The organism is Halomonas sp. KX33721 (genome assembly GCF_001596805.1).
Taxonomy (GTDB): Bacteria; Pseudomonadota; Gammaproteobacteria; order Pseudomonadales; family Halomonadaceae; genus Vreelandella; species Vreelandella aquamarina.
The window spans coordinates 54,882-157,050 of record NZ_LVIA01000009.1; the positions used below are offsets into that span (position 1 = coordinate 54,882).

General features: G+C 59.1%; 94 protein-coding genes and 5 pseudogenes. 44 read left to right on the forward strand and 55 right to left on the reverse strand.

Features of this window, described 5'->3' with window-relative positions; genetic code table 11:
- The first annotated feature begins 54 nt into the window (after positions 1-54).
- The 10 genes and pseudogenes from ndk to A3220_RS03515 all read left to right on the forward strand — a co-directional run bounded on the left by ndk (position 55) and on the right by A3220_RS03515 (position 10,239).
- Positions 55-480: a nucleoside-diphosphate kinase gene (gene ndk, locus A3220_RS03470; protein ID WP_044628924.1), complete on the forward strand. Its 426-nt coding sequence runs from the start codon at positions 55-57 to the stop codon at positions 478-480.
- 82 nt (positions 481-562) lie between these two features.
- On the forward strand, positions 563-1,747 hold the full coding sequence (gene rlmN, locus A3220_RS03475) for a 23S rRNA (adenine(2503)-C(2))-methyltransferase RlmN (protein WP_044628925.1): 1,185 nt from the start codon (positions 563-565) through the stop codon (positions 1,745-1,747).
- A 118-nt stretch (positions 1,748-1,865) separates the two neighbouring features.
- Positions 1,866-2,601 (forward strand): annotated as a pseudogene (pilW, locus tag A3220_RS03480) (type IV pilus biogenesis/stability protein PilW).
- 40 nt (positions 2,602-2,641) lie between these two features.
- Positions 2,642-3,628 (forward strand): RodZ domain-containing protein, encoded by a 987-nt coding sequence (locus A3220_RS03485; protein ID WP_062373191.1) that lies wholly within the window; start codon positions 2,642-2,644, stop codon positions 3,626-3,628.
- An 8-nt stretch (positions 3,629-3,636) separates the two neighbouring features.
- Positions 3,637-4,752: a flavodoxin-dependent (E)-4-hydroxy-3-methylbut-2-enyl-diphosphate synthase gene (gene ispG, locus A3220_RS03490; protein ID WP_062373194.1), complete on the forward strand. Its 1,116-nt coding sequence runs from the start codon at positions 3,637-3,639 to the stop codon at positions 4,750-4,752.
- 69 nt (positions 4,753-4,821) lie between these two features.
- Complete coding sequence (gene hisS / locus A3220_RS03495; protein ID WP_062373197.1) at positions 4,822-6,129, forward strand: histidine--tRNA ligase; 1,308 nt, start codon at positions 4,822-4,824, stop codon at positions 6,127-6,129.
- 83 nt (positions 6,130-6,212) lie between these two features.
- On the forward strand, positions 6,213-6,872 hold the full coding sequence (locus A3220_RS03500; protein ID WP_062373199.1) for a tetratricopeptide repeat protein: 660 nt from the start codon (positions 6,213-6,215) through the stop codon (positions 6,870-6,872).
- Entirely contained in the window at positions 6,872-8,053 is a 1,182-nt protein-coding gene (bamB, locus tag A3220_RS03505; RefSeq protein ID WP_062373202.1) for an outer membrane protein assembly factor BamB, read from the forward strand. The genes A3220_RS03500 and bamB overlap by 1 nt, the downstream gene beginning before the upstream one ends.
- Complete coding sequence (gene der, locus A3220_RS03510; RefSeq protein ID WP_054644943.1) at positions 8,050-9,453, forward strand: ribosome biogenesis GTPase Der; 1,404 nt, start codon at positions 8,050-8,052, stop codon at positions 9,451-9,453. Before bamB ends, der begins: the two co-directional genes overlap by 4 nt.
- A 171-nt stretch (positions 9,454-9,624) precedes the next feature.
- Positions 9,625-10,239: a hypothetical protein gene (locus A3220_RS03515; RefSeq protein WP_044628933.1), complete on the forward strand. Its 615-nt coding sequence runs from the start codon at positions 9,625-9,627 to the stop codon at positions 10,237-10,239.
- A 15-nt stretch (positions 10,240-10,254) separates the two neighbouring features.
- Here the strand turns inward: A3220_RS03515 and A3220_RS03520 are convergent, their stop codons facing one another.
- Positions 10,255-11,127: an ATP-binding protein gene (locus A3220_RS03520; RefSeq protein WP_062373206.1), complete on the reverse strand. Its 873-nt coding sequence runs from the start codon at positions 11,125-11,127 to the stop codon at positions 10,255-10,257.
- Between the two features lie 438 nt (positions 11,128-11,565).
- On the opposite strand from A3220_RS03520, the gene A3220_RS03525 reads away from it, so the two are divergent.
- Together A3220_RS03525 and A3220_RS03530 are read left to right on the forward strand one after the other, a co-directional pair.
- A complete protein-coding gene (locus A3220_RS03525) occupies positions 11,566-12,369 on the forward strand; it encodes a M48 family metallopeptidase (RefSeq protein ID WP_062359912.1) in 804 nt (267 codons plus the stop codon).
- A gap of 18 nt (positions 12,370-12,387) precedes the next feature.
- Entirely contained in the window at positions 12,388-12,645 is a 258-nt protein-coding gene (locus A3220_RS03530) for a hypothetical protein (protein WP_044628936.1), read from the forward strand.
- Positions 12,646-12,711: 66 nt separating this feature from the next.
- Here the strand turns inward: A3220_RS03530 and aroE are convergent, their stop codons facing one another.
- From aroE to A3220_RS03555, 5 genes are all read right to left on the reverse strand, one after another.
- Complete coding sequence (gene aroE, locus A3220_RS03535) at positions 12,712-13,530, reverse strand: shikimate dehydrogenase (RefSeq protein ID WP_062373210.1); 819 nt, start codon at positions 13,528-13,530, stop codon at positions 12,712-12,714.
- Positions 13,531-13,539: 9 nt separating this feature from the next.
- A complete protein-coding gene (gene hemF / locus A3220_RS03540) occupies positions 13,540-14,472 on the reverse strand; it encodes an oxygen-dependent coproporphyrinogen oxidase (RefSeq protein WP_044628938.1) in 933 nt (310 codons plus the stop codon).
- A 105-nt stretch (positions 14,473-14,577) separates the two neighbouring features.
- Complete coding sequence (locus A3220_RS03545; RefSeq protein ID WP_044628939.1) at positions 14,578-15,135, reverse strand: Sua5/YciO/YrdC/YwlC family protein; 558 nt, start codon at positions 15,133-15,135, stop codon at positions 14,578-14,580.
- Positions 15,136-15,183: 48 nt separating this feature from the next.
- Positions 15,184-16,305 (reverse strand): DNA-processing protein DprA, encoded by a 1,122-nt coding sequence (gene dprA / locus A3220_RS03550; protein ID WP_062373213.1) that lies wholly within the window; start codon positions 16,303-16,305, stop codon positions 15,184-15,186.
- Positions 16,306-16,339: 34 nt separating this feature from the next.
- Positions 16,340-17,386, reverse strand: a complete 1,047-nt coding sequence (locus tag A3220_RS03555; protein ID WP_044628941.1) for a LysM domain-containing protein — start codon at positions 17,384-17,386, stop codon at positions 16,340-16,342.
- 174 nt (positions 17,387-17,560) lie between these two features.
- Here A3220_RS03555 and def point away from each other — a divergent pair, with 174 nt between their 5' ends.
- The 8 genes from def to A3220_RS03595 all read left to right on the forward strand — a co-directional run bounded on the left by def (position 17,561) and on the right by A3220_RS03595 (position 25,932).
- Positions 17,561-18,073 carry a peptide deformylase gene (gene def, locus A3220_RS03560; protein ID WP_062373307.1) on the forward strand — a complete coding sequence of 171 codons (513 nt, stop codon included), beginning with the start codon at positions 17,561-17,563 and terminating at the stop codon, positions 18,071-18,073.
- Positions 18,074-18,209: 136 nt separating this feature from the next.
- The gene (fmt, locus tag A3220_RS03565) at positions 18,210-19,190 is read left to right on the forward strand and encodes a methionyl-tRNA formyltransferase (protein ID WP_062373216.1); all 981 of its coding nucleotides are present in this window, start codon (positions 18,210-18,212) and stop codon (positions 19,188-19,190) included.
- Complete coding sequence (rsmB, locus tag A3220_RS03570) at positions 19,187-20,521, forward strand: 16S rRNA (cytosine(967)-C(5))-methyltransferase RsmB (protein WP_062373219.1); 1,335 nt, start codon at positions 19,187-19,189, stop codon at positions 20,519-20,521. Before fmt ends, rsmB begins: the two co-directional genes overlap by 4 nt.
- 38 nt (positions 20,522-20,559) lie before the next feature.
- Positions 20,560-20,766, forward strand: coding sequence for a dodecin (locus A3220_RS03575; RefSeq protein WP_054641697.1), 207 nt, complete (start codon positions 20,560-20,562; stop codon positions 20,764-20,766).
- A gap of 112 nt (positions 20,767-20,878) precedes the next feature.
- On the forward strand, positions 20,879-22,252 hold the full coding sequence (gene trkA, locus A3220_RS03580) for a Trk system potassium transporter TrkA (protein ID WP_062359928.1): 1,374 nt from the start codon (positions 20,879-20,881) through the stop codon (positions 22,250-22,252).
- A 32-nt stretch (positions 22,253-22,284) separates the two neighbouring features.
- The gene (locus tag A3220_RS03585) at positions 22,285-23,733 is read left to right on the forward strand and encodes a TrkH family potassium uptake protein (protein ID WP_062359930.1); all 1,449 of its coding nucleotides are present in this window, start codon (positions 22,285-22,287) and stop codon (positions 23,731-23,733) included.
- Between the two features lie 38 nt (positions 23,734-23,771).
- A complete protein-coding gene (locus A3220_RS03590) occupies positions 23,772-25,025 on the forward strand; it encodes a TraB/GumN family protein (protein WP_054644942.1) in 1,254 nt (417 codons plus the stop codon).
- 34 nt (positions 25,026-25,059) lie between these two features.
- Positions 25,060-25,932 (forward strand): DMT family transporter, encoded by an 873-nt coding sequence (locus A3220_RS03595; protein WP_054644941.1) that lies wholly within the window; start codon positions 25,060-25,062, stop codon positions 25,930-25,932.
- On the opposite strand, the gene A3220_RS03600 is transcribed toward A3220_RS03595, so the two are convergent.
- A complete protein-coding gene (locus A3220_RS03600) occupies positions 25,929-26,705 on the reverse strand; it encodes a DTW domain-containing protein (RefSeq protein ID WP_062373222.1) in 777 nt (258 codons plus the stop codon). The two genes, A3220_RS03595 and A3220_RS03600, sit on opposite strands and share 4 nt — an antisense overlap.
- A gap of 171 nt (positions 26,706-26,876) precedes the next feature.
- Here A3220_RS03600 and bioB point away from each other — a divergent pair.
- The 6 genes and pseudogenes from bioB to bioA all read left to right on the forward strand — a co-directional run bounded on the left by bioB (position 26,877) and on the right by bioA (position 32,590).
- Positions 26,877-27,964 (forward strand): annotated as a pseudogene (bioB, locus tag A3220_RS03605) (biotin synthase BioB).
- Complete coding sequence (gene bioF, locus A3220_RS03610) at positions 27,951-29,096, forward strand: 8-amino-7-oxononanoate synthase (protein WP_062373224.1); 1,146 nt, start codon at positions 27,951-27,953, stop codon at positions 29,094-29,096. Before bioB ends, bioF begins: the two are co-directional and overlap by 14 nt.
- On the forward strand, positions 29,093-29,815 hold the full coding sequence (locus A3220_RS03615) for an alpha/beta fold hydrolase (RefSeq protein WP_062373227.1): 723 nt from the start codon (positions 29,093-29,095) through the stop codon (positions 29,813-29,815). The genes bioF and A3220_RS03615 overlap by 4 nt, the downstream gene beginning before the upstream one ends.
- Entirely contained in the window at positions 29,812-30,597 is a 786-nt protein-coding gene (locus A3220_RS03620) for a methyltransferase domain-containing protein (RefSeq protein ID WP_062373230.1), read from the forward strand. The genes A3220_RS03615 and A3220_RS03620 overlap by 4 nt, the downstream gene beginning before the upstream one ends.
- A complete protein-coding gene (gene bioD / locus A3220_RS03625; protein WP_058579653.1) occupies positions 30,594-31,316 on the forward strand; it encodes a dethiobiotin synthase in 723 nt (240 codons plus the stop codon). The genes A3220_RS03620 and bioD overlap by 4 nt, the downstream gene beginning before the upstream one ends.
- Complete coding sequence (gene bioA / locus A3220_RS03630) at positions 31,313-32,590, forward strand: adenosylmethionine--8-amino-7-oxononanoate transaminase (protein WP_062373233.1); 1,278 nt, start codon at positions 31,313-31,315, stop codon at positions 32,588-32,590. Before bioD ends, bioA begins: the two co-directional genes overlap by 4 nt.
- A 42-nt stretch (positions 32,591-32,632) precedes the next feature.
- On the opposite strand, the gene A3220_RS03635 is transcribed toward bioA, so the two are convergent.
- The 6 genes from A3220_RS03635 to A3220_RS03660 form a co-directional block, all read right to left on the reverse strand.
- Positions 32,633-33,346: an NAD-dependent deacylase gene (locus tag A3220_RS03635; RefSeq protein ID WP_062373236.1), complete on the reverse strand. Its 714-nt coding sequence runs from the start codon at positions 33,344-33,346 to the stop codon at positions 32,633-32,635.
- Positions 33,347-33,378: 32 nt separating this feature from the next.
- Positions 33,379-35,145: a bifunctional isocitrate dehydrogenase kinase/phosphatase gene (gene aceK, locus A3220_RS03640; protein WP_044630509.1), complete on the reverse strand. Its 1,767-nt coding sequence runs from the start codon at positions 35,143-35,145 to the stop codon at positions 33,379-33,381.
- Between the two features lie 82 nt (positions 35,146-35,227).
- Positions 35,228-35,737, reverse strand: a complete 510-nt coding sequence (locus A3220_RS03645; protein WP_062373239.1) for a CIA30 family protein — start codon at positions 35,735-35,737, stop codon at positions 35,228-35,230.
- Between the two features lie 96 nt (positions 35,738-35,833).
- Positions 35,834-37,267 carry an ethanolamine permease gene (eat, locus tag A3220_RS03650; protein WP_044630510.1) on the reverse strand — a complete coding sequence of 478 codons (1,434 nt, stop codon included), beginning with the start codon at positions 37,265-37,267 and terminating at the stop codon, positions 35,834-35,836.
- Between the two features lie 179 nt (positions 37,268-37,446).
- On the reverse strand, positions 37,447-38,289 hold the full coding sequence (gene eutC / locus A3220_RS03655; RefSeq protein WP_054640789.1) for an ethanolamine ammonia-lyase subunit EutC: 843 nt from the start codon (positions 38,287-38,289) through the stop codon (positions 37,447-37,449).
- A gap of 1 nt (position 38,290) precedes the next feature.
- Positions 38,291-39,697, reverse strand: a complete 1,407-nt coding sequence (locus A3220_RS03660) for an ethanolamine ammonia-lyase subunit EutB (protein WP_062373241.1) — start codon at positions 39,695-39,697, stop codon at positions 38,291-38,293.
- A 212-nt stretch (positions 39,698-39,909) separates the two neighbouring features.
- Between A3220_RS03660 and A3220_RS03665 the strand changes: the two genes are divergently transcribed.
- The 4 genes from A3220_RS03665 to zigA all read left to right on the forward strand — a co-directional run bounded on the left by A3220_RS03665 (position 39,910) and on the right by zigA (position 43,592).
- The gene (locus A3220_RS03665; protein WP_062359952.1) at positions 39,910-40,854 is read left to right on the forward strand and encodes a helix-turn-helix domain-containing protein; all 945 of its coding nucleotides are present in this window, start codon (positions 39,910-39,912) and stop codon (positions 40,852-40,854) included.
- A 360-nt stretch (positions 40,855-41,214) separates the two neighbouring features.
- Entirely contained in the window at positions 41,215-41,829 is a 615-nt protein-coding gene (locus A3220_RS03670) for a class I SAM-dependent methyltransferase (protein ID WP_054640790.1), read from the forward strand.
- A gap of 132 nt (positions 41,830-41,961) precedes the next feature.
- Positions 41,962-42,237 (forward strand): TIGR03643 family protein, encoded by a 276-nt coding sequence (locus tag A3220_RS03675; protein ID WP_044630516.1) that lies wholly within the window; start codon positions 41,962-41,964, stop codon positions 42,235-42,237.
- Between the two features lie 128 nt (positions 42,238-42,365).
- The gene (zigA, locus tag A3220_RS03680; RefSeq protein ID WP_062373244.1) at positions 42,366-43,592 is read left to right on the forward strand and encodes a zinc metallochaperone GTPase ZigA; all 1,227 of its coding nucleotides are present in this window, start codon (positions 42,366-42,368) and stop codon (positions 43,590-43,592) included.
- A gap of 10 nt (positions 43,593-43,602) precedes the next feature.
- On the opposite strand, the gene sulP is transcribed toward zigA, so the two are convergent.
- The 7 genes from sulP to A3220_RS17405 all read right to left on the reverse strand — a co-directional run bounded on the left by sulP (position 43,603) and on the right by A3220_RS17405 (position 48,942).
- Complete coding sequence (sulP, locus tag A3220_RS03685; RefSeq protein WP_062373248.1) at positions 43,603-45,336, reverse strand: sulfate permease; 1,734 nt, start codon at positions 45,334-45,336, stop codon at positions 43,603-43,605.
- A gap of 69 nt (positions 45,337-45,405) precedes the next feature.
- The gene (locus A3220_RS03690) at positions 45,406-45,834 is read right to left on the reverse strand and encodes a TIGR01244 family sulfur transferase (RefSeq protein WP_062359959.1); all 429 of its coding nucleotides are present in this window, start codon (positions 45,832-45,834) and stop codon (positions 45,406-45,408) included.
- Positions 45,835-45,863: 29 nt separating this feature from the next.
- Positions 45,864-46,772: an MBL fold metallo-hydrolase gene (locus A3220_RS03695; RefSeq protein ID WP_062373251.1), complete on the reverse strand. Its 909-nt coding sequence runs from the start codon at positions 46,770-46,772 to the stop codon at positions 45,864-45,866.
- A 167-nt stretch (positions 46,773-46,939) separates the two neighbouring features.
- On the reverse strand, positions 46,940-47,155 hold the full coding sequence (locus tag A3220_RS03700; RefSeq protein ID WP_062373253.1) for a DUF1653 domain-containing protein: 216 nt from the start codon (positions 47,153-47,155) through the stop codon (positions 46,940-46,942).
- Positions 47,156-47,166: 11 nt separating this feature from the next.
- Positions 47,167-48,000, reverse strand: coding sequence for a tRNA cyclic N6-threonylcarbamoyladenosine(37) synthase TcdA (tcdA, locus tag A3220_RS03705; protein ID WP_062373256.1), 834 nt, complete (start codon positions 47,998-48,000; stop codon positions 47,167-47,169).
- Positions 48,001-48,008: 8 nt separating this feature from the next.
- Positions 48,009-48,782: a pseudouridine synthase gene (locus tag A3220_RS03710; RefSeq protein WP_054640792.1), complete on the reverse strand. Its 774-nt coding sequence runs from the start codon at positions 48,780-48,782 to the stop codon at positions 48,009-48,011.
- The gene (locus tag A3220_RS17405; protein ID WP_164834377.1) at positions 48,769-48,942 is read right to left on the reverse strand and encodes a hypothetical protein; all 174 of its coding nucleotides are present in this window, start codon (positions 48,940-48,942) and stop codon (positions 48,769-48,771) included. Before A3220_RS17405 ends, A3220_RS03710 begins: the two co-directional genes overlap by 14 nt.
- An 81-nt stretch (positions 48,943-49,023) precedes the next feature.
- On the opposite strand from A3220_RS17405, the gene sodC reads away from it, so the two are divergent.
- Both sodC and A3220_RS03720 read left to right on the forward strand, forming a co-directional pair.
- Positions 49,024-49,557 (forward strand): superoxide dismutase family protein, encoded by a 534-nt coding sequence (gene sodC / locus A3220_RS03715; protein ID WP_062373259.1) that lies wholly within the window; start codon positions 49,024-49,026, stop codon positions 49,555-49,557.
- Between the two features lie 200 nt (positions 49,558-49,757).
- Positions 49,758-51,227 (forward strand): carbon starvation protein A, encoded by a 1,470-nt coding sequence (locus A3220_RS03720; RefSeq protein WP_062373261.1) that lies wholly within the window; start codon positions 49,758-49,760, stop codon positions 51,225-51,227.
- A 112-nt stretch (positions 51,228-51,339) separates the two neighbouring features.
- Here the strand turns inward: A3220_RS03720 and bfr are convergent, their stop codons facing one another.
- The 6 genes from bfr to A3220_RS18255 all read right to left on the reverse strand — a co-directional run bounded on the left by bfr (position 51,340) and on the right by A3220_RS18255 (position 55,007).
- Positions 51,340-51,825, reverse strand: a complete 486-nt coding sequence (gene bfr / locus A3220_RS03725) for a bacterioferritin (RefSeq protein ID WP_044630649.1) — start codon at positions 51,823-51,825, stop codon at positions 51,340-51,342.
- Between the two features lie 201 nt (positions 51,826-52,026).
- Positions 52,027-52,233 (reverse strand): bacterioferritin-associated ferredoxin, encoded by a 207-nt coding sequence (locus A3220_RS03730; RefSeq protein ID WP_044630650.1) that lies wholly within the window; start codon positions 52,231-52,233, stop codon positions 52,027-52,029.
- Between the two features lie 157 nt (positions 52,234-52,390).
- Complete coding sequence (locus tag A3220_RS03735) at positions 52,391-52,864, reverse strand: RDD family protein (protein ID WP_228168624.1); 474 nt, start codon at positions 52,862-52,864, stop codon at positions 52,391-52,393.
- A gap of 34 nt (positions 52,865-52,898) precedes the next feature.
- Entirely contained in the window at positions 52,899-53,963 is a 1,065-nt protein-coding gene (gene lptG, locus A3220_RS03740) for an LPS export ABC transporter permease LptG (protein WP_128082400.1), read from the reverse strand.
- A gap of 5 nt (positions 53,964-53,968) precedes the next feature.
- Positions 53,969-54,808: an LPS export ABC transporter permease LptF gene (gene lptF, locus A3220_RS03745; protein ID WP_354702718.1), complete on the reverse strand. Its 840-nt coding sequence runs from the start codon at positions 54,806-54,808 to the stop codon at positions 53,969-53,971.
- A complete protein-coding gene (locus A3220_RS18255; RefSeq protein WP_354702720.1) occupies positions 54,699-55,007 on the reverse strand; it encodes a hypothetical protein in 309 nt (102 codons plus the stop codon). Before A3220_RS18255 ends, lptF begins: the two co-directional genes overlap by 110 nt.
- 176 nt (positions 55,008-55,183) lie before the next feature.
- Between A3220_RS18255 and A3220_RS03750 the strand changes: the two genes are divergently transcribed.
- The 5 genes from A3220_RS03750 to A3220_RS03770 all read left to right on the forward strand — a co-directional run bounded on the left by A3220_RS03750 (position 55,184) and on the right by A3220_RS03770 (position 62,637).
- Positions 55,184-56,704, forward strand: coding sequence for a leucyl aminopeptidase (locus A3220_RS03750; protein ID WP_062373264.1), 1,521 nt, complete (start codon positions 55,184-55,186; stop codon positions 56,702-56,704).
- A gap of 154 nt (positions 56,705-56,858) precedes the next feature.
- Positions 56,859-57,980, forward strand: coding sequence for a branched-chain amino acid aminotransferase (locus A3220_RS03755; protein ID WP_058579670.1), 1,122 nt, complete (start codon positions 56,859-56,861; stop codon positions 57,978-57,980).
- 82 nt (positions 57,981-58,062) lie between these two features.
- Positions 58,063-58,494: a DNA polymerase III subunit chi gene (locus tag A3220_RS03760; protein WP_044630655.1), complete on the forward strand. Its 432-nt coding sequence runs from the start codon at positions 58,063-58,065 to the stop codon at positions 58,492-58,494.
- 31 nt (positions 58,495-58,525) lie between these two features.
- Positions 58,526-59,728 (forward strand): MFS transporter, encoded by a 1,203-nt coding sequence (locus tag A3220_RS03765; RefSeq protein WP_062359974.1) that lies wholly within the window; start codon positions 58,526-58,528, stop codon positions 59,726-59,728.
- A gap of 62 nt (positions 59,729-59,790) precedes the next feature.
- A complete protein-coding gene (locus A3220_RS03770; RefSeq protein WP_062373267.1) occupies positions 59,791-62,637 on the forward strand; it encodes a valine--tRNA ligase in 2,847 nt (948 codons plus the stop codon).
- A 94-nt stretch (positions 62,638-62,731) separates the two neighbouring features.
- Here the strand turns inward: A3220_RS03770 and A3220_RS03775 are convergent, their stop codons facing one another.
- Positions 62,732-63,184, reverse strand: a complete 453-nt coding sequence (locus A3220_RS03775) for an META domain-containing protein (protein WP_083602228.1) — start codon at positions 63,182-63,184, stop codon at positions 62,732-62,734.
- 21 nt (positions 63,185-63,205) lie between these two features.
- The gene (gloA, locus tag A3220_RS03780) at positions 63,206-63,646 is read right to left on the reverse strand and encodes a lactoylglutathione lyase (RefSeq protein ID WP_062359978.1); all 441 of its coding nucleotides are present in this window, start codon (positions 63,644-63,646) and stop codon (positions 63,206-63,208) included.
- 214 nt (positions 63,647-63,860) lie between these two features.
- Between gloA and A3220_RS03785 the strand changes: the two genes are divergently transcribed.
- Entirely contained in the window at positions 63,861-64,931 is a 1,071-nt protein-coding gene (locus tag A3220_RS03785) for a metal-dependent hydrolase (protein WP_062373270.1), read from the forward strand.
- A gap of 25 nt (positions 64,932-64,956) precedes the next feature.
- Here the strand turns inward: A3220_RS03785 and A3220_RS03790 are convergent, their stop codons facing one another.
- The 9 genes from A3220_RS03790 to rho form a co-directional block, all read right to left on the reverse strand.
- Positions 64,957-65,685: an MliC family protein gene (locus A3220_RS03790; protein WP_062373275.1), complete on the reverse strand. Its 729-nt coding sequence runs from the start codon at positions 65,683-65,685 to the stop codon at positions 64,957-64,959.
- Positions 65,686-65,756: 71 nt separating this feature from the next.
- Positions 65,757-67,127, reverse strand: coding sequence for an RNA-guided endonuclease IscB (iscB, locus tag A3220_RS03795; RefSeq protein ID WP_062373278.1), 1,371 nt, complete (start codon positions 67,125-67,127; stop codon positions 65,757-65,759).
- A gap of 337 nt (positions 67,128-67,464) precedes the next feature.
- A complete protein-coding gene (locus A3220_RS03800) occupies positions 67,465-67,977 on the reverse strand; it encodes a DUF3087 family protein (protein ID WP_044629698.1) in 513 nt (170 codons plus the stop codon).
- Between the two features lie 61 nt (positions 67,978-68,038).
- The gene (locus tag A3220_RS03805; protein WP_044629699.1) at positions 68,039-69,115 is read right to left on the reverse strand and encodes a 3-deoxy-7-phosphoheptulonate synthase; all 1,077 of its coding nucleotides are present in this window, start codon (positions 69,113-69,115) and stop codon (positions 68,039-68,041) included.
- 316 nt (positions 69,116-69,431) lie between these two features.
- Complete coding sequence (locus tag A3220_RS17410) at positions 69,432-69,572, reverse strand: hypothetical protein (RefSeq protein ID WP_164834378.1); 141 nt, start codon at positions 69,570-69,572, stop codon at positions 69,432-69,434.
- Positions 69,573-69,700: 128 nt separating this feature from the next.
- The gene (locus A3220_RS18140) at positions 69,701-69,829 is read right to left on the reverse strand and encodes a hypothetical protein (protein ID WP_269474858.1); all 129 of its coding nucleotides are present in this window, start codon (positions 69,827-69,829) and stop codon (positions 69,701-69,703) included.
- Positions 69,830-69,894: 65 nt separating this feature from the next.
- Positions 69,895-70,662 carry an NAD(P)H-flavin reductase gene (locus A3220_RS03815; RefSeq protein ID WP_044629701.1) on the reverse strand — a complete coding sequence of 256 codons (768 nt, stop codon included), beginning with the start codon at positions 70,660-70,662 and terminating at the stop codon, positions 69,895-69,897.
- 41 nt (positions 70,663-70,703) lie between these two features.
- Positions 70,704-72,197 carry a 4-hydroxy-3-polyprenylbenzoate decarboxylase gene (gene ubiD, locus A3220_RS03820; RefSeq protein WP_062373280.1) on the reverse strand — a complete coding sequence of 498 codons (1,494 nt, stop codon included), beginning with the start codon at positions 72,195-72,197 and terminating at the stop codon, positions 70,704-70,706.
- A gap of 65 nt (positions 72,198-72,262) precedes the next feature.
- A complete protein-coding gene (rho, locus tag A3220_RS03825; protein WP_044629703.1) occupies positions 72,263-73,522 on the reverse strand; it encodes a transcription termination factor Rho in 1,260 nt (419 codons plus the stop codon).
- A 464-nt stretch (positions 73,523-73,986) separates the two neighbouring features.
- Between rho and ppx the strand changes: the two genes are divergently transcribed.
- Positions 73,987-75,537 (forward strand): exopolyphosphatase, encoded by a 1,551-nt coding sequence (gene ppx / locus A3220_RS03830; RefSeq protein WP_062373281.1) that lies wholly within the window; start codon positions 73,987-73,989, stop codon positions 75,535-75,537.
- Here the strand turns inward: ppx and tilS are convergent.
- The 18 genes and pseudogenes from tilS to rpsB all read right to left on the reverse strand — a co-directional run bounded on the left by tilS (position 75,534) and on the right by rpsB (position 96,264).
- Positions 75,534-76,823 (reverse strand): tRNA lysidine(34) synthetase TilS, encoded by a 1,290-nt coding sequence (gene tilS, locus A3220_RS03835; RefSeq protein WP_062373284.1) that lies wholly within the window; start codon positions 76,821-76,823, stop codon positions 75,534-75,536. The genes ppx and tilS overlap by 4 nt on opposite strands.
- Positions 76,804-77,759, reverse strand: a pseudogene (accA, locus tag A3220_RS03840) (acetyl-CoA carboxylase carboxyl transferase subunit alpha). The gene tilS and the pseudogene accA overlap by 20 nt, the downstream one beginning before the upstream one ends.
- A 146-nt stretch (positions 77,760-77,905) precedes the next feature.
- Positions 77,906-81,409 (reverse strand): DNA polymerase III subunit alpha, encoded by a 3,504-nt coding sequence (gene dnaE / locus A3220_RS03845; RefSeq protein WP_062373286.1) that lies wholly within the window; start codon positions 81,407-81,409, stop codon positions 77,906-77,908.
- Positions 81,410-81,451: 42 nt separating this feature from the next.
- Positions 81,452-82,069 (reverse strand): ribonuclease HII, encoded by a 618-nt coding sequence (gene rnhB, locus A3220_RS03850; RefSeq protein ID WP_062373289.1) that lies wholly within the window; start codon positions 82,067-82,069, stop codon positions 81,452-81,454.
- Complete coding sequence (gene lpxB, locus A3220_RS03855; protein WP_062373292.1) at positions 82,059-83,234, reverse strand: lipid-A-disaccharide synthase; 1,176 nt, start codon at positions 83,232-83,234, stop codon at positions 82,059-82,061. The genes rnhB and lpxB overlap by 11 nt, the downstream gene beginning before the upstream one ends.
- A 28-nt stretch (positions 83,235-83,262) precedes the next feature.
- The gene (gene lpxA / locus A3220_RS03860; RefSeq protein WP_058579686.1) at positions 83,263-84,030 is read right to left on the reverse strand and encodes an acyl-ACP--UDP-N-acetylglucosamine O-acyltransferase; all 768 of its coding nucleotides are present in this window, start codon (positions 84,028-84,030) and stop codon (positions 83,263-83,265) included.
- Positions 84,027-84,470, reverse strand: a complete 444-nt coding sequence (gene fabZ, locus A3220_RS03865; protein WP_044629712.1) for a 3-hydroxyacyl-ACP dehydratase FabZ — start codon at positions 84,468-84,470, stop codon at positions 84,027-84,029. The genes lpxA and fabZ overlap by 4 nt, the downstream gene beginning before the upstream one ends.
- 134 nt (positions 84,471-84,604) lie before the next feature.
- Positions 84,605-85,642, reverse strand: coding sequence for a UDP-3-O-(3-hydroxymyristoyl)glucosamine N-acyltransferase (gene lpxD, locus A3220_RS03870; RefSeq protein WP_062373295.1), 1,038 nt, complete (start codon positions 85,640-85,642; stop codon positions 84,605-84,607).
- 51 nt (positions 85,643-85,693) lie between these two features.
- Positions 85,694-86,194, reverse strand: a complete 501-nt coding sequence (locus tag A3220_RS03875) for an OmpH family outer membrane protein (RefSeq protein ID WP_062373310.1) — start codon at positions 86,192-86,194, stop codon at positions 85,694-85,696.
- A gap of 19 nt (positions 86,195-86,213) precedes the next feature.
- Positions 86,214-88,553, reverse strand: coding sequence for an outer membrane protein assembly factor BamA (gene bamA, locus A3220_RS03880; RefSeq protein ID WP_062373297.1), 2,340 nt, complete (start codon positions 88,551-88,553; stop codon positions 86,214-86,216).
- Between the two features lie 121 nt (positions 88,554-88,674).
- Positions 88,675-90,033, reverse strand: coding sequence for an RIP metalloprotease RseP (rseP, locus tag A3220_RS03885; RefSeq protein WP_062373300.1), 1,359 nt, complete (start codon positions 90,031-90,033; stop codon positions 88,675-88,677).
- 43 nt (positions 90,034-90,076) lie between these two features.
- Positions 90,077-91,273 (reverse strand): 1-deoxy-D-xylulose-5-phosphate reductoisomerase, encoded by a 1,197-nt coding sequence (ispC, locus tag A3220_RS03890; RefSeq protein ID WP_044629717.1) that lies wholly within the window; start codon positions 91,271-91,273, stop codon positions 90,077-90,079.
- Positions 91,270-92,091, reverse strand: a complete 822-nt coding sequence (locus A3220_RS03895) for a phosphatidate cytidylyltransferase (protein ID WP_044629718.1) — start codon at positions 92,089-92,091, stop codon at positions 91,270-91,272. The genes ispC and A3220_RS03895 overlap by 4 nt, the downstream gene beginning before the upstream one ends.
- Positions 92,084-92,869, reverse strand: a complete 786-nt coding sequence (gene uppS, locus A3220_RS03900; RefSeq protein WP_044629719.1) for a polyprenyl diphosphate synthase — start codon at positions 92,867-92,869, stop codon at positions 92,084-92,086. The genes A3220_RS03895 and uppS overlap by 8 nt, the downstream gene beginning before the upstream one ends.
- A gap of 106 nt (positions 92,870-92,975) precedes the next feature.
- Positions 92,976-93,533 carry a ribosome recycling factor gene (gene frr / locus A3220_RS03905; RefSeq protein ID WP_044629720.1) on the reverse strand — a complete coding sequence of 186 codons (558 nt, stop codon included), beginning with the start codon at positions 93,531-93,533 and terminating at the stop codon, positions 92,976-92,978.
- Between the two features lie 4 nt (positions 93,534-93,537).
- Positions 93,538-94,308: a UMP kinase gene (gene pyrH / locus A3220_RS03910; RefSeq protein ID WP_044629721.1), complete on the reverse strand. Its 771-nt coding sequence runs from the start codon at positions 94,306-94,308 to the stop codon at positions 93,538-93,540.
- A 122-nt stretch (positions 94,309-94,430) separates the two neighbouring features.
- Positions 94,431-95,300 (reverse strand): translation elongation factor Ts, encoded by an 870-nt coding sequence (tsf, locus tag A3220_RS03915; RefSeq protein WP_054644934.1) that lies wholly within the window; start codon positions 95,298-95,300, stop codon positions 94,431-94,433.
- A 214-nt stretch (positions 95,301-95,514) separates the two neighbouring features.
- A complete protein-coding gene (gene rpsB, locus A3220_RS03920) occupies positions 95,515-96,264 on the reverse strand; it encodes a 30S ribosomal protein S2 (RefSeq protein WP_044629723.1) in 750 nt (249 codons plus the stop codon).
- A 322-nt stretch (positions 96,265-96,586) separates the two neighbouring features.
- Between rpsB and map the strand changes: the two genes are divergently transcribed.
- From map to A3220_RS03950, 5 genes and pseudogenes are all read left to right on the forward strand, one after another.
- Positions 96,587-97,378, forward strand: a complete 792-nt coding sequence (map, locus tag A3220_RS03930; RefSeq protein WP_044629725.1) for a type I methionyl aminopeptidase — start codon at positions 96,587-96,589, stop codon at positions 97,376-97,378.
- On the forward strand, positions 97,378-100,053 hold the full coding sequence (locus tag A3220_RS03935; protein ID WP_062373302.1) for a [protein-PII] uridylyltransferase: 2,676 nt from the start codon (positions 97,378-97,380) through the stop codon (positions 100,051-100,053). The genes map and A3220_RS03935 overlap by 1 nt, the downstream gene beginning before the upstream one ends.
- A 299-nt stretch (positions 100,054-100,352) precedes the next feature.
- A pseudogene (gene dapC / locus A3220_RS03940) lies at positions 100,353-101,551 on the forward strand (succinyldiaminopimelate transaminase).
- Positions 101,552-101,587: 36 nt separating this feature from the next.
- On the forward strand, positions 101,588-101,932 hold the full coding sequence (locus tag A3220_RS03945) for a Spx/MgsR family RNA polymerase-binding regulatory protein (protein ID WP_044629728.1): 345 nt from the start codon (positions 101,588-101,590) through the stop codon (positions 101,930-101,932).
- Positions 101,933-101,989: 57 nt separating this feature from the next.
- A pseudogene (locus tag A3220_RS03950) lies at positions 101,990-102,169 on the forward strand (2,3,4,5-tetrahydropyridine-2,6-dicarboxylate N-succinyltransferase); the annotation flags it as partial.

Below are 102,169 nucleotides of genomic sequence, written 5' to 3' on the forward strand. Positions count from 1 at the left end.
CCCGGCTTTCCGGGGCGGCAATTTCTGCTTTATCCCTTTTAAGGAGATTTCTGCATGGCGACTGAACGTACTCTTTCCATCATCAAGCCCGATGCCGTTGCTAAAAATGCCATTGGCGAGATCATTGCACGCTTTGAAAAAGCGGGCCTGAAGGTCGTTGCCGCTAAAATGATGCACCTCTCCGAAGAGAAGGCTGGTGGCTTCTACGCCGAGCACAAAGAGCGTCCCTTCTTCAAAGACCTAGTTGGCTTCATGACCTCTGGCCCGGTAGTGGTACAAGTGCTGGAAGGCGAAGGCGCCATCGCTAAAAACCGTGAGCTGATGGGTGCTACCAACCCGAAAGAAGCCGCTCCGGGCACCATTCGCGCTGACTTTGCGGAAACAATCGACGCCAACGCTGTCCATGGCTCTGATTCTCCGGAAAGCGCTGAGCGCGAAATTAGCTACTTCTTCGGTAACGACGAAATCTGCCCGCGCTAAACCAAGCGCCGCCGTTTCAACCTTCGTTGCCGGCCATTTTCGCGGGGGCTTTGCCCCCGCCTCTTTCTGAACGCTGACCGCCATGACCACCACCGTAGCTCAACATACGCCTGCCCCCAACACGACTCCTGACAGCGCGACTGCTCAACAAGCGGCACCGGCACGCCAGAACCTGCTGGGGCTTTCCCGCGAGCAGATGGAAGCTTTCTTTTTATCAATTGGCGAAAAGAAATTCCGCGCCACTCAGGTAATGAAGTGGATTCACCAGGAAGGCATCGACGACTTCACGGCGATGACCAACCTGTCGAAACCGCTGCGCGACAAGCTCTCCCAAGTCGCTGAAATTCGCGGCCCGGGCGTTGTCTACGAAGGCACTTCCAGCGACGGTACCCGTAAATGGGTGTTAGAGGTTGAGGATGGCAGCTACGTAGAAACGGTGCTGATTCCCGCTGAAAACGGTAAGCGGCGCACGCTGTGTGTCTCTTCCCAAGTGGGTTGTTCGCTGGACTGTAGCTTCTGCTCTACCGGTAAACAGGGCTTCCAGCGTAACTTAACCGCCGCCGAGATTATCGGCCAGGTGTGGGTTGCCCAACGCAGTGTTGGCCCGCGCCGTGATACCGCCAATCGCCCGGTGACCAACGTGGTCATGATGGGTATGGGCGAACCGCTGCTCAATTTCGATAACGTCGTGCCCGCCATGAAGCTGATGCTCGACGATAACGGTTATGGGCTCTCCAAGCGCCGCGTCACGCTCTCCACATCGGGTGTTGTACCGATGATTGACAAGCTGGGCGATGAGATAGATGTGAGCCTTGCTATCTCGCTGCACGCCTCCACCGATGAGCTGCGCAACGAGCTAGTACCGATCAACCGTAAGTACAATATTCGTGCGCTGCTGGATGCCTGCCACCGTTATCTGGCCAAGTGCCCAGATAACCGTCAGGTCACGATTGAGTACACGCTGATCAAAGACGTCAACGATCAGCAAGAGCACGCCGAACAACTGGCCGCTTTGCTCAAAGAGCTGCCGTGTAAAATCAACCTGATTCCGTTTAACCCTTTCCCGAACTCAGGTTACGAGAAGCCATCGCGTAACCAAGTGATGCGCTTTCAACAGTGGCTGTACGACTTAGAGTACAACGCTACCGTGCGCATGACCCGTGGCGACGATATTGATGCCGCCTGTGGTCAGCTAGTGGGCCGCGTAAAAGACCGTACCAAGCGTAGCGCACGCTATATTCAGTCCGTTCAGCTTGACGCTGACTAATCGCTGCTGTCTTGACATCCACCTGACACAGCGCTTTGATGGACACGCTTTTGCCGGGTGCTTACAAAGCATCCACCTTGCAGCACTGGCTCAATAGTTTCGACTTAAGAGGGCGTAGATGATCGGTCACCGCAGGCGCATTACCCTTTTTAGGATGCCCATGCTGTCCGTGCTTGCTGGCAGCCTGCTGCTGGCGGGCTGCGCCACCTCTGGCCAAGGGATCAGTGACGACGCCAACCCCGACGCGGCAGAAGCCTACACCCAGCTTGGCGTCGCCTACCTAGAGCGTGATAACCTGCCCCGCGCGTTGAATGCCCTTGATCGTGCTCTTGAACTGGACCCGCGCCACCCTGAGGCACTTCAGGCGCTCGCGCTGGTCTATCAACAGCAGGGAGAGAGTGATCTAGCCAACCGCTACTTCCAGCAGGCGTTGAATGCAGCGCCCTCGTTTACTCGCGCGCGTAACAACTACGCCGCGTTTTTTGTATCAGCAGGCACAGTTTTCACAGGCCTGCGAACAGTTAGAAATAGCATCTCAGGATGCCCAGTACGCCAATCGTGCCCAGCTATTTACCAACCTGGGGCAGTGCTATTTGGCAATAGATGAATTTGATAAAGCGCGCGAACGTTTGCAACGCGCGCAAAGTATCGACCCGCGCAACCCACGCGGGTATTTAATGTTAGCCGAACTGGAAGTTTCACAGGGCAATTATGATCAGGCCTGGGCACCGCTGCAGAACTATCTGCAGTTAGCCGGCCCAGACCCAGCGGCACTGGAACTGGCGATTGATGTCGCCCTCGCCCGCGGTGACGACGCCGCGGCTGCCGACTACCAGCGCTTGCTAAACAACTGATTGCCGCCCTGATCACCACATTATTGAAGGATGCTCAGCTATGAGCGACACACAGTTACAAGATAGTGTTACTACGGCCCACAGCACAGCAACCCCCGGTGAGTTGCTTTCTCGTCAACGCGAATCGCTGGGCGTCCCGCTGACGGATGCCGCCCGAGCACTGAACCTGCGCCCTGCTGTGGTGGATGGCCTAGAGCGCGATAATTACGAAGAGATTCCCGTCGCTGCGTATCGTCGCGGCTACTTGCGCGCCTATGCCAAATATTTAGGCATGGACGAACGTGTGGTGCTTGAAGCTTACCAGGTTCGCCACGGCACCCGTGATGCCGAACGCAAGGTGGCCCCGGTTACCGTGACTAAGCCGCCATCCAAAGTAGGCGCATGGCTCTTTAAGTTAGTCACTCTGCTGGTGATTGCCGGGCTGATTGCCGTGACGGTTGCTTGGTGGCAAAGCAGAGGTGGCAGCGAGCCGCCGAGCATCGGCGCCTCACCCGCTATGGAAGAGAACGAAGCGCCCATCAGCGAACCCGAGCCAGCTCCAGAGCCTACTCCGGTGGTCACACCTGATGAGCCCGCCGCAACGGAGGAGTTGACTAACGATGTGGTCAGCGGCGAGCCCGCCGACAGCGATATTAGCGATAGCAGTGCGCCCGCTGCTGACAACGATGAGCCAACCGCTGCCGCTAGCGACGAACCTGCGGCCCCGGCGGTTGACGCCGACGCAGCGACCGATGTAGCTGAGGCACCTGCTGAAGAGGTGGCCAATGCCGCCCCCGCTGCTAACCCCAACTTGCTGGAGCTGACGTTTAACGAGCAGTCCTGGACAGAGATTTTCGATGCCAACAACCAGCGTGTGTTTGTCGGTCTACAAACCCCCGGCACCACCGCGAGCGTTGAGGGCGAACCGCCTTTTCGTTTAACCGTCGGCAACGCCACCGGTGTAGAACTGCGCTACCAAGGTGAGCTCGTCAACCTTGCCGAGCGCGCCGGTACCAATAACGTTGCCCGCTTTACCCTGGGAGAGTGACTCGTCTTATGCACGCCCCTTCTCCGATTAAACGCCGTCTGTCACGCCAAATTCATGTTGGCAATGTGGCCGTGGGCGGCGATGCGCCGATTTCCGTACAGAGCATGACCAACACCAATACCCTGGATGTGGACGCCACCGTCGGCCAGATCCAGCAGTTGGAAAAAGCCGGAGCAGATATCGTACGCGTCTCCGTGCCGGATATGGACGCCGCTGAAGCCTTCGGCAAAATCAAGCAGCGCGTAGCCATCCCCCTCGTTGCCGACATTCATTTCGATTACAAAATCGCCCTGCGCGTCGCTGAGCTAGGCGTTGACTGTCTGCGCATCAATCCCGGCAATATTGGCCGGGAAGATCGCGTACGCGCTGTGGTAAGCGCCGCCCGCGATTACGGCATTCCAATCCGTATCGGGGTGAACGCCGGGTCGCTGGAAAAAGATCTGCAAAAGAAGTACGGCGAGCCTACGCCCGCCGCGCTGGTTGAGTCTGCCATGCGCCATATTGACCACCTGGACCGCCTCGATTTCCAGGAGTTTAAAGTCAGCGTGAAAGCGTCTGATGTGTTTATGGCGGTGGCCGCTTATCGCGACCTTGCCACCCGCATCGAGCAGCCGCTGCACCTGGGTATCACCGAAGCAGGCGGCCTGCGTTCGGGCACAGTGAAGTCCTCCATTGGCCTAGGCATGCTGTTGATGGACGGTATCGGCGACACCATCCGCGTCTCGCTGGCTGCCGACCCGGTGGAAGAGATCAAGGTCGGGTTCGACATGCTCAAGAGCCTGAAGCTGCGCGCCAAGGGCATTAACTTCATCGCCTGCCCCAGCTGCTCGCGACAGAACTTTGACGTCATCAGCACCATGAACCAGCTTGAAGAGCGCCTGGAAGATGTGATGACGCCGCTGGATGTCTCGGTGATTGGCTGTGTGGTCAACGGCCCCGGCGAAGCTAAAGAGACCGATATCGGCCTAACCGGCGGCTCACCCGCCAACTTGGTCTACATCGATGGCAAACCGGCGAGTAAGCTGCGCAACGATCATCTGGTGGACGATCTGGAAAAGCTGATCCGCGATAAAGTGCGCCAAAAAGAGCAGCAGCAAGAGAATACGATTGCGCGCAGCGTTTAACGCCTACCTCGCTGGCAGAGGTGGTGTACCTCCCGCCTCCTGCGCTGCCGCCCCTAAAAGGAGTTTTCATTGAGCAAGTCCGCCGCTAAAAAGATTCAAGCCATCCGTGGTATGAACGACCTATTGCCCAGCGACAGCCCTCGCTGGCAATTTTTTGAGGGCAAAGTACGCCAATTGATGCACCGCTACGGCTTCGATGAAATTCGTACGCCAATCGTGGAGCAAACCGCGCTGTTTGCCCGCTCGATTGGCGAAGTCACCGATATCGTCGAGAAAGAGATGTACACCTTCGACGACCGCAACGGTGACAGCCTGACGCTGCGCCCTGAAGGCACCGCCAGCTGCGTGCGGGCGGCAATGGAACACGGCTTGCTGCATAACCAAACCCAGCGGCTTTGGTACCAAGGGCCGATGTTCCGCCACGAACGGCCTCAGAAAGGGCGTTATCGCCAGTTCCATCAGGTCGGCGTAGAGACCTACGGCTTTGAAGGCCCGGATATCGATGCCGAAGTCATACTGCTCTCGGCACGGCTATGGCAAGAGCTTGGCTTGATGGAGCACGTCACCCTAGAGCTTAACTCCCTGGGTTCCGCCGAAGCGCGGGCGGCCTACCGAGACAAACTGGTGGCCTACTTTGAGCAGCACCAGGACGTTTTGGATGAAGACTCCAAGCGGCGTTTAACCAGCAACCCGCTGCGCATTCTGGATTCTAAAAATCCTGATATGGCCGAGATGCTCAACGCGGCCCCGCAGTTGATGGATCATCTGGACGACGAGTCCCGCGCGCATTTCGAGCAGCTCAAAGCGATGCTGGATGCTGCCGGCATTCCGTACGTAGTCAACCCGCGCTTGGTGCGCGGCCTGGACTACTACTGCCGCACCGTATTTGAGTGGACCACCACAGCTCTAGGTAGCCAGGGCACCGTGTGTGCTGGCGGCCGCTACGATGGTCTGGTCGAGCAGCTCGGTGGTAAGCCCACGCCCGCGGTGGGCTTTGCCATGGGTATTGAGCGCTTAGTACTGCTGCTGGAAACTCTGAATTTGGTACCAGCGGATGCCATGGGCGGATGCGATGTCTATCTGGTGCCCATGGATGACAGCGCCACTGTTGCTGCACTCATGCTAGCAGAGCAGCTGCGAAGCGCGCTGCCATCTCTACGCTTACAGCTACACTGCGGCGGCGGAAGCTTCAAAAGCCGGATGAAGAAGGCGGATAAGAGCGCCGCGCCGGTGGCAATTCTGCTGGGTGAGGATGAGCTCGCCAACCAAACCGCCACACTGAAGTTTCTGCGCGATGACCGCGAGCAGCAGCAGGTGGCCCAGGCAGCGTTGGCCGAGACGCTTCGCGAGTTACTGCCTAACCTACCGTCTCATTAACGTAACTGCCCCCAGCGATTCCTGGGGCGGATGAACACTCGTTAGCCGCAAAAGCGGCTGACCCATGAAACAGGAGGCCGCCCGTGGCGGAGCTGAGAAGCGAAGAAGAGCAGCTAGAAGTCGTCAAACGCTGGTGGAAAGAGAACGGAACCTCGCTGATTGCCGGTGCCGTTCTCGCTGCGGCGGGCGTCTTTGGTTGGAACGCATGGCAGAACTACCAAGAGGGTAAGTCAGAGGCAGCTTCTGCCCGATACCAGCAGCTCATCAACATGACCGCTGGCACCACCTTGGAAGGGGATCAGTTAAGCGCGGCACAAACGCTGATTGATGAGCTCACCGACGACTACGGCAACACCCTGTATGCCGAACTGGCACAGCTGCTGGAGGCCCGCCTGGCCGTGCAGGAAGGCGATCTGGCCGCGGCCAAAGCAGCCCTTGAAAGCGTCGCCGACGGCTCGTCACGCCGTTATGTTCAAAGCCTGGCCTGGCTGCGGCTGGCGCGTATCGAATTAGCCGAAGGCAACCCCGAGGCGGCACTGGAGCTATTGGACCAGCCGATCACCGACACGCTGGCCGCCCAACAGGCCAACGTACGCGGCGATGCTCACCTGGCGCTTGGCCAGCCCGAGCAGGCTCGCGAAGCATGGCAAGCCGCGCTGGAGATTGCCCAAACGCAGAACCAGCCGCTTTATGGCGTGCAGCTCAAGCTCGACGATCTCGGCGCCGAGGAGGCGACACAGTGATGACCAACAGCCTGTTAAAACCACGTTTTTCCACTTCGCTGATGCGTGCCACACTGGGCGCCGTTGCGCTGGCCTTGCTGGCGGGTTGCGCCAGCAAGGGTGAGCCTGCCTACACCCCCAAAGAGCTGCGTAGCTTCAATGAAACCTCATCACTGGATAGCCAGTGGCGGCGCAGCGTTGGCGACGGTTTTGGCCGTGCCCGCTACCCGATTGCACCGGCACGCGAGGGTAATACCGTGTTTGCCGCCGATGCCAACGGCCTGGTAGCCGCCTTCAATGCCCAGAGCGGTGAGCGTGAGTGGCAAGTCGAGCTGGATACTCCCATCTCCAGTGCACTCAACGCCATTGCCGGCCAAGTTTACCTGGGCACCCGTAACGGTGAAGTGATCGCCCTCGACCAGCGCGACGGTAGCGTTACTTGGCGCTCGCGGGTCTCCAGCGAAGTGCTGGCCGCTCCGCAGGCCAATCAACAATTGTTGCTGGTTCAGAGCGTGGACGGCCAGATCACAGCCCTGGATCGCGCTAGCGGCGAAGAGCGCTGGGTCTACACCAGCTCTCAGCCTGCTTTAACGCTGCGCGGCACCGGAACGCCGATGGTCATCGACCCGGTCACCTTCGTGGGTACGGCCAACGGACGCCTGGCGACGCTGGACAACCGCAGCGGCCAGCCCCTTTGGGAAATGCAGATTGCCACACCACGTGGCCGTAGCGACGTTGAGCGCCTAGTGGACCTGTCTGGCCAGCCAGTACTTAGCCCCGATGGCCTCCTGTTCGTGACTAGCTACAACGGCCGTGTGGTTGCGCTGGAAGCGACCCGTGGCGGTGTGCTGTGGGAAACCAACCTCTCCAGCCGCCACACGCCGATTCTGGTGGGCGACTTCTTATTTGTGGTCAGCGACGACAGCCACATCGTTGCCTTGGACGCCAACAGCGGCCAAGAGATCTGGCGTAACGATGACCTGGAAGATCGCTGGCTCACCGCCCCCGCCTTTGCCGATGGCCGCATCGTCGTGGGTGATTTTGAGGGTTATGTCCACCTCATCGACGCCCGCGAAGGCAACCTGGTCGGCCGCACCCGTATCGATGATTCGGGTATTAGCGTGCGCCCGGTGACTGAAGGCAGCACCATTCATGTCCAGGCCAACAATGGTCGCCTGGAAACCCTGGAAGTAACTCCATGACACCCGTCATTGCATTAGTCGGTCGCCCCAATGTGGGCAAATCGACGCTGTTTAACCGTCTGACCCGCTCGCGCGATGCGCTGGTGGCAGACTTTCCTGGCCTGACCCGTGACCGTAAATACGGTAACGGCATGCTGGGTGGAAAGGCGTACACCGTCATCGATACCGGCGGTATCAGCGGTGACGAAGAAGGCATCGATGCCGCGATGGCCGAGCAGTCCCTCGCGGCCATCGACGAAGCCGATATCGTGCTGTTCCTGGTCGATGCCCGCGCCGGGTTGAACGTCGCCGACGAAGCGATTGCCAACCACCTGCGCGTCAACCAGAAAAAGACCTGGCTGGTGGTCAACAAGACCGACGGCCTGGAAGAGCACTCGGCCATGGCCGATTTCTGGAAACTGGGCCTGGGTGACCCGTGGCCGATTGCCGCCGCTCATGGCCGCAACGTATCGCTGCTGATTGATACGGTGCTTGAACCCTTCCCCGAACGGGATGCCAGCATTCCTGCCGATACAGGCAGCAAAGGCATTCGCATTGGCGTGATTGGCCGCCCGAACGTGGGTAAATCTACGCTGGTCAACCGCCTGCTCGGTGAAGAGCGCGTGGTAGTATTCGATGAAGCGGGCACCACCCGCGACGCTATCGAAATCCCTTTCGAGCGCAACGGCAAGCCGTACGTGCTGATCGACACCGCCGGCATTCGGCGGCGTAAGAACGTGCGTGAAATCGCCGAAAAGTTCTCGATCATCAAAACGCTGGATGCGATCAAAGAGAGCCACGTGGCCGTCATGGTATTGGACGCCCGCAGCGGCTTGGTTGAGCAGGACCTGCACCTGCTGGACTACGTGCTCACCACAGGGCGTGCGTTGGTACTGGCGGTCAACAAGTGGGACGGGCTGGAGAGCGAAGCCAAAGAGAAGATGCGCGCCGACATCAAGCGCCGTCTGGGCTTTGCCGACTACGCCGAGCTGCACTTTATTTCCGCGCTGCATGGCACCGCAGTGGGCGACTTGTACCCCTCCATTGAGCGGGCGTTTAACGCCGCCAACGCGCACTGGTCGACCAACCGTCTCACCACGCTGCTGCAGGATGCGGTAAGCCAGCATCCGCCCCCCATGGTCAACGGCCGCCGCATCAAGCTGCGTATGGCTCACCAGGGTGGCAGCAACCCGCCGATTATTGTGGTGCATGGCAACCAGACAGCATCGCTGCCTGAGGCTTATCGTCGCTACCTGACCAATACCTTCCGTAAAGTGTTGAAGGTGCGCGGCACGCCGATGCGCTTTGAGTTCCGGTCGGGCAACAACCCGTTCGATAACATGGCGGGCGCCAGCGATAAAGAGAAAGCCAAAAAGCGCGAGCTTAACCGTACCAAAGAGGCGCGCAAAAGCCGCCGTTAAGCGCGGCACTTTGCTTCCCCGCCCGTTGTATACGCAGCGGGCGTTTTTGTTGGCACTACCACCGAATCTACTTGACAGAGCCCCCCTCCCGCCCTCAAATAGCGACGCTTTTCGTCACCTGCTCGACCGATCCTTTCTTATCAACACTTGCCCTTCTTAGGAGGGACGTACATGCACTACGCTTTTCGTCGCGGACGCGGCTTGGTTTTACTGCTGCTGGCGAGCCTGCTAACCGGCTGCTTGGCGTTGCCTCAAACAGGGTTGTTTGCGTTTCGTCTGGCGGTCACATCGCTGGGGATTGAGGACGTACGCATTGGCCCTTACAGCGTCAATGCTGGATTGGACACCAGCGATCTATCGAGCTTGCTGGCCTCTAGCCTGGGTGCTGGCAGCTTGCCGGTGCAAGCCACCTTGGCGATGGGGCTTGGCCTGCCCGCTGGCATGCCTCCGGTGGAGATGTCTGGCTTTCGCTGGACGCTGGACATGCCTGGCGTAGACCCAGTGCAAGGCAATTATGGGCAGAACGTTACCCTCACGTCTGGGGAAGACGCCAATCTCCGCCTGCCGGTGGCCTTTGATGTTCTAGCTGCAGACCACCAGCAAATGACGCCAATGCTAGAGCTGGCCAGCCAACTCGCCAGCCAAGGGGAGCTGCCTGCAGGCAGTGAACTGGCCATTACCCCAGGGGATTTGCGCGGCCTGGGCATGACACTGCCCGCTGGCCTGCTCACCCCGACCATTCGCTTGAACGTGGGCGCCGACGGGCAGCTCATCCCCCAACGCTAAGTCTTGCCAAGCGCGCTACTCACCGCGCTCATGAAGGCGTTTGCGGCCTACGTAGTGGGCCGCAAACTGCCACGCTGTCCGGCCGCTGCGCCCACCGCGTAGCGTGGCAAAACGTACCGCCTCCGCACGGGCGGCCTCATCCCACTCTTGCTGTCCACCAATACGACTCACCCAGTGTTCGCACACTTCAAGATAGGTGGCTTGGCTAAACGGATGAAAGCCTAACCACAGGCCGAAACGGTCTGACAGCGAGATTTTCTCTTCCACCGCATCGCCGTGGTGCAGCTCCTCGCCCACCAACCGGGAGCCACTGTTGTCATCCATCGACTCCGGCAGCAGGTGACGACGGTTCGAGGTGGCATAGAGCAGTACGTTATCTGGTGGCCCGGTCAGCGCGCCGTCTAGCACGCTCTTGAGCGCCTTATACGCGTCATCGTTACCCTCGAAGGAGAGATCGTCACAGTACACTACGAAGCGATGCGGCTGATCCCGCAGTTGTTCCACTAGCAGCGGCAGACTCGATAGATCATGTCGGTCAACCTGGATCAGCCGTAACCCCTCTGTGGCCAGCGAGTTGAGCAGCGCACGTATCACAGACGATTTCCCGCTACCTCGTGAGCCCCAGAGCAGCGCATGGTTAGCTGGCAGCCCCTGCAAAAATGCCCGGGTGTTATCGACCAACGCCAGCTTTTGGCGCTCAATGCCTAGCAGGTCGTCCAGCGTCATGGTGTCTCTCGGCGGTACCGGCACCAACCGCCCGCCCAGTGGGTGGCGCTGCCAGATGGCCGCGACATGGGTGTTCCATTCCACCGGCGTAGGCGCAGGCGGCAGCCAGTGGTCGACATGATCGAGTAACCGCGCTAGGCGCTGGCTTAATTCAGCATCCATCGACATCCCCGGAGTAAGTTACGATAAGGGTTGATTTACCACTAACAGTGGTTATTAACCAGCGCGAAAAACCGCTTACTTTTAGTGAGCGGATGGATAGCGCGGCATCCGCAGGATGCCCTTGCTGACGTTTTGTACAGTGCTATACTACGCACGTCGACACGACCTACCGAGGGGCACTCGGAAAGTGACGTCTGTGGAGACAATGTGAGACCTGGGGGATATGAGTTGGTTCGCCACCGTAAAAATCCCCACCGTGGGACTTTTACGGCGATAACCAAGCCATTCCCTCGGGCAATCGTCTTGGAAACAGAAACCAGGAAGGTAACAACCTGGGAATCCTCTTCCTTTCCGTCGCCAGACGGCAGCGCAAGTTGAGGGAAGGGAGGATGTCAACTTGTGTGCAAGGATCCCCACTCGTCTATAAGGAAACTATCTATGCGTTGGCTTCGCCCATTAGCGGTTACGGCGCTCTGCGCCTCAATCGCCGCCTGTACGACCTCCCCCACCGGTCGCTCGCAGCTATTGCTGCTCTCTGATAGCGAGCTGAACGAGATGGGCCGTCAGGCGTTTACCCAATATCAGCAGGAACTGCCCACAGCGGGTCAGGCAAGCCAGCGCTATGTGCAGTGTATTGCGGATGCCATTGTGGCAGAACTGCCTGCCGAGCAGCAGCAGTTAGACTGGCAAATCCGGGTGTTTGAATCCGAGCAGCCCAACGCCTTTGCACTTCCTGGCGGCTACATGGGTGTGAACACGGGCATGCTGGATATTGCCACAACCCAGGACCAATTAGCCTCTGTGATTGGTCATGAGATTGGTCACGTGCTGGCCAACCACGCCAATGAGCGCGCCTCAACCGAGAGCGCCACGTCATTAGGCCTATCGGTACTCTCCAGCACCTCCGGCATGCAGTCCGCCGGTGGCCAGCAGCTGATGGGGGTACTCGGCATGGGCGCTCAGTACGGCATCGTACTACCATTCTCCCGCGCCCATGAGAGCGAGGCCGATGTGATTGGCCTAGACCTCATGGCCCAAGCAGGCTTCAACCCACGTGAAAGCGTCACTCTGTGGGAGAACATGCAGGCAGCCACCGGCGGCGGCGCGCCCCCCGTATGGATGTCGACCCACCCCGGGCAAGGCCAGCGCATTCAGGGCCTCCAAGCCAACATGGATCGGGCACTGACGAGTTATGAGCAGGCCCGCAACAACGGCCGCACTCCCAACTGCCCGCGTCCATAGCGGCGCTTAGAGGTTTCGATGATCCGTTTGGGTTTACTGCTGTTAGTCCTGCCGATTTTAGTACTGCTGGGCGTCTATTTTTGGGAGCTGGGCGACGTTCGCGCCTGCCAGCTTGAGGGCGGCTACTGGAACTATCTGGAAGGAGCTTGCTACGATACGCCACAACCTTTTGTGTCGTGGCTGCAGCGCTCGCCGCTGCTGGTGAATGGCGGCATGCTGTTATCCGTGGTGGGGCTGGTGATGTGTATGGTGGGGTTTTATACCAAACCGCGTTAGCCCAAGCACAACCTGAATGGGGGCGTTCGCCCCCATTGCCTCAACTATCTCCTATCCCCCTACCGGCTAATAGTTGAGCGATTGCCGCAGCAGCGTGCGCACGCTGGCCGTTTCAGGCCGCACGTTGCGCCATAGAAAAAACGACTCGGCGGCTTGCTCGACCAGCATTCCCAAACCATCCAGCAGCTTGGCGCCTCGCGGCCCTGCCCACTGTAGAAACACCGTCGGCTCTGAACCGTACATCATATCGTAGGCCCAGGCACCTTTGGCAAACAGCGTCTCCGGCAGCGGCGGCAGCTCGCCTGATAGGCTGGCACTGGTACCGTTAATCACCAGATCAAACTGCCCGTCGATGGATGCTAAACCGCCGCCCTGGATATTGCCCAAGTCGGCAAACGCTTGGGCCAACTGCTCGGCTTTCTCTGCCGTGCGGTTGACGATAACGACCTCACTGGGCTGCTCCGCCAGCAGCGGTTCCAATACGCCACGCACCGCGCCGCCTGCGCCGATGACCAGCACACGCTTACCCGCCAGAGGGACGCGGTGATAGGCCAAATCCCGCACTAACCCGATACCGTCGGTGGTATCGCCATAGGTACGCCCGTTACCGCCCACAATCAGCGTATTCACCGCCTGTGCGCGCTTGGCGCGGTGGCTCAGGGTATCGCAAAGCGCAAAGGCATCGCCTTTGAAGGGAACGGTCACGTTGGCACCACGGCCACCATCGGCGATAAACGCCCGCCATGCGTCGGCAAACCCCTCTACCGGCGTCAGCTCGGCGGTGTAACTCATGGCCTGATGAGTCTGGCTGGCAAACTCACCGTGGATCAGCGGCGATTTAGAGTGTTTGATTGGGTTACCAAACACACAGTAGCGGTCAGTCATCGAAGCTCCTTAGGCGTTGTTCTGCTGGGTGGCCTCGGCCAACCAATCGCGTGGCACCAAATAGTCGTGCAGTTGCGCTTCACGGCTGCCCGGCTCGGGAGTGAAAGCGTACTCCCAACGGGCCAGCGGCGGCATGGACATCAGAATGGACTCCGTGCGCCCGCCGCTTTGCAGGCCAAACAGCGTACCCCGGTCCCACACCAGATTGAACTCCACGTAGCGGCCGCGGCGGTAAAGCTGGAAATCACGCTCGCGTTCGCCCCACGCGTCCTGCTTGCGGCGCTCGACAATGGGAAGGTAAGCATCCAGAAAGCTATCACCCACCGCGCGCTGAAACGCAAAACACTCTTCAAAGCTGCCTTCGTTCAGGTCATCAAAAAATAGCCCGCCGACGCCACGGGTCTCCTCGCGGTGCTTCAGATAGAAGTAGTCGTCGCACCACGCTTTGTAGCGCTCGTAAACGCCCTCACCAAAGGGCGCGCAGGCCTCGCGGGCCACTTGGTGCCAGTGCACCACATCTTCAAACACCGGATAGTAGGGGGTTAGGTCAAAACCGCCACCAAACCACCACACCGGCGGCTCACCCTCTTTTGCGGCAATAAAGAAGCGAACGTTGCCGTGGCTTGTCGGCACATTGGGGTTTTCAGGATGCATCACCCAGGAGACTCCCACCGCGTGGAAGCTGCGCCCGGCTAGCTCGGGCCGGGCAGCAGTCGCAGACGGCGGCAGCTGCGCACCGTGGACATGGGAAAAGTTGACGCCGCCTTTTTCGAAAATAGCGCCCGACTCCATCACCCGCGAGCGGCCTCCGCCGCCCTCTTCGCGCTGCCAGCTATCCTCTTTGAACGCGGCCCGCCCATCGGCGGCAGCAAGCCCTTCACAGAGGCGCTCCTGAAGGTCGAGAAGGTACGCTTTAACATCGTCTAGGTGCTCGTGGGCCACGGTAACTCCTGGTGAGGTGAATCGTGAATCGTGAATCGTGAATCGTGAATCGCGAATCGTGAATCGTGAATCGTGAATCGCTGACAGTGTGACGAAGCCGAGCGGCTAGTCACGCATCACTTTGCCGGTCACTAAATCGCGGATGGTGCTGGGTTTGGCATTGCCGCCCAATTCGCCCGCCACGATGGCGGCTACGTCATCGCCAAAGATCGTGGCGACTTCTTCCGCGCTCATAGCGGGCGGATCGCCTGCACGGTTAGCGGAAGTGGAGACGAGCGGCCCGCCAAAGGCTTCGCACAGTGCTTTCATCAGCGGATGGTCGGTGACGCGTAGCGCCACGCTTTGATGAGCGCCGCGTACTAGGCCGTGGCTGCGACCATTGTCCGGCACCAGCCAAGTATTCGGGCCTGGCCAACTGGCCGCCAACGGCGCATGGAGTTCCAACGGCAACTGGTTCAACCAGGGCTGAAATTGCGCGATACTCGCCGCCACCAAAATCACGCCCTTGGCCGGGTCGCGCTCCTTCATACGCATGAGATGCGCCAGCGCTTCGTCGTTATCGGGGTCACAGCTTAACCCCCATACCGCTTCGGTGGGGCAGGCAATCACACCGCCTTTACGCAGCGCGCTCACCGCCGCTTTCACGTCAACCGCCGGTTTCATAGACGCTCCTGATAAGCTCTCAGCCAATCACAAAATTGAGTTTGCATCTTACCATGGCGCTGCCAGCCGCACCCAACCACCCGCCTGCTGCGTCACTTTGCCATCCAGCTCCAGCATCAATAGCCGCTGCTGGCACTCGCTGACCGAGATACCGGTGCTCTGCACCAACACATCAATGGGGGTAGGCGATGGGCCTAAGGCGTTTAACAGATTATCCGCCGACGGTAATTCAATACTCGGTTGATGAGCCAACGGCTCATCGGCTGCAACTGCTAGCGGCGCAGGCACAAAGCGCGACACCCAATGCTGTAACTCTTCGAGAATATCGTCCACATGGCGTACCAGGGTGGCGCCACTACGCAACAGTTGCAGGCAGCCACGAGCCTGGACATTGTGTAGCGAACCCGGCAGCGCAAACAGCTCGCGACCCTGCTCTAGGGCGAGGCGGGCGCTGACGAGCGAGCCACTCTTCTCGGCTGCTTCAACCACTAAGGTGCCTAGCGAAAGGCCCGTTACAATTCGGTTGCGCCGGGGGAAGAAGGCCGGACGGGCCACAGTGCCTGGTGGATGCTCAGAGAGCAGCAAGCCGCCCGGTAGCGTACTGAGCTGTTCATACAAATCTCGATGGCGGGCGGGGTAGATGACATCAATACCACAGCCAAGCACGGCAATGGAGCTTCCACCTGCGGCGAGCGCCGCACGCTGAGCCACGCCATCCACACCCAGCGCCATCCCGCTGACAATGCACCAGCCTCGGTTGGCCAGCTCCCGGGCAAACGCCTGGGCATGTCCACTCCCTTCCGACGTTGGGCGACGAGTACCTACCATGGCAAGGCCTGGGGCCTCTAACGCGCGAAGATCGCCCTGGGCCCATAGCACTGCTGGCGGGTCAGGAAGTTGGTTTAAAAGGTCTGGCCATGCAGGATGGTCGCGGTGAAGCAGATGGCGGTTGGGGCCTTCTTGTAACCAGGAGAGGGTGTCATTGACCGTTTGTTGCAGCGGGCTGCGTTCTGGCTGCGCCAGCCACAATCGCAGGGCATTGGCGGCATTGCTGGGCAAAGTCGCTAGCCACCCTTGTGGCCATTGAGGCTTGCGCGCCACCATTTGCGCAATCCGCGCAGCGCCCATACCGGGCAAAGCATTTACCGCCAGCCACTCCTTAGCGTCCATAGAGCTCCCCTTATATCAAATCTTGATGCACACCTTAGCGCGTCGGCGTGTGTACACTATCTCCCACTGCCAGCACCCTTGAGGCCTGCATGACCAAGGCGTAACTCATATGATTATAGGGCCTGAACACCATCACCAATCCTGCCTCGGTATTGGGCAACCGCAGCAGCTCTTGGGTACGTGGGTCAATTACCAACTCCCCTTGCTGGTCTACGCGCAATACATGGCCCGGCTGTAGGCCGTCTTGCGTTCCCAGGTCCAGTGCCACCACTTGCAGCCGCCCAATAAATCGTACTCCGCCCGGTACCGCAACAATCTGGCCCGACACGTTATTCAACGGTGCACGGGGAACAAAGGCATCGCTTAGCTCACGATCTTCTAGAGGCAGCAGGATGTCGTTATTACGCACTTCTTGGTAGGCGCTAAGCACTTCGATGCGAGCAATATCGCCCTCGCTGCCCAGGTAGCGCGCCTCGCCAATATTGATCAACTCATCGCCCAACAGTGCGCCATTGGCTGATACATAGGGCTCGCCTGGATGGTAGATGCCCAGGCGCGTTCTGGCGGGTACGCTGCCACGCACGTACAGGGTATCGCCTGCGCCGCTAATCAAGCGCTGGTTATCGCCGCCCACCACATACGCAAGCTCCTGCGGGCTCTCTCCTGGCTCCACCACGCGATGCTCCCGTAGAAAGGCGCGCACCACCTCCATCGGAATAGGAGTAATCGCCTCTCGTTTAGGCACTGTACGCATCTGCGGCGAGAGCTTTACGACCCCTTGGCCCCGCTCCACAGAAAGGCATGGTTGGCCTTGGCATGTCCCCAATACCAGCACATCGCCGGGGTAGATAAGGTGCGGGTTACGAACTTGCGGATTCGCCTGCCATAGCGAAGGCCACTGCCAGGGCGAGCGTAAATAACGGGCGGAGATATCCCACAGCGTGTCGCCAGGCACTACTTCGTAGCGCTGTGGCGCATCGTTGCGCAACCCTTCCACGGCTAAGGCTGGCTGGCTGACCGACAGCACCCACATTAAGAGCACGCCAAAGACGCTATAATAAAGAGGCTTTAGAGCCACCATCCGATTCTCCCCAGGCAGTCGTTGGTGAAGCGGTTTAAGGGGCTGCACGGTGTCGCGCGTGCCCAGGATCGCTATCAGCATGATATAGTGGTCAATAGTAAAGTAGTTAGGCTCGCCGACACAGGTGGCAGCCAGCTCATCTTAAAGACTCAGCATAACGGTGATTGTAACGCCATGGCCAAACTTCCTATTCTCGAATTCCCCGACGAGCGCCTGCGCACCAAGGCGGTACCGGTGGAAACCGTTGACGACGAGGTCCGCCAGCTCGTCGACGATATGTTGGAGACCATGTACGACGCGCGCGGCATCGGCCTTGCCGCAACGCAAGTCGATGTCCATCGCCGCGTGGTGGTGATGGATGTCAGCGACGATAACTCCCAGCCGCTGGTGCTGATTAACCCGCGCTACGAGCCCATTGGCGATGCCAAAGAGCCGCTCTCCGAGGGCTGTTTGTCGATCCCTGAATACTACGCTGAAGTGCCGCGCTACCTGAAAGTGAAGCTCAACGCGCTGGATCGTAACGGTGAGCCCTACGAGCTGGAAGCAGATGGCCTACTGGCCCATTGCATTCAACATGAGTACGACCATCTGGAAGGCGTACTATTTGTGGATTACCTCTCACCGCTCAAGCGCGACCGGGTGATGAAAAAAATGCAAAAGCGCCACAAGCTGATGAACGACGCCTAACCGGCACCTCATCACCTGGCCACTGGCCGAGCTGACACGCTGCCCGCAGGCACTCGCCTGTAACAACAGCGCTGCCTCTCGGCCTTTGTGCGTTTCATAGATGGCACTTTCTCTCTTCTCCTAAGGGCTCTCCACCATGTCACCGTTACGCGTTGTTTTTGCTGGCACGCCAGACTTCGCCGCCTCCAGCCTTGCTGCCGTTCTCGACAGCGAACACGAAGTCGTGGCGGTTTACACCCAACCCGACCGCCCTGCTGGACGCGGCCGCAAGCTCACGCCCAGCCCGGCCAAACAGCTAGCACAAGAGCACGGGCTGCCGGTGGTCCAACCCGCCAGTCTCAAAGACGCCGATGCTCAAGCCGAACTGGCGGCACTGAACGCCGATGTGATGGTCGTGGTCGCCTATGGGCTGCTGCTACCCCAAGCGGTGCTGGACACGCCGCGCCTAGGCTGCATTAACGTGCACGCCTCGCTGCTGCCCCGCTGGCGCGGTGCGGCGCCGATTCAGCGCGCCATTGAAGCGGGCGACAGCGTCTCCGGTGTGACCATCATGCAAATGGATGCGGGGCTGGATACCGGCGCCATGCTGTATGAAGTGCGTACCCCAATTACCTCCCGCACCACCGGTGGCGACCTCCACGACCGGCTGGCCATTCAAGGTGCTAATGCGCTGATCCACGTGCTGGACAACCTCGACAACGGCAGCCTAGAGGCAACGCCTCAGCCGGAAGAGGGCGTGACCTACGCCGCCAAGCTCAGCAAAGCCGAGGCCGAGCTAGACTTTAGCCAGCCCGCCGAGCAGCTGGCGCGCAAAATCCGCGCCTTCAACCCGTGGCCGGTGGCTTGGTGCACGCTAGGTAACGACCGCCTGCGCCTACTCATGGCCAGCGTCGAGCAAGGTGAACAGCCGCCATCGCCCCCCGGTACGCTGTTGGAACATGGCGATGATCACCTGCGTATTGCCTGCGGCGAACAAGGGCAAGAAGTGCTGTGTGTCAGTCGTGCCCAGCTACCTGGCGGCAAAGCGATGGCGGTACGCGACTTATTAAACGCCCGCCAAACCTCACTCACCGTCGGCGTTCGCCTTGGGCAAACCCCGCAAGGAGCTAGCCAATGAGCCAGCAACGCCCAGCCAAAGGCGGCAGCGGCCTAGATGTCCGCGCAGCCGCTGCCCGTAGCCTCGTCCCGGTTCTCACTGATAAAGGGTCGCTGGCCAGCTTGGATGAACATAGCGTAGTGGCCCGAGACCGTGGCCTGCTGAAAGAGCTCTGTTACGGCACCTGCCGCCGCCTTCCACGCCTAGAAGCACTGGCTAGCCAGCTCCTCAAACAGCCATTTAAAAAGCGCGATGCCGATATCCACGCTCTGCTGCTGGTAGGTATTTATCAGCTGCTTTATATGCGCATTCCTGCCCACGCAGCGGTAGGAGAAACCGCCGGGGCAGCACGCCTGCTTGGCAAAGAGTGGGCCACCCGAGTATTGAACGGCTGCCTGCGACGCCTGCAGCGTGAAGCCGACGCGCTGCAAGAAGTCGCTGATCGTGACGAAAACGTTGCCCTGGAGCATCCGCCCTGGCTGCTGGACGCCCTGCGCCACGCTTGGCCCGAACAGTGGCGTGCCATTGCCCAGGCCAATAACGAGCCAGGACCGATGACCCTACGCGTCAACCAGCACTATAACGACCGTGAAGCGTATCTCCAGCAGCTGACCGAGCAAGGCTTAGACGGGCATCTCTGTTGTCACGCTCCAGACGGCATTACGCTAACAACGCCCTGCGACGTTGCCATACTGCCCGGTTTTGAGCAGGGCCACGTCAGCGTGCAGGATGAAGCGGCGCAGCTCTCTGCAGCGCTGCTTGGCCCGGCGCTCGCCCCACGCCCCGGTGCTCACGTATTGGATGCTTGCTGCGCGCCTGGCGGCAAAACCGCCCATCTGTTAGAGCAGTTTGATATTGCACTCACCGCCATTGATAACGACAACCAGCGGCTGGCGCGGGTGGACGATACGCTCAGCCGCTTAGGGCTGAGCGCCGAGCTAAAGCACGCCGACGCCACTACCCGCGACTGGTGGAGCGGCACACCGTTTGACGCCATTTTGTTGGACGCCCCTTGCTCGGGCACGGGCGTGATTCGTCGCCACCCGGATATCAAAGCGCTACGCCGTAAAGAGGATATTCGTCAGCTCGCTAAACTGCAGCGCCAACTGCTGGATAACCTCTGGCCGCTACTGCGTCCTGGCGGCACGCTGCTCTACGCCACTTGCTCAGTGCTGCCCGAAGAGAATGCGGCACAAATCGATGCGTTTCTGGCCCGCACACCGGATGCCAACGCCACCACGCCCCACGATGTGGCCTGGGGAGAGCAGAGCGGTCAGGGACGCCAGCTGTTTCCTACCGTAAACAGTCACGATGGCTTTTTTTATGCCAGACTAGAGAAGCGCACAGCCTAAGCACTAGGCCGCCTTTTCATGACACGCAAGGAGATAGCATGAGTCATCACACCTATAAGCACATTGAGCTAACCGGTTCATCCGAAAAAGGGATTGAGGAAGCCGTGCAGAACGCCCTGGCGAAAGCCTCCGAAAGCGTTCAAAACATGCGCTGGCTCGAAGTCACCGACACCCGAGGCCATATTGAAGATGGCCGCGTGGCCCACTGGCAAGTGACCGTCAAAGTCGGCTTCACTCTGGAGTAATTCCCTACCTGCTTTTCGACGGCGGCTGGTTTACACTGGCCGCCGTCTTTATTGCAGCGCACACCGCAAGCCGGAAACGCGCTGGCGCTTATAACGGAACCGATGCTTAGCGATGAAAATCATCATTCTCGGCGCCGGCCAAGTCGGCGGCACCCTGGCGGAGCACCTTGCCCGCGAGGAGAACGACATCACCGTCGTCGATACCGACGGTGCAAAACTGCGCGAGCTGCACACCAAGCTGGATATCCGCACGGTGACCGGCGCAGGCTCCTACCCCATCGTGCTGCGCCAGGCGGGCTGCGAAGACGCCGATATGCTGATCGCGGTGACCAACACCGACGAGATCAATATGATCGCCTGTCAGGTGGCCCACACGCTGTTTCGCACCCCCACCAAAATTGCCCGGGTGCGCTCCACCGCTTACCTCACTCGTAAGGGCCTGTTTGCCCACGAAGCGATCCCCATCGACGTACTGATCAGCCCCGAGCAGGTGGTCACCGACCACGTGCGCCGCTTGATTGAGCACCCGGGCGCGCTACAGGTACTGGAGTTTGCCGGGGGTTTAGTGCAGCTGGTGGCAGTGAAAGCCTTCTACGGCGGCCCGCTGGTGGGCCAGGATTTGGCCTTTTTGGGCAAGCATATGCCCAACGTGGAAACCCGCGTGGCGGCGATTTATCGCCGCAACCGGCCGATCATTCCCCGGGGCGACACGGTGATTGAAGCCGACGACGAGGTGTTCTTCCTGGCCGCCCGCCGGGATATTCGTGCGGTGATGAGTGAGCTGCGTAAGGTGGAGCGGGACTTCCGCCGCGTGGTGATTGCCGGGGGCGGCAATATCGGCGAACGGCTGGCGGAGCACTTAGAGCACAGCCATCAGGTGAAGATCATCGAGCACAGCCTGGAGCGCTGCACCACGCTTTCCGAGCGGCTGGATCGCACCGTGGTGCTCCACGGCAGCGCCACCAGCAAGCGGCTGCTGGAAGAGGAGAACATCGAAGACTGCGATATCTTCTGCGCGCTGACCAACGACGACGAAGTGAATATCATGTCGTCGCTGCTCGCCAAGCGGCTGGGGGCTAAGAAGGTGCTTACCCTCATCAACAACGCCGCCTACGTGGATTTGGTGCAGGGCGGCGATATCGACATTGCTATTTCCCCTCAGCAGGCCACCATCGGCAGCCTGCTGACCCACGTGCGCCGGGGCGATATCGTCAATGTGCACTCGCTGCGCCGGGGTGCGGCGGAGGCCATCGAAGCGATTGCCCATGGCGATAAGCAGTCGTCCAAGGTGGTGGGCCGTACCATCCGCGAGATCGACCTACCCGACGGCACCACCATCGGCGCCATCGTGCGGGGCAAAGAGGTCATTATCGCCCATGGCGACGTGCGGGTGGAAAGCGGCGACCATATCATTCTGTTTGTGATCGATAAGCGGCGTATTCGCGACGTTGAGCGCCTGTTCCAGGTCGGATTAACGTTTTTCTAAGGAGCCGGCCAGCGTATGAGACAACCACCACTATGAGTTTGCGGGTCATTCTACGTATTTTGGGCCTGCTGCTGATGCTTTTCAGCCTAACGATGCTGCCCCCCATGCTCATGTCGCTCTGGTTTCGAGACAGCGTCTGGCACGCGTTCATGAGCGGCATTGGGATTACCGTCATGACGGGGCTGTTTCTCTACCTGCCCAACCGCCGTGCTCACAAAGAGCTACGTATCCGTGACGGCTTTATTATCGCCGCGATGTTCTGGACGGTACTGGCCCTATTTGGTTCGCTGCCGCTCATGCTGTTTGGCGAAGGCTCACTGAGCATTACCGATGCGGTCTTTGAGTCGTTTTCCGGCCTGACGACCACCGGTGCCACAGTGATTACCGGCATCGATTTTTTACCGGAATCGGTGCGCTATTATCGCCAGCAGCTGCAGTGGCTAGGCGGTATGGGGATCGTGGTACTGGCCGTGGCTATTTTGCCTACCCTGGGCGTGGGGGGGATGGCCCTTTACCGCACCGAAATTCCAGGGCCATTGAAAGACTCCAAGCTAACCCCACGAATTACCGAAACCGCTAAAGCGCTCTGGTATATCTACGCAACGCTCACGTTTGCCTGCATGGTCGCCTATATGCTGGCGGGGATGAGCTGGTTTGATGCGCTGGGGCACAGTTTTTCCACCGTCGCCATCGGCGGCTTTTCAACCCACGATGCCAGTATTGGCTACTTTAATAGCGCCGCCATCGAGCTGATCTGCATCAGCTTCATGCTGATTTCGGCGGTGAGCTTCAGCCTCCACTTCGTGGCCTGGCGCGAGAAGCGCCTGACCCACTATTTTCAAGACCCGGAAGCCCGATTTCTGCTGCTGTTCCTGACGGGTCTGACCGTGATTACCGTGATTACCCTGTGGCTCACCGATACCTACGACGATATCGTGGGGCTACGCCATGCGCTGTTTGAGGTTGTCTCAGTGGCCACCACCGCAGGCTTTGCCGTGGCGGACTTTTCCGGGTGGCCGGGCGCACTACCGTTTCTGCTGTTTGTGGCCGCTTTTGTCGGCGGATGCTCCGGCTCTACCGCCGGGGGGATGAAGGTCATCCGTATTATCCTGATCTTGAAACAGGGCATGCGCGAAGTCATGCGGCTCATTCACCCCAATGCCGTGATTGCGGTGAAGGTCGGCAAAGTGAGCGTTCCCGATAGCATCGCCCAGGCCGTCTGGGGATTTTTCTCTGCCTATGTCATGCTGTTCTTTTTGATGCTGGTGGGCGTGATGGCGACGGGCGTCGATCAGGTAACGGCGTGGTCCTCCGTTGGCTCGGCGCTGAACAATCTTGGCCCCGCCTTAGGAGAAGCCAGCAGCCACTATGGCGATCTGCCCAGCCTCGCCAAATGGATTTTAGTGCTTGCCATGCTGCTGGGCCGCTTGGAAATTTTTACGGTACTGGTGCTGTTTACCCCGGCTTTTTGGCGCCGTTAAACGCGCATCACTCGTTACTTTTTTGTTGAGACTTTTTAATGAATCAAGATGATGCAACACCGCTGGCCCAGGAAAGCAGTTCCCTCCCAGCTACCAGCGGCCCGCTGAAAACCATTCAGGTGGGCGGCACGTACTACACCCTGCTAGGCACCGCCCACGTCTCTGCCGAGAGCGCCAACGACGTTCGCCAACTGATCGACAGCGGTCACTTCGATGCCGTCGCCATTGAGCTGTGTGACGCCCGTCACCACAGCATGGACAACCCAGACGCCATGGGCGAGCAGGACTTGTTTCAGGTGTTCAAGCAAGGCAAAGCGGGCATGGTGGCGGCGAGCCTGGCGCTCGGTGCCTTTCAGCAACGGATCGCCGAGCAGTCCGGTATTCAGCCGGGGGCTGAGATGCGTGCAGCCATTGAAGAGTGCCGTACGCGCAACCTGCCGCTACTGCTGGTAGACCGAGATGTCGGCATCACTTTGAAACGCATTTATCGCAACGTGCCTTGGTGGCAGCGCTTCTCGCTGTTTTCAGGGCTGATTGGCAGCGTGCTTTCTCGCCAGGATGTCTCCAAAGAGGACATCGAAAAGCTCAAAGAGGGTGACATGCTAGAGGCCACCTTCAGCGAGTTTGCCGCTGAATCCGAAGCGCTCTACACGCCCTTAATTCGCGAGCGTGACCGCTATATGGCGCTGCGTTTGGCGGAGGAAGCGCCGCCTGGGCGCTACCAGAACGTGCTGGTGGTATTGGGCGCTGGACACTTGAAAGGCACGGGCGAGCACTTGGAAACACCGCTGCCGGACAACCCCACGGTGGAGCGTGAGTCTCTCGAAGCCACACCGCCCCCTTCCAAACTGTGGAAAGCCGCCCCCTGGCTGATTACGGCGCTCGTCATTACCGGTTTTGTGGTGGGCTTTTCACGCAATACCGACCTTGGCTGGCAGCTGGTCATCGAGTGGTTCTTGATTAACGGCATTCTGTCTGGCGGCGCGACGATTGCGGCGCTTGCTCACCCGGTCACGGTGATTGCTACCTTCTTCGCTGCACCACTTACATCGCTTAACCCCACCATTGGCGCGGGCTTTGTAGCGGCGGGGGTCGAGCTGTATATGCGCAAGCCCAAGGTGCGCGACTTCTCCACCCTGCGCCATGATGTGACGCAGTTAAAAGGTTGGTGGCAGAACCGTGTCTCTCGCACCCTGCTGGTGTTTATCTTAGCCACCGTAGGTTCTGCCATTGGTACCTGGGTGGCAGGCTTTAGAATTGCAGGCGCGCTCTTTGGCAGCGGCGCGGCGTGAACAGCGTTAAACAAGCCCCTGGCAGGCGGATGCGCTGCTTCTGCTCGTCACCGCCTTGGCTGCGGGTGGTTGGATTTTTTCTAAAGAAGCGCTGGCAGGCATGCCGCCTTTGCTGTTTATCGGCACACGCTTTTTATTAGCCGGGCTGATCCTGCTAGGGTTTGCCTGGCCTACCCTAACGCGCATGCCTCTACGCCGGGTGCGCCGCGGCCTGCTGGTGGGCGTTTTGTTCAGCGCGGCGATCGCCTTTTGGGTACTGGGGCTTAACTACTCCGACCATCTGGGCGAGAGTGCCTTTATCAACAGCCTGGGGATTCTCCTGGTGCCTGTAGTGGCACGACTGCTGTTTGGCGACCGCCCACCTCGCTCTACTTGGGTCGCGCTACCCGTGGCGCTGCTCGGGTTTGCCCTACTATCGCTCAATGCAGGCTTTAACGTCGAGGCCAGCCAGCTGCTGATGGTGTGCGCCGCGCTCTGTTTTGCGCTTTTGATCAACGTCAATGCCCGCGTAGTGCGCAATGTGCCTGCGCTGCCGCTAACCACGCTGCAACTGATCTCGGTAGGCGTGGTGCTAACGGGGCTTTCCCTGGTGGTGGAGCATCAGCCGCTGGCGCTCAGCCCGTCGATTCTCGGCTGGTTCATGACCAGCGTGCTGCTGGCCAGCTCGCTGCGCTTCTTTCTGCAAATCAAAGCGCAGAGTATGACCACGCCTAGCCATGCGGCGGTGATTCTGATGCTAGAAGCCGTCTGGACCGCGCTGTTTGCCGCCTGGTGGTTTGGCGAAACCATGACCGCATTGCAACTGCTGGGCTGTAGCCTGATCTTTATGGCACTACTGATCAATCGCTGGTACTGGGTCCGCAAAGTGCTGCTGCGCTGGCTGCCCGGTGGCAATCCTTCCCGCTAACCATGCTCTTCTGCCCGCTGCCGCTCCAATAGCCGCTGCATGGCTGCCGTAGGCTCTTCGATCTTGCGATAATAGCGGCTCTCTGCGTAGCTATCGTTGAACACATCAAAGTAGTCATCCAGCACGCTTGCCGCCGTTTCATCACCGCTCTGGCGCAGCAGCTCAATCGCTACCTCGGCGGTGCACAGATGCGCTTTCGAGGCGGGCTTGCGCAGCCGGTAGCGGGTCTCCCGCTCGGTGCGCAGCGGCAGTACCGGCAGTGCATCCAGGTAAGGGCTTTTGCGGAACATGCGCCGCGCCTGTCGCCAGGTGCCATCCAAAATGATGAATACCGGTATGCGCGCCTGCTGCTTGGCGGCATGCACCGCGTCAATATCCACCACGCGGTCGGCGTAATCTGGCTGGTCATCAGGAAAAATCACGAACGGCGCATAGCGCGGATCTTGCAGCAGCGCGGCCAGCGCCTCGTCCGGCGCCGTGCGATACCAGGTAAATACGCGGGTGTTGGTGAGTACATCGCCAATCAAACGCCCGGTATTGGTCGGTTTGTAGTGTTCAATGGAGTGGGTCAACAGCCATACCTGAGCGTCGCTCTCCGCCTTCACCTGATACGGGCAGAGGCAGTTCAGCTCGGGCAAGTTGCAGCCTTCGCAGCGTTTGACGAAGCTGCCCCGCGCTTTGAATTCACGCCGAGGCGGGCGCGGATGCCCGGTGGCCGGGTCGCGGTCGGTCAATGCATCGTGCTCGGGGGGCAGCGAGGTCGCGTCAGGCATCTGCGCTCCAGTGGGTCGTCAAAGGGCGCAAAGTATAAAGCAGGCCATACATCCTGACGAATACTCCCTACAGTCAAGCACCATGGTAAACCAACCATCTTCAAAAAGTTGACACCCTCAGCACAGCCCCGCTAGAGTCCTGTCAACTTTCAAAAGAATATAGGTTTACCCGTGACCGCTACCTCGACTGCTTCTCACGCGGCGGATGCCGCGCCGCGCCACGACTGGACGCTTGACGAGATCAATGCGCTGTTTACGCTGCCCTTTAACGACCTGCTGTTTCAAGCCCAGCAGGTGCACCGGGCACATTTCGATGCCAACGCGGTGCAGGTGTCTACCCTGCTGTCGATCAAGACCGGGGCCTGCCCGGAAGACTGCAAGTACTGCCCCCAATCGGGTCACTACAACACTCAGCTGGAAAAAGAGAAGCTGCTGGAAATAGAGAAAGTGGTGGCCCAGGCCAAGGCCGCCAAAGAGGCAGGCGCCAGCCGCTTCTGCATGGGGGCCGCGTGGCGCAGCCGCGGGATAAAGATTTAGTGGTGGTGGAAGAGATGGTGCGCCAGGTGAAAGCGCTGGGGCTTGAGACCTGTATGACGCTGGGTATGGTCGACGGCGAGCAGGCCACACGGCTGGCCGCCGCGGGGCTGGACTACTACAACCACAACCTCGACACCTCCCCCGATTACTACGGCGAAATCATCACCACCCGCACCTACAGCGACCGTTTAGAAACCCTGGCCACCGTTCGCGATGCCGGTATGAAAGTGTGCTCTGGCGGTATTTTAGGCATGGGTGAAGGCGCACAGGATCGCAGCGCTCTGCTGCAGCAGTTGGCTAAGCTCTCTCCGCATCCTGAATCGGTGCCTATCAACATGCTGGTCAAAGTGCCGGGGACGCCACTGGAGAACGTCGATGATTTAGACCCACTGGAGTTCATCCGCGCCATTGCCGTGGCGCGCATCATGATGCCCCAGAGCCACGTGCGCCTCTCCGCAGGCCGGGAGCAGATGAGCGAATCCACCCAGGCGCTTGCCTTTCTGGCCGGTGCCAACTCGATTTTCTACGGCGACAAGCTGCTGACCACCGGCAACCCCCAGGCAGAGCGCGACCGTGCGCTGTTTGCCAAGCTGGGCCTGCACCCCGAGCGCCGCGATACCTGCGAAGACGACACGCAGCATACCGAGCGGCTGGCCCAACAGGCGCAGCGCAACGCCCAGGCAGAGCGCGCTGCGGCGCTGGCGGTGGATGCCAGTGTCTGAGGTGTGGCACCAGCGCTTAGCGGCAGCCCGCGATGAGCGCGAGCGCCAGCAGCGCTGGCGCAGCCGCCGCGTCTCTGCCCATGGGGCACTCGACTTTGCAGGCAACGACTATCTAGGCCTTGCTCAAGACCCACGCGTACAGGCGGCCCAGGCCGAAGGCGCGAAACGCTTTGGCGCTGGGGCCGGCGCATCGCACTTAGTCAGCGGGCATCTGGGCATTCACGATGCCCTGGAAGAGGCGTTGGCTGAGTGGACCGGACGGGAGCAGGCGCTGCTGTTCTCCACCGGCTATATGGCGAACCTGGGCGTGTTGCAAGCGCTGGCGGATTCCCACACCGCGATTTTTCAGGACCGCCTCAATCACGCCTCGCTACTCGACGGGGCCGCGCTGAGCGGCGCCCGCTCCCGACGCTACCACCACCGGGATGGCCACGACTTACAGCGTTTGCTTGCGCTCAGCACGGCCACCCATAAACTGGTGGTAAGCGACGGCGTGTTCAGCATGGATGGCGATATTGCTGACGTCGGCGAACTTGCCCACATTAGCCAGCAGCACGGCGCCTGGCTGATGATCGACGATGCCCACGGGCTCGGTGTACTGGGTGAACACGGCGCGGGCTGCGTAGAAGGCGTTGATAGCCAGGCAGTGCCGATCTTGGTCGGCACCTTGGGCAAAGCGCTGGGCACCGCAGGCGCGTTTGTGGCGGGCGACGCCGCGCTCATCGAGCACCTAATTCAGTTTTCCCGCAGCTATGTGTACACCACCGCCCAACCGCCCAGTATTGCCGCCGCCACGCTAGAAGCGCTCACCATCGTGCAGCGGGAGCCGGAGCACCGCCAGCGGCTCGCTCGCCATATTGATTACTTCCGCCAGCAGGCTATCGCCTTGGGGCTGCCAATCGGACACTCCCACACGCCGATTCAACCGCTGCTGCTGGGAAGCGAGCAGCGCACCCTGGCCTGGGCGGCCACGTTCGATGAGCACGCTATCCAGGTAGGGGCGATTCGGCCACCCACGGTGCCCAACGGCGAGTCGCGGCTGCGCATCACGTTAAGCGCCCGCCATACCCAGAGCGATATCGACAGGCTCTTGGAGGTCGCCGCCGCCTGCCTGAACGAGGAGCAGCGATGAAGCTCATCCTGCTCTCGGGCTGGGGCGTCGACCGCCGTATATGGCAGACGCTTTCGGAGCATTGGCCCAATACGGTCGACCCCAGCGCAGTGGAGTGGCCCGGCTACGGCGATGCTCCGGCGCTACCCACCCCCACACACATTGAAGCGCTCGCCGAGCGTATGGCATCTAAGCTACCCAGCGATGCCGTCTGGGTGGGCTGGTCGCTGGGTGGGCTGCTGGCCACGGCGCTGCTCAATCATCTGCCGCCGCCCAAGGCCCTGTTGCTACTGGGCGCAGGCAGCCGTTTTTGTAGTGACGCGGAGAGTGATGGCGGTGTGAGGAGCGACGAGCTTGCCAGCTTTAAGCGCGCCTTCCACCGTGACCCCGTTGCCACGTGGCGGCACTTTCTGCGCTGGCAGGCCCAGGGCGAACCCAATGCCCGCGAGGCTCACCGCCAGCTACGCGCACGGTTAGGTGAAACACCCCACGCCGATACCGACACGCTCGCGCAAGGGCTCATGTGGCTTGAAACGCTGGATAACCGGGCACTGCTTGCCAGCCCTCCCTGCCCTATCCGCCGATTGGCAGGCGCCCACGACCCGCTACTACCAAGCAGCACGCGCCAGCAAGCGCTTCGACTGGAAGCCGCAGGACACTGCCCCATGCTCTCCCAGCCCGCCCAGCTGGCGGCACGGCTGGCCGAGCAGGCCACGCGGGCGCTACAGGAGCCGCGATGAACACACCGGTCACCTCGCTGCCACTGCCCCGCTGGCAGGAGCGTGTTGCTCGGGCTTTTTCACGGGCGGCACCACGCTACGATGATCTCGCTAGCGCCCAGCGCGATATCGGCGAAGCGCTCTGGCAAACGCTGCCGCAGAGCGCCCAGCAGGTGCTCGACCTTGGCTGCGGCACCGGCTACTGGACCCAGCGGCTGGCGAGCCACTACCCAAACGCCACCACCACCGGGCTCGACCTGGCGCCGGGTATGCTCGCCCACGCCCAGGCACAGTATGGCGATGCCATACGCTGGCAACAGGGAGATGCCGCCGCGCTGCCGCTGGACGACGCAAGCGTGGATCTCGTGTTCTCTAACCTGGCGATTCAGTGGTGCCCGGATATCGGCGCGGTGATGCAGGAGTTGGCGCGGGTGCTCGCCCCTAGCGGGCAGGCGCGCATCACCACCCTGCTGCCCGGCACGCTTCATGAGGTGGCCACCGCCTGGCAGCGGCCCGAGGCCCTGCTGCAAACGCCGGACGCCAGCACCGTACAGCGGGCGATTGCGCGAAGCGGCTTGCGGCTTACCCACTACGTGCGCGAGCAGCGGCGCTTTTTCTACCCCGACCTGAATGCCGTCATGGCCTCCATCAAGGGCGTGGGCGCCCAAGTAGCCAGACCCAACGCTCGGCTGACCCGCCAAGCGCTTGCCACCGCCCAGGTTCGCTATGAATCGCTGCGCACGCCGCAGGGGCTGCCGGTGAGCTACCACTGCCTGACGCTACAACTGGAAAGCGCGAGATGAACAACACCTATTTTGTCACCGGTACCGACACCGACGCGGGCAAAACCCTGGCCACCAGCGCGCTGCTGGGCGCCGCCCGCCAGCGCCAGCTCACCACGCTGGGGTTGAAGCCTATTGCCTCTGGTAGCGAGGCCACGCCCAATGGCCTGCGCAACCGCGATGCCCTGGCGCTACAGGCGCAAAGCTTCCCGCCGGTGGATTACCCGACGATCAACCCCTGGGCCTTTGCTCCCGCCATTGCGCCGCATCTCGCCGCCCTGGAAGCAGGCGCGGTGCTTAACGTGGCAAGCGTTACTCAGGCGCTCAACGACACGTTAACCGACACGCCACGGGACCTGACGCTAATCGAAGGCGCAGGCGGCTGGCGAGTGCCGCTGAACGAGGAGGAGGATTTTTCCGACCTGCCCCGCGCGCTCGGGCTGCCGGTGATTCTGGTGGTTGGGCTGAAGCTGGGCTGCCTTAACCATGCCCGGCTCACCGCCGAGGCCATCGCCGCCGATGGCTTAACGCTGGCGGGCTGGGTAGGCAGCGTAGTGGACTCAGCCTTTGCCGACGACAGCCCGCGCTTTGCAGCCAATGTGGCGCTGCTGAAACGCGCTCTGCCCGCCCCTTGCTTGGGCATCATTCCTCATTTAGCTACGGCAGATGCGCCCACCGCGCAGTACTACCTCTCCCTTGATGCGCTGCTCCCCCTCGCCACCCAGGAGGCGACGCCATGAACTCCCCCGTTTGGCACCCCTATGCCCATCTCAAAACCCAAACGCCTGCGCCCAAAGTGGTCGGCGGCAGCGGCAGCTACTTTACGCTGGAAAGCGGCGAGCGCCTGCTGGATGCCACCTGCTCCTGGTGGTGCATGATTCACGGCTACGGCCATCCGCGCCTCGTCGCCGCCATCCGCGAGCAGGCGGGGGAGCTTTGCCATGTGATGCTGGGCGGCCTGACCCACGATCCCGCCGACCAGCTCGCACAAGAGCTGGTGCGCATTACCCCGCCGGGGCTGAATCATGTGTTCTTCTCCGATAGCGGCTCGGTGGGCATGGAAGTCGCCATGAAGATGGCGCTGCAGTACCAGGTGCTGAGCGGCCACCCCGGCAAGCGCAAGATGCTCTCGCTGATGAAGGCGTACCATGGCGACACCACCGGCTGCATGGCGGTATGCGACCCCGAAGAGGGCATGCACGGCCTGTTCGCCAGCCTGCTGCCTCAGCACCACTTCGCCCCGGCCCCCACGGCACCCTTCGATGCCACGCCAGCCCAGGTAGAGCATGACCTCGCTGCGCTACGTGAGGTGCTGTCGCGCCACCACCAGGAGATCGCCGCACTACTGATGGAGCCGCTGCTGCAAGCGGCGGGCGGGCTGAACATGACCTCGCCGCACTACCTGCGCGGCGCCCGGGCGCTGTGCGACGAGTTTGGCGTGCTGCTGATTTTCGACGAAGTAGCCACCGGCTTTGGCCGCACCGGCAGGCTGTTTGCCGCCGACCACGCGGGCGTCACGCCGGATATCATGGTGCTCTCCAAGGGGCTGACCGGCGGGTATCTGGGCCATGCGGCCACGCTGGCCACCGACCGGGTGCACGAGGCGTTCATTGGCGACAGTCAGCACCACGCCTTCATGCACGGCCCCACCTTTATGGGCAACCCCCTGGCCTGCCGCGTGGCGCTGGAGAGCCTACGGGTGTTCGAAGAGGAGCACTACCTGGAGAAAATTGCCGCGCTCAGCCAAACGTTACAGCGCGAGCTATTAGAAGACGTAGCACTGCGCGCACATCCCGCCGTCGCGGACGTGCGCGTATTAGGCGCAACGGCGGTGATCGAAGCCCACAGCAGCGAAGCGCTGAAAGGCGTTGCCGCATTTGCCCGAGCGCGGGGCGTGTGGCTGCGCCCCATTGGCCGCTGGCTTTACACCATGCCCGCTTATATCGCGACGGACGCCGAGCTGACCCAGATTACTGGGGTGATGAAAGCGTGGTTTTTGGAATCACGCCATTAATGTGCCAACCCACGGTTCGCTCAACCTTCGCCCTGCGCTAAGTCAGGGTAAAATTAAATTTCCCTGCTTACGCCACTGGTGTACAAGCGCTGGCACGCCTTCTCCCGCCGTGGTATTGATCGCCAGCACGCCGGGTGGGCTTAGCTCATCGGCGTCGGGGTCTACCAGCGCACAAGGGGTGTCGTAATCGATATAGGTGAGCAGCGATGCGGCGGGCATCACCGCCAGCGAGGTACCCACCACAAGCAGAAAGTCCGCCTGGCTCACCAGCTCGCAGGCCTCTTCGAACAGCGGCACCGCTTCGCCAAACCACACCACGTCTGGGCGCAGCTGGCTGCCCTTATCGCACACATCGCCCAGGGCAATTCCGCCCTTTGACAGCGGGTAGCGCAGCCGCGCATCCACCGATGAGCGCGCCTTTAAAATCTCGCCGTGCAGGTGCAGCACGTGGCGCGAGCCTGCCCGCTCGTGCAGGTCATCAATGTTCTGGGTAATCACGCTGACCTTGAAGCCATCCTGCTCCAGCGCCGCCAGCGCTTTATGGGCGGCGTTGGGCTTCGCGCGGCGGATCTGATCACGGCGCTGGTTATAGAACGCCAGCACCCGCTCTGGGTCTTGCCGCCACCCTTGCGGCGTGGCGACCTCCTCCACCGGGTGATCCTCCCAGAGGCCATCGCTGGCGCGGAAGGTTTGAATGCCGCTCTCCGCGCTGATTCCCGAGCCGGTAAATACCACCAAGTGCGGGGCTGAAGTCATGCTATCCTCGGCTTACGTCGTCCGGTAAACGCCTAATGTACCAGTTGCCCCACGGTGCCTGCGAATCGCTGCTTGTTGCGATACGGGTAAACGTCGATCACCCGCCCCTCCAGAATCGCCCGCTGTAGCGCCAGCCAGTAGTCCGGGTCGAACAGCTCCGGATGCTGCTCCATAAATAGTGCGCGCAGTTCCGGGTTGGCAAACATAAACGGACCAAACTCTTCGGGGAAGATATCGTTGGGGCCAATGGAAAGGCTGGCCCCGCCATTCATGTAACTGTCGACCCCCTGGGATTTGGGAATATGGCGGAAGCGGCACTCGGTGAGATAGCTCACCTCGTCGTAGTCGTAGAAAATCACCCGCCCGTGGCGCGTGACGCCAAAATTCTTCAGCAGCATATCGCCAGGAAAAATATTCGCTGCTGCCATCTGTTTGATGGCATTGCCGTAATCCTTCAGCACCATTACTCGCTCATCGGTGCTGCACTGCTCCAGATAGAGGTTCAACGGCGTCATCATCCGCTCGGTGTAGCAGTGCTTGATGATCACCTTGTCCTCTTTCAGCGACACCGTGGAGGGTGCAACCTCCAGCAAATGGGCCAAACACTCCGGCTCGAAGTGGTCCTGGCGGACGATAAAGTTGGAGAACTCCTGGGTGTCGGCCATGCGCCCTACCCGGTCGTGGCGTTTTACCAGCCGGTACTTCTCCCGCACGATGGCGTGGGTGACCTCTTTGGCGGGGTCGAATTTATCCTTGATGATCTTGAACACGGTGCGAAAGCTCGGCAGCACGAATACCGCCATCACCATGCCCCGCACCCCCGGCGCGATCATGAAGCGCTCTTCGCGCTTGGCCACCTGCTGGTTCAGCGCGCGGAAAAATTCGGTTTTGCCGTGTTTGAAAAAGCCAATGGCGGCGTACAGCTCGCCCTCGGGCTTGTGGGGCATAAGCTGTTTTAGGTAACCGACGAACTCCCCCGGCACCGGCACCTCTACCTGGAAATAGGCGCGGGTGAACGAGAAGATGATCGACACTTCATCGGTTTCGGTGAGGACCGTATCCAAATGCAGGCAGGGGTCGCCGCCCTGCTGCTCGCCATACCCTTCCCCATGTAGAACCGGCAGCACCAAGGGGACCTGCTCGCCGCCACCTAGAATGCGCCCCACCAGATACGCCCCTTTGTTGCGGTAAAACACGCTGTTGAGTAGCTCCACCTGGGCATCGTCTGCCTGCCAAATCGCAACAGGGAGCTGAGCTTCCAGCAATCCAGCGCCGAGCTGGCTGTCGCGCTCGACGTCGGCAAAGGGGGACTCGAACGGGGCTTCGCTCAGCGCCCAAGCGAGCGCCCCCGCCCAGTCGCCGTTGACGTAATGCCTGCGGCACAGCTCAATGCCCGAACGGTGCGCGGCATCCTCCCGGGAGCTGTACACAAACATCCAGTCATTGCGGATATGGCGATGCTGAAACACCGAACAGAACAGAGAATTAAAGAAGGTTTCCGCCAGCTCGTAATCCAACCGCTGGCTGATCAACTGCGCGTAGTGCCCTCGTGCTTCCCGCCACGTCTCACAGTGAGCCAGCACGTCCTGGGCAAAGGTGCGCTGCAACCGGTCGAGCGTCTCCTCGACTTTTTCACCGTACAGGTTGATCCGCGCGGCGGAGGCCTGCTGCGCTTCACGCCAGGCGGCATCGCGAAAACGGCGGCTGGCATCTGAGGTGATCTGCTTGAAACGCGCACGGTACTCATCGAAACCGTGCAGCACAGTGGCCGCTAGGCGATACGCGGGAGAGTGTTTCATCACGCTGGCTCACGTCGAAAGAGGGCTTCCCAGATTCCGTGAACGGCACACTACATACGAGACGACCTTAGTCCTGTCAGTGTCAGCCCTGTGAGTGCGACGCAATGGAGGCGACCTCCAGGCGAAACGGCCCGGCAGTGCGGTCGGCAATCAAGAAACCGAGCTGGTGAATAGTATGTGGGTCGAGAGGCGGCGCGCTGAAAAGCAGCGTGCCCCGTCGCACCGCCTTAAACTGCGCCCAGGTGAATTGATGCGTTTCCCACTGGTGAGCTTTAGGCGTGAAGGCCACGCGGTAAGCGCTTGCTTCGTCCAGCGCGCTGCTTTTGAGCCTTAGCTGATAGGTGCGACCATCGCCACGCACACGAAGCACAATTCCTTGGCCATGAGCCAGGGTCGGTTCAAAGCCGTTGGGTTCACGGCGCACTGAGGCAAAACCGCCGCCGTTTTCCAGCGATACCTCGCCACCAAAGCAGCCAGCGCCAGCGTCCACGCGAAAGCCGCTTTGGGACACGCCGCCCATCACGCCATCGTCCACGGCGTACCAGCGCCGCTGTTCTGACTCGGCCATGTTCGATTCGGTAAAGTTCAACATCCTTCAAGCTCCTCCTTGCCTGCCAATAACAACGCCTCTGAGCGAAAGCCCAGAGGCGCACTGCCGTGGTTCAGACTAGGCGATCTGCTGTGGTGATTACAATTTCGCGGAAGCGGCCTTCGGTGCGACAGGGTCGAGATCCTCAGGTGCTGCGGTGACCAGCGCGAACTCCTCTTCTGCGGTTTTCGCGACTAAATGATTTTTGCTGTAGAGGAAGTAGTAAGCCGCTCCAGCAATGAACAGCACGATGGTGTAGTTGAACGCGCGAGGGTCAAACGCGTAGACACCGGTCAACGCGACGAGCGAGAGCACCAACGCGATGCCTGAGGTCACCACGCCTCCCGGCGTTTTATAGGGGCGCGGCAGGTCGGGCTGTTTCACGCGCAGCAGAATATGGCTAAGCGCCATCAGCGCATAAGAGATAGTCGCCCCCACAACGGCCATGCCTAACATCAGATCGCCTTCCCCGCTCAGCGATGCAAGAAAGCCCAAAATACCGGGCACAATCAGCGCTAAGTAAGGCACTTTGCGCTCGCTGGTGAGCGATAGCGGTTTGGGTAAATAACCCGCCCGAGAGAGCGCGAATACCAGGCGGCTATAGCCATAAATAATCGAGAAGAACGACGCGATCAAACCCGCTAAGCCCAGCACGTTGACCAGGGTCGCCAGCGTGGGATTACCCGCCGCATTCAGCGCATCTACCAGCGGCACGCCGCTTTGGCCAATCATCTCAGCGCCCGCCGCACCGGCCAGCAGCACGACTACGAGCAGGGCGGTGAAGAGCAAGAACAGCATCGCACCAATGATGCCTTTGGGCATATCCCGGGCGGGATCTTTCGCCTCTTCGGCCGCCAGCGGCACGCCCTCTACCGCCAGGAACAGCCACATGCCAAAAGGCAGCGCCGCCCAAATACCGTACCAACCGAATGGCATGAAGGTGCTCGCCCCCGCCGCATCGGTGGGTGCAATATCAAACAGGTTGGCCGAATCGAAATCGCCGATCAGCGCCACGGCGGTGGCCAAAATGGCAAAGACCGCCAAACCGCTAATCACCATCATCACTTTTAGCGCTTCCCCCACACCCGCCAGGTGAATGCCAATAAACACCGCATAAAACAGCAGATACACCAGCGGCCCGTTAACGCCTAATAATGCTTCCACCGCCGAGCCAATAAAAATCACGATGGCCGCCGGGGCAAGCGCGTACTCAATCAATACCGCAAGCCCAGTCAAATAGCCGCCCGCAGGCCCCATGGCTTGGCGGGCAAAGCTGTAGCCGCCCCCTGCCGCGGGAATAGCGGCGGACATTTCTGCCAGCGCCAGCACTAGCGCTAGGTACATTAGCGCCATCAAACAAGCGGCAATCGCAAAGCCGCCCCAGCCCGCTTCGGCAATGCCAAAGTTCCAGCCCGCAAAGTCACCGGAAATCACGTAGGAAACCCCAAGGCCCGCGAGCAGCATCCAGCCTGCCGTACCTTTACGCAGCTGGCGCTTGGCCAGATACGCCTGATCAACCGTTGGTTGTGTCATCGTTTTGCCCTTTTCAGTGTGGAACGCAATGGGTGTCAGCGGCGTGCTGTGATCCTGGTTCCGTCTTGTTATTGGGAGAGCCGTCAGCGGTGTTATTGAAAATGTCGTCAGCGTTGTTATTGAAAGTGTCGTCAGCGTTGTTATTGAAAGTGTCGTCCGCGTTTAGCGCGTGGTGATCGTCAATCAGCCACAAGGAAATTCCGAGTTGAACCGCTGCTGCCCTCCAAGACGCTGTCTTCGCTGCGGTCTTTTAGCTTCACGCCGGAGAGCTTGCGCTCCCGCGCCTCGGTTAACAGCAGCAACAAGCGCCGGGCCGCCTCTTCATACGCAAGCCCGGCTGGCCGCAAGTTGGAGATACAGTTACGCCGGTCATCTTTTAAACCCACTTCGGGGGCCCAGGTCATGTACAGCCCCAAACTATCTGGGGAGCTAAGGCCAGGACGCTCGCCAACCATGACGAGCACCGCATCTGCGTTGAGCAGCGCGCCTACTTCGTCGCCAATCGCCACGCGCCCTTGTTCCACCAGTGTCAGCGGTGCGAGCTGCCATTCGTTCTTGTCGCGCCCGAATGCGTCATACAGCGCGGTAAGAAACGGGGCGCTGTTCTGCTGCACCGCCAGCGCCGAGAGGCCATCGACGATCACCACCGCCAGATCGAACCGTTGGCCGCTCTCTGCCGCCTGCTGCAGCGCCTCTCGGGATGCCTCGTTGAGGCGTCTGCCGTAGTCGGGCCGCTGCAGGTACATCGCACGGTCCTCTGCACGGCTGTGTACCGCAAGCGGTGCGGTGCTCAAGCCAAGCGCCTGGGTCAGCTCATCGGCGAGCACCTCACACTCCAGCGGGCAGTGAACCGCATCTTGGGCCTGGGCATGGGCGAGCTGAAACGCGAGCAGCTGTTTGGTGGGCAGGCTCACCCCCGCGCGCCCCAAACCAATGCGCGCGTCGGTAAAGGCGCGCAGGCGCTCCCAGGGGTTCTCAATGACGATCGGCGCAGTGGTTTCCTGCGTGGGTTGCTTAGGCATCTTAGTCGCTCCCCTTCGGCAAGTGGCGCAGGCTGTTGGCAAAGGCGGCGGGCAGCTGGTCGTTAAGACGATGGGTGCTCACATCTTGGAAGATCTGCATCTTGGCCAGCCACTGCTCGAACTCTGGCGCGGCTTTTAGCCCCAGCACCCGGCGGGCATAGAGCGCATCGTGAAACGACGTGGTTTGATAATTGAGCATGATGTCGTCAGAGCCGGGGATGCCCATCACGAAGTTGCAGCCCGCCACACCCAACAGCGTCAGCAGGTTGTCCATATCGTTTTGATCGGCGTTGGCGTGGTTGGTGTAGCACACGTCGCACCCCATCGGCACACCTAAGAGCTTGCCGCAGAAGTGATCCTCAAGGCCGGCGCGGGTGATCTCTTTACCGTCGTAGAGGTACTCGGGACCGATAAACCCGACCACCGTGTTGACCAGCAGCGGATTGAACTTGCGTGCCACGGCGTAGGCCCGGGCTTCGCAGGTTTGCTGATCCAGCCCGTGGTGGGCGTCGGCGGAGAGCGAGCTGCCTTGGCCGGTTTCAAAATACATCACGTTGCGACCCACAGTGCCTCGGTTCAACGTTTGTGCAGCGGCTTCGGCTTCCGCCAGGGTGCTCAAATCGAACCCAAAGCTGCGGTTGGTGGCTTCGGTGCCGCCAATGGACTGAAACACCAGATCCACCGGTGCGCCCTGTTCAATGGCTTCTAACGTATTGGTCACGTGGGTCAGCACGCAGGATTGCGTAGGGATCTCGTATTTCTGGATCACGTCGTCCATCAGCCGCATCAGCTTGATGCTCTGGGCGACGTTATCGGTAGCCGGGTTGATACCAATCACCGCATCGCCGCTGCCATACAGCAGACCATCGAGAATACTCGCTGCGATGCCGGTGACGTCATCGGTGGGGTGATTGGGCTGTAAGCGGGTCGAAAGCCGTCCCGGCAGCCCAATGGTGTTGCGAAATGCCGTGGTCACGTGGCATTTCTTCGCCACCAGCATGAGGTCCTGGTTGCGCATCAGCTTACTCACCGCCGCGGCCATTTCCGGCGTAATGCCGGGCCGGGCAGCGGCCAGCGCTTCTCTGGTGGCGTGGTCCGAAAGCAGCCAGTTGCGAAAATCGCCTACGGTCAGGTGCTTCAGCGGCGCAAACGCCTCTGCATCGTGGTCGTCGATAATCAGACGGGTGATTTCGTCCTGCTCGTAGGGGATCAGCGCCTCGTTCAAAAAGGTGGTAAGCGGCAGCTCCGCCAGCACCATTTGGGCGACGACCCGCTCTTCTGCCGATTCTGCCATCACCCCGGCAAGGCGGTCGCCCGAGCGCGGCGGCGTGGCTTTGGCCATCAGTTCGGCGAGCCCGCTAAAGCGATAGCGGCGGCTCCCCACCGTGGTGTGATAGGTCTGCGCCATGGGCCTTCCCTTCTCTTACCTGTTCGATACTCAAGGCGCGGTATGCGCGCTGAGGAACAAAACTTGCTTGTTCTCACAATAGCGCTATCACTTAACGGGGAGTATCGAGTTTTGGCAAAACACACCAAGGCTATAAAAACCAATAAGAAACAGCTGGTTAATAACGACAACAAGGCGTGGACGCGGTTGATTCACGCTGTCAGGAGCTGGTAATGACCTTGACGCCTACCCAAAGCGCACCAAAAAAGTGCATTCAAGAAGCGTTTGACGCCGATGAGCATGCGCAAAACCTCACCCGCTGGCAGCAGCAGTATGATCAGCTCACGCCTGGGCGGTTTTATGGGCGGCTGGATGAAATTGCGTTGCCTGCCATCCAGGTGTTCAAAGAGCACACCGGCCAAGCGCTGCGTCAGGATTGCCGGGTGTGGGAGGACTCCTTATGGCTGGGCATTCCAACCCGACCAGCGGGCTCGCGTATCAATGGGCAGCCACTCGACGCGCAGCAAGTGATGTGCCGCCCCGGCGGGCGCGATTTTGAATTGGTGACCCCGGAAGCCTTCGATATTTACGGGCTGGTGATACGTCTGCCAGCACTACATGCCGCTGCCGAACGCCAGGGCATCACGCTGGATGAGCAGTGGATGACCGCGCCCCGCCGGCATGTGAACCCTGCCACGCTGCGCGCCCTACTGTTTCTTTTGGAGCGGCTGTTAGGCCAACAGCAGGGAGCCATTGCTGAAAAGCTACATCAGGATATTCTTTTAACCGGCCTGCTGGAGCTATTAGATGCCCAACAGCCCTGTGGCGAGCTGCCTCCCAGCTACGCGCATCGCAAAGCCGTGGTCGACCGAGTCAAGCAGTACGTCGACGCGCATGTAGACACCCCCATCACCATGAACGCGCTGTGTGAACTGACCCATGTGAGCCGACGCACGCTGCAATATAGCTTTACGACGATTTTAGGCATTAGCCCATTGCAGTTTTTGAGGCTGACGCGCCTTAACCGAGTGCGGCGCGCCCTGCGCGCAGCTGAACCGCCACAAACAGTGACCGAGATTGCGACGTATTGGGGATTTTGGCACTTAGGGCAATTCACCCACGACTATAAGCAGCAGTTTGGTGAGTGCCCTTCGCAAACACTACAGGGGCCAGCCTAGCATCGCCGTTTATCTTATATATGAGAATGGATGCATTGACGACACTGTTTACCTTCTTAAAAAAGGGCTGCTGAGACAGCAGCCCCATAAGCCCGTTTGATGCTAGAACTCATAGAAAGCTTGGCCACGCGTTTTCGACAAGATTCCTCCACCGAAGAGTAACCAACACGACTATCCCGACTCTTTTGAGCTATCACTGCCTAACGTATCCGCTCCCCCCAACGCGACTGGCGGGGTTGCCAGCACCTTTGGTGCTTCTCTACGGTTCGTGCTATAGGTAGTGAGCGCTGCATTCAGCATGGCAGCCCCAACACTCGACGCCGTCCTGGCGCCCAGCTCACTCCCACCTTGCGAGGCCCTATGCTGAACACGACTTCCTGGAATCGTCTTCGCTACAGCGCCTACGCGCCTCTCTACGATGCGCTCGTAGCGCCCGCGTTGCGCAGACCAAGACGTGTCGCGCTCAGCCAAGTGGACTGGGAACCCGGTATGCGCGTTCTCTTGGTGGGAGCAGGGACGGGGCTGGACCTCCCCTTTTTGCCCCACGAGTTAGAAATACACCTGACCGATCTCACCCCTGCGATGGTCCGGCGCGCCAGCGCCAGGGCCGAGCACTATCAGCGTGATGTGGCTTGTCATGTCATGGACGCCACCCAACTCGTCTATCCTGATGAACACTTCGATGTCGTCATCATGCACCTGATTTTGGCGGTCATGCCTCGCCCTGAGCAGGGTTTGGCAGAGGCCTATCGCGTACTGAAACCCGGCGGACAACTGTGCGTCATGGATAAATTCCAACCCGACACCCAACCTGCCGGGTGGGGGCGCCGCACGTTGAACGTATTCACTTCGATCATTGCGACCGATATCACGCGTCAAGCCAGCCCCATGATCCAACATGCTGGCTTTCGTATTCAGCGAGACGAGCCGGTACTCATGAACGGTCTGTTTCGTGCCCTGCTCGCCGTCAAATAGCGCTGTTTTATTGCTCATCGCTTGCAAAAACCTATGCAATAAAATTAATGTGTATAGCTTACGTTGCACAACCCGTGGGGCACTGGGGTTTGCCTGCTCTCTATTCGAAAACGTCAATGATGAGGACGCGCCATGCCCAAAGCCGCCGTAAAGCGCTTTCGTCGCCTGCCAGAGGACGAACAGTCTCGCGTCATCGAAATGGCCTGGGAAGATCGCACGCCTTTTGAAGCGATCGAACGGCTATTTGGTTTAGGGGAACCCGATGTGATCGAGGTCATGCGCTACCAGATGACCCCAGGCTCATTCCGCCTATGGCGCAAGCGGGTCACGGGCCGCACTACCAAACATCAGTCGCTTCGCTCGCCCGATGTGATGAGAGGCTACTGCCCTACCCAGTACAAACGTTAACGCCACTGTCTTATTGTCCCACTCTCTCTTATCTTACTCACTAGGAAGGAACAGAGAGGCGAAGACCATTTTCAGCGCCCCAATAATGTTATATTATCACATAACATATACTATGAAAGGTCTTGGCAATGTCGTTGCTTTCTCCCTTACCCGTGACCGTGCTTTCCGGCTTTTTAGGTGCCGGCAAAACCACCGTGCTCAACCATATCCTGGCGAACCGTGAAGGCCTCCGGGTGGCGGTGATCGTCAATGACATGAGCGACGTCAATATCGATGGTGCCCTGGTACGCGGCGGCCCAGGCGAGTCAACACTCGACAGTAATGTTGCGCTCAACCGCGCAGACGAGCGCTTGGTCGAAATGAGCAATGGCTGCATCTGCTGCACCCTGCGTGAAGATCTGTTGGTCGAGGTCAGCCAACTGGCCCGTGAAGGTAAGTTTGATTACCTGGTGATCGAGTCGACCGGTATTTCTGAACCGCTGCCTGTCGCCGAAACCTTCACCTTTGAAGATGAGAGTGGTCAAAGCCTTTCCCACGTTGCCCGGCTAGACACCCTCGTGACGGTGGTGGACGGGGCTAACTTCCTCGCCCAATACCAGCAAGCGCAAAGCCTTGAAGAGGTCGGAGAGAGCCTGGGCGAAGAGGACGAACGTAACGTCGCAGACCTGTTGGTCGACCAAATTGAGTTTTGCAATGTCCTACTGATCAGCAAGACCGACCTGATCACTGAGAAAGAGCTGGACGCTTTGAAAGCGATTCTACGCTCGCTCAATCCCGACGCAGACATCGTGCCCATCACCCAAGGTGGCGTGCCGCTAGAAAAAGTGCTGAATACAGGCAAGTTCAACTTTGAACACGCGCAGCAAGCGCCCGGCTGGCTGAAAGAGCTACGTGGCGAACACATCCCCGAAACCGAAGAGTACGGTATTGGCAGCTTCGCCTACCACGCTCGCCGCCCTTTTCACCCTCAAAAGTTTCACGACCTGTTAAACGCCGAATGGTTTGGCAAAGGCCTGCTGCGCTCCAAAGGTTTCTTCTGGCTGGCCACCCGCCCTCGCTATGCGGGCCAGTGGAGCCAGGCAGGTGGCATTGCCCATCACGGCCCCGCCGGGGTGTTCTGGAAAGCCATTCCTAAAGCCGACTGGCCAGAGGACCCAGAGTATCGCCAATTCATTATGGAGAAGTGGCAGGAGCCGTTTGGCGATATGTGCCAGGAGCTGGTGTTTATCGGCCAAAACCTAGATGAGGCCAGAATGCGTGAAGCACTGGACAGCTGCCTGCTCAGCGAGGCGGAGCTTTTGGAAGGTATGAAGGTATGGCAGCAACTGCCCGATCCATTCCCAGCCTGGGAGTGACAAAACCACGTCACACCGACACCACCCCAGCACTGGCCGGATGCGCCAACGCTTGCCAAGCGTCATAGGTGGTAAAGAACACTTGGCCGGTGAGCTCGTGGTAGAACGCCGTGTGCGTTAGGCGATCCATCACCGGCCCTTTCACCTCGGCCAAGTGGAGCATGGCACCGGCGTCTTTCAGCCGACCGTTGATCGCCTCCAGGCTCTCCAGGGCCGAAGCATCGATGACATTCACTGCCTGACAGGTGAGCACAATGTGCTTGATCGACGGCGAGCGGGCGGCCAGCGCCATGACGGTATCTTCAAGATAGCGGGCGTTGGCAAAATAGAGGCTTTCATCGATGCGCAGCATGGCGACATGCTCGTCGGTTTCGACCTGATGGCGCTTCACGTTACGAAAATGCTCGGTGCCCGGCACCCGCCCTACCACCGCACTATGGGGCTGGCTGGTGCGGTAAAGGTGTAGCCCCAGCGAGAGCACCACCCCGCTGATAATGCCCACTTCCACGCTGTGCAGAAGGGTCAGCAGCAAAGTAGCGACCATCGCCACCCCATCGCTGCTGGAGTATTGCCAGGTTCGCTTTACCGCAGGCAAATCAATCAACGTCCCCACTGCCACGATAATCGTGGCGGCCAGCGTGGCGGTGGGTAAAAAGGCCAGTAAGTCGGTGAGTAGCAGCGTGGCCAACACAATCCCAAGCGCGGTAAACGCCCCCGCCAGCGGCGTTGCTGCCCCGGCTTCAAAATTGACCACCGAGCGCGAAAAACCGCCCGACACCGGCGAGCCGCCGCTAATGCCAGCGCCAAGATTCGCCATGCCGAGCGCAATCAGCTCTTGGTTGGGGTCGATACGCTGACGACGCTTGGCGGCCAGGGTCTGCGCCACGGACACCGACTCTACAAACCCTACCAAGCTGATAAGCAGCGCCGCTGGAAGCAGGCCGAGCCACAGCGATTGATCCAGACTCGGCAGCGTAATGGCAGGCAGGCCACTAGGCACAAAGCCCACCAAATCGACCCCGCGCTGCTCTAGTTGGAAGCCCCAGGCCAACAGCGTGGTCACTACCACGGCCGAAATAGGCGCGGCTTTGACCATTAACCCTGCCCAACTGGCAGGCATTCCCAGCTTGGTCAGCCAACCATTCAGGCGCTTGCGACACACCCATAGATACGCCCAAACGCCAAGGCCAATCAGCAGCGTGATGACATTCACCTGCTGCCACTGATCCAATAGCGCTCTCAGCAGTTCCACCACGTTATGGCCGGATGCTTCGACCCCAAAAATGTGCTTCAACTGGCTGATCGCGATCAAAATCCCCGAGGCGGTCACAAACCCGGAGATCACCGGATGGCTGAGAAAGTTGACTAAAAAGCCCAGCCGAAGCACGCCCATGGCGATAAGAATCAGCCCAGAGAGCGCGGCCAGCACCAGCGCCGCACCGATATACTCCGGGCTGCCCGGCGCGGCAAAACTGCTCAGCGCTGAGGCCGTCATGAGTGCTGCCACCGCCACCGGCCCTACTGCCAAACTCGCGCTGGTGCCAAAGACGGCGTACAGCACCAGCGGCAGCATGCTGGCATAGAGCCCCATTTCCGGCGGCAACCCTGCCAGCATGGCGTAGGCCAGCGCTTGCGGCACCAGCATCAGCGTGACGATCACCGCGGCAAGTACATCCCGCGTGAGCAAGCCCCGATGATACGTTCGCAGCCAGCCGATTAGCGGCACCCAGCGCTCAATGATCATGATGCAGTCTCATAATAGGTATCTGCTGATACGGGGCCTTCGTACTAGGGTTTCACGCGTCTTCGCTTTTTATTGGGCGCTTCGTTCAAGGCCATGGCGCTGATCTTCCAAGTCAACCCCTGCCGCATGGGCCGCCGCAAACAGCTCCGCCAAATCGCACTGCTCGTGCTGACGCTTGGCGTAGGCCCACAGGTGCGTGGCCCGCTTACCTGAGCGGCAAAATGCCAATAGCGGGCGCGGCAACTGCTGGAGCGCTTCAGCAAAGGCGCGAATGTCAGCTTCGCTGTACTCGCCTGGCTTCACGGCGATATGCACCCAGGCAAGCCCAAGCTGCTCGGCCTTTTCGCGGTAGCGCGCCTCGTCGGGAAAGTCCTCGCTCTCACCCTCGATGCGGTTACACACCACCGCGTGAAAACCACGGGCTTTTACCTCTTCCAACTCATCCACCGCCAGCGCTGAGGTGATCTCAACGCCTGGCTCCAATGGCTTCGTTTGCATGACCACACCTCCTATTGGTTTGGATAACATCAATCCCAGGCCGCACCTTCCAGGGCATCCAGGGGGATTTTTAGATAGCGCTTGCCGTTGGCTTCTGGTTCCGGCAAACGGCCGCCGCGAGTATTCACCTGCAGCGCGTGCAAAATCAGCTTGGGCATGGGCAGCTCGCCATCCCGCTGGTGGCGCAGGGCGATGTACGCCTCCTCGCTTTTGCCAACCAAGTGCGGGTTGTTGGCTCGCTGCTCATCGACGCTGCTCTGCCACTTTGGCTCACGGCCATCGGGCATATAGTCGTGGCCGGTGAACAGCCGCGTATTGCCCGGTAGTGCGAGAATCTGCTGGATGGAGTTCCATAGGGACTTGGCATCCCCACCGGGAAAATCGGCGCGCGCCGTCCCAAAATCAGGCTGGAAAAGGGTGTCATGCACAAAGGCGGCATCACCGATGACGTAGGTGATGGAGGCCAGCGTATGGCCAGGCGAGTGCAGCACGCGGGCGCTGAGTTCTCCAATGGCAAACGTATCGCCCTCCACAAACAGCGTGTCCCACTGGCGGCCATCGGTGGGCATCTCTGGCCAGTGATAAATCTCCTTCCACAGGGCCTGCACTTGCGTGACGTACTGGCCAATCGCCGTCGGTGCGCCAGTTTTCTCTTTTAGGTACTGGGCTGCTGAAAAGTGGTCCGCGTGGGGGTGCGTATCCAGAATCCACGCCACTGTCAGTCCCTCTTCCTCGATATATTTCAACAGCGCGTCAGCGCAAAAGGTGGCCGTTGCGCCGGATTTCTCGTCGAAATCCAGCACCGGGTCAATAATCGCGCACTGTTTGGTAGCGGGGTCGCTGACGATGTACTGAACGCTAAAGGTGCGCGGATCAAAAAAGCCCGCTACGTCGGGTGACCCCGCACCGGTGCTTTGAGATAGGGCAAAGGTCTTCATGCTTATCTCCTAGATACGTGAGTATGTATGCTTGACGCCTACGCGCCAATTATTGTTATAAAGATAGCTGATTATGAAATATAAGCAATCACCACCACAAAAATGCCGCCTCCCTGACAACAGGGGGCGGCAATCCATAAGAGTACTAGTGGCGCAATCGATACGGGCTAAAACGCCTTCTCCAACGCAAAGCGCGGCTGGGTGATCCCCTCTTTCGTCACGCTCTCCGTGAACATCGCTAGCGGGCGCACCCAGAGGCCGTAGTCGCCGTAGAGCGCGCGGTAGACCACCAGCGGCTCTTCGCTTTCGCTGTGCTGGGCGGTGCCCATCACTTCGTACAGGCTGCCTTTGTAGTGGCGGTAAATACCGGGAACGGGAGTCATTCGTTTTCCTCTTAGATGGCTTGTGCGGCGGCGGGCTGATTCGCTTTTTTGGCGAGGCGCTCCAGCACTTTGGAGGCGGCCACGAAGCCAAAGGTGCCGGTGAGAAACGTCGCGGCGCCAAAGCCTGAAGCGCAGTCCAGCCGTGTAGCCTCGTTGCTGCCGGGCTTTTGCAGGCACACTTCGCCGTCGGCACTGGGGTAGATCAACTGCTCGTCGGAGTAGACACACTCCACCGAGAAACGCCGTTTAGGGTTGCGGGAGAAGCCGTAATCCCGGCGCAATCTTGAGCGCACTTTGGAGAGCAGCGGGTCGTGCTCGGTGCGGGTCAAGTCCGCCACTTGAATGCGCGTGGGGTCGGTTTGTCCGCCCGCTGCGCCGGTGACGGTAATCGGGATTTTGCGTCGCTTGCACCAGGCGATTAGCGCCGCTTTGGCGATGACGCTATCAATGGCATCCACCACATGGTCGGCATCCTCAGGAATGCGCTCGGCTAGGTTGGTGGGCGTGACGAAAGCGGTATCCGCGATGATCTCGATCTCGGGAGCAATCAGGCGGCAGCGCTCGGCCAGCACGTCTACTTTGGGCTGGCCAATCGTGCCATCCAGCGCGTGGAGTTGGCGGTTGACGTTGGAGACGCACACGTCGTCCAGATCAATCAGCGTAAGTTTGCCGATGCCCGAGCGGGCGAGTGCCTCGACCGCCCAGCTACCCACGCCGCCAACCCCGACCACCACCACATGGGCACGGCGAAATGCCTGCGCCGCACGCTGGCCGTAAAGGCGCCGAATACCGCCAAAGCGGAAGTCATAATCGCTAGAGGAAGTCGTGGATTCATTCAATGACATGGGCAGGCTCACAGTGCTTGCAGGGCAGAAGGCGTGGCAATGGGCGGCGTTCGCACGCTATCTAGCGGTAAATGCCCCTGCCAGCCAAACTGCTCGAACAGGTTTTTCATCGTCTCATCCACGGCGCAGCTGAGCTGAATGCGTTTATCCAGCAGCGGGTGATCAAACGCTAAATAGGTCGCGGCCAAGAGTAGCCTCGGTGCGGCCAGCTGCTCGGCAAAAAAGCGGTTGTGGATACTTTTGCCGTGCTTGGCGTCGCCAATGATCGGGTAGCCACGGCGGGATAAGTGGCGGCGAATTTGGTGCCGTCGCCCGGTCAGCGGCCGTGCTTCCACCAGCGAGTAGCGCGCGACGGGATAGCGGTCTACCTGCACCGGCAGCTCTACGCTATCCAAGCGGCGAATATCGGTCATCGCGGGCATGGCGGGCATTTCTGCCTTGGGGCGCGTGCCGTCCTCCTCCCGTAACGGGTAATCCAACCGCTCCTGCTCCGGCGCTTTGCCGCGCACCACCGCTAGGTAGCGCTTCTCTACCTGGCGTTCGCTAAAGCCCTCGCTGAGCAGGGCGGCGGCCTCGGAGGAGAGCCCAAACACCATCACGCCGGAGGTAGGCCGATCCAGCCGGTGCACCGGGTAGACCCGCTTGCCGAGTTGGTCGCGCAGGCGCTGGAGCAGAAATTCGGTTTCTCCCCGCGCCAGGGCGGAGCGGTGCACCAGCAGTCCCGAAGGCTTATGCACGGCAACGAGGTGCTCATCCTGATAGAGGATGTTAAGTGGCGGCATGGAACTCCTTGATACATAGGCAGAGCATTTGGACATGAAACAGAAACAGGGGCGTACACAGGCGCATAAAATAGAGGTGCGGAATAGCCAAGCTATTGTCGCGGCTTGGCGCGCTCATGTCATCCGTTGCCAGCACGCTAGGCGGAGATTTCGTCGCCATTGGCAGAGTAGCGGTAGGCCAACTACTGTTAAAGAGTGCCCTTTGTGAGGGCTTCCACGGAAAAGGAAAGGAGCAATTATTATGCGCTATTCACTACCCCTTACCGGTATCGCGGCGGGTGTGCTGCTGGCCACCACGGTACAGGCCAATGAACCGCTTAATGTTGAAATACATAAGGTCAGCGCCGACGGTGTGGAGGAGTCCATCGGCACAGTGGCCGTTGAGCATACCGAGCATGGCGTGCTGCTCACCCCTTCGCTCACCGGTTTAGAGCCGGGGGTTTACGGCTTTCACGTCCATCAAAATGCCAGCTGTGAGCCCGCTGAGAACGACAGCGGCGAAATGACCGCCGCGCTGTCAGCTGGCGGCCACTACGACCCAGAAGAGGCGGGCACCCACCAAGGCCCCTACGGTGACGGCCACTTGGGCGACCTGCCCGTGCTGACGGCGAATGACGATGGCGAAGCCAACCTACCGGTACTGGCTCCGCGCCTTAGCATGGAAGACATGCCGGGCCGCAGCCTGATGATTCATGCTGGTGGCGACACTTACGCGGATGAACCCCACCTGGGCGGCGGCGGCGCCCGCATGGCTTGCGGCGTTGTCTCCTCTTAACCCTCAATTTGATGGCATTTTCACTTCGGGCAGCCAAACGGTTGCCCGTTTTTCTTTGTTAATCAGCCACTAAAGTCGCAGACCACTAAAGTCGTAAAGCACTAACCGGTACGTCTCTGTACATTCACCCAGGCTAAATAAGCGCGGCTTGCTGCATGGCTGTTCGCTTGACACCCTCCCTGACCAGTTGAGTGCTTTCTATGATTACGTTCATTTTCTCGATAGTGCTATTAGTCGTGGGTTACTTTACCTACGGCAAGTTCGTCGAGCGCGTGTTTGTCGCCGATCGTAAGCGTCAAACACCGGCGTTCAGTATGCGCGACGACATCGACTATGTACCGATGAATACCACGCGCAACTCGCTCATTCAGCTGCTGAACATTGCTGGGGTAGGCCCGATTTTCGGCCCTATTTTGGGTGCTCTCTATGGTCCGGTGGCGTTTGTGTGGATCGTGATTGGCTGTATTTTTGCAGGCGCGGTTCACGACTACCTAACTGGCATGATCTCCATCCGTAACCACGGCGCTCACCTGCCCCAGTTGGCGGGCAAATTCCTGGGCAAAACGATGAAGCACGTGGTGAATGGCTTTGCGATTTTGCTGCTGCTATTGGTCGGCACCGTGTTCGTGACCTCTCCGGCGGCCCTGCTCGCTAACATGACATCGCTGTCGCTGACGCTTATCATCCTGGCGATTTTTGCCTACTACCTGACTGCCACGCTGCTGCCGATTGATAAAGTGATTGGGCGTATTTACCCCTACTTCGGCGCGCTTCTGTTGTTTAGTGCCGCAGGCATTGGTATTGGCTTGGTCGTGACGGGCGCGCCTATACCTGAGCTGTCATTCCAGAACATGCACCCGGATAACGCGCCTATCTTCCCGCTGCTGTTCTTAACCATCTCCTGCGGTGCGCTTTCCGGCTTCCACGCCACACAGACGCCAATCATTTCGCGCACTACTGAAAACGAAACCAGCGGCCGCAAAATCTTCTACGGCATGATGATCGCCGAAGGCGTGATTGCCATGATTTGGGCAGCGGCAGCCATGAGCCTGTTCCAAGGTGAACAGTCGCTTTCCGATGTATTGGCAGCAGGCGGCCCTGCCGCTGTTGTGGGCGAAGTCTCTACCACCATGCTGGGCGCCGTTGGTGGCACCCTGGCCGTGCTGGGTGTCATTGTGCTGCCGATCACCTCCGGCGATACCGCCTTCCGCAGCGCTCGGATGATTATTGCCGACTATTTGAAAGTAGAGCAGAAGCCTATCGTTAAGCGTATCCTGATTGCGCTGCCGCTGTTTGTGGCGTCTTACGCGCTCACCCATATGGACTTCACGCTGCTGTGGCGCTACTTCTCCTGGGCCAACCAAACCACCGCCGTGATTGCGCTCTGGACCGGCACGATGTATCTGGTGCTATCGCGTAAGCCTTACCTGATCACTTCGATTCCGGCGGTATTTATGACCATGGCGACCTTCACCTACCTCGCCTATGCGCCGATTGGCTTTAACCTGCCGCTGCAGGTCAGCTACGTGGTTGCCGCGTGCGGTACGCTGGTGTGCATCGCGCTGTTCATGAAGCGGGTACGTCGCCTGAGCCGCGCCACCTTTAGCGTGGATGAGCCGGTGCCTGGTGCGCTGGATCAAGACGCTACGCTGGCCACTAGCAGTCGGTAAATATCAGGTCAACACTTTGCATTGAAATGCAAAACGGGCAGCCCCAAGGGGCTGCCCGTTTTGTATTAGCTAGCGCTCGGCGCTTAATCGCCTACTGCCAGCGGACGAAGTCTTATTCTTCGTCAGTGGCCAGTGCCATATGTTTTTGCAGATAGTTCTGGATACCCACTTGCTCGATCAGTTTTAGCTGCGTTTCGATGTGGTCGATATGACCCTCTTCATCGGCCAGCAGGTCACGCAGCAGATCGCGCGTCACGTAATCTTTCACGCTTTCGCAGTAGGTAATGGCTTCGATGTAGTCGTTGCGGCCGTCATGCTCGATCTTCAAATCACACTCGAGCATCTCTTTGACGTTTTCACCGATGTGCAGCTTGCCGAGGTCTTGCAGGTTGGGGATGCCTTCCAGGAACAGGATGCGCTCGATCAGCTTGTCAGCGTGCTGCATCTCTTCAATGGACTCATCGTACTCCCACTTAGCCAGCACTTTCAGGCCCCAGTCTTTGTACATCTTGGCATGCAGGAAGTACTGGTTGATAGCGACTAGCTCGTTGCCCAGTGCGATATTGAGATGCTGAATAACCTTCGGATCACCTTTCATGCCATCACCTTTTTTTTAGCGTACAAGTATTATCGGACAGTACTGAAGCGTACTGTTTTTCAAAGGTACCATTACATTAACTAAGGAGTATAGGCCATTAAAAGGCTTACTCCCAACGATGTTGGGAGCATAGACAGGAAAGAAAAAATTTCAAATAAATCAATTATTTGCTAACGATAAGCCTAACAAGAGTGATTCGCGTCATACGGCGTAAGCAAGACTCATATCAGACTCTAAGCGAGCAGCTTGAACGGCCTCACGGGTGAGCGACTTGGCAAAGCAAGCGCACTTGCCGCACTGAGTGCCGCAGCCAGTGGCTTCGCGTACTTCTCGCCAGCTGCGCGCTCCGTCGCTAACCTGTTGGCGAATCTGGTGGTCGGTTACTCCCTTGCACACACATACGTACATGGCAACACCTCATAAAAATCATGAGGTGAATGTAAATGATTCGCATACATCTTTTCAAGTAAAAAACGTTGTTCTTTAGTATCGATTCGCCTTAAGGCAACTAAAGTTTTCGCTAACCTACTGGCTGAACAAATATTTTCTCTCCAGCTGCTGAAAATTATTTTTTCGGCAGCACCACGGTTTCAGTCTTGGAGGCGATGTCTGGCCAGCTTCTACGCTGCCCATCGAACAGCACCCACCAATAGCCGATACCGAAGGCCGCCAAGGACAGCCAGGCCGTCGCGCAGCGAATCAGGCTCTGCTTTAAGGTAATCGCGTGACCATCCAGGGTTTGTACGCGCAGCCGCCAGGCTTGCATGCCGAGCGTCATCCCTCCCCGGCGCCAGGAGTAGACGAAGAACAGCGTCACGAAAAACAGCAGCATGAGCCGCAGGCTCCAGATATCGAAGGCCGTGGTACCGATCTCTTCTGCCGTTTGGCCCAGCACGAAGCGGAAAAAGGCCAAGTGAGCCACGGTGACGGCGATCCAGATGGCCATCACCAAAAAACCGTCGTACAGCATGGCGCCCAATCGGCGACCTATGCCGGCGGGCCAAACGTCATCCAACTGGGTAAAACGTCGCGTCGTCACTGCTCTATTCTCCTGATGTGCGTCTGCGCGGCCTTTAGCCATTTCGGCGCAAGAAATAGATCCCCACCGCGGCACAGGCAAGAGTCGGCACTAGCACCGCCCAGACTGGGGAAAAGCCAAAGATGGTCGACGCCGGGGCGAGCAAATCCTGCACGTACTTGAACACCAGACCGGTCACTACGCCATAAAAGACCCGCGTGCCCGCCGCCACCGAACGCAGCGGACCAAACACAAACGAGGCGGCAATCAGTACCAGTGACCCCATGGTGAGGGGCATGAGCACTTTCTGCCAGAAGTAGAGCAGCGGCTGGTCTGCCTGCAGGTTTTGGCTTTGGAGGAAGTTGGCGTACGCCCACAGCTCGCTAGGCGCTTGGCTTTCAATATCCCGCAGCAAACGCTCCAGTTGGGTCGGTGTGAGCGCCGTTTCCCAAGCCGCACTGGGCTGGTACTCCGACTCAGTGCGATTATCAAAAATGCGCGTGGTGGTCACACCTTCAAGCAGCCAGGCGCCCTCGTCCCAGTAGGCGCGATTAGCATGAGTAGCTTCGATCAAGCGGCGCTCATCAAAGCGGTAGCGGGTTAAATCCAGTACCACGTTATCCGCCCGAATGGCACCAAAGCGGTAAACGCTATCGCCTTCAAACTGCCAGCCGCTGCGGGTGGTGAGCATGGCTCCCTCACCTTGGCGCTGCTCTAAGCGCCAGGCTTCGGCGTACTGCTCGGTTCGTGGGCTGACGAACTCTGCCACCAGCAGCACGACCACAACAACCAGCAGCACGGGCTTCATCACGCCCCACACAATCCGCGCCAGCGAACGCCCGGCAGCACGCATCACCGTAAGTTCATTGCTGGAAGCCATACTGCCCAGGCCAATGAGTGCCCCAATCAGCACCGCCACTGGAGCATACTGATAAAAGCGCCAGGGCAACCGCATGCCTAAATAGAGCAGCACGTCTAGTGCGCTATAGTCGCCTTGGGTGTCGCCTAAATCACCAATGTAGGCAATGGTGATATCCAACCCCAGCAGTACAAACTGCACCACCACAATAGCTGCCAGCACGTTGCGGGCGATATAGCGATCCATTTGATCCATAGCGATCAGCATTAGCGCACTCCTTTACGTTGCGAGTGCCACAGCAGCAGCAATCCAAGCCCTAAGAACAGGCCATGCACGGGCCACACACCCACGGCAACCGCTAGAGATCCGCCGCCAATAGCATCCACCGCTGCCAGCAACAGGCTTAAATAGGCGACGTAAAGAAATACCGCAGGAAGTAGCTTGCCAAAGCGTCCTTGACGCGGATTCACCCGAGAGAGCGGCTGGGCCAATAGCGCCAAAATAAATACCATTACCGGCAAGCCTGCCCGCCACTGAAACTGCGCCTGCGCTCGTGGGTCTGGGTCGTTCCACAGCTCAGTGGTGGTCGCATACTCAAGCGAGTTTAACTCTTGCCGGTCACGGCTTAGCCCCAGCCGCAGCGTATAGCGCTCGAAGGTCAAACGCTCGGCATCCTGGCGTCCGGGCGTTACGCCGTAGCGCTCGCCGTCTTCCAAAATGAGAAAACGGCTGCCGGTATCGACGTTCGTTTCCTGATAGCCCGACCCCGCGCGCGTGATGTAACTATGCGTTTTTTCTGCCCCCGCCATGGGCTGCTCGTGCACCAGCACTTCCTGCATTTCCGTGCCGTCGCTATTGAAGTCAGTGATATAGGCTGTGCGCCCGCCGCCAAAATCTTGGAAACGCCCTGGCGCCAGCACTGAGACATCTAAACGGCTGCGCTGCTCTTCTAATATGGCCTCAGTTTGCAACGCCCCGGCAGGGGTTAGCCACAGGCTACACAGCCCTACCAATACCGCGACCACTGTTGCGGGCAGCAGGGTTACCCGTAAAAGCCGAGTGGGGCTCATACCGCAGGCCACCATCACGGTGATTTCGCTGTTCATATAAAGCTGCCCATAGGCCAACAAAATGCCTAAAAAAAAACGACAGCGGCAGGATCAGCTCCATAAACCCAGGCAAATGAAAAACCATCAGGCTGCCTAGAATCGTGACGGGAAAATCGCCCTCGGCGGCATCTGAAAAGTAGCGGATAAAGCGGCTGCCCATAATCACCAGCAGCAGGATGCCCGCCACAGCGGACATCGTCAGTAACACTTCGCGAGTTAAGTACCGAAATAAAATCAATGCACTCTCCGACTAGTGGTGCAGGTTGCCATGCAATGCGCCCATGGCTTGGGTACACTAATCAAACTGGTAGCAAACACTAAATAACGGGGCATTATCCCGAATCACTCGTTGCTTGTCTTGTTGGAGACGTCATGGAATTTTCCGTTCAGACCACGAACCCAGCCAAAGCCGAAACGGCTTGCCTCGTTCTCCCTGTCTATAAAGGTAGCGACTTACTGCCCTCTGTCGCCAAATTAGACGACGCCAGCGAGCGGTTAATCGGCCAACTGCTGGAGCGCGGCGACTTCGATGCCGCGCTGGGCAACACGCAATTGGTGCCTTTCGCACCGGGCCTAGGGGCTGATCGCATCCTATTGGTAGGCTTGGGCGAACGCGCCAAATGTCAGGAAGCGGCCTTTATTAAAGCGCTGGACGCAGCCATGGTTGCGCTCACCAAACTGCCTATCGATGAAGCCAACGCCACCTTTACCGATGTGCCGCTTGAAGGCCGCGACGCCGTCTGGAAAGCACGTAAAACGCTGGAAGCCGCCGAACGCGCTATCTACCGGTTTGATCAATTCAAGTCATCCCCCGCTAAAGCGCCCAGCTTGGCGAAGCTCACGCTGATTGTTAGCGATGCAAACGATGCTCCCCTCGCCATGCAAGGGGCTGCTTTAGGCACCGCCATTGGCCAGGGCATTAATTTCACCCGCACGCTCGGCAACCTACCGGGCAATGTGTGCACGCCGCGCTACTTAGCCGAGCAGGCAGAAGCATTAGGTCGCGATTCTCAAGGCGCGCTCGATGTTGAGATTCTAGACGAAGCGGCGCTAGAGGCCCTGGGCGCTTATTCACTGCTGTCAGTAGGCCGTGGCAGCGTCGAGCCAACACGGCTCATCGTGATGAAGTATCAGGGTGCAGAAAACCCAGAGGAAGCGCCCCATGTACTGGTAGGTAAAGGCATCACCTTCGATACCGGCGGTATTTCACTGAAGCCCGGCGAAGGCATGGATGAAATGAAGTTTGATATGGGCGGCGCGGCCAGCGTCTTCGGTACCGTCAAAGCCGTGCTGGCGATCAAACCCAAGCTCAACGCCGTGTTTATCGTTGCCGCTGCCGAGAACATGCCTGATGGCGCCGCCACCAAGCCGGGCGACATTATCAAAACGCTCAAAGGCCTGACGGTTGAAGTCCTCAACACCGATGCCGAAGGCCGTTTGGTGCTGTGCGATGCGCTCACCTATGCCGAGCGCTTTACCCCGGCCAGCGTGGTCGATATCGCCACGTTGACAGGCGCGGCCATTATTGCCCTTGGCCACCACGCCACCGGCCTGCTCTCCAACGACGATGACCTAGCGCTTGATCTGCTGGATGCCGGTGAAACCGCCTGGGACCGCGCGTGGCACCTGCCGCTATGGGATGAGTACCAGGAGCAGCTGGACTCCAACTTTGCCGATTTGGCCAACATTGGCGGTCGTCCGGCGGGCACTATTACCGCCGCCTGCTTCCTGTCGCGCTTTGCCGACCACTTCCCCTGGGCGCACCTGGATATTGCCGGCACCGCTTGGCATTCGGGCAAACAAAAAGGCGCCACCGGCCGCCCGGTGGGTCTACTGACCCAATACCTGCTCGACCGTGAAGCCGACGCTCAAGTCGAAAATGGCGACGCCTAACCACACAAACAGACCAACAATGGTTGCCTTTCGTTAACGCAACCGTTAAACCTGAAAGCATTAGCGTGTGCCATCGGTTAACAGGCGCACGCTACCCCAAACGATACGTTTATATATGCCCTTCGGGGCTTGGCTCTAGCGGAGAGAACACGCCGTGCCCACAGCTTCAGATGCTCAACTTGAATCGCGTTTTGAAATTTTGCCGTCCAACCAGCCGACGGCCGATGACATTCGTGACAACATCCTGCAAAACCCAGGATTTGGTAAATACTTCACCGACCATATGGCCCACGTGCGCTGGACCGTCGATGCCGATTGGCACGGCCACCAAGTACGCCCCTACGGCCCGCTCACCCTGGACCCCGCCGCTTCCGTGCTGCACTACGGCCAGGAAATTTTTGAGGGAATCAAGGCGTACCGCCATGCCGATGGCTCTATCTGGACCTTCCGCCCAGAGAAAAACGCCGAGCGTTTTCGCCGTAGCGCTCGCCGTTTAGCGCTGCCCGAGCTTTCCGATGAAGACTTCATCGGCTCGCTGAAAGCGCTGCTGGCCCAAGACCACGCCTGGGTACCCACCCCGGCTAGTGAAGCCGACGAGTGCAGCCTCTACCTGCGTCCGTTCATGATCGCTTCGGAAGCATTTCTGGGCGTGCGCCCGGCTCACGAAGTGGACTACTACGTGATTGCATCCCCGGCGGCGGCCTACTTCAAAGGCGGTATCGAGCCGGTCTCTATCTGGCTCTCCTCCCACTACAAACGTGCGGCCCCTGGCGGCACCGGTTTTGCCAAGTGCGGTGGCAACTACGCCGCCTCGCTGGCCGCCCAAAAAGAAGCCGCTGCCAACGGTTGCAGCCAGGTCGCCTTCCTGGACGCTGCTGAAAACAAGTGGATCGAAGAGCTGGGTGGCATGAACCTGTTCTTCGTTTACAAAGATGGCCGCATCGTCACACCGCGCCTGACCGACACCATCTTGGAAGGCGTGACCCGCAACTCTGTCCTGACCCTGGCCAAAGACGCGGGCCTCACCCCCGAAGAGCGCGCGATCAGCATCGACGAGTGGCGCGAAGGTGCCGCCTCCGGCGAGATTACCGAGGTCTTCGCCTGCGGTACGGCCGCCGTGATTACCCCGGTTGGCGAGCTGGTCACGGAAAACGAGCGTATTCGCCTGCAGGGCGATGGCAATAACGAAGTGGCTAAGCGCATTCGCAAGACACTGCTCGACCTTCAGTATGGCCGCAGCGACGATAAATACGGCTGGCTGACCCGCTTGGTATGACCCTCTAGCGTTACCCAACACCTGGCCGCCACTCACCGTGGCGGCCAGGCTGCCAAGCGCGTTGACCCCGCTGGAGCCACCGATGGCACGCATCGATTTTTATATTCTGCCCGATACCACCCTAGAAGCGCGCTTACAGTTCGCCTGCAAGCTCGCCGAGACGATTCACCGCAAAGGGTATCGACTGCACCTGCACTGCGAAGACAAAGCGCTGGCCGAACAGGCCGACGAAGCGCTGTGGCAGTTCCGCGATGATGCTTACCTGCCCCATGCACTGGAAGATAGCGAGCTAGCCGACAGTGTGCCCATCACACTAGGCTGGCAGCAGCTACCGGTGCCCACTGAAGAGACGGCGCTGCTGAACCTACACCCCGATATTCCCGAAGGTATTGAGCACTTCGCCCGGATTGCCGAGATCATCAACCAACACCAACATGTGCTGGTCGCTAAACGCGCCTGCTGGCAGCGCTACAAGGCGCTTGGGCATGAGGTCGTGCCGCATAAATTAGGGTAGTAAAACAACCACTCAATGGATGAGACACCCCATGCTTTCTCATGCCCTGTTAGCCCGCACACCGCTGGCGGTCATCGTTATCGCCCAACTGTTTGGCACGTCACTCTGGTTTAGCGTTAATGGCGTTGGCTTGGCACTACAAGAAGCCGTGGGGCTAAGTGAAAGCGACCTGGGGCTGCTTACCATCGCCGTGCAGGCGGGGTTTATTACCGGCACCCTGCTGATTGCGACCACTGGCTTGGCCGACCGCGTGCGTGCCAGCCACCTGTTTGCGATGTCCGCTGTACTCGGCGCGCTGATTAATGCAGCGTTTATTGGCGTGGCAGAAAGCGTGAGCCTAGCGGCGGCGGCGCGTTTTTTAGTCGGGCTTTGTCTGGCGGGCATTTATCCGCTGGGCATGAAGCTGGTGGTGAGCTGGACACCTAACCATGCAGGCGCCGCCCTGGGCTGGTTAGTCGGCATGCTCACCCTTGGCATTGCTTCGCCGCACCTGCTGCGCGGGCTTACCCTGCATCTTCCCTGGCAGTGGCCACTGCTGTTGGCCTCTGCCCTTGCTCTTCTGGCAGCGCTGATGATTTTCAAGCTAGGCGTTGGGCCACACCTGCCTGCCAGGGCCAACGGCGGGCGACCCTGGGCGGGGCTTGCCGCATTTAAAGAGAAGAACTTCCGCGCCGCCGCGCTGGGCTACTTCGGCCACTGCTGGGAGCTTTACGCCCTCTGGGCGCTGGTGCCTTTTTTGGTCGCCAGAGAGCTGGAACGCTTAGGCGCAGCCCCGGGCCTGCAGCCGTGGCTAAGCTTTGCGGTCATCGCCTTGGGGCTTCCCGGCTGCGTATGGGCCGGCTGGTGGAGCCGACGCATCGGTAGCGCGCGGGTCGCGTTTATCGCACTGGCGGTCTCTGGCACCCTGTGCCTTATCTATCCGCTGCTAGGCGACCTGTCACCCTGGCTGCTGTTGGCGCTGCTTGCCCTATGGGGCGTTAGCGTGATTGCCGACTCTGCCCAGTTCTCTGCCCTGGCCTCCGCCAGCGCGCCGCCCGAGCGGCTGGGCGCGGCGCTGGCCATGATGAATGCGATTGGCTTTGGCCTCACGATTCCCTCCATCGCGTTAGTGACAGCCCTATGGGCAAGCCAAGGGCCTTGGGTGATTTGGTGGTTGCTGCCTGGGCCAGTGCTTGGACTGATAGCCATGCGTGGATTGCATCTGCGAACACACCTACGCACAACACAACCCTGACGAGCGCAGGGCGTTCGCGCTATACTTGCTCCCATTTTTTGCAAGCCGTGAGCCGACTCCCCATGGAAAAGACCTACCAACCCGAACAGATCGAAACCCGCTGGTACGAACGCTGGGAAGCCGATAACCGCTTCGCCCCGTCTGGCCGCGGCAAGCCCTTCTCGATCATGATTCCGCCGCCCAACGTGACCGGCAGCCTGCACATGGGCCACGCGTTCCAGGACACCATCATGGATACCCTGACGCGCTGGAAGCGGATGCAGGGCAACAACACCCTGTGGCAGGTAGGCACCGACCACGCCGGTATCGCCACGCAAATGCTGGTGGAGCGCAAGATTGCAGCCGAAGAGGGCAAGACCCGTCATGACCTCGGCCGCGAGGCGTTTATCGAAAAAGTGTGGGAGTGGAAGGAAGAGTCCGGCGGCCACATTACCCGACAGCTGCGCCGCATGGGCGCCAGCGTCGACTGGAGCCGTGAGCGCTTCACCATGGACGATGGCTTCTATAAAGCGGTTCAAGAAGTTTTCGTGCGCCTGCACGAAGAGGGCCTGATCTATCGCGGCAAGCGGCTGGTCAACTGGGACCCCACCCTGCACACCGCTATTTCCGACCTGGAAGTCGAAAACAAGGAGCAGCAGGGCAGCTTCTGGCACTTCCGCTACCCGCTGGCCGACGGCGTCAAGACCGACGACGGCAAGGATTACGTAGTGGTCGCCACCACCCGCCCGGAAACCCTGTTGGGTGACACCGGCGTGGCGGTCAACCCAGAAGACCCGCGCTACGCCTCCTTGGTGGGCAAGTTCATCGAGCTGCCGTTGGTAGGCCGCCGTATCCCCATCGTGGCGGACGAGCACGCCGATATGGAGAAAGGCTCGGGCTGTGTGAAGATTACCCCGGCCCACGACTTCAACGACTACGAAGTCGGCAAGCGTCAAAACCACCTGCTGATCAACGTCTTCACCAAAGATGCGACGATCCTCGAGCAGGCGGAAATTTTCGACCTAAAAGGTCAGCCGCAGCCCGATGAAGACGCTACCCTGCCGGCCAAATACGCGGGCTTGGATCGTTTCGAAGCACGCAAGCAGATCGTCGCCGACATGGAGGCCCTCGGCCTGCTGGAGCAAGTGGAAAGCGTCAACAACACCCTGCCCTACGGCGACCGCTCCGGCGATGTCATCGAGCCGCTGCTGACTGACCAGTGGTTCGTGGCCGTGGAGAGCCTCGCCAAGCCCGCCATCGAAGCGGTAGAGAACGGCGACATTCAGTTCGTGCCGAAAAACTACGAGAACATGTACTTCGCCTGGATGCGTGACCTGCAGGACTGGTGTATTTCTCGCCAGCTGTGGTGGGGCCACCGCATTCCGGCTTGGTACGACGCCGACGGCAATGTTTACGTGGCTCGCAGTGAAGAGGAAGCCCGCGAGAAGCATGGCCTGGGCGCTGACGTAGCACTGACCCAGGACGAAGACGTACTGGACACCTGGTTCAGCTCGGGCCTGTGGACATTTGGCACCCTCGGCTGGCCGGAGAAAACGCCGGAGTTGGAAACCTTCCACCCCTCCAGCGTGCTGGTGACGGGTTTCGACATCATCTTCTTCTGGGTCGCCCGGATGATCATGATGACGCTGAAATTTACCGGTGAAGTCCCCTTCAAGACCGTTTACGTCCATGGCCTGGTGCGCGATGGCCAGGGCCAGAAGATGTCCAAGTCCAAGGGCAACGTGCTGGACCCCATCGACTTGATCGACGGCATCAGCCTGGACGCGCTGCTGGAAAAGCGCACCGGTAACATGATGCAGCCTCAAAAGGCCAAGGCGATTGCCAAGGCGACCAAAGAAGAGTTCAAAGACGGCATCGAGCCCCACGGCACCGATGCGCTGCGCTTTACCTTCCTTTCACAGGCCACCACCGGGCGTGATATCAAGTTCGATATGAACCGCCTGGATGGCTACCGCAACTTCTGTAACAAGCTGTGGAACGCCTCGCGCTATGTGCTAATGAATGCCGAAGGCGAAGATTGCGGCACCAGCGGCGAAGAAGTGGAGCTGTCGCTAGCCGATCGCTGGATCATCTCCCAGCTACAGAAAACCGAAGCGCAGGTCACCAAGGCGATGGACGAGTACCGCTTCGACCACGCCTCCCAGGCGCTATACGAGTTCGTTTGGAACGAGTACTGCGACTGGTACCTGGAGCTTTCCAAGCCTGTTTTATGGGACGAAGCGGCCAGCGCCGACGCCAAGCGCGGCACGCGCCGTACGTTGGTGCGCGTGCTGGAAGCCATTCTGCGTCTGGCCCACCCGATGATGCCCTATATCACCGAAGAGATCTGGCAGCGCGTGGCCCCGCTCGCAGGCACCTACGTGGGCGACGATGCCTCCATCATGCATCAAGCGTGGCCGGAAGCCGACGAGAGCAAGATCGACGAGCAGGCCACCCGCGACATCGAGTGGCTGAAAGGCGTGATCATCGCGGTGCGCAACATCCGCGCCGAGATGAACATTGCCCCCGGCAAGCCGCTGGATGTGCTGCTGACCAAAGGCCAGCCCGAAGACACCGAACGCCTGGAACAGAACCGCCGCTTCCTGGCCAAGCTAGCGAAACTGGAAAGCGTGACGTGGCTAGCCAACCCAGAAGACGCCCCGCTTTCGGCCACGCAGCTGGTCGGCGATATGGAAGTGTTGGTACCGATGGCAGACCTGATCGATAAAGACGCGGAGCTTGCCCGCCTCGCCAAAGAGATCGAGAAGCAGGATAAGCTTATCGGCGGTATCGAGAAGAAACTGGGCAACGAAGGTTTCATTGCCAAAGCCCCCGACGCCGTGATCGAGAAAGAGCGTGGCAAACTGGCAGAGTACCAGTCCGCCAAAAAGCTGTTGGAAGAGCAGCAGGCGAAGATTGCCGCAATGTAATCCCCCGCTCATGACAGTCTCACAACGGCACCTACTGGGTGCCGTTGTCGTATCTACAGCGCCTTTTTCACGCGATGACTAAGCCGATAGCGGCTTAGTTAGCTTCCCGCCAACCGCCGAGCACACGGCTATCCGGTCCGAAGAACACCAAACGGTCGTGGTCAATCAAGTAACGATACGCGGTATCCAGCATATCGGTGACCCGCTTGGCGTCTTCCATATTGGGGCAGGCCATTCGGGTGGAGGCCAGTTCGCTGAACTCAATGCGCTGGCTTTCGCCCAGGCTCACCTTGCCGGTGAACTGGTTGCAACCATCCGAGCCGCTAACCTTGCCGTCGCGGCCGATGCGGAAAAATGGCGTACTGGGCATCGACAAACGCTCATCGGTCCCCACCAGCAGCAGGTTCCAGCGCTGCTCGACGATCGGCCCCGACAAATCACCACGAGGGGGCGCATCCACTCGCTCCTGCTGCGGAGAGCTACCACAGGCAGCCACCAGTAGCGCCAGACTCAACCCCATCAGCGTATTGCGATAGTGTGCTTTCACCTTGCGTGTGCTCCTGCTCATTCACCAGCTGCCGCTGTTTTCCATGGAGGCCCAAGGCTCCTGGGGTGACAACGCATCGCCTTTTTGCAGCAGCTCGACAGAGATGCCGTCGGGCGACTTCACGAACGCCATGTGGCCGTCGCGGGGCGGACGGTTGATGGTGACGCCGTTATCCTGAAGTTTCTGGCAAAGGGCGTAAATGTCGTCGACACGGTAGGCCAAATGGCCGAAATTACGGCCACCCGTGTACTCTTCCGGGTCCCAGTTGTAGGTAAGCTCAAGCTCGGGGGCAGTAAGGCGCTCGGAGCGCGCTTCATCTTCAGGAGCCGCTAGGAACACCAGCGTAAAACGGCCCTTTTCGTTCTCTTTGCGGCGTACTTCTTTCAGGCCGAGCAGGTCACAATAAAAGTGAAGCGAGGCGTCTAAGTCGCTGACGCGTACCATGGTGTGTAAAAACTGCATATCATTTCCTCTTCATTGAAGAATGGTAATTATATCCCGTGCAACCGCCGAGTGCGGTGCCGAGCCGGTCACGTAGCGCCATTAAAACATAGACAATAGTGCGACACTAAAATAGAAAGTAGACACGCTGTATAATGGCGTCACGGCTGTTCATCTAGTGTGTCACTCTTCAGTGACAATCACGATTCGCTATCGGCTCGTCGAGGAGAGGTCTGTGGATTCGATTACGCAAGCGGCGCTTGGCGCAGCGGTAGGTGGTGCCGTGTTAGGTAAGCGACTGGGCCGCAAGGCCATTGTCATAGGTGCGCTACTGGGTACTCTACCCGATTTGGATGTGGCGCTGGATTATGGCGACGCCATTGCCAACGTCACCGAGCACCGTGGCTTCAGCCATTCCCTGTTCGTATTGACGGGCCTTGCCACGTTGCTGGCCGTGCTGTGTGCCCGCTTTGCTCCAGCGCGGGATATCTCGTTGGGTCGCTGGTGGTGCTTTTTTACGTTGATATTAGTGACTCACCCGCTGCTCGACTCGCTGACCACCTACGGCACGCAGTTGCTCTGGCCGCTAGACGCACCGCCCGCCGCGTGGCCTATCGTCTTCATCATCGATCCGTTCTACACGCTACCGCTGCTTATGGCGCTGATCATCGGCAGCGTGTCGGGCAAGGTACGCAGTGCCTGCCGCACGGGGCTGGTGATCTCCTGTGTTTACCTCATGATGGCCGCAGGTGCCAAATGGAGCGTTGAGCAGCGCCTAACGCCAGCCCTAGCCGAGGCGGACTTACAAGCAGCCCCCGTACTCATCCAACCCACGCCGTTCAATATCGCACTATGGCGGGCAACGGTCATCGATGAAGACCGCTACTATGAGAGCTTAATCAGCGTGTTTGATCGTGATCGCGTTCCAGCGCTGGAGCCACTGCGCCGTAATGTAGTGCTGGAGGAAAGCGCTCTAGAGGGTCCGTTGGGGCAGCGGCTGACGTGGTTCACCGGGCCGTTTTTACGTTTCGAGACACGTCACATCGATGGGCAAGAGACGCTGATCGCCACTGACATTCGGCTAGGCTTTCCCGGTTTTCATCCTTTCAGCTTTACCCTAGCAACCCGAGAGGAAGAGCGCTGGGTACCGGTAGCCGTTAGCGAAGAAGTAGACAGCCCAAGAGGATTACACATGGCCACGCTGGCGCGGCTTGCCGCGCGAGCGGGTGGCGATGTATCAGCTCTGTGCGCCAGCGATTACGAGGAACCGCAGTGGCGCGCAGAGCCGTTTCTGTACCGCTGCTAATGGTTGAGATGCTAGATCATGATGGCTAGGGCGCGATGCCCTGGCCACACCCTTTGTACTGTTCGCCGCCAATGGTGAGCGTGACACGAGCAGGATAGGGTTCGCCACTCATATCGTCGAAACAGGCACCTGATTCAATACGTACGCGGAAAAACTGCTCGGCGTTGGCATTCTCGATCACCACCCGGCCCGCGTCGTTATCCATCACGCTGACCATATAAGGCATGGTGGTGGTGTCGCTGCCGTAGTTGGTAGTCCAGGTCATTACTGGCGCATCGTTCGCCAGTTCAATCGTCCAACCCGGCTCGTTGCCGCGGGCTAACAACATCACGCCAGGGTGGCGTGATCGGGTCGCAACCTCCCGGTCAACCCCTTGCTGGCACTGCAATTGCCCACGGGGCGTTTCAATTTGCGCCTGATCGCCGCGGTTCCAGAAGCTGATATCGCCATTTTGATAGCGGGCACCGCTGGCCACCACGGCTTGAGGCAGTCGCCACGCGCCATGTAGCGACCACAGCCGTAACTCTTCACCATTGACGGCCGTGACTAAGTCTTGATTGGCTGGTTGGCAGTTCCAAGCTTGAAAGCGCTCAGCGCTACCGGGAAACAGCACCGAAGGCAACAGTGGTGCACTGCTCTGCACGGTGGTTTTTACCGGCTGCTCCGGGGCGGGCGCACTGGTCGCGCAGCCCGCTAGCAGTAAACCGGCAGCCACCGCCGTGGCGAATCGTAGTGACGTAACATTAGCACTCATCTGATTTTGCGCGGGATACCCGGTACTTCTAGTGCCGGGAGGGATAGCGCGTCGCCCGCAGGGCGACTGTGTTACGCCACCGCCCGTCCCGCTTCTCCTGTTAGGTTGCTGAAGAGTGTGACGTAATAGCCGTAGCCATCGCTCCGTTGGATAAGGGTGCAGTATTTGTGCGAGATGCCTTGCACTGCACCGTATTCGGCTTGGATGTTAAAACTGCCGGTTTTGCGTATCGCGACACGCCCTGTATGGGTGCCTGCTTTCTTGCCGGTGGGTACTATCGCACGCACCATGTCACCGGTTTGAAAGCCGTGCACCTGCTTTTGCCGCATCAAAAAGCCCCGTGGGAAGCCGTGTTTCGTTAAGCGCGTGCGCTGGTAGCTGCCGCGCCCCATCGCCTTGATCGTCAGTGTCGGCACTGTCCAGTCATACAGCTTACCAAAAGCTCCGACACACGCGGCGTCCAGGGCATGCGTCTTGGGGATGTTGAGGCGCTGCCGGTTGTATTTGGTGCGGCCACCGCTGCTCACGGCGACCGGTAAATCCGTGGTTTTGAGCGCGGAGAACAGCGCCCAGCGGGTCGCATTGACCGCGCTGGCATCGCGCAGCGGTTGCTTGAGCTGGCGCTGCACACGCTCAAGCCGAGCGTTAGCGGTGTGGCCGTTGGCTTTCAGGCGCTTTTTCAGGCCTTTGTCAGTGGCGAAAAAATCCACCAGTGACAGTGCATCCTTGCTCTGGTTGCAGGGGTGGCAGCTTAGGGTCAAATTGCTGACACGATTCGAGCCGCCGCATGAACGCGGCACCACATGCTCGATCTCCAGCGGCGTGTCGCCGGTGCCACAGTAGGCACACTCACGCCCCCATTTTTCCAGTAGGTATTCGCGCACCTCGTAGCCCAGCAGGGTGCCTTGCTGGTACTCGACGCCGTTGATCTCGGGGTTATCCAGCTTCTGCGTATCAAAGCGCACCAACTCTTGGCTGATGGCGGTTACAGGCGCTAAACGATTCAACCGGTTCACCCAGGCCGTGACGGTATCGACGCGATGCTGCAGCGACGGTGCCAGCCAGCCCTTGGGTTTGGTGCGATTATTGAAGCGCGGGGCGCGGTAGCGCAGGTTGGCACTGCGGCGCCGACGCCGAAAAGCCGCTCGTTGCTGTAATGCCTTTTTGATCTGAAAGCCGCGATGGATCAGTTCAAACAGGCACAGCACATGCCGCTGCTGACTGTCCGGTTCGCGCATCAGCGCCAGCCCGGTCGTTTTGCTGCCAGGGTCGATGCCCAGGCGAAGCGGTTGCGTGCTACCGCCCACTCGATCTTTCAGCCGGATCGTGAACGGGTAACGCTTATGCACCACGGCACGACCACGCGCCAGCAGCAACCGAGCACGCTTTTCACTGCACGGCATCAGCGGTTGCTTCTTTTTGTCCAGTACGAAAATCGCCATGCGATCTTCTCCTTAAATAGCGCCCTTACGGGCCTGGTGTCGCGGGGCTTGCGCTCCGTCTCCCCTCGGGAATGTCGATAACCGGCTCCTGCCTTGTGGCAGCGGTCAAGACCTTCGGCGTTTTACCCTGCGCCAGCATGATCTTGACCTTTCAGAGCCACGGACTGAGGAAGCATCCGTGGGTGAGTCTTGGCGACCTGTTATCAACGTAGCGGCTGTACCGCCCGCTTACCCTGGTCAACTAGGCTTGCTTTCACAAGCTCCCGCCTTCAGGCGGGGGTAGTTGACTGAATACGCTCCCTGTTAATCCCTCATCGGTAATACCCTTGCGCGCGACTTACTTTTGTTTGAAAGCGCTCAAGTCATGCGGGTCAAACGTGGTGACTTCTTTGGGTAGGCCCAACGCTTCACGCTTCACTTTAACCTGCATTTTTTCCGCTAAACGTTCGGCATCGTCGTCGGTGGTGCGTCCATTTAGCTCGGCAAGCTGGGCCATGCCCTGGTGGTAAAAGGTCAGGATATCCAGCGCTAGGCGATTATCCTCTTCCACCGCGCGGCGCAGCGGCTGTAGGTAGCTGCTAATACGCGACAGGTGATGCTTGAGCTGCCAAACATAGCGCACCTCAGCCATCCATGGGCGCTCTCTTAACGCAGCGAACATAGCGCTGGTGGCGAGCAGGCCCAACAATACGCCCAGAGCGTTCAGCCAGACGCTGCTGCCAAAGGTAGTGGTGAGGAGCATTGAAAACAGCAGGCCAAAAATAATCAGTTGCCCGGCCATCGCCACGCTGATAATGCGGGCTTTGCGCTGGTAAGACGCGGGGTCGTGCTGTTCAAGGGAAAAGGCCATGGCCAACCTCGTGATCAAAAGGAACTCTTATGATACGGGGCTGGCCGGGGCAGTCAACGCGCTAGGTCAGTCGTTCCGCGGCGGTTTTCAGCAAGCGCTCGGTGGTCTCCCAGCTGACGCAGGCATCAGTGACCGAGACGCCGTAGCGTAGCGCACTGGGCGTCAACGCTTGTTTGCCTTCGTACAAATGGCTCTCTAGCATCAGTGCCACCAAATTTGCGTCGCCCGCTTGACGCTGAGCCAATACATCCAGCATCACTTCGCTTTGGCGGCGGTGATCTTTGCGGGCATTGGCGTGGCTGCAGTCCACCATCAAACGCGGATTCTGGCCTGCTTCGCGCAGTGTATTAACTGCGCTGCGTACATGGTGGGCTTGGTAGTTGGGCTCGCCGTGGCCGCCGCGTAGCACCACGTGGGTGTGCGGGTTGCCTGCGGTCTCCTGCATGATAGGGCGACCCTGGCGATCCATGGCAAAACGCTGATGGGAGTGGGCGGCAGCCTGCATAGCATCAATGGCCACCTGCACATCGCCGCTGGTGGCATTTTTGAAGCCTACGGCGGCGCTGAGGTCGCTGGCCAGCTCACGGTGCAGCTGGGATTCCGTCGTACGTGCCCCAATCGCTACCCAGCTCAGCAGGTCATCCAGGTACGGGGCTAACATGGGCTGTAACAGCTCGGTGGCCACCGGCAGGCCGCGGGAGGCGACGGCGTGCATAAGCTCACGGGAAAGGGCGATACCGCGCGGCATGTCGCCGCTGCCATCAAGATCAGGGTCGTAGGCCAGCCCCTTCCAACCGACCGTGGTGCGCGGCTTTTCAACGTACACTCGCATCACTGGCAAAATCTGCTCGCTGACCTCATCGCTAAGCGCTGCTAGCCGATCCGCATACTCCAAGGCAGCATCCGGGTCGTGGATGGAGCACGGACCCACTACGACCAGCAGACGGTTATCTTGACCACTGAGAATGCGCTGTACCGCTTGGCGCTGCTGGTCGATTTGTGCACTCAGCGTGCTATTCACCACCACACGCTGGCGTAGCTCAGCGGGTAGCGGCAGCGCCGTCGCAGACATAAGCGTGGAGGCCTGGGCAGTAGAGGAACAAGCGGTGTTGATTGGGGTGTTGATTGGGGCATTCATAGGGTTAACTCTCCGAATTCGTATGACATAACGCGTGACATCGCATCATCAACTTGCCACCCAGGTGGGCACGATCGGAGGTGGCAGCTTGCACCGAACGCGCGTCGCTAAATCGCCAGCCATAGCCATAGCCGAGATAACGGATGGCGTTGGGGCTAGCGATTGAGTGGGCGCGATAAGACATGGTGCAGCTCCTTAATAATCTACCTATGAAAAAATGAGGGTTAATAAAACGAAAGAAGCCTCGGTGGGGTTACCCACCGAGGCTTCTTTGCATGCGGCAGGCAACCGGGGCGGTGTGCCTGTTGGCGCGACGCTAGGCGTCGGCCAGGGGCACACCGTGGCTAAACCAATACGCTGCATAGTTAAAGCTATAGGAAGTACCCACCTTCGCCCAGGCCTCAACCACCGTTTCCGGTTTGGTGTGAGTGCGCTGTAAAGGCTTGCCATGTGGCATGGTTACTTCCTCAATATGACGTGTGTACTACATGACGTGTGTACTACGTAATGACCTAATTCTGCCTGCCTGCGCGCTAAATGGCAACAAGCAATTACCGCGAGCGTTCAATTTCCTAGCGACGAGTATTAGCTGCTAAACGCCTGAATCCAGCCAATAGTGGCAGGCAGTGCGCTCATACCTACCAATACCACGATACCGAGAATAATCGACAGAATGCCGGAATCGTCTTTAAAATTATCGTCGTGATGGCCCATGAAAGCCTCCTAGTGATCAGTAGTATCTACGGTGTATGCCGTACGCCAGAAAGTGACCCGCTATTTTAGTGAGGGCGGGGGGCGTAGGCAAATACATCCGAGAACATACGTTCATTGCCCACGCCCAAACGCTCCAGCACGTCCACGCAGGCATATACCATGCCCGGTGAGCCTGAGAGGTAAATATCGCAGTCGCTAGGCGTGACCGGTGCATTCGACAGCTCGCTTTCTAACACCAAATCAACACGCCCCTGATGGTGGGCAATGCGCTCGCCCGACGCCAGCGGCTCGGTCAGCGGGAATTCAGTGACCGCATGAAACGCAACGTTTTCATACTGCTGCGCCCATTCGCAGGCAAGGTCTTCCGCATACAAATCGCGGTGCTCACGGTTCGCCCACCATAATGAAATGGGCCGTGTGGGCTGGTCACGAAGCGCGGCTTCGACGATGGCCTTCATTTGGGCAAACCCTGTGCCAGCGGCAATCAGCAGCAGCGGGCGCTCACTTTGCGTATCCAGCACGCAATCACCGCTGGGCAGACGCACCGTTAGCTGGTTGGCGACCTGCAACAGTTGGCGCAGCCGCTGGGAGTTATCACGCTCGGGCCAGTGCTGAATTTGCAGCTCCAGCGTGCCATCGCCACGGTCGGCGCTGGCAATCGAGAAAGGCACCCAAGTGGCCTCGTCTAGCATTAGTTCAAGGTACTGACCAGGGGCGTGCTGCATTGCTTCAGCGCGACCGGCAAGCGTGACTTTAAATACGTCAGGATTAAGATCCTCGACGGCGGTGACTTGGCAGGTTAGCGTTTTACACGTTAACGTCCTAGCGCTCATGAAAGCCTCTTTATGGAAAATCGTTCGACCCATACGGCCGATTAGCCGTGGCGCGGTGTGGGTAGCGGAATATCAATGCCCAGCTCATCCCAACGCTCGTCAACGCGGGCTTTCACCGTCTCATCCATCACGATGGGAGTGCCCCACTCCCGGTCGGTTTCGCCGGGCCACTTATTCGTTGCATCCAGCCCCATCTTGGAGCCAAGTCCGGATACCGGTGAGGCGAAGTCGAGGTAGTCGATAGGCGTGTTTTCCACCATCACCGTGTCGCGGGCAGGATCCATGCGCGTGGTAATCGCCCACATCACGTCTTCCCAGTTACGCGCATCCACGTCATCATCCAGCACGATGACGAACTTGGTGTACATAAACTGGCGCAGGAAGCTCCAAACCCCCATCATCACGCGCTTCGCGTGGCCGGGGTACTGCTTCTTCATGGTGACCACCGCCATACGATAGGAGCAGCCTTCTGGCGGTAGATAGAAGTCGACGATCTCGGGGAACTGCTTGCATAGAATGGGCACGAACACTTCGTTAAGCGCTACACCTAAAATGGCGGGCTCATCGGGTGGACGACCAGTATAGGTAGAGTGATAAATGGCATCGCGGCGCATGGTCATCCGCGTCACGGTAAACACAGGGAAATGATCCACTTCGTTATAGTAACCGGTATGGTCACCAAACGGCCCTTCCGGTGCCATATCGTCCGGATAAATAAAGCCTTCCAGAATAATTTCGCTGGAGGCGGGGACTTCCAGGTCTGCGTGACCGCACTTCACCAGCTCGGTACGCGAACCGCGCAGCAGGCCAGCAAAGGCGTATTCTGAGAGCGAATCGGGCACCGGCGTGACCGCGCCTAATATAGTCGCCGGGTCAGCGCCTAGCGCCACGGCGACAGGAAAGGGCTCACCGGGATGGGCTTTTTGAAACTCAAGAAAGTCCAGCGCCCCGCCACGGTGGGAGAGCCAGCGCATAATCAGGCGATTCTTGGCGATTTTCTGCTGGCGATAAATCCCCAGGTTCTGGCGCTTTTTATGCGGGCCTTTGGTGATGACCAGCGGCCAAGTGACAAGCGGTGCCGCATCGCCGGGCCAGCAGTGCTGAATCGGCAGGCGGCCGAGGTCCACTTCATCGCCTTCGTAAACGACTTCCTGCACAGGAGCTCGCTTAACGCTTTTAGGCCCCATACTGAGTACCTGCTTAAAGATCGGCAGCTTATCCCAGGCATCTTTCAGGCCTTTGGGCGGATCTGGCTCTTTCAGAAATGCCAGCAGCTTCCCCACTTCACGCAACGCTTCTACTGAATCCTGGCCCATACCCAGCGCTACCCGCTTCGGGGTGCCGAACAGGTTGCCCAGTAGCGGCATATCGTGGCCCTTTACATTTTCAAACAGCAGTGCAGGGCCACCGGCGCGCAGCGTACGGTCGCAGATTTCAGTAATTTCTAGGTAAGGATCAACTTCCGCTTTAACTCGCTTTAGCTCACCCTGGGCTTCAAGCGCCGCAATAAAATCGCGCAAGTCGTTATACTTCAAAACACTCTCCTCAACCCGGCTGTCAGACGCTGCTCTTGCAAACGCATGGCAGTAGATGCAGCGCCTTAACGGCGCTTCATCGCTTCAAAGAATTCCAGATTGGTCTTGGTATCTTTCAGACGATCAATCAGGAACTCGGTCGCTGCGGTATCTTCCATCGGGTTAAGCAGCTTGCGTAGAATCCACATGCGCTGCATTTCTTCTTCAGAGGCCAGCAGGTCTTCACGACGAGTGCCGCTGCGACGAATGTTGATCGCGGGGAAGACGCGTTTTTCAGCCAGCTTGCGGTCAAGGTGCGCTTCCATGTTACCGGTGCCCTTGAACTCTTCGAAGATGACTTCGTCCATTTTCGAACCAGTATCGACCAGCGCGGTGGCAATAATCGTCAGGCTGCCGCCCTCTTCGATATTACGCGCGGCACCAAAGAAGCGTTTCGGCTTCTCCAGCGCGTGGGCATCCACACCACCGGTGAGCACTTTGCCGGAGCTAGGCACCACGGTGTTGTAGGCCCGCGCCAGACGGGTGATGGAGTCGAGCAGAATCACCACGTCCTTCTTGTGCTCGACCAGCCGTTTGGCCTTCTCGATGACCATTTCGGCGACCTGAACGTGACGCGCAGGCGGCTCATCGAAGGTAGAGGCGACCACTTCACCGCGTACGGTGCGGGACATCTCGGTGACTTCCTCCGGGCGCTCATCGATCAGCAGTACGATCAGATGACACTCGGGGTTGTTCCGCGTGATCGACGTCGCGATGTTCTGCAGCATCAGCGTCTTACCCGCTTTCGGCGGAGACACCAGCAGTCCACGCTGGCCTTTACCGATCGGTGAAGTCAGATCAATGATCCGAGCAGTGAGGTCTTCAGTAGACCCGTTGCCGATCTCCATGCGCAGACGCTCGGTGGGAAACAGCGGCGTCAGGTTCTCGAAGAGAATCTTATGCTTGGCGTTTTCCGGGCGGTCAAAGTTGATCTGGCTAACTTTGAGCAGGGCAAAGTAGCGCTCGCCCTCTTTGGGCGGGCGGATTTTGCCGGAAATGGAGTCGCCTTTGCGCAGATTGAAACGACGAATCTGTGAGGGCGATACGTAGATATCGTCCGGCCCAGCGAGGTACGAGCTGTCGGCGCTACGCAGGAAGCCGAAGCCATCCTGAAGAATTTCCAGCACACCGTCGCCATAGATATCCTCGCCGCTTTTGGCGTGTTTCTTGAGGATGGCGAAAATGATGTCCTGCTTGCGCGAACGGGCTAAGTTGTCGATACCCATTTCGCGGGCGATATCGAGCAGCTCGGGAACGGTTTTTTGCTTGAGTTCAGTGAGATTCATCGGTGTGTTAGAAAATTGCTCATGAAAGCTAGGCGCTAGGCGCCGGGAATAAGACAGGAGGCTTGGCCTAAATATAGGGCTAAGCGCCGAGTGATGCGTTCAGAACCCCATCTAGGCACACGCTCGAGTGGTGAAAGCTGGGCAGTCGCTGTAACAATGCCTAAAGCATAACAATGACATCAATGACTGCTTGGCGTGAGGGTGCAAACAAACTAGTTAATCTGATTGGCACAGAAAAATGCTGTTTCAGCGGGTTATCTGACGACTTGGACATCTGGCTGATGCCATCTGGATACGTACTGCTCGGGGTGCCCGAGTCAGTGCGCTTGTTAGACGAACAAGCCAACTCGGATCAAGCCAGTAGCTCGATGGTAGTCAAGGCCCGCGACAAACGCAAGCCTTTGGCAATTGACAATAGTCAGAGGTCACCGCAACCTTGGCATAGCCAATTTGAAGGATAGCTCATGCCCAAGGACATTTCGCTCCCCATCGCCGCACCCAATGCCGAATTTGAGAGCGGTGAACCGCAGCGCCTAGCCGCCATTGACCTTGGCTCCAATAGCTTTCACCTACTGGTTGCTAACTACCAAAATGAACGTTTACAAGTAGTGGCACGACTAGGTGAAAAGGTCCAACTGGCGGCAGGACTTGACGAGAACGGTTACCTCAGTGAAGCCGCCATGCAGCGCGCGCTCGACTGCTTGGGCCGTTTTGCGCCGTTTTTAACCGATATTGAAGGTCCCAACCTCCGCGTTGTGGGCACTAACGCCCTACGCGATGCCTACAACAGCCAAACGTTTATCGAGCGCGCGGAAGCCCAGCTTGGCCACGCCATCGAGATTATTGCCGGGCGCGAAGAAGCCCGCCTAATTTATTTGGGTGCCGCCCACGCCCTGGCCGAAAGCGGCCGCCGCTTGATTGTCGATATTGGCGGCGGCTCTACCGAGTTTATTATCGGTGAAGCCTTTGAGCCCAAAGCGCTGGAAAGCCTGCGCATGGGCTGTGTCACGTTTACCGGACGCTTTTTTGCCGATGGCGAACTTACCGAAAAGCGCATGCGCCGCGCCGAGCTGGCAGCGCTTTCAGAGCTGGCCAACATCCAGCGCCCTTACCAGCGCTTAGGATGGGATGATCCGGTAGGCTCCAGCGGCACGATTAAGGCCGCTGCCAGCGTGCTGCACGCTTACGGCGACACGCCCCAAGAGGGGGTGATTACCCGCAGCGGCTTGAAAAAACTGCGCGAGCGCCTGTTGAAATGCAAACATCTGGAAAAGGTCGAGCTGGACGGCCTCAAACCCGATAGGGCTCGGGTATTTCCGGCGGGCATTGCCATTTTGAGCGCCATTTTTGAAGCCTTCGACCTTCACCAAATGCGCTTTGCCGACGGCGCACTGCGTGAAGGCGTGCTCTATGACATGGCGGGGCGTAACAGCGCCGAAGATACCCGCTCCAAAACCCTCGACATGCTCAAGCGAGTGTATGACGTAGATACCCGGCAAGCAGAAAATGTGGCGGAAACCGCCAAGCACTTGTTTGCCGTAGCGAAGCAGCCGTGGGGCTTAACCGCCGAACAGGGCCACTATTTGAGCTGGGCAAGCCATGTGCATGAAATTGGGCTAGCCATCTCCCATAGCCAGTTCCACCGCCACGGCGCGTATCTATTAGAGCATTCGGACCTAGCCGGGTTTTCTCGCCCCGAGCAGCGCTTGTTGGCGTTTTTAGTGCGTGCTCACCGGCGTAAATTCCCGCTTAAGGAGTGGCAAGCGCTGCCTGCCTCACAGCAGCCAAGCGCGGCTAAGCTTGCCCGCTTGCTACGCCTCGCCGTGCTGATTAATCATTCGCGGCCTGAAGGCGCACCCATACCGCCCCAAATTGCTGCTGACAGCAATGGCGACGCGCTCACCATTACGCTGCCCCCCAGCGATGAACCCACGCTGCTCAGCACCGATTTAGAGCAGGAACAGACGTTCATGGCCAACGCCGGGTTTTCGTTCAACCTGCATACGCCCTCCTAACCCTCGCGATGAAACGTCGCCCCTTCCGCCTGCCACAGAACGTAGGCAGGTGGTTGGAGCACGCCCAGACAGCGCTCTCCGGCCATCACAACAATCAGCCGCTCCCGCTCCCAGGGCGGAAGCGCCCGTTCTTGCAGCAAGCGTTTGAGGTCGCGTCGGCCACGCCCAGGCAATACGAGCACTTCCCCGCCCTGCCGCCAGCGCAGCATGAACGATTCTGCTAAGTAGGCGTCGCATTCCAGACGAAGCTGTAGCGGCCCAAGAGGAGTACTCACCCCTGGCTCTCCGTTCCAAGGCGCTTGCCAATCCGGCAACGCAGCCAACGGCGTCATAAGATAAAGCCTGCGCCGCCACACCCGGGCCTGGGCTCCGGGCCACTCTACTAGCACCTGGGCATCCTGGGCGGCGGTAAGCTGGCCGAGCAGGCTGGCCAGACGCGCCTGTGGAGGCGTGGGCAGCCTTAGCTGCTGACACAGCGTACGAACGAGCAGCCGCTGACGGGGTAACGGCAATGCGGCCAATGCTGACGCATCGAGACAGCCCGTTCCCAACGTAAGCACGGCCAACTCCTCGGCGGCGTAGCTGGCAAGGAGCGTGTCGGCCTCACCGGCCAAGCCAGCGCTCTTGGCCAACGAACGTACCGCACCAGGCCAGCGCTGAGTCAGCATTGGCAGCACTTCGTGGCGCAAACGGTTGCGATCAAATTCAATATCGCGATTGGTGGGGTCTTCACACCAAGTCAGCGCCATAGCGTGGGCCGTATCGGCCAGAGTTTGGCGGCTGATGCTGAGCCAAGGGCGCACAAGCGTAATGCCTTGCCACTCCCGTTGATATGGCATGCCCGCCAACCCACGAATACCGCTCCCCCGCAGCGCTGCCAGTAAGAGGGTTTCCGCTTGATCATCCTGATGCTGACCAAGCCATAGCGCGTCACCCGGCTTCACATGCTGCGCAAAGGCCGCGTAGCGAGCGCGCCTAGCAGCGCCCTCTACCCCTTCGCCTCGCGATTCAATCGCCACACGCTCAACCGTTAGCGGCACGCCAAGGCGCTGACACAGCTGTTGGCAGTGGGTTTCAAAGTCGGCCGCCGCCGCCTGTAGGCCGTGATTAACATGTAGGGCGCGTAGCACTTGGCCGCTGTCTTGGCAGGCCTCCGCGGCTAGCATCAGCAGCAGCGACGAGTCCAAGCCACCGGAGAGCGCGACCCAAACGCAACGCCCCGGCGGGGTTTCCGCCAGGGCGTCGTGAAGCAAGCGTAAAAGCCGTTTAGGCGGCTGGGGCGCCATAGCTCATCAGGCGCTCATAGCGGCGCTCAAGCAGGGCATCAATATCCAGCGCTTGCAGGCGCTCAAGGCTGGCAGAGAGCGCGTCTTTAACCCGCGCTGCGGTGTCTATCGGGTGACGATGGGCGCCGCCCAACGGCTCTTTGATCAGCGAATCTACAAATCCCAGCTCTTTTAAGCGCTCGGCGGTGATTCCCATGGCCTGGGCCGCATCGGGGGCTTTTTCGGCGCTCTTCCACAGAATGGAGGCGCAGCCTTCTGGGGAGATGACCGAGTAGGTAGAGTACTGCAGCATGTGCAGCTCATCGCACACGCCAATCGCCAGGCTCCGCCGGAGCCGCCTTCGCCCACCACGGTGGAAATAATCGGCGTCTTCAGGCGCGACATCACCGCCAGGTTATAGGCAATCGCTTCCGACTGACCACGCTCTTCCGCGTCGATACCGGGATACGCGCCGGGAGTATCGATAAACGTCAGAATGGGCATTTTAAAGCGCTCAGCCATTTCCATTAAGCGGCACGCTTTGCGGTAGCCTTCCGGGCGCGGCATACCAAAGTTACGGCGCACCTTCTCTTTAACATCACGGCCTTTTTGATGGCCAATGACCATCACCGGCGCATCGTTTAAGCGGGCAATGCCGCCGACGAGGGCAGCGTCATCCGCAAATTTTCGGTCACCGTGCAGCTCATCGAAATCGGTAAAAATATGTTCTAAATAATCCAGCGTATAGGGGCGCTGGGGGTGCCGCGATAGCTGGGAAACCTGCCAAGGGGTCAAATCTTTGAAGATTGATTCCGTTAACTTGCGGCTCTTCTCCTCCAGCCGTGAAATCTCATCTGAGAGGTTCACCTGGCTGTCGGAGCTCACCAAACGCAGCTCCTCAATTTTTGCCTGGAGTTCGGCAACGGGCTGTTCAAAATCGAGATAGTTAGGATTCATCGGCTCTGCCTGTAAGCTGCCTATAAAAAAATAAGCCTTGTCGAAACGAGCATATTGGGCGCCATTATCGCACCCTGACCCTGCCACGCAAGGCAATGCCCGCTCAATTCCGTACGAGCGCCCTGGGGCGCTCGTACGCTAGGTGATTAACGGTAGCGTAACTGGACGCCTACCTGCCCTTGCACATCGCGCAGCGCAAGCAGCAGATCATCGCTAGGCGCGACTTTCCACTCCTCCGCCAGTTCCAGCCAAGCGACAGCATCGGGGTGGCGATATTGAAGTCGCACGGGTAGGCCGGTGTTATCCCGGTAGGGTGTCAAGCTATCCCGCAAGCTTTCGACCAGCCGGCCGTTAATCTGCCCAGCGTCCAATGCCAGCTCAACGGCTTGGCCGTAGCGCACGCGGGCCGTGACCATCGGCGTCACATCTTTGCCGCGCAGCCGTAGGCCACCGGAAAAGTCGTCGCTGGAGACTTCGCCCTCCACGATAATGACTTGGTCTGACTCAATTTGGCCGCGTAGCTGCTCGAAAAGTTCGCCAAACAGCGACGCTTCGATACGTCCGGTGCGGTCGTCCAAGGTGATGAATGCCATGGTATCGCCACGTTTGGACTTCATGGTGCGCATGGCGACCACCAAACCCGCTACCCGCTGCGGTTCCCGAGAGGGTTTCAAATCGCTGATACGCGTCGACACGAAGCGCTTGAGTTCGCGTTCGTACTCGTCGATGGGGTGCCCGGTCAGATAGAGCCCCAGGGTGTCCTTTTCACCAGAGAGTCGCTCACGGTCCGTCCATTCGCGCACATGACGATACTCGGCGTAAACATCGCTGGCCTCTTCTTCGGCGACGAAGGCATCACCAAACATGTCCATCATGCCCAGGTTCTGGTTGGCGTGATTTTGTGCAGCGGCCTTCAGCGCATCTTCCATCGCCGCGAACAGCACCGCCCGATTGGGCCCCAGGTTATCCAACGCGCCAGAGCGTATCAGCGCTTCCAGGGTACGTTTGTTCATCCGTTTCGGATCGATGCGGCGGCAGAAGTCGAACAGATCGTTGAACGGCCCGCCCGCGTTTCGCGCTTCCACAATCGCGCCAATCGGGCCTTCCCCGACGCCACGTATCGCGCCCAAGCCGTACACCACCCGCCCTTCGGTATCCACGGTGAACTTGTAGCCACCGACGTTGACATCCGGTGGCGTCACCGTCAGCTTCAAGTGACGACACTCTTCGATCAGCGGCACCACCTTGTCCAGGTTGTCCATCTCGGTGGACATCACCGCCGCCATGAACGGGCCTGGATAGTGGGCTTTCAACCAAGCGGTTTGGTAAGAAACCAGCGCGTAGGCCGCTGAGTGCGACTTGTTGAAACCGTAACCGGCAAACTTCTCCACCAGGTCGAAGATGTTGCCCGCTAAGTCTTTGTCGATGCCGTTGGCGGCACAGCCTTCCATGAAACCGGAGCGCTGCTTGGCCATCTCTTCGGGCTTTTTCTTACCCATGGCACGGCGCAGCATGTCGGCCTGCCCTAGGGTGTACCCCGCCATCACCTGGGCGATCTGCATGACCTGCTCTTGGTAGAGAATGATGCCGTAGGTAGGCGTCAACACCGGTTTCAACAGGTCGTGCTGATAATCCGGGTGTGGATAAGAGACTTCCGCCCGGCCATGTTTGCGGTTGATGAAGTCATCCACCATGCCCGACTGCAATGGACCGGGGCGGAACAGTGCTACCAAGGCGATCATATCGTCCAGGGAGTCGGGCAGCAGGCGCTTGATTAGCTCCTTCATGCCGCGGGATTCGAGCTGGAACACCGCCGTGGTTTCTGCCCGCTTGAGCATCTCGAAGGTTTTGCCGTCGTCCAGGGGGATGGCGTCGATATTGAGCGGGCCCTGGCCGGCGGCGTCGCGCACCTTATCCACCATCTCCAGCGCCCAGTCGATGATGGTCAGCGTCCGCAGGCCCAGGAAGTCGAACTTCACCAGCCCGGCGTCCTCGATGTCGTTTTTATCGAACTGCACCACCAAGCCCGAGCCATCTTCGTCGCACAGCAGTGGCGAAAAATCGGTGAGCTTGGTGGGGGCAATGACCACGCCGCCTGCGTGTTTACCGGTGCCCCGGGTGGTGCCTTCGAGCTTCAGGGCCATTTCCCAAATCTCTTCGGCCTCTTCGTCGTTGCCAATAAACTCTTTGAGCGCGGGTTCTTGCTCAATCGCCTTGGCTAGCGTCATGCCCACTTCAAAAGGAATGAGTTTGGAGAGCTTGTCGCCCAGCGAATAGGGTTTGCCCTGGGCACGGGCCACGTCTCGCACCACCGCTTTGGCGGCCATGGTGCCGAAGGTGACGATCTGAGAAACCGCGTTGCGGCCATAGCGGTCGGCTACGTACTCGATGACCTTGTCACGCTTCTCCATGCAGAAATCGACGTCAAAGTCGGGCATCGAGACACGCTCAGGGTTAAGAAAGCGCTCGAACAGCAGATCGTAGCCGATGGGGTCGAGGTCGGTGATCTTCTGCGCGTAGGCCACTAGTGAACCGGCACCGGAGCCACGCCCCGGCCCCACCGGTACGTTGTTGTCCTTGGCCCACTGGATAAAGTCCATCACGATCAGGAAGTAGCCGGGGAAGCCCATCTGAATGATGACGTTGAGCTCAAACTCCAGCCGGTCGCGGTAGCGCTGATCAATCTCGCGGAACGCCTCGCTATCGCGCGGATACTGCTCGGCGGGAAACAGAAAATCGAGCCTCTCCGTTAGGCCATCGTGGGAGACCTTGCGGAAGAATTCATCCTGGGTCATGCCCTCGGGGATGCCGAACTCCGGCAGGAATATCTCTCCCAGGCGCACATCGACGCTGCAGCGCTCGGCGATCATCACGCTGTTTTCCAGCGCCTCGGGGATATCGGCAAACAGCGCCGCCATCTCGTCGGGGCTTTTGAGGTACTGCTCTTCGGTATAGCGGCGTTCGCGGCGCGGGTCGTCCAGGGCTTTACCCTCACCAATGGCGACGCGGGTTTCGTGGGCCCAGAAGTCTTCCCGTTCCAGAAAGCGCACATCGTTGGTGGCGACAACCGGCGTGCCGGTCTCGATCGCCAACTGAACGCTAGCGTGTACGCAGGCCTCTTCCAGAGGGCGGCCGGTGCGGATGAGCTCCAGGTAGAAGCGGTCGGGAAACGCCTGCTGCCACTCTTCCAGCAGCTGGCGCGCTTCCCGCTCGTGCTCGGAGAGCAAGTGGCGGCCAATCTCGCCTTCGCGCCCGCCCGACAGGGCAATCAGACCTTCGCTCTGCGCCAATACCCACTGCTTATCAAGAATCGCCCGCCCCTGGCGCTGCCCATCGGTCCAGCCTTTGGAGATCAGCTCGGTGAGATTGCGGTAACCCACATCGTTCATCGCCAGCAGCGTAATGCGGTACGGGTGGGCTTCGTCGTGGGGGTTCGCCAGCCAGAGATCGCTGCCGATGATCGGCTTCAACCCGGCGCCCTGGGCGGCTTTGTAGAATTTGACCAAACCAAACAGGTTGGCTTCGTCGGTGAGCGCCAGCGCCGGCATCCCGCGCTCAGCGGTCGTGCTGACCAGTGACTTGAGTTTGACCAAGCCATCGACCAGAGAGTATTCACTGTGCAAACGAAGATGAACGAACGGAACCGTCATGGGACTCTCAGCATAAAACGCTAAATAAAATAAATAGAACGGCTACAGCAGCGCTAACTGGCGCTGTACCGGCGCGAAGCTTTTGCGGTGCTCTGCCAGCGGCCCGTGGGCTTCCAGCGCTGCCAGGTGCTCTTTGGTGGGGTAGCCCTTGTGCCGCGCAAACCCGTATTCAGGATAGCGCAGATCCAGCTCGGCCATTTGCGCATCCCGCGCTACTTTGGCCAAAATAGACGCAGCGGCAATGGCCGGATGGCGGGCATCGCCCTTCACTACGGCCTGACCCGGCAGCGCGTGCCCCGGCAGCCGGTTACCATCCACCAGCAGATACTCCGCCTGGGGAGCTAACGCGTCCACTGCACGACGCATGGCCAGATGCGTCGCGTGATAGATATTGAGCGAGTCGACCTCCTCTGCGCTCGCTTCCGCTACTGCAAAGGCCAGCGCACGCTCGCGAATCAGCACATCCAGCGACTCACGCCTGCGAGCGGTGAGCTTCTTGGAGTCGGTTAAACCGTCGATGGGGGCCTTGAGGTCAAGAATCACAGCGGCAGCCACCACACTACCCACCAGCGGCCCACGCCCAACCTCATCGACCCCGGCCAAGAAGTCACCGGTATACTCCACGACTAGCGGTGGAAAGTCCGCTGGTTTAACCGCCATCAGGTTTAGCCTCCAGCAGCTCGCCTGCTACCAGGGCGGTAATGGCCTGCGCGGCACGCTCGCTGGCATTACGCTGCAGCGTTGCATGCATTGCGGCAAAGCGCGCCTCCAGGCCGTGACGCATCTCGGCATCGCTAAGTAGCTGGCCTATTTGCTCGGCAATCGCCTCCGGCGTGGCCGCGTGCTGAATCAGCTCAGGCACCACGCTCTCCTGGGCAATCAAATTGGGTAGTGAGATCCACTGGGTTTTCACCAGCCGTTTGGCGAGCCAATGGGTCGCGGGCGCCATTTTGTACGCCACCAGCATGGCGCGATGGCAGAGCATGGCCTCTAGCGCTGCCGTACCGGAGGTCAGCAGTACCGCATCGCTGGCGACCATCGCCTCGCGGGCTTGGCCCTCCAGCAGCGTGACCCGCTGGGCCAACGTGGGGTAGCCTGCCAGCAGCGCGCCAAGCTCGGTATAGCGCTGGGCGGTGGCCGCTGGGATCACCACCTGCAACTCCGTATGGCGCTGGCATAGCAGCGTCACCGCCTCCAAGAAGGTGGCCCCCATGAAACGAACTTCGTTCCGCCGAGAGCCGGGCAGCAGCGCTAATACCGGTGCGCCCGGGTCCAAGCCCAGCGCACGGCGGGCCGCCTCGCGATCATTTTCCAGCGGCAGTTCGTCGGCCAACGGATGGCCTACGAAGGCCACGGGAACGTGGTGGCGATGATAGAAATCCGCCTCGAAGGGCAGCAGCGTGAGCATGGCATCCACGGCGTTGGCGATCTTCTTCACCCGCCCCTGCCGCCACGCCCATACCGAGGGGCTCACGTAGTGGACCGTCGTGACGCCAGCGGCACGCAGCTGCTTCTCCAGCCCAATGTTGAAGTCCGGGGCATCGATACCGATCATGACGTCCGGCTGCCAAGCCAGCGCCTCTTCACGCAGGGTGCGGCGTACGCGGATGAGTTCGGGCAGGTGCTTAAGCACCTCGACCAGTCCCATTACCGAGAGGGTTTCCAGAGGGAAGCGGCTAACCAGCCCCTGGGCTTCCATGCGGGGGCCACCCATACCGCGAAACTCCACCTGGGGATGCCGGGCGCGCAGCGCCTGCATCAGCCCAGCACCAAGGATATCGCCGGAGAGTTCGCCTGCCACAAGGTATACGCGCTGCAGTGTCATAGTGACGGGAGAGCCGGTTAGATGAGTATTAGCGAACGATACCGCGTGTTGAACGCTCGATGGAGTCAGCGAACAGGGCCACTTCAGGCAAATCAAAGCGGTTACGCATTTCGCTCACTGCCTGCTCGACGGTTAAGCCTTGACGATAAACCAGCTTGTAGGCCGTGCTGAGTGCAGCAATCGCTTCGCGGCTAAACCCTCGGCGCTTCAACCCCACGAGGTTCAGTCCGCGCGCTTCCGCCGGGTTGCCGTTAATCATCACATAGGCAGGAGTGTCTTTAGTGATAATCGAACCGCCGCCCGCCATGGCGTGATCGCCAAAGTGACAGAACTGATGCACTGCCGCCAGGCCGCCCAAAATAGCGTGATCACCTAGGGTGACATGGCCTGCCAGCGTGACTTGGTTCGCTAAAATGCAGTCATTGCCAATCACACAGTCATGCCCTACATGCACGTAGGCCATAAACAGATTACGTGAACCGATGGTGGTTTCGCTGCGATCCTGAACAGTGCCGCGATGGAGGGTCACCCCTTCACGAATGACGTTATCGTCACCCATCACCAGCCGCGTTGGCTCGCCCGCGTACTTTTTGTCCTGGCAATCTTCGCCCACCGAGGCAAACTGAAAAATACGCGTGCGCTCGCCTAGCACCGTGGGGCCTTTCACCACCACATGGGGGCCAATGACAGAGCCTGCGCCAATCGTGACGTCAGGCCCAATCACGCTGAACGGGCCAACCTCAACGTCATCAGCAAGCTGTGCCGCTGGGTCGACCAATGCAGTAGGATGTATCAAGCCACCTTCCTCTCGGCACAAATGATTTCCGCTTCGCAGGCCAGCTCGCCGTCAACCGTGGCACGGCAGGCAAACTTCCAGATACCGCGCTTGCCGCGAATCACGTTCGCCTCCAGCGTCAGTTGATCACCCGGCATGACAGGACGCTTGAAGCGGACATTGTCGCTGCCTACGAGGTAATAGACATAGCCGTCGGCCGGCAGCTTATTGACCGTTTTGAACCCTAGGATACCGCATACCTGTGCTAGCGCTTCAACGACCAGTACGCCGGGCATGATGGGATGATGAGGAAAATGGCCATTGAAAAACGGCTCGTTGATGCTAACGTTTTTATACGCAACGATGGTTTCGCCCACGGTTAACTGCGTGACTCGATCCACCAGCAAGAACGGATAGCGGTGGGGCAAGTATTCGCGAATTTCGTTGATATCCATAACCATCGTAACGACCTCTAAAATGACAAAAGGCCTGAGCAGTATCAGGCGCGCACCAGTAATCCTACTGGTAAAAGGCAGTGGATTATAACCTGCTGCTATTAAGCCTCAAGCTACTCCCTCAGGAAACCCTTCTTTCTTCACGATTCTCGCTGGCTTTTTTCCACCCGCGCCAAGCGCTTGGCAATATCGTCGAGCTGCTTGAAGCGCACCGCATTTTTACGCCATTGGGTGTTGCTCATGGCCCCGGTCCCCGAAGAATAAACCCCCGGCTCATGAATTGAGTTGGTCACTAGGCTCATGCCGGTGACCTGAACGCCATCACAAATGGTGAGATGACCAGATAGGCCCACACCACCGCCCAACATGCAGTGCTTGCCCACTTTGGTGGAGCCTGCAATCCCTACACAGCCTGCTAACGCACTGTGGTCCCCAATGGTAACGTTGTGGGCAATCTGCACTTGGCTGTCGATTTTGACATCGTTGCCAATGACGGTGTCACCTAACGCGCCTCGGTCAATACTGGAGCAGCTGCCCACTTCAACATCATCACCTAGCACCACGCCGCCAAGCTGAGCAATTTTGTGCCAACCCGCACCATCATGGGCAAACCCAAAGCCATCACCACCAATCACACAGCCACTGTGCAAAATCACTCGCTTGCCCACGACCACACCGTGGCAAACGGTGACATTGGCATGCAGCCGCGTGTCGTCACCGATGACACAGTCAGCACCAATCACGCTACCCGCGCCAACCACTACACGGTCGCCCAGGACAACGCCTGACTCAATCACCGCATTGGCTTGGACGCAAACCTCGGCCCCAAGCGTCACGCCCTCTGCGACTACTGCAGAGGGATGAATACCCGACACATCCCGCGCTGGCAGCGGATCAAATAGCTGGGAGAGCTTGGCGTAGCCCAAGTAGGGGTTATCCATCTCTAGGCGCGGCACAGGGCAGTTCTTGCCGTACTCCGGGTGCAGCAGTACCGCTGCCGCTTTGGTGGTAGCGAGATCTTTTAAGTACGCACGGTTGGCTAAAAATGCGACTTGGTCTGGCGCTGCTTCCTTGAGCGTTGCCAAACCACGAATTGGCTGGTCGGCGTCGCCCTCGAAATCAATGTCCAGGTGACGTGCGATATCCGCAAGGGTGAGGTGATGAGAAGCGTGCGTCATGAGAGCCCAAGGAAGCAGTGGTGCGGCTAAGCCGCACCAGTAATCATTAAATTAGTTCAGCGAATCAAAAATCTGAGTGACTTCGTTCGTCACGTTGGGCAGGTCCGTCGAGGAGTGCAGCACGCCCTGAGGCTCAACCAACACGTCGATATTATGACGTTCTAACACCTGCTCTACCGCCTGTTCCAGCTTAGCTTCTGCCCCCTGCAGGAACTGCTGCTCGGAAGCCTGCTGGGCCTGCAGCACTTCACGGCGCAGCTGCTCAAAGCGGCCGCCTTTCTGCTGCAGCTCGGCAATCAGCGATTCACGTTCGAACTGGGACATAGTCTCCCCTTCCTGCTGTAGGCGGGTTTGCAGTTGCTGCAGCTCGCCGCCCAACGCTTCGGCTTCGCGTTGCTGGCTACCGATTTGTCCTTCCAGCTGGCTCAGTGATGACTGAGCCGACTGGGTATTCATCAACGCAGCGCGCCAATCCAACACGGCCACTTCGGCAGCATAGGCAGGTAGAGCCATCGCCCCAAACAGGCACACGGCAGCGGTCAGTTTACGCATCATAGCGAGACTCCTTAAATTAGAACGTTTGACCCAGCGAGAACTGGAAGAACTGCGTATCGTCACCACTTTCGTCGTTCAGTGGCTCAGCCACGCTGAAGGTCAGCGGGCCGACAGGGGTTAGCCAGGAGAGGCCAATACCAACACTGTAGCGCAGCTCACCCAGATCAACGCCAGAGCTGCACTGCTGACGTCCTGCGTCTGCCTCCAGCACATCGTAGCACGAGCTTAAGAAGGTATTACCCGCATCCAGGAACAGCGAGGACTGAACCGAGCGTTGGTTTTCCACAAACGGCATGGGGAAGAGCACTTCCGCAGAACCTTCTACCAGAACGTTACCGCCCATCGTCCGGTCACGACCACCCTCGCGGGCAGGGGTGGTTCGCTCGCCCAAAGTGTTATAGGTAAAGCCACGCACCGAGCCTAAACCACCCGCGTAGAAGTTCAAATAGAACGGATAAGGGTCATTACTGCCTAGGGTGTCGGCATAGCCTAAGTTACCGCTAAACTTCAGCGCCCAGGTTTCGTCATCGTTAATCGGGAATAGCTGCTGAGCACGGGCCCGAAGCTTGTAGTACTCTGCATCGCTGCCTGGCACGCCGGTTTCAAGCGATACGCGCTGGTAGTTACCGGCGGTGGGCATAATCCCACGGTTAAGGTTATTACGCGTCCAGCTTGCCGTTAGCTTGAGACTTTGGGCATTCTCACCTTGGTCTTCTACATAGCGGCGAATCTCAGAGGCGGTGTCAAAGTAGGTTTTCACCGTCACATCTTCAACGCTGGCATCAAAATTCAGGCGAGACAGCTCGCTGATGGGGTAGCCGAAGTTGATACCGGCACCGTAAGCATTGGTCGAGAACGTCGAGATATTCGAGATATTCGAGTTGGCATAGTCGGTTTTCCGGTAAAACAGGTTATATCCGCGGGAAATACCATCTAGCGTCCAGTAAGGGTCGGTAAAGGCAAAGTTGACACTGGTAAAGATGTCACTGCGCTGGGCACCAACGTTGACACGATTACCAGTACCCAGGAAGTTATTCTGGGCTAGACTTACCCCATAAATCACCCCGGCACTTTGAGAAAAACCGACACTGGCCGAGATGGAGCCGGAAGGCTGCTCTTCCACGTTGTAGGTGACATCCAGCAGGTCGGGCTGCCCCGGTACGGGCTGAGTGTCGACTTCCACCTGGCTGAAGAAGCCAAGCCGCTCCAGGCGCTGACGCGACTGGGTAATAGACTCGGTGGAGGCAGGCGCGCCCTCTAGCTGAATCATTTCCCGACGCAGTACTTCATCCTGTGTCGTGGTATTGCCGTAGAACTCGATGCGGCGAACATAGGCCCGCTGGCCGGGATTAACGGCAATGACCAAATCGACGGTTTCACCGTCATCGGCCATTTCAGGGACACCCTGCACATCGGCAAAGGCAAAGCCCTCGGCGCCTAAACGCTGGCGCAATGCTTCTGTGGAGGCGTTCACCTCTCCGCGAGAGAAAATATCACCACTGCTGATTTCCAGCAGATTACGAGCTTCGTTCTCGCTGATTTGAAGGTCGCCAGCGAAACGAATATCGCCCACGCGATACTGGTTGCCTTCATCAATATTCAGGGTGATAAAGATTTCTGACTTTTCAGGGCCGATAGAGACTTGCGTAGAAGTAACATCAAAGTTGACGTAGCCACGGTCAAGATAGAACGAGCGTAGGCGTTCGATATCACCAGAGAGCGCTTCTCGGGAGTACTCATCTTTCGAGAACCAGCCGAAGATACGGCCAGGGCGGTCGTTTAGCTCGAACACTTCACGCAGGGTTTCATCGTCGAAATCCTGGTTACCGACGATATTGATCTGTCGGATCTTGGCGACTTCACCTTCATTGATATCGATGCTGACCTGGACCCGGCCCTCATCAATCTCTTCCACCTCAACATTAATGCCAGCGCTGTAGCGACCCTGAGCCTGATACACGCCCTCAAGCTCGCGCTCAATCTCGTCAAGGGTAGAGAGTTGCAGTACCTGACCTTCCGACAGGCCCGACTCACGCAGGCCGTTGCGCAGGTCTTCGTCCGAAATCTGGTCGTTGCCTTCGATGTTCAAGCGCGCGATGGTTGGCCGCTCGACCACTTGGATCACCAGCACGTCGCCCTCCCGGGCCAGCGAGACATCTTCAAACAGTCCAGTAGCGAACAGATCGCGGGCGGCAGCGGCTAGCTGCTGCTCGTCCACGCGGTCATTAGCGCTGACGGGGAACGCATTAAAGACCGAGGCGGCGGAAACCCGCTGCAGTCCTTCCACACGAATGTCTGAAACGTCAAAGGATTGTGCTTGGGCGCCGCTGGCGCCTACCAGCAAGAGTGCCGCCATTCCAAGGGTCTTGATTTTCATGCAGTCAATTCGCTCGCGTTGGTCTGCCCGTCGGTTAAGACAGGCACCATATACATTTGTGCAGGCAGATGACAAGGCATCCTGCGCGCTACACGCGTTATTACCACAGGCGCATCAAATCAAAATAGAGCGCCATCAGCATCAGGGTGCCAACCATGGCAAGTCCGATGCGCAGCCCTATCGCTTGTGTCTGCTCAGATACCGGCCGCCCACGTACGACCTCGACAAAATAGTAAAGCAAATGACCGCCGTCGAGCACGGGAATGGGCAGCAAATTCAGTACACCTAAACTAATCGAAAGATACGCTAAAAAACCAACGAAGGCTTCTACCCCAGCACGCGCAGAGTCTCCGGAAATTTGCGCAATCGTGATCGGCCCCGATAGGTTAGAGGGCGAAATTAACCCCACTAACATTTTGCGAATGGCGTCGACCGTCAGCAGCACCATTTCACCGGTGCGCGACAGCGCTTGTCCAACCGATTCAATCGGCCCATAGCGAATTTCGCGCTGCAGCGACTCAGGCCAGCTAAACGGCGCTGCACCGGCACCAATGTACCCAACCTCGGCACCACTCTCCAGCGTATTACGTCTTGGCGTGAGCGAAAGCGTTCCTGCTTCGCCATTACGCTGATAACCAACGCTCAGTGTCTCGCCTGCGCTATCGCGGATCACCGCGACAAACTGCATCCAGTCATTAATGGGCTCACCGTTAAGGGCGACGATGCGATCCCCTGCTTGAAGCCCGGCTTCAGCGGCGGCTTGCCCATCCACCACTTGGCCAAGCACGGCGGGCACATCGGGTCGCCAGGGCGAGAAGCCAAGGCTCTGCAGCGGCTGTGGCGGATCCTGGCGAACCATGTAGTTGTTAAGCGGCAGTTGATAGCTGCGGGTGGCGCTAGCGCCTTCCGGCACTGCCTCAATAGTTAAATCACCGCTGAAGCCAATCATGGAGACCAGCTTTAAATTAATCTCTTCCCAGGAGCGCATTGCATCGCCCTGAATCGCGGTAATTTCACTCCCCTGCTCCAACCCCGCCTCTGCGGCTGGGGAGTTAGGCGTAATATCGCCAACTATTGGCGCTACGGTGGTTGTACCCGCCACAAACAGCGCCCAGTAGGCCACAATAGCCAGCAGGAAATTGGCGATGGGGCCCGCGGCCACAATAGCAATACGTTGCCAAACGGTTTTACGATTAAACGCTTGGTCTAGCTGCTCTTCCGGTACCGGCGCTTCACGCTCGTCGAGCATTTTGACGTAGCCGCCCAATGGAATGGCCGCCACCGCAAACTCGGTGCCATGGCGATCAATTGTTGACCACAGCGGCTTGCCAAACCCTACGGAGAAGCGCAACACCTTGACGCCGCAGCGGCGTGCAACCCAAAAGTGACCAAACTCGTGAAAGGTCACCAGCAGCCCCAGCACCACGATGACGGCTAAGATATTCTGTATCAGGCCCACTTTTTGCTCCTTTGCACGACACGCTGCTCAACAATAGCTGAGGCTAAGCGGTTAACTGGCGTATGGTGTGCGCGGCTTGTTCTCGCGCCCAGCGGTCCGCAGCAAGCACGCGTTCAAGTGAATCCGCCTGACCGGGATACGGCAGGGCCATCACCTTCGCGACAACATCCGGAATCGCACCAAACGCGATGTTCCCCGCTAAAAATGCCTCAACAGCAACTTCATTAGCAGCGTTAAGCACCGCCGGAGCGGCCCCACCTGCCTGCATCGCCTCTCGGGCTAGTCGCAGGCAGGGGAAGCGTGTTTCATCCGGGGCTTCAAAATCGAGCCGCGCAACTTGGAACAGATCTAGCGTTTCCACGCCGGCATCAATGCGCTCTGGCCAAGCAAGCCCATAGGCAATCGGTGTGCGCATATCGGGGTTACCCAACTGAGCAATCACAGAGCCGTCGTTATAGGCTGCCATAGAGTGGATAACGCTTTGCGGGTGAACAACGACCTGAATCTGCTCGGGTGTGGCATCAAACAGCCAGCACGCTTCGATTAATTCGAGTCCTTTATTCATCAGCGTGGCGCTATCTACGGAGATTTTACGCCCCATGGACCAGTTAGGATGAGCGCAGGCCTGCTCTGGTGTTACGTTAGCAATATCGGCAGCCGACCAGCCGCGAAACGGCCCGCCCGATGCGGTTAGAAGCAGCTGACGCACGCCGTGTTTGGCTAATCCGCCGCGATGCTCGCTGGGTAGACACTGGTAGATGGCATTATGTTCAGAATCGATCGGCAACAGCGTCGCCCCGGAGCGTGCCACGGCATCCATAAACAGCGCCCCGCTCATCACCAGGGCCTCCTTATTGGCCAATAGCACGCGCTTACCGGCTTCGGCTGCTGCCAGCGACGGCAACAGGCCTGCCGCCCCGACAATCGCCGCCATCACGGTGTCGACCTCAGGCGCTTGGGCGACCTCGCACAGCGCATCCTCCCCCGCCAGCGCCACAGTGTTGGAGCCTGCTTGGCGGAGCGCTTGCTGCAACCATTGGGCATCTGCGACGTCATCCAACACGGCAAACCGGGGAGAGTGCGCTTTACACTGGTCAAGCAGCGCCTCTTTTGAGGTATGCGCCGTTAGGGCATAGACGCGGTAACGCTCCGGATGGCGCGCGATGACATCCAAGGTGCTTTTACCGATGGAACCGGTGGCACCGAGCACAGTGACCGACTGAACCGAGACGTGACTCATAGCGCGCTCACCTGAAGTGATAGTACCTGCAGATACAACAGCGCAAAGATGGGGATGGCTGCGGTGAGACTATCGATACGGTCCAGCACACCACCATGACCCGGCAGCAGCTGGCTGGAGTCTTTAATATTACGGTAGCGTTTCAACATACTTTCAAACAGGTCGCCAAGCACTGAAGTCAGCGTCACCACTGCGGTAATCACGATCAGCGCCACGCCCCCCATCACTCCAAGGGGCTGCCAAAGGGCAAACAGTAGGGCTAGCAGCATCGTGGCAGCAAGCCCTCCATACACGCCCTCCCAGGACTTGCCTGGACTAACCCGCGGGGCTAATTTGCGCTTACCCCAGCGGCGACCAGCAAAGTAGGCGCCAATGTCTGCCGTCCATACCAGCAGCATCACAAACAGAAGCCACACCGCCCCGCTATCACGCAGCACGTTAAAACCTACCCAGCACGGCAGCAGTACCCAAACGCCCATGAGTAGACGGCGTGAAGTGGCTTGCCACTGCTGACTGCTTTCCGGGTAGCGCGTCACCCAGTAAAGGTTCAGCAACCAGCCAGCGGCGGCCAGCCACAACGGCCAAACTGCAAAGGCAGCGCCGCTCAGCCACAGCAGGGCCATGAGCACCGCCATACCGGCCACCAGCGCCAGGCGCGTGCGCGAGACGATAACCCCCGCCAAGTTGGTCCATTCCCAGGTACCTAACAGCACGATCAGCGCTGTAAACAGCGCAAAGGCACCTCCCTGTAATCCAAACAGACCAATTAGCGTGACAGGAGCTAACCAGGCTGCGGTGATCATCCGCTGTTTAAGCACCTTGCGCCTCTATTTGTTCGTCGGTCATGCCAAAACGGCGACGTCGTAAGCAGAAATCATCGAGCGCTTTATCGAAGGCCGCCCCATCAAAATCTGGCCATAACAAGGGCGAAAAGTGCAGCTCGGCATAGGCCAGCTGCCATAACATAAAGTTCGAGAGCCGCTGCTCGCCGCTGGTACGGATGCACAGATCCACCGGCGGTACTTGATCGGTGTTCATGGCCGCATCCAAACGCGCTTCGTCGATGGCCTCGGGCGCCAGCTTTCCGGTAGCCACCTGCTCGGCGAGCTGGCGGGCGGCGCGGGCGATGTCCCACTGGCCGCCGTAGTTCGCGGCAATCACCAGATGCATGCCCGTGTTCTCGGCGGTCAGCGCTTCGGCGCGCTGAATATGCTTTTGAATCGCGGGGGAAAAGCCACGCTGTTCGCCAATAATCGACAGACGGATATTGCGCTCATTAAGTTTTTTGACTTCGCGTTTAAGCGCCATCAAAAACAGCTCCATCAGCGCATTCACCTCAGCGGCAGGACGTTTCCAGTTCTCACTGGAGAAGGCGAACAGGCTCAGCGTTTGCACGCCTCGCTCGACCGCACGCTCGATCACCGCGCGCACGGATTCAACACCGGCGCGGTGGCCGCGCACTCCCGACAGCCCCCGTGCCCGCGCCCAGCGGTTGTTACCATCCATAATGATAGCAACATGAGACGGCAGTGCTTCCTCGGATAGAGAAAGCGTCGTGCCGCCCGGCTGCTCTTGGGGAAGCTGCGGAGACATCATGGGTTCTCGCACCAAAGATCAGTCATAAGTAAGCCAAGCGATGGCCCACGGGCAGCTGAGCTACCCGTGGCTAAGTGAACGCAGGCAGTGATGTTCACAACAATCACTAAACCTGCATGAGATCCTGTTCTTTTGCGGCAAGTGCCTTATCGATCTCAGCGATATATTTATCGGTCAGCTTCTGGATTTCGTCTTCGCCCTGGCGCTGATCGTCCTCGGTAATTTCTTTATCCTTAAGCAAGGATTTGAAATCACCGTTAGCATCACGACGAACGTTACGCACAGCCACGCGCGCGTTTTCTGCCTCGCTACGTGCCTGCTTAATGTAACCCTTGCGCGTCTCTTCGGTCAGCATCGGCATCGGTACACGAATCACGTTGCCTGCGCTTGAGGGGTTGAGGCCCAAGTCAGAGGTCATGATCGCTTTTTCGATTTTAGCCACCATGGACTGCTCCCAAGGAGCCACCGCCAGGGTACGGGCGTCTTCAACGTTGACAGAAGCCACTTGGTTCAGCGGCACTTGGCCACCGTAATACTCAACGGTCACGGCATCCAGGATGCTGGGGTGAGCGCGACCCGTGCGGATCTTGTTGAAGTTGCTGTGCAGCGCCTCAACGCTCTTCTTCATGCGAGACTCTGCATCTTTCTTGATGTCGTTGATCACGTTGTTACCCTCTGTCTATCAGCGTGCCTTCCTTGCCCCCAACCACGAGGTTGAGCAGGGCACCAGGCTTGTTCATATCAAATACCCGCACCGGCATATCATGGTCACGTACCAGGCAGATTGCGGTCAAATCCATTACGCCCAGTTTCTGATCCAGAGCGTCGTCATAGGAGAGCTGGTCGTATTTTACGGCGTCGGGGTGCTTCACCGGGTCCTTATTGTACACGCCGTCCACCTTGGTGGCCTTGATGACAACGTCTACATCCACTTCAATGCCGCGCAAACAAGCAGCAGAGTCGGTGGTAAAGAAAGGGTTACCGGTGCCAGCAGAGAACAGCACCACGTCGCCAGACGTTAAATAACGGATGGCAGTGCGGCGGTCATAGTGCTCCACCACACCGCTCATGGGAATCGCTGACATCACCCGCGAGCGAATATTAGAGCGCTCCAGAGCATCACGCATGGCGAGGGCATTCATCACCGTTGCCAGCATTCCCATGTGATCACCCGTGACCCGATCCATGCCGGCTTCGTTCAACGCCGCACCACGGAACAGGTTACCACCACCAATCACAATACCGACCTGTACGCCAATACCGACCAGCTGGCCGATCTCGAGCGCCATACGATCCAGCACTTTTGGATCAATACCAAAATCGTGCTCACCCATCAGCGCTTCGCCCGATAGCTTCAGCAAAATACGCTTGTATTTTGACTTTGACTTATCGATTTTGGGGGCCGCAGTGGGGGTAGACTCTTGAACATCACGTGACATGGCATCTCTCCTGAGGCAGACCTGGGCACAGGTGGGCGAGGCGGCACCTGTATTTCACAGGGGCCGGATACACGAAGGCGTGCGCTCGCGCGCACGCCATCTTCTTACTGGAACCTCTGACCTTAGCGACGGCCAGCCTGTTCCATGACTTCTTTAGCGAAGTCGACTTCTTCTTTCTCGATGCCTTCGCCCACTTCAAAGCGAGTGAAGCTAACCACTTCACCACCAGCTGCTTTGACGAATTCAGCAACGGACTGGTTCGGGTCTTTAACAAACGGCTGCTCGGTCAGGCTGTTCTCGGCCAGGTACTTCTTCAGGCGGCCTTGAACCATCTTCTCAGCGATTTGCTCAGGCTTACCGGCCATGTCCGGCTGGGCCAGGATGATTGCCTTCTCTTTGTCCAGCTGCTCTTGCGGCATCTCTTCAGGATGCGCAACCGCCGGGTTGATCGCCGCTACGTGCATCGCAACATCTTTGGCTGCTTCGCTGGTGCCGCCTTTCAGAACGGTCAGAACGCCAATACGGCCACCGTGAACGTATTCGCCCACCAGACCACCTTCAACGGCATTCACGACCACGGCACGACGCACGCCGATGTTTTCGCCGATTTTCTGAACCAGCTGCTCACGAGCGGACTCAAGGTCACCCGCCATCACCGCTGCAACGTCTTCGTTTTTCGCCGCAAAGAACGCATCAGCAATCTTGTTGGCGAAGTCGATGAAGTTGTCGTCACGGGCAACGAAATCGGTTTCAGAGTTGATTTCGACCATTACGCCGTAGCTGCCATCTTCTGCTACACGAGTAACAACCGCACCTTCTGCAGCGGTACGACCCGCTTTTTTCGCGGCTTTAAGACCAGAGCTTTTACGCAGGTTTTCGATCGCGACTTCGATGTCACCGTCGGCTTCGGTGAGTGCTTTTTTACACTCCATCATGCCAAGACCGGTACGTTCGCGCAGTTCCTTAACCTGAGAGGCGCTGATAGCTGCCATGAGATTTCACCTCGGAAATGGTTCTAACTGAGAGTTAAACGCGCTACAGAGTATAAGCACGATAGATGACCGTTGCGTATCACTGTGCAGAGCGCTTGCCGGCATTCATCCGGCATGATCGGCCCGCCTGAGCGAACTCAAAGCGGGAAAAAGGGGGCATAAGGCCCCCTCTTAACACGATGCGGCTCAACCTGCCCGCCGCACCACTGCAGCCTTACTCGGCAGCTGCGCTTGTGTCGGCGGAAGCGGCTTCTTCAGTCACTTCGACGAACTCGTCCGGACGACCTTCTTTCGCGCGGCCACACGCGTCGGCAATCGCCTTCACGTAGATCTGGATAGCGCGGATGGAGTCATCGTTACCCGGGATCACGTAATCAACGCCATCTGGGTTAGAGTTGGTATCTACCACGCCAATAACCGGGATACCCAGCTTGTTGGCTTCGTTAATCGCGATGCGCTCGTGGTCAACGTCGATCACAAACAGTGCGTCCGGCAGGCCGCCCATGTTCTTGATACCACCGATAGAACGCTCAAGCTTCTCTTGCTCACGCGTTGCCATCAAGACTTCTTTCTTGGTCAGCTTCTCGAAGGTGCCGTCTTCGCGCATCACTTCCAGATCACGCAGCCGTTTGATGGACTGACGAATGGTCTTGAAGTTGGTCAGCATGCCGCCCAACCAGCGATGGTTGACGAACGGCTGGCCAACGCGATTCGCTTCTTCTTTGATGATCTTGCTAGCGCTGCGCTTGGTGCCAACAAACAGAATTTTGTTGTTGGATGCCGCCATCTTCTCGACCACGTCGATCGCTTCGTTCAGCGCCGGCAGGGTGTGCTCGAGGTTGATGATGTGAATCTTGTTGCGCGCGCCGAAGATGTATTTGCCCATCTTCGGATTCCAGTACTTGGTTTGGTGACCGAAGTGAGCACCTGCTTTCAGCAGGTCACGCATATTAACGTGAGACATGGTAAAACTCCTGAAACTCGGGTTAGGCCTCCACGCACCCCATGGATCCGACCAGTAGCGTCGTTAAACGTCGCTAAAGGCACCCGGGACCATGTGCCGGTGCATGTGTGTTTTCAAGGCTTGCTGTTGTGCAACCCAGCGGTGCTGCGTTGCGATCTCGTTGCCCTTTCGCGTAGCGCCAGCCAGTATAGAAGCATTGGATGGCGATTGCAGGAAAGCGCGCGGCTTTATACCATAGATCATTGCCAAGATGAAGTCGCAGCCGCGTTTCGGCATTTTCATTTGCGACCCATCACTTACCCAGAAGCCACATCGAGAATTCATGAACGTTCCTATTAAGACGCCTTCTGAAATCGAGAAAATGCGCGAAGCCGGTCGCCAGGCGGCCAGCGTTATCGAAATGATCACTCCCCACGTTAAAGCGGGCATTAGCACTGGCGAGATCGACCGTCTGTGCCACGAGTACATTGTTAACGAGCTGGGCTCGACACCGGCACCGCTGAACTACCACGGCTTTCCCAAAGCAACCTGTACCTCCATCAACCACGTGGTGTGCCACGGCATCCCCGATGACGCCAAAAAGCTCAAAAACGGCGACATCATGAACCTGGATATCACCGTGCGCACACCGGATGGCTACCACGGCGACTCCAGCGTGATGTTCGTGGTGGGCAACACCATTCAGGGCGAACGGCTGTGCCGCATCACCCAAGAGTGCCTGTATAAAAGCATTGCGCTGGTGAAACCCGGCGTGCGTCTTTCTGAGCTTGCCCGTGTGATTCAGCAGCACGCCGAAGCCCATGGTTACTCGGTGGTGCGTGATTTCTGCGGCCACGGCATTGGCGCGGACTTCCACGAAGACCCGCAGTTCCTGCACTACGACGGCTATGCACCGGATGCCGACATCCGCCTAGAAGCGGGCATGTGCTTCACCATCGAGCCGATGATTAACGTGGGCGGCTACAAAACCAAAGTGCTGCGCGACGGCTGGACCGCCGTCACCAAAGACCGCAGCCTTTCGGCCCAGTGGGAACACACCCTACTGGTCACCGACACCGGCGTTGACGTGCTCACTGCGCGCAGCGACGAAGACTTTAGCTTTCTGAACGCCTGATGCTTCTTCACCACTACCGGTTCGAGCCGGACACGTCGCTTTTCGATCTAGACCTGTTTCGCACCGAGCTTGCCGGGTCGCGCTCTCCTATCGCCCCGTTTAAAGCCGCGCTGCGGGAAATCCAAGCACGCCTGGATGAACGCTTTCGCGCCGGTAGCGATATTCGCGACTTGGTACGCGGTCGGGCGTGGTATCTCGACCAGCTTCTCGCCATTGCCTGGGCGCAGCATGCTTGGCCCGATGACGGCGTTGCGCTGGTGGCCGTGGGCGGCTACGGGCGTGGTGAACTGCATCCCCATTCGGATATTGATCTGCTCTTGCTGCTTGAGCACGACGACGATACCCCCTACCGGGAGCCGCTGAGCGCTTTTATCACCTTCCTCTGGGATATCGGTCTGGAGATTGGCCACAGCGTTCGCTCGCTCAACGACTGCGAGCGGGAAGCCGAAGCAGACGTCACGGTGATTACCAACCTGCTGGAGTCGCGCCTCATTGCCGGGCCGGAAAGTCTGCGTGAGAAGATGCGCGAGCGCCTGAGCACCCCGAACCTGTGGCCCGCCGACCGCTTTTTTGAAGCCAAGTGGCAAGAGCAAATTGCTCGCCACTATCGCTACAACAACTCCGAGTACCACCTGGAGCCCAACTTAAAAAGCTCCCCCGGTGGCCTGCGGGATATCCAGATGATTGGCTGGGTGGCTAAGCGTCACTTCGGCACCGAGCAGTACACCGATATTGTCGCCAACGGCTTTATGAATGACGCGGAGCTGCGCATTCTCAGCCAGGGTCAGGCGTTTCTTTGGCAGGTGCGCTACGCCCTGCATATGCTCACAGGCCGAGCCGAAGACCGCCTGCTGTTTGATCACCAGCGCACCATTGCCGAGATGTTTGGCTTTAGGGATACCCCCGAGCGGCTCGCGGTCGAGCAGTTCATGAAACGCTACTACCGCCACGTGACGGCTCTCGCCGGACTCAACGATATGCTGCTACAGCACTTCGACGAAGTGATTTTGCGCGGCAAGGAGTCGTTGGAAACCGTTAAGCTCAACGAACGCTTTGAAACCAAGGGCGGCTACATCCAGGTGCGCACCCGCAACCTGTTCCGCGAGCGCCCGGCGGCCATGCTAGAACTCTTTCTGCTGATGGCCAAGCATCCGGAAATCGAAGGGGTACGCGCCGATACTATTCGGCTGATTCGTGACCACCGCCACCAAATTGACGACCACTACCGGGAAGACCCACGCCACCAGCGGCTGTTTATGGCGCTCATGCGGGCGCCGGGTAACGTCCCTCGCCAGCTCCGGCGCATGAACCGCTACGGCATTCTGGGTAAGTACCTGCCGGAGTTCGGCCGCGCGGTGGGGCTGATGCAGCACGATCTGTTCCATATCTATACCGTGGACGCCCACACCCTGCGCCTGCTGAAATTTCTGCACGGCTTCCGCAAGCCCGAGGCAAAGGACGACTTCCCGGTGGCCGCCAACCTGATCCATCAGCTGCCTAAGCTGGACCTGCTGTGGATTGCCGGCCTGTTCCACGATATCGGCAAAGGGCGTGGTGGCGACCACTCAGAAATCGGCGCGCGGGACGTCGAACAGTTCTGCCATCGCCACCATATTTCCCAGCACGACACCAACCTGGTGAGTTGGCTGGTGGAGCATCACCTGCTGATGTCGATGACCGCCCAAAAGCGAGATATCAGCGACCCGGATGTGATCCGCGATTTCGCCCTCATCGTGCGCGACGAGACCCGCCTGGACTACCTCTATGTGCTCACCGTTGCCGACATCAATGCCACCAACCCCACACTGTGGAACGGCTGGCGGGCCTCGCTGCTGCGCCAGCTGCATGCAGAGACCAAGCGCGCCCTGCGCCGAGGGCTGAAAAACCCGCCGGACAGAGACGACTGGGTGAGAGAAACACGCACCGAGGCCCGCTCACTGCTGCAGACCGTTGGGGTGGACAGCGAGCAAATCGATCAGCTATGGGAGTCCCTGGGGGAAGACTACTTCCTGCAGTACGCCCCCAGCGAGATCGTTTGGCAGACCCAGGGCATTCTGGCCCATCAGCCCTCCCCCCTGCCGCTGGTGCTGATCAGTGCCCCCACCGCCGACATGGCCGAAGGCGGCACCAAAGTGTTCATCCACACCCGCTCGGTGGATGACCTGTTCGCCGCCACTGCTGCCGCCATGGAGCAGCTCGGACTCTCGATCCACGATGCCCGCATTGCTACTTCCCACAACGACTGGACGCTCAACACCTTTATCGTACTGGATAGCCACGGCCAGCCGATTCGCGACGCGGAGCGCATCGAAGAGATGCGCAGCCACTTGGTAGAAGAGCTGGATGACCCGGACGACTACCCCGAGATCGTCACCCGACACACGCCGCGCCAGCTCAAGCACTTCAAAGTGCCAACCGAAGTGGTGATCGAACAGGACCCGGCCAACGAGCGTACCCTGCTGGAACTGACCGCCCCCGACCGCCCCGGTCTGCTGGCTCGGGTAGGGCGCATTTTCATGGAGCAAGATATCTCGCTCTCAGCCGCTAAAATTGCCACGCTAGGCGAACGGGTTGAAGACGTTTTCTTCATCACCACCAAAGCAGGCGAGCCGCTCACCGACCCCGAACGTCAGCAGCAGCTCCGCGAACGACTGATTGAGGTATTGGGGGTTTAAAGCTCGCGCTGTCTATGATTGCCGGGGGCTGGTTGAAGCGAGGGTCTTTCGCCATGGCCGGAATATGTTCCATACCATTCCGGCATTTCCGCCATCCATGGCGGTCAGATGGCGAAAGTAGCGCCCATGGATGGGTTCACAGCGCCCTCGCAGCAACCTGCTCTCGGCACCACTAAGCGCAATTGGCTGTTTTGCTAGTTCGGTTAGGTTTGAGCCTGCCCCAGGGCTTGCCTATAATCGGCGGTTCGATAAATGGTTTTGCCCACAGTTCCCGCCCTTACGCTCTCAACGGACGCGCCATGAACCCTGATCTCAACGCCCTACACCCCTATCCGTTTGAAAAGCTGGCCGCCCTCAAAGCGAGCCTAACGCCCCCGGCGGGACTGGCGCATATTCCGCTGACGATTGGCGAACCCCAGCACGCCCCCTACCAAGGCGCGCTGGAGGCACTCATCGCCCACCAGTTAGAGATGGCCCGCTACCCGGCCACCAACGGCCTTCCCGCCCTACGCGACGCGATTGCGACCTGGGCCACCCAGCGCTTCCAGCTGGCGGGGTTGGATGCCGAGCGCCAAGTACTGCCGGTGAACGGCACTCGCGAAGCCATCTTCGCCTTCGTGCAGGCGGCGCTGGACCGCACCCGCCCCGCAAAAGTGGCCGTACCCAACCCCTTCTACCAGATTTACGAAGGCGCCACGCTGCTGGCAGGCGGCGAGCCGCTCTACCTGGACTGCACCGCCGAGAACGGCTTCCGCCCCGATTTTTCAGCGGTCAGCGCCGACACCTGGCGCGATGTGCAGATCGTGTTTATCTGCTCGCCGGGCAACCCGACCGGCGCCGTCACGCCACTGGCCGAGTTCAAACAGCTCATTGCCCTGGCCGACGAGCACGACTTTATCATCGCCTCTGATGAGTGCTACTCCGAGCTTTACCTAGACGAGAACACGCCACCGCCAGGGCTTTTGCAGGCCTGCGCCGAGCTTGGCCGCGATGACTACCGCCGCTGCGTGGTCTTCCACTCGCTCTCCAAGCGCTCCAACCTACCAGGGCTGCGCTCTGGCTTCGTGGCAGGTGATGCCGACCTACTCGCCCCGTTCAAGCGCTACCGCACCTATCACGGCTGCGCCATGTCGCAGCCACTACAGCACGCCTCCATTGCCGCTTGGCAAGACGAAGCCCACGTGCGCGCCAACCGAGACGCCTACCGCGAAAAATTCAGCGCGGTGACGGATGTGCTTGCCCCGGTGATGGATTTTCCCACTCCGGAAGCGAGCTTCTACCTCTGGCCTGCGGTGCCGGGTGGCGACGATATCGCCTTTACCCAGCGGCTATTCAGCGAACAGCACGTGAGCGTACTGCCCGGCAGCTTGATGGGTCGCCCAGGGCAAAACGGCCTTAACCCCGGCGCGGGTCGGCTACGCTTAGCGTTAGTGGCGGAGCTTGAGCCGACCTTAGAAGCGGCCTAAGACGCCTTCGCCAACTGGTCGAGCGCGACTAACGCGCCGCGCCGCTTAAGACGACGAAAGGAGGCTCTATGCTAACGCTCTACATGATTCATAACTGCGACACCTGCCGTAAAGCGCGTAAAGCGCTGGACGACAAAGCGCTGATGTATAAAACCCACGACCTGCGTAAAGATGGCCTTTCTGCGGCGCTGCTTGAGCACATCTTGAATCGCGTACCGTTGGTTGAGGTGATCAACAAACGCAGCAAAACCTGGCGGGATCTTTCTGACGAAGAGAAAGATTACGATGCCAACTCGGCGCGCCAGCTGCTGCTCCAGCACCCCACGCTGCTCAAGCGGCCGCTGCTGGAACTCGACGACGGCACCATCATGATCGGCTACCGTGACGGCGACTATGACACGCTAAGCGGCTAACCCTGACTCGACTTCTCTCACTCATTTTCTCTCACTAACCTCTAAGGAATACGCGTTATGCTGAGCTTCGCGCTTGGAATCGGCACCCAAAACACCCAGGGCGACTGGCTGGAAATCTACTACCCGGCCCCGCTGCTCAACCCGGACGCGAGCCTGGTCGCCGCTGCCAAAGAGGCCCTGGATGCACCGGCGGGCAATGCCCCGGTGAGCTTCTTACCGGAAGACTGCACCCGCTTG

Bases quoted from the DNA above. Each gene is read 5' to 3' on its own strand.
- der (WP_054644943.1), top strand. From the start codon at position 8,050: ATGACACCCGTCATTGCATTAGTCGGTCGCCCCAATGTGGGCAAATCG.
- A3220_RS17410 (WP_164834378.1), bottom strand. From the start codon at position 69,572: ATGCCACATGGCAAGCCTTTACAGCGCACTCACACCAAACCGGAAACG.
- A3220_RS03730 (WP_044630650.1), bottom strand. From the start codon at position 52,233: ATGTACGTATGTGTGTGCAAGGGAGTAACCGACCACCAGATTCGCCAA.
- A3220_RS03800 (WP_044629698.1), bottom strand. From the start codon at position 67,977: ATGGCCTTTTCCCTTGAACAGCACGACCCCGCGTCTTACCAGCGCAAA.
- lptF (WP_354702718.1), bottom strand. From the start codon at position 54,808: ATGAACAGCGAAATCACCGTGATGGTGGCCTGCGGTATGAGCCCCACT.
- A3220_RS03515 (WP_044628933.1), top strand. From the start codon at position 9,625: ATGCACTACGCTTTTCGTCGCGGACGCGGCTTGGTTTTACTGCTGCTG.
- A3220_RS03635 (WP_062373236.1), bottom strand. From the start codon at position 33,346: ATGACTTCAGCCCCGCACTTGGTGGTATTTACCGGCTCGGGAATCAGC.
- A3220_RS03600 (WP_062373222.1), bottom strand. From the start codon at position 26,705: ATGCCTGACGCGACCTCGCTGCCCCCCGAGCACGATGCATTGACCGAC.
- A3220_RS03700 (WP_062373253.1), bottom strand. From the start codon at position 47,155: ATGACTCCCGTTCCCGGTATTTACCGCCACTACAAAGGCAGCCTGTAC.
- def (WP_062373307.1), top strand. From the start codon at position 17,561: ATGGCCAAACTTCCTATTCTCGAATTCCCCGACGAGCGCCTGCGCACC.
- ndk (WP_044628924.1), top strand. From the start codon at position 55: ATGGCGACTGAACGTACTCTTTCCATCATCAAGCCCGATGCCGTTGCT.
- ispG (WP_062373194.1), top strand. From the start codon at position 3,637: ATGCACGCCCCTTCTCCGATTAAACGCCGTCTGTCACGCCAAATTCAT.
- zigA (WP_062373244.1), top strand. From the start codon at position 42,366: ATGTCGTTGCTTTCTCCCTTACCCGTGACCGTGCTTTCCGGCTTTTTA.
- map (WP_044629725.1), top strand. From the start codon at position 96,587: ATGAACGTTCCTATTAAGACGCCTTCTGAAATCGAGAAAATGCGCGAA.
- A3220_RS17405 (WP_164834377.1), bottom strand. From the start codon at position 48,942: ATGGCGACGAAATCTCCGCCTAGCGTGCTGGCAACGGATGACATGAGC.
- sodC (WP_062373259.1), top strand. From the start codon at position 49,024: ATGCGCTATTCACTACCCCTTACCGGTATCGCGGCGGGTGTGCTGCTG.
- A3220_RS03620 (WP_062373230.1), top strand. From the start codon at position 29,812: ATGAACACACCGGTCACCTCGCTGCCACTGCCCCGCTGGCAGGAGCGT.
- lpxD (WP_062373295.1), bottom strand. From the start codon at position 85,642: ATGACGCACGCTTCTCATCACCTCACCCTTGCGGATATCGCACGTCAC.
- rpsB (WP_044629723.1), bottom strand. From the start codon at position 96,264: ATGTCTCACGTTAATATGCGTGACCTGCTGAAAGCAGGTGCTCACTTC.
- fabZ (WP_044629712.1), bottom strand. From the start codon at position 84,470: ATGGTTATGGATATCAACGAAATTCGCGAATACTTGCCCCACCGCTAT.
- A3220_RS03875 (WP_062373310.1), bottom strand. From the start codon at position 86,194: ATGCGTAAACTGACCGCTGCCGTGTGCCTGTTTGGGGCGATGGCTCTA.
- aceK (WP_044630509.1), bottom strand. From the start codon at position 35,145: ATGAAACACTCTCCCGCGTATCGCCTAGCGGCCACTGTGCTGCACGGT.
- A3220_RS03575 (WP_054641697.1), top strand. From the start codon at position 20,560: ATGAGTCATCACACCTATAAGCACATTGAGCTAACCGGTTCATCCGAA.
- sulP (WP_062373248.1), bottom strand. From the start codon at position 45,336: ATGATCATTGAGCGCTGGGTGCCGCTAATCGGCTGGCTGCGAACGTAT.
- A3220_RS03585 (WP_062359930.1), top strand. From the start codon at position 22,285: ATGAGTTTGCGGGTCATTCTACGTATTTTGGGCCTGCTGCTGATGCTT.
- A3220_RS03750 (WP_062373264.1), top strand. From the start codon at position 55,184: ATGGAATTTTCCGTTCAGACCACGAACCCAGCCAAAGCCGAAACGGCT.
- A3220_RS03710 (WP_054640792.1), bottom strand. From the start codon at position 48,782: ATGCCGCCACTTAACATCCTCTATCAGGATGAGCACCTCGTTGCCGTG.
- A3220_RS03935 (WP_062373302.1), top strand. From the start codon at position 97,378: ATGCTTCTTCACCACTACCGGTTCGAGCCGGACACGTCGCTTTTCGAT.
- A3220_RS03660 (WP_062373241.1), bottom strand. From the start codon at position 39,697: ATGGCGCAGACCTATCACACCACGGTGGGGAGCCGCCGCTATCGCTTT.
- A3220_RS03590 (WP_054644942.1), top strand. From the start codon at position 23,772: ATGAATCAAGATGATGCAACACCGCTGGCCCAGGAAAGCAGTTCCCTC.
- bfr (WP_044630649.1), bottom strand. From the start codon at position 51,825: ATGAAAGGTGATCCGAAGGTTATTCAGCATCTCAATATCGCACTGGGC.
- bioA (WP_062373233.1), top strand. From the start codon at position 31,313: ATGAACTCCCCCGTTTGGCACCCCTATGCCCATCTCAAAACCCAAACG.
- A3220_RS03555 (WP_044628941.1), bottom strand. From the start codon at position 17,386: ATGGTGGCTCTAAAGCCTCTTTATTATAGCGTCTTTGGCGTGCTCTTA.
- A3220_RS03665 (WP_062359952.1), top strand. From the start codon at position 39,910: ATGACCTTGACGCCTACCCAAAGCGCACCAAAAAAGTGCATTCAAGAA.
- A3220_RS03670 (WP_054640790.1), top strand. From the start codon at position 41,215: ATGCTGAACACGACTTCCTGGAATCGTCTTCGCTACAGCGCCTACGCG.
- bioF (WP_062373224.1), top strand. From the start codon at position 27,951: ATGCCAGTGTCTGAGGTGTGGCACCAGCGCTTAGCGGCAGCCCGCGAT.
- A3220_RS03720 (WP_062373261.1), top strand. From the start codon at position 49,758: ATGATTACGTTCATTTTCTCGATAGTGCTATTAGTCGTGGGTTACTTT.
- ppx (WP_062373281.1), top strand. From the start codon at position 73,987: ATGCCCAAGGACATTTCGCTCCCCATCGCCGCACCCAATGCCGAATTT.
- rsmB (WP_062373219.1), top strand. From the start codon at position 19,187: ATGAGCCAGCAACGCCCAGCCAAAGGCGGCAGCGGCCTAGATGTCCGC.
- tsf (WP_054644934.1), bottom strand. From the start codon at position 95,300: ATGGCAGCTATCAGCGCCTCTCAGGTTAAGGAACTGCGCGAACGTACC.
- A3220_RS03530 (WP_044628936.1), top strand. From the start codon at position 12,388: ATGATCCGTTTGGGTTTACTGCTGTTAGTCCTGCCGATTTTAGTACTG.
- ispC (WP_044629717.1), bottom strand. From the start codon at position 91,273: ATGAGTCACGTCTCGGTTCAGTCGGTCACTGTGCTCGGTGCCACCGGT.
- bioD (WP_058579653.1), top strand. From the start codon at position 30,594: ATGAACAACACCTATTTTGTCACCGGTACCGACACCGACGCGGGCAAA.
- A3220_RS18255 (WP_354702720.1), bottom strand. From the start codon at position 55,007: ATGTCCGCTGTGGCGGGCATCCTGCTGCTGGTGATTATGGGCAGCCGC.
- bamA (WP_062373297.1), bottom strand. From the start codon at position 88,553: ATGGCGGCACTCTTGCTGGTAGGCGCCAGCGGCGCCCAAGCACAATCC.
- aroE (WP_062373210.1), bottom strand. From the start codon at position 13,530: ATGACTGACCGCTACTGTGTGTTTGGTAACCCAATCAAACACTCTAAA.
- rho (WP_044629703.1), bottom strand. From the start codon at position 73,522: ATGAATCTCACTGAACTCAAGCAAAAAACCGTTCCCGAGCTGCTCGAT.
- eat (WP_044630510.1), bottom strand. From the start codon at position 37,267: ATGACACAACCAACGGTTGATCAGGCGTATCTGGCCAAGCGCCAGCTG.
- pyrH (WP_044629721.1), bottom strand. From the start codon at position 94,308: ATGTCACGTGATGTTCAAGAGTCTACCCCCACTGCGGCCCCCAAAATC.
- rlmN (WP_044628925.1), top strand. From the start codon at position 563: ATGACCACCACCGTAGCTCAACATACGCCTGCCCCCAACACGACTCCT.
- A3220_RS03520 (WP_062373206.1), bottom strand. From the start codon at position 11,127: ATGGATGCTGAATTAAGCCAGCGCCTAGCGCGGTTACTCGATCATGTC.
- A3220_RS03945 (WP_044629728.1), top strand. From the start codon at position 101,588: ATGCTAACGCTCTACATGATTCATAACTGCGACACCTGCCGTAAAGCG.
- A3220_RS03770 (WP_062373267.1), top strand. From the start codon at position 59,791: ATGGAAAAGACCTACCAACCCGAACAGATCGAAACCCGCTGGTACGAA.
- A3220_RS03675 (WP_044630516.1), top strand. From the start codon at position 41,962: ATGCCCAAAGCCGCCGTAAAGCGCTTTCGTCGCCTGCCAGAGGACGAA.
- A3220_RS03615 (WP_062373227.1), top strand. From the start codon at position 29,093: ATGAAGCTCATCCTGCTCTCGGGCTGGGGCGTCGACCGCCGTATATGG.
- A3220_RS03695 (WP_062373251.1), bottom strand. From the start codon at position 46,772: ATGAAGACCTTTGCCCTATCTCAAAGCACCGGTGCGGGGTCACCCGAC.
- A3220_RS03805 (WP_044629699.1), bottom strand. From the start codon at position 69,115: ATGAATGCCCCAATCAACACCCCAATCAACACCGCTTGTTCCTCTACT.
- A3220_RS03545 (WP_044628939.1), bottom strand. From the start codon at position 15,135: ATGAAACCGGCGGTTGACGTGAAAGCGGCGGTGAGCGCGCTGCGTAAA.
- A3220_RS03760 (WP_044630655.1), top strand. From the start codon at position 58,063: ATGGCACGCATCGATTTTTATATTCTGCCCGATACCACCCTAGAAGCG.
- A3220_RS03645 (WP_062373239.1), bottom strand. From the start codon at position 35,737: ATGTTGAACTTTACCGAATCGAACATGGCCGAGTCAGAACAGCGGCGC.
- fmt (WP_062373216.1), top strand. From the start codon at position 18,210: ATGTCACCGTTACGCGTTGTTTTTGCTGGCACGCCAGACTTCGCCGCC.
- bamB (WP_062373202.1), top strand. From the start codon at position 6,872: ATGACCAACAGCCTGTTAAAACCACGTTTTTCCACTTCGCTGATGCGT.
- lpxB (WP_062373292.1), bottom strand. From the start codon at position 83,234: ATGACACTGCAGCGCGTATACCTTGTGGCAGGCGAACTCTCCGGCGAT.
- A3220_RS03485 (WP_062373191.1), top strand. From the start codon at position 2,642: ATGAGCGACACACAGTTACAAGATAGTGTTACTACGGCCCACAGCACA.
- A3220_RS03525 (WP_062359912.1), top strand. From the start codon at position 11,566: ATGCGTTGGCTTCGCCCATTAGCGGTTACGGCGCTCTGCGCCTCAATC.
- A3220_RS03765 (WP_062359974.1), top strand. From the start codon at position 58,526: ATGCTTTCTCATGCCCTGTTAGCCCGCACACCGCTGGCGGTCATCGTT.
- gloA (WP_062359978.1), bottom strand. From the start codon at position 63,646: ATGCAGTTTTTACACACCATGGTACGCGTCAGCGACTTAGACGCCTCG.
- dnaE (WP_062373286.1), bottom strand. From the start codon at position 81,409: ATGACGGTTCCGTTCGTTCATCTTCGTTTGCACAGTGAATACTCTCTG.
- iscB (WP_062373278.1), bottom strand. From the start codon at position 67,127: ATGGCGATTTTCGTACTGGACAAAAAGAAGCAACCGCTGATGCCGTGC.
- A3220_RS18140 (WP_269474858.1), bottom strand. From the start codon at position 69,829: ATGGGCCATCACGACGATAATTTTAAAGACGATTCCGGCATTCTGTCG.
- tilS (WP_062373284.1), bottom strand. From the start codon at position 76,823: ATGGCGCCCCAGCCGCCTAAACGGCTTTTACGCTTGCTTCACGACGCC.
- dprA (WP_062373213.1), bottom strand. From the start codon at position 16,305: ATGGACGCTAAGGAGTGGCTGGCGGTAAATGCTTTGCCCGGTATGGGC.
- A3220_RS03815 (WP_044629701.1), bottom strand. From the start codon at position 70,662: ATGAGCGCTAGGACGTTAACGTGTAAAACGCTAACCTGCCAAGTCACC.
- uppS (WP_044629719.1), bottom strand. From the start codon at position 92,869: ATGATGTCTCCGCAGCTTCCCCAAGAGCAGCCGGGCGGCACGACGCTT.
- rnhB (WP_062373289.1), bottom strand. From the start codon at position 82,069: ATGGCGGTTAAACCAGCGGACTTTCCACCGCTAGTCGTGGAGTATACC.
- A3220_RS03790 (WP_062373275.1), bottom strand. From the start codon at position 65,685: ATGAGTGCTAATGTTACGTCACTACGATTCGCCACGGCGGTGGCTGCC.
- A3220_RS03690 (WP_062359959.1), bottom strand. From the start codon at position 45,834: ATGCAAACGAAGCCATTGGAGCCAGGCGTTGAGATCACCTCAGCGCTG.
- eutC (WP_054640789.1), bottom strand. From the start codon at position 38,289: ATGCCTAAGCAACCCACGCAGGAAACCACTGCGCCGATCGTCATTGAG.
- tcdA (WP_062373256.1), bottom strand. From the start codon at position 48,000: ATGTCATTGAATGAATCCACGACTTCCTCTAGCGATTATGACTTCCGC.
- trkA (WP_062359928.1), top strand. From the start codon at position 20,879: ATGAAAATCATCATTCTCGGCGCCGGCCAAGTCGGCGGCACCCTGGCG.